The organism is Amycolatopsis bullii (assembly GCF_014654205.1).
GTDB lineage: Bacteria > Actinomycetota > Actinomycetes > Mycobacteriales > Pseudonocardiaceae > Amycolatopsis > Amycolatopsis plumensis.
On record NZ_BNAW01000044.1, the window covers coordinates 1 to 81,903 of the forward strand.

80 protein-coding genes, 3 tRNA genes, 1 pseudogene and 1 riboswitch are annotated in these 81,903 nt (G+C 71.2%); of the genes and pseudogenes, 36 read left to right on the forward strand and 48 right to left on the reverse strand.

All coding sequences use genetic code 11. The features are described 5' to 3' along the window. From IE317_RS34000 to folK, 8 genes and pseudogenes are all read left to right on the forward strand, one after another. Positions 1-408 (forward strand): annotated as a pseudogene (locus IE317_RS34000) (hypothetical protein); the annotation flags it as partial. 59 nt (positions 409-467) lie between these two features. Beyond that, on the forward strand, positions 468-1,241 hold the full coding sequence (locus IE317_RS34005; protein ID WP_191315475.1) for an ESX secretion-associated protein EspG: 774 nt from the start codon (positions 468-470) through the stop codon (positions 1,239-1,241). 98 nt (positions 1,242-1,339) lie between these two features. Next, positions 1,340-2,164, forward strand: a complete 825-nt coding sequence (locus IE317_RS34010; protein ID WP_191315476.1) for an ESX secretion-associated protein EspG — start codon at positions 1,340-1,342, stop codon at positions 2,162-2,164. A gap of 200 nt (positions 2,165-2,364) precedes the next feature. Continuing rightward, positions 2,365-4,770, forward strand: a complete 2,406-nt coding sequence (ftsH, locus tag IE317_RS34015; RefSeq protein WP_191315477.1) for an ATP-dependent zinc metalloprotease FtsH — start codon at positions 2,365-2,367, stop codon at positions 4,768-4,770. Next, positions 4,748-5,353, forward strand: a complete 606-nt coding sequence (gene folE / locus IE317_RS34020; protein ID WP_191315478.1) for a GTP cyclohydrolase I FolE — start codon at positions 4,748-4,750, stop codon at positions 5,351-5,353. Before ftsH ends, folE begins: the two co-directional genes overlap by 23 nt. 35 nt (positions 5,354-5,388) lie before the next feature. Then, positions 5,389-6,186 (forward strand): dihydropteroate synthase, encoded by a 798-nt coding sequence (folP, locus tag IE317_RS34025; RefSeq protein ID WP_191315479.1) that lies wholly within the window; start codon positions 5,389-5,391, stop codon positions 6,184-6,186. Next, complete coding sequence (gene folB / locus IE317_RS34030) at positions 6,179-6,538, forward strand: dihydroneopterin aldolase (RefSeq protein WP_191315480.1); 360 nt, start codon at positions 6,179-6,181, stop codon at positions 6,536-6,538. Before folP ends, folB begins: the two co-directional genes overlap by 8 nt. Then, positions 6,535-7,026: a 2-amino-4-hydroxy-6-hydroxymethyldihydropteridine diphosphokinase gene (folK, locus tag IE317_RS34035; protein ID WP_191315481.1), complete on the forward strand. Its 492-nt coding sequence runs from the start codon at positions 6,535-6,537 to the stop codon at positions 7,024-7,026. The genes folB and folK overlap by 4 nt, the downstream gene beginning before the upstream one ends. A 218-nt stretch (positions 7,027-7,244) precedes the next feature. On the opposite strand, the gene IE317_RS34040 is transcribed toward folK, so the two are convergent. After that, positions 7,245-8,180: a helix-turn-helix domain-containing protein gene (locus IE317_RS34040; protein WP_191315549.1), complete on the reverse strand. Its 936-nt coding sequence runs from the start codon at positions 8,178-8,180 to the stop codon at positions 7,245-7,247. A 61-nt stretch (positions 8,181-8,241) separates the two neighbouring features. Between IE317_RS34040 and IE317_RS34045 the strand changes: the two genes are divergently transcribed. The 7 genes from IE317_RS34045 to IE317_RS34075 all read left to right on the forward strand — a co-directional run bounded on the left by IE317_RS34045 (position 8,242) and on the right by IE317_RS34075 (position 16,107). Next, positions 8,242-8,703 carry a DUF3180 domain-containing protein gene (locus tag IE317_RS34045; protein WP_191315482.1) on the forward strand — a complete coding sequence of 154 codons (462 nt, stop codon included), beginning with the start codon at positions 8,242-8,244 and terminating at the stop codon, positions 8,701-8,703. Positions 8,704-8,772: 69 nt separating this feature from the next. After that, positions 8,773-11,256 carry a DUF6779 domain-containing protein gene (locus IE317_RS34050; protein ID WP_191315483.1) on the forward strand — a complete coding sequence of 828 codons (2,484 nt, stop codon included), beginning with the start codon at positions 8,773-8,775 and terminating at the stop codon, positions 11,254-11,256. A 506-nt stretch (positions 11,257-11,762) separates the two neighbouring features. Then, positions 11,763-12,866, forward strand: coding sequence for a PrsW family intramembrane metalloprotease (locus IE317_RS34055; protein ID WP_191315550.1), 1,104 nt, complete (start codon positions 11,763-11,765; stop codon positions 12,864-12,866). 89 nt (positions 12,867-12,955) lie between these two features. Further along, entirely contained in the window at positions 12,956-13,915 is a 960-nt protein-coding gene (locus tag IE317_RS34060) for a Rossmann-like and DUF2520 domain-containing protein (protein ID WP_373309187.1), read from the forward strand. Continuing rightward, positions 13,912-14,817 carry a pantoate--beta-alanine ligase gene (gene panC, locus IE317_RS34065; RefSeq protein WP_191315485.1) on the forward strand — a complete coding sequence of 302 codons (906 nt, stop codon included), beginning with the start codon at positions 13,912-13,914 and terminating at the stop codon, positions 14,815-14,817. The genes IE317_RS34060 and panC overlap by 4 nt, the downstream gene beginning before the upstream one ends. A 10-nt stretch (positions 14,818-14,827) precedes the next feature. After that, positions 14,828-15,325: an aspartate 1-decarboxylase gene (panD, locus tag IE317_RS34070; protein WP_191315486.1), complete on the forward strand. Its 498-nt coding sequence runs from the start codon at positions 14,828-14,830 to the stop codon at positions 15,323-15,325. A gap of 5 nt (positions 15,326-15,330) precedes the next feature. Next, positions 15,331-16,107 (forward strand): type III pantothenate kinase, encoded by a 777-nt coding sequence (locus IE317_RS34075; RefSeq protein WP_191315487.1) that lies wholly within the window; start codon positions 15,331-15,333, stop codon positions 16,105-16,107. A 77-nt stretch (positions 16,108-16,184) separates the two neighbouring features. Here the strand turns inward: IE317_RS34075 and IE317_RS34080 are convergent, their stop codons facing one another. The 3 genes from IE317_RS34080 to IE317_RS34090 form a co-directional block, all read right to left on the reverse strand. After that, positions 16,185-16,586, reverse strand: a complete 402-nt coding sequence (locus tag IE317_RS34080) for a DUF6640 family protein (protein WP_191315488.1) — start codon at positions 16,584-16,586, stop codon at positions 16,185-16,187. A 33-nt stretch (positions 16,587-16,619) separates the two neighbouring features. Then, positions 16,620-16,934, reverse strand: coding sequence for a DMT family transporter (locus IE317_RS34085; protein ID WP_191315489.1), 315 nt, complete (start codon positions 16,932-16,934; stop codon positions 16,620-16,622). A gap of 28 nt (positions 16,935-16,962) precedes the next feature. After that, positions 16,963-17,025, reverse strand: a riboswitch (guanidine-III (ykkC-III) riboswitch). 27 nt (positions 17,026-17,052) lie between these two features. Continuing rightward, the gene (locus IE317_RS34090) at positions 17,053-17,805 is read right to left on the reverse strand and encodes a class I SAM-dependent methyltransferase (RefSeq protein WP_191315490.1); all 753 of its coding nucleotides are present in this window, start codon (positions 17,803-17,805) and stop codon (positions 17,053-17,055) included. Positions 17,806-17,882: 77 nt separating this feature from the next. Between IE317_RS34090 and lysS the strand changes: the two genes are divergently transcribed. Both lysS and IE317_RS34100 read left to right on the forward strand, forming a co-directional pair. Continuing rightward, positions 17,883-19,391: a lysine--tRNA ligase gene (gene lysS / locus IE317_RS34095; protein ID WP_191315491.1), complete on the forward strand. Its 1,509-nt coding sequence runs from the start codon at positions 17,883-17,885 to the stop codon at positions 19,389-19,391. 145 nt (positions 19,392-19,536) lie between these two features. Next, positions 19,537-19,887, forward strand: a complete 351-nt coding sequence (locus IE317_RS34100; RefSeq protein ID WP_020641935.1) for a histone-like nucleoid-structuring protein Lsr2 — start codon at positions 19,537-19,539, stop codon at positions 19,885-19,887. 141 nt (positions 19,888-20,028) lie between these two features. On the opposite strand, the gene IE317_RS34105 is transcribed toward IE317_RS34100, so the two are convergent. After that, positions 20,029-20,886 carry a helix-turn-helix domain-containing protein gene (locus IE317_RS34105; protein WP_191315551.1) on the reverse strand — a complete coding sequence of 286 codons (858 nt, stop codon included), beginning with the start codon at positions 20,884-20,886 and terminating at the stop codon, positions 20,029-20,031. Positions 20,887-20,920: 34 nt separating this feature from the next. On the opposite strand from IE317_RS34105, the gene IE317_RS34110 reads away from it, so the two are divergent. Next, positions 20,921-21,499: a TIGR03086 family metal-binding protein gene (locus tag IE317_RS34110; protein WP_191315492.1), complete on the forward strand. Its 579-nt coding sequence runs from the start codon at positions 20,921-20,923 to the stop codon at positions 21,497-21,499. Positions 21,500-21,854: 355 nt separating this feature from the next. Here IE317_RS34110 and IE317_RS34115 read toward each other — a convergent pair whose 3' ends face one another. Continuing rightward, complete coding sequence (locus tag IE317_RS34115; RefSeq protein WP_191315493.1) at positions 21,855-22,667, reverse strand: (2Fe-2S)-binding protein; 813 nt, start codon at positions 22,665-22,667, stop codon at positions 21,855-21,857. A gap of 373 nt (positions 22,668-23,040) precedes the next feature. On the opposite strand from IE317_RS34115, the gene IE317_RS34120 reads away from it, so the two are divergent. From IE317_RS34120 to IE317_RS34130, 3 genes are all read left to right on the forward strand, one after another. Further along, positions 23,041-25,599: an ATP-dependent Clp protease ATP-binding subunit gene (locus tag IE317_RS34120; protein ID WP_191315494.1), complete on the forward strand. Its 2,559-nt coding sequence runs from the start codon at positions 23,041-23,043 to the stop codon at positions 25,597-25,599. A gap of 152 nt (positions 25,600-25,751) precedes the next feature. After that, positions 25,752-26,114: a helix-turn-helix domain-containing protein gene (locus tag IE317_RS34125; RefSeq protein WP_191315495.1), complete on the forward strand. Its 363-nt coding sequence runs from the start codon at positions 25,752-25,754 to the stop codon at positions 26,112-26,114. A gap of 59 nt (positions 26,115-26,173) precedes the next feature. Next, entirely contained in the window at positions 26,174-27,865 is a 1,692-nt protein-coding gene (locus IE317_RS34130) for an Hsp70 family protein (protein ID WP_191315496.1), read from the forward strand. A 1-nt stretch (position 27,866) separates the two neighbouring features. Here the strand turns inward: IE317_RS34130 and IE317_RS34135 are convergent, their stop codons facing one another. The 6 genes from IE317_RS34135 to IE317_RS34160 all read right to left on the reverse strand — a co-directional run bounded on the left by IE317_RS34135 (position 27,867) and on the right by IE317_RS34160 (position 32,461). Next, a complete protein-coding gene (locus IE317_RS34135) occupies positions 27,867-28,331 on the reverse strand; it encodes a YbaB/EbfC family nucleoid-associated protein (protein WP_191315497.1) in 465 nt (154 codons plus the stop codon). Further along, complete coding sequence (locus IE317_RS34140; protein WP_191315498.1) at positions 28,324-29,382, reverse strand: hypothetical protein; 1,059 nt, start codon at positions 29,380-29,382, stop codon at positions 28,324-28,326. Before IE317_RS34140 ends, IE317_RS34135 begins: the two co-directional genes overlap by 8 nt. 1 nt (position 29,383) lies before the next feature. Next, a complete protein-coding gene (locus IE317_RS34145) occupies positions 29,384-29,764 on the reverse strand; it encodes a hypothetical protein (protein WP_191315499.1) in 381 nt (126 codons plus the stop codon). 125 nt (positions 29,765-29,889) lie between these two features. Beyond that, positions 29,890-30,324 (reverse strand): hypothetical protein, encoded by a 435-nt coding sequence (locus tag IE317_RS34150; protein WP_191315500.1) that lies wholly within the window; start codon positions 30,322-30,324, stop codon positions 29,890-29,892. Further along, a complete protein-coding gene (pcp, locus tag IE317_RS34155) occupies positions 30,321-30,962 on the reverse strand; it encodes a pyroglutamyl-peptidase I (protein ID WP_191315501.1) in 642 nt (213 codons plus the stop codon). Before pcp ends, IE317_RS34150 begins: the two co-directional genes overlap by 4 nt. Before the next feature lie 68 nt (positions 30,963-31,030). Continuing rightward, complete coding sequence (locus IE317_RS34160) at positions 31,031-32,461, reverse strand: M1 family metallopeptidase (RefSeq protein ID WP_191315502.1); 1,431 nt, start codon at positions 32,459-32,461, stop codon at positions 31,031-31,033. Positions 32,462-32,609: 148 nt separating this feature from the next. On the opposite strand from IE317_RS34160, the gene IE317_RS34165 reads away from it, so the two are divergent. After that, a complete protein-coding gene (locus tag IE317_RS34165; RefSeq protein WP_191315503.1) occupies positions 32,610-35,777 on the forward strand; it encodes a BTAD domain-containing putative transcriptional regulator in 3,168 nt (1,055 codons plus the stop codon). A 67-nt stretch (positions 35,778-35,844) separates the two neighbouring features. Here IE317_RS34165 and IE317_RS34170 read toward each other — a convergent pair whose 3' ends face one another. After that, complete coding sequence (locus IE317_RS34170) at positions 35,845-36,651, reverse strand: ABC transporter permease (RefSeq protein ID WP_191315504.1); 807 nt, start codon at positions 36,649-36,651, stop codon at positions 35,845-35,847. Continuing rightward, positions 36,648-37,625 (reverse strand): ATP-binding cassette domain-containing protein, encoded by a 978-nt coding sequence (locus IE317_RS34175; protein ID WP_191315505.1) that lies wholly within the window; start codon positions 37,623-37,625, stop codon positions 36,648-36,650. The genes IE317_RS34170 and IE317_RS34175 overlap by 4 nt, the downstream gene beginning before the upstream one ends. Positions 37,626-37,729: 104 nt before the next feature. On the opposite strand from IE317_RS34175, the gene IE317_RS34180 reads away from it, so the two are divergent. Beyond that, entirely contained in the window at positions 37,730-38,746 is a 1,017-nt protein-coding gene (locus IE317_RS34180; protein ID WP_191315506.1) for an endonuclease/exonuclease/phosphatase family protein, read from the forward strand. Between the two features lie 24 nt (positions 38,747-38,770). Next, entirely contained in the window at positions 38,771-39,913 is a 1,143-nt protein-coding gene (locus IE317_RS34185) for a hypothetical protein (protein WP_191315507.1), read from the forward strand. Here the strand turns inward: IE317_RS34185 and IE317_RS34190 are convergent. Then, entirely contained in the window at positions 39,870-40,685 is an 816-nt protein-coding gene (locus IE317_RS34190; RefSeq protein ID WP_191315508.1) for an SIR2 family NAD-dependent protein deacylase, read from the reverse strand. The two genes, IE317_RS34185 and IE317_RS34190, sit on opposite strands and share 44 nt — an antisense overlap. Next, positions 40,678-40,989 carry an antibiotic biosynthesis monooxygenase family protein gene (locus IE317_RS34195; protein WP_103351085.1) on the reverse strand — a complete coding sequence of 104 codons (312 nt, stop codon included), beginning with the start codon at positions 40,987-40,989 and terminating at the stop codon, positions 40,678-40,680. Before IE317_RS34195 ends, IE317_RS34190 begins: the two co-directional genes overlap by 8 nt. Positions 40,990-41,040: 51 nt before the next feature. Between IE317_RS34195 and IE317_RS34200 the strand changes: the two genes are divergently transcribed. Continuing rightward, positions 41,041-42,429: an AAA family ATPase gene (locus IE317_RS34200; RefSeq protein WP_191315509.1), complete on the forward strand. Its 1,389-nt coding sequence runs from the start codon at positions 41,041-41,043 to the stop codon at positions 42,427-42,429. Here IE317_RS34200 and IE317_RS34205 read toward each other — a convergent pair. Then, positions 42,415-43,821, reverse strand: a complete 1,407-nt coding sequence (locus tag IE317_RS34205) for a M1 family metallopeptidase (protein ID WP_191315510.1) — start codon at positions 43,819-43,821, stop codon at positions 42,415-42,417. The genes IE317_RS34200 and IE317_RS34205 overlap by 15 nt on opposite strands. 125 nt (positions 43,822-43,946) lie before the next feature. On the opposite strand from IE317_RS34205, the gene IE317_RS34210 reads away from it, so the two are divergent. Then, on the forward strand, positions 43,947-44,693 hold the full coding sequence (locus tag IE317_RS34210) for an alpha/beta fold hydrolase (protein WP_191315511.1): 747 nt from the start codon (positions 43,947-43,949) through the stop codon (positions 44,691-44,693). Between the two features lie 105 nt (positions 44,694-44,798). Here IE317_RS34210 and IE317_RS34215 read toward each other — a convergent pair whose 3' ends face one another. From IE317_RS34215 to IE317_RS34235, 5 genes are all read right to left on the reverse strand, one after another. After that, positions 44,799-45,755, reverse strand: coding sequence for a peptidoglycan recognition protein family protein (locus IE317_RS34215; protein WP_191315512.1), 957 nt, complete (start codon positions 45,753-45,755; stop codon positions 44,799-44,801). A 63-nt stretch (positions 45,756-45,818) separates the two neighbouring features. Further along, positions 45,819-46,694, reverse strand: a complete 876-nt coding sequence (locus IE317_RS34220; RefSeq protein WP_191315513.1) for an A/G-specific adenine glycosylase — start codon at positions 46,692-46,694, stop codon at positions 45,819-45,821. A 9-nt stretch (positions 46,695-46,703) separates the two neighbouring features. After that, on the reverse strand, positions 46,704-47,636 hold the full coding sequence (locus tag IE317_RS34225) for a glycosyltransferase (RefSeq protein WP_191315514.1): 933 nt from the start codon (positions 47,634-47,636) through the stop codon (positions 46,704-46,706). Between the two features lie 45 nt (positions 47,637-47,681). Further along, the gene (locus IE317_RS34230) at positions 47,682-48,173 is read right to left on the reverse strand and encodes a beta-class carbonic anhydrase (RefSeq protein WP_191315515.1); all 492 of its coding nucleotides are present in this window, start codon (positions 48,171-48,173) and stop codon (positions 47,682-47,684) included. A 100-nt stretch (positions 48,174-48,273) separates the two neighbouring features. Then, complete coding sequence (locus IE317_RS34235; protein WP_191315516.1) at positions 48,274-49,374, reverse strand: LacI family DNA-binding transcriptional regulator; 1,101 nt, start codon at positions 49,372-49,374, stop codon at positions 48,274-48,276. Positions 49,375-49,554: 180 nt separating this feature from the next. Between IE317_RS34235 and IE317_RS34240 the strand changes: the two genes are divergently transcribed. The 3 genes from IE317_RS34240 to IE317_RS34250 are packed head-to-tail and all read left to right on the forward strand — an operon-like array spanning position 49,555 to position 52,196. Next, positions 49,555-50,463, forward strand: coding sequence for a metal ABC transporter solute-binding protein, Zn/Mn family (locus tag IE317_RS34240; RefSeq protein WP_191315517.1), 909 nt, complete (start codon positions 49,555-49,557; stop codon positions 50,461-50,463). A 2-nt stretch (positions 50,464-50,465) separates the two neighbouring features. Further along, positions 50,466-51,311: a metal ABC transporter ATP-binding protein gene (locus tag IE317_RS34245; RefSeq protein WP_191315518.1), complete on the forward strand. Its 846-nt coding sequence runs from the start codon at positions 50,466-50,468 to the stop codon at positions 51,309-51,311. A 3-nt stretch (positions 51,312-51,314) separates the two neighbouring features. Next, entirely contained in the window at positions 51,315-52,196 is an 882-nt protein-coding gene (locus IE317_RS34250) for a metal ABC transporter permease (RefSeq protein ID WP_191315519.1), read from the forward strand. 28 nt (positions 52,197-52,224) lie between these two features. Here IE317_RS34250 and IE317_RS34255 read toward each other — a convergent pair whose 3' ends face one another. Further along, entirely contained in the window at positions 52,225-53,433 is a 1,209-nt protein-coding gene (locus tag IE317_RS34255) for a DUF445 domain-containing protein (RefSeq protein ID WP_191315520.1), read from the reverse strand. A 315-nt stretch (positions 53,434-53,748) separates the two neighbouring features. On the opposite strand from IE317_RS34255, the gene IE317_RS34260 reads away from it, so the two are divergent. Both IE317_RS34260 and IE317_RS34265 read left to right on the forward strand, forming a co-directional pair. Further along, complete coding sequence (locus IE317_RS34260) at positions 53,749-54,669, forward strand: hypothetical protein (protein ID WP_191315521.1); 921 nt, start codon at positions 53,749-53,751, stop codon at positions 54,667-54,669. A gap of 545 nt (positions 54,670-55,214) precedes the next feature. Then, positions 55,215-55,865, forward strand: a complete 651-nt coding sequence (locus IE317_RS34265) for a class II aldolase/adducin family protein (RefSeq protein WP_191315522.1) — start codon at positions 55,215-55,217, stop codon at positions 55,863-55,865. Here the strand turns inward: IE317_RS34265 and IE317_RS34270 are convergent. The 16 genes from IE317_RS34270 to IE317_RS34345 all read right to left on the reverse strand — a co-directional run bounded on the left by IE317_RS34270 (position 55,862) and on the right by IE317_RS34345 (position 67,646). Further along, positions 55,862-56,533 (reverse strand): HD family phosphohydrolase, encoded by a 672-nt coding sequence (locus IE317_RS34270; protein ID WP_191315523.1) that lies wholly within the window; start codon positions 56,531-56,533, stop codon positions 55,862-55,864. The genes IE317_RS34265 and IE317_RS34270 overlap by 4 nt on opposite strands. 73 nt (positions 56,534-56,606) lie before the next feature. Further along, entirely contained in the window at positions 56,607-57,245 is a 639-nt protein-coding gene (locus tag IE317_RS34275) for a hypothetical protein (protein WP_191315524.1), read from the reverse strand. Between the two features lie 2 nt (positions 57,246-57,247). Further along, complete coding sequence (locus IE317_RS34280; RefSeq protein WP_191315525.1) at positions 57,248-58,261, reverse strand: hypothetical protein; 1,014 nt, start codon at positions 58,259-58,261, stop codon at positions 57,248-57,250. 183 nt (positions 58,262-58,444) lie between these two features. Continuing rightward, complete coding sequence (locus IE317_RS34285; protein WP_191315526.1) at positions 58,445-59,026, reverse strand: transglutaminase-like domain-containing protein; 582 nt, start codon at positions 59,024-59,026, stop codon at positions 58,445-58,447. 72 nt (positions 59,027-59,098) lie between these two features. Beyond that, positions 59,099-59,704 carry a histidine phosphatase family protein gene (locus tag IE317_RS34290; protein ID WP_191315527.1) on the reverse strand — a complete coding sequence of 202 codons (606 nt, stop codon included), beginning with the start codon at positions 59,702-59,704 and terminating at the stop codon, positions 59,099-59,101. Positions 59,705-59,759: 55 nt separating this feature from the next. Continuing rightward, complete coding sequence (locus tag IE317_RS34295) at positions 59,760-60,113, reverse strand: hypothetical protein (protein WP_191315528.1); 354 nt, start codon at positions 60,111-60,113, stop codon at positions 59,760-59,762. Positions 60,114-60,135: 22 nt separating this feature from the next. Further along, a complete protein-coding gene (locus IE317_RS34300) occupies positions 60,136-60,513 on the reverse strand; it encodes a hypothetical protein (RefSeq protein WP_191315529.1) in 378 nt (125 codons plus the stop codon). 31 nt (positions 60,514-60,544) lie between these two features. After that, positions 60,545-61,978 carry an MBOAT family O-acyltransferase gene (locus IE317_RS34305; protein ID WP_191315530.1) on the reverse strand — a complete coding sequence of 478 codons (1,434 nt, stop codon included), beginning with the start codon at positions 61,976-61,978 and terminating at the stop codon, positions 60,545-60,547. A 51-nt stretch (positions 61,979-62,029) separates the two neighbouring features. Further along, positions 62,030-62,986, reverse strand: a complete 957-nt coding sequence (gene rlmB / locus IE317_RS34310; protein WP_191315531.1) for a 23S rRNA (guanosine(2251)-2'-O)-methyltransferase RlmB — start codon at positions 62,984-62,986, stop codon at positions 62,030-62,032. A gap of 28 nt (positions 62,987-63,014) precedes the next feature. After that, positions 63,015-64,403 (reverse strand): cysteine--tRNA ligase, encoded by a 1,389-nt coding sequence (gene cysS / locus IE317_RS34315; protein ID WP_191315532.1) that lies wholly within the window; start codon positions 64,401-64,403, stop codon positions 63,015-63,017. Positions 64,404-64,446: 43 nt separating this feature from the next. After that, positions 64,447-65,133, reverse strand: coding sequence for an HAD family hydrolase (locus tag IE317_RS34320; protein WP_191315533.1), 687 nt, complete (start codon positions 65,131-65,133; stop codon positions 64,447-64,449). A 57-nt stretch (positions 65,134-65,190) separates the two neighbouring features. Beyond that, a complete protein-coding gene (locus tag IE317_RS34325; protein ID WP_191315534.1) occupies positions 65,191-65,586 on the reverse strand; it encodes a PPOX class F420-dependent oxidoreductase in 396 nt (131 codons plus the stop codon). A gap of 11 nt (positions 65,587-65,597) precedes the next feature. Beyond that, entirely contained in the window at positions 65,598-65,993 is a 396-nt protein-coding gene (locus IE317_RS34330; protein WP_191315535.1) for a PPOX class F420-dependent oxidoreductase, read from the reverse strand. Positions 65,994-66,021: 28 nt separating this feature from the next. Next, the gene (gene ispF / locus IE317_RS34335) at positions 66,022-66,489 is read right to left on the reverse strand and encodes a 2-C-methyl-D-erythritol 2,4-cyclodiphosphate synthase (RefSeq protein ID WP_191315536.1); all 468 of its coding nucleotides are present in this window, start codon (positions 66,487-66,489) and stop codon (positions 66,022-66,024) included. Next, positions 66,486-67,100: an IspD/TarI family cytidylyltransferase gene (locus IE317_RS34340; protein WP_191315537.1), complete on the reverse strand. Its 615-nt coding sequence runs from the start codon at positions 67,098-67,100 to the stop codon at positions 66,486-66,488. Before IE317_RS34340 ends, ispF begins: the two co-directional genes overlap by 4 nt. A gap of 54 nt (positions 67,101-67,154) precedes the next feature. Beyond that, positions 67,155-67,646: a CarD family transcriptional regulator gene (locus IE317_RS34345; protein ID WP_004559016.1), complete on the reverse strand. Its 492-nt coding sequence runs from the start codon at positions 67,644-67,646 to the stop codon at positions 67,155-67,157. A 285-nt stretch (positions 67,647-67,931) separates the two neighbouring features. Here IE317_RS34345 and IE317_RS34350 point away from each other — a divergent pair, with 285 nt between their 5' ends. After that, positions 67,932-68,624 (forward strand): hypothetical protein, encoded by a 693-nt coding sequence (locus tag IE317_RS34350; RefSeq protein ID WP_191315538.1) that lies wholly within the window; start codon positions 67,932-67,934, stop codon positions 68,622-68,624. A gap of 39 nt (positions 68,625-68,663) precedes the next feature. Further along, positions 68,664-70,022 (forward strand): DNA repair protein RadA, encoded by a 1,359-nt coding sequence (radA, locus tag IE317_RS34355; RefSeq protein WP_191315539.1) that lies wholly within the window; start codon positions 68,664-68,666, stop codon positions 70,020-70,022. Here the strand turns inward: radA and IE317_RS34360 are convergent, their stop codons facing one another. The 9 genes from IE317_RS34360 to IE317_RS34400 all read right to left on the reverse strand — a co-directional run bounded on the left by IE317_RS34360 (position 70,023) and on the right by IE317_RS34400 (position 81,015). Beyond that, positions 70,023-71,129, reverse strand: coding sequence for a CU044_5270 family protein (locus IE317_RS34360; protein ID WP_191315540.1), 1,107 nt, complete (start codon positions 71,127-71,129; stop codon positions 70,023-70,025). Then, on the reverse strand, positions 71,122-71,715 hold the full coding sequence (locus IE317_RS34365; RefSeq protein ID WP_191315541.1) for an RNA polymerase sigma factor: 594 nt from the start codon (positions 71,713-71,715) through the stop codon (positions 71,122-71,124). Before IE317_RS34365 ends, IE317_RS34360 begins: the two co-directional genes overlap by 8 nt. Positions 71,716-71,774: 59 nt before the next feature. Next, positions 71,775-72,761: an oxidoreductase gene (locus IE317_RS34370; protein ID WP_191315542.1), complete on the reverse strand. Its 987-nt coding sequence runs from the start codon at positions 72,759-72,761 to the stop codon at positions 71,775-71,777. Positions 72,762-72,820: 59 nt separating this feature from the next. Next, a complete protein-coding gene (locus IE317_RS34375; RefSeq protein WP_191315543.1) occupies positions 72,821-74,122 on the reverse strand; it encodes an alpha/beta hydrolase family protein in 1,302 nt (433 codons plus the stop codon). A 21-nt stretch (positions 74,123-74,143) separates the two neighbouring features. Further along, positions 74,144-74,710: an ArsR/SmtB family transcription factor gene (locus IE317_RS34380; RefSeq protein ID WP_191315544.1), complete on the reverse strand. Its 567-nt coding sequence runs from the start codon at positions 74,708-74,710 to the stop codon at positions 74,144-74,146. 94 nt (positions 74,711-74,804) lie between these two features. After that, positions 74,805-75,332 (reverse strand): hypothetical protein, encoded by a 528-nt coding sequence (locus IE317_RS34385; RefSeq protein ID WP_191315545.1) that lies wholly within the window; start codon positions 75,330-75,332, stop codon positions 74,805-74,807. A gap of 87 nt (positions 75,333-75,419) precedes the next feature. Continuing rightward, positions 75,420-77,951, reverse strand: a complete 2,532-nt coding sequence (gene otsB, locus IE317_RS34390; RefSeq protein ID WP_444859550.1) for a trehalose-phosphatase — start codon at positions 77,949-77,951, stop codon at positions 75,420-75,422. Between the two features lie 39 nt (positions 77,952-77,990). Beyond that, entirely contained in the window at positions 77,991-79,433 is a 1,443-nt protein-coding gene (locus IE317_RS34395; protein WP_191315547.1) for an alpha,alpha-trehalose-phosphate synthase (UDP-forming), read from the reverse strand. Between the two features lie 82 nt (positions 79,434-79,515). Beyond that, positions 79,516-81,015 carry a threonine/serine ThrE exporter family protein gene (locus tag IE317_RS34400; RefSeq protein ID WP_191315548.1) on the reverse strand — a complete coding sequence of 500 codons (1,500 nt, stop codon included), beginning with the start codon at positions 81,013-81,015 and terminating at the stop codon, positions 79,516-79,518. A 180-nt stretch (positions 81,016-81,195) separates the two neighbouring features. Between IE317_RS34400 and IE317_RS34405 the strand changes: the two genes are divergently transcribed. The 3 genes from IE317_RS34405 to IE317_RS34415 all read left to right on the forward strand — a co-directional run bounded on the left by IE317_RS34405 (position 81,196) and on the right by IE317_RS34415 (position 81,760). Continuing rightward, positions 81,196-81,268: transfer RNA gene (locus IE317_RS34405), tRNA-Thr, on the forward strand. A gap of 298 nt (positions 81,269-81,566) precedes the next feature. Next, a tRNA-Trp gene (locus tag IE317_RS34410) sits at positions 81,567-81,635 on the forward strand. 52 nt (positions 81,636-81,687) lie between these two features. Continuing rightward, positions 81,688-81,760, forward strand: a tRNA-Arg gene (locus IE317_RS34415). Positions 81,761-81,903 lie beyond the last annotated feature (143 nt).

Below are 81,903 nucleotides of genomic sequence, written 5' to 3' on the forward strand. Positions count from 1 at the left end.
GGCGGCAACCCGCTCGGCAAGATCGGCATGGGCCTCGGCCTCGGCGGCGTGGCCGGCGGCCTCGGCGCGCTGGCGTCGCGGGCGCTGGGCGCGGGCAGCAAGTCCGGCGCGAAGTCCGAGAACGAAACGTCCCTCGCGTCGGCCGAGGGCCAGGGCCAGAGCGCGGCGTCGGCCCAGGCACCGCAGCAGGGCGTCGTCTCGTCCGCGGGCACCATCGGCGGGCAGACGCCGCCGCCGATGAACCCGGGCATGGGCGGCATGGCCCCGCAGGGCGCCCAGGGGCAGCAGGACGAGGAGCACACGCACGCGTCCTTCCTCATCGAGGCGGACCCGGACGAGGCCTTCGGCGCGAACCAGGCGACCCCGCCGCCGGTCATCGGCGCGTGGTCCGACGACGAAGACCGCTGATCCTTTCGGGCCGGGCGCACCGACGTGTGCCCGGCCCGGTTTCTCCTGGGGGTGGCTCGATGCCGAACGCTGAGCTGCTCACCCCGGTCGAGGTGGACTTCCTGTGGGAGTCGGCCGGGCTGGGCGAGCTGCCGTACCCGCTGCGCATCCGTTCGCACGGCGCGACCGTCGACGAGCGGGCGATGCTGCGCCGCCGCACCCTCGAAGGACTCACCGCGCGTGGCCTCGCCGACGGGCGCGGCCGGCCCGAGCCGCACGTCGAGGACTACTTCGGCGTGCTGGCGGCCCCCGAACTGAGCCTGGACGCCGTCCAGCTGATCGCCCCGGACGCCCAGCCGCTGCTCGCGGTCGCCGGCGTGCTGGGCGGCCAGGGCCTGCTGGCCGTGCAGGACACTCGCGGCCTGCACCTGCAGCCGTGCCCGCCCGACGGGCTCCCCAGTGCGATCGTCTCGCTGCTGCCGGGTGCCCCGCGCGGCAGCGAGAAGTCGATCACCGTGCCGCGGGACGAGCTGACCGGAGACTTCCGGCAGCGCGCCGGCAACGGCGACGAGCGCGCGTCGGCCGACGAGGACCGCAAGGCGCTGGCCCGGCTGACCGCCCAGCCGCGGCTGCGCGGCGGCCAGATCGGCGCCAACTCCCGCAGCCGGCTCGGCGCCCGCACGCGCACGCCGGTGCTGGCCTGGTTCGACACCGCGACCGGCCGCTACTTCACCCAGGCCACCCGCGGCCGCGACGGCCGGGACTGGATCACCATCGCTCCCGCCGACGCGGCCACGCTGCGCCACCGCCTCGGTGAGATGCTCGCCGGAGCGGCGACGACCAGCTCGGTCTGAACCCCGGGTTCTCCGGGCGTGCCCGGCCCGGCACCGGAACGATCCGGTTTTGTCGGGGGTGCGGGCTACGCTGAGCAAGAGTCCGATCCGGGAGAGTGATGATGCAAGAGTTCTTCTCGCCACTGGCGTTCGACTTCCTGTGGGAGTCGGCGCGGGTCGGGGAGCTGCCGTACCCGTTGCGCGTCCGGTCGCACGGCGCGACCGAGGACGAGCGCGTGTCGCTGCGTCACCGCGTCGACGTCGAGCTGAAGGCGCGCGGCATCCGCGAGCCGCGCGGCAGGCTCGCGCCGCCGATCGAGGACGCCCTGCACCTGCTGGCCTTTGCCCCGCTGACCATCGACGCCCTGCACATCCCGCAGTTCCAGGCCCCGACGGTCGGCGTCCTCGCGGCGGCCGACGAGACCAAGGGCGTCCTCGCGGTCCAGGACGCCGACGGGATCTGGCTGCGGGACGTCCCGCCGGACGGCCTGGTCTCCGCCGTCGTCGGAATGCTGCCCGCCGGGCCGCGCGGCAGCGAGGCGTCGGTCACACTCCCGCTGGACGAGGCCCTGCACACCGCGCCGATCCGGGTGCCGGTGTCGCTGCCGTCGGCGGGTGAGGAAGAAGACAGCCGCCGGGGCCGGGGCCGCCGGACCCCGCTGAGCGAACGCGTGACGGTCGACCCCCGCGAGGCCTACGGCCGCATCTCCGGGCAGCCCCGGCAGCGCGGTGGCCAGCTCGCCGCGAACAGCCGTTCGCAGGTCGGAGCCAAGCAACGGTCCCGCGTGCTGGCCTGGTTCGACACCGCGACCGGCCGCTACCTGAGCCTCTCCCGGGCCGGTACGGACGGGCGCGAGTGGGTCACCGTGGCCCCCGCGGACCCGGCGACACTGCGCACCCGGCTGGGCGAGATGGTGAGCAGTGTGTCCGACGGCACGCGCTAGCGTTGACGAGTGGACACCGGCCGGGAACCCCAGCGCGGTATCGCCCGTTGACCTGCGAGAGGCTCACAGGGGATGAACGCGGCAGCGGACGGTACCCTGATGGGCAGGTGTCCAGGCACCACGGGTTGTCAAGATCGTGATGGCGGGTATCACAGGAGCCGCCCAACCAGGGAGGGTCGAGGCCACCAGGGCCGAGTCGTATGAACCGGAAGAGCGTGCTCAGGAACCCACTGCTGTGGATCGTCGCGGGGTTGCTGGCGTTGTTCGCGTACAACACGATCTTCGACAGTGATCGTGGGTACACCCAGGCACCCATCTCGGTGGCGAACTCCCAGATCACCTCGAACAACGTCAAGGAAGCCAGCCTCGAGGACAAGGAGCAGCAGCTCAAGCTGCTGCTGGCCAAGCCCGTCGACGTCGACGGCCAGCAGGTCACCCAGATCATCTCGCAGTACCCGGCGGACGCCACCCGCCCGATCTACGACTCGTTGATCGCGGCGAAGGCGGGCGGCCAGCCGATCAAGTTCACCACCAAGGTGACCCAGCAGGGCGTGCTGACGCAGATCCTCATCTTCGCCATCCCGCTCGCCCTCGTGCTGGGCCTGCTGATGTGGATGATGAACAACGCCCAGGGCGGCGGCAACCGCGTCCTCAACTTCGGCAAGTCCAAGGCCAAGCAGCTGAACAAGGACATGCCCAAGACGACCTTCGGGGACGTCGCGGGTGCCGACGAGGCCGTCGAAGAGCTGTACGAGATCAAGGACTTCCTGCAGAACCCGGCGCGCTACCAGGCGCTCGGCGCGAAGATCCCGAAGGGCGTGCTGCTCTACGGGCCGCCGGGTACCGGCAAGACGCTGCTCGCGCGGGCCGTCGCCGGCGAGGCGGGCGTGCCGTTCTACACGATCTCCGGTTCGGACTTCGTCGAGATGTTCGTCGGTGTCGGTGCCTCGCGTGTCCGTGACCTGTTCGAACAGGCCAAGCAGAACGCGCCGTGCATCATCTTCGTCGACGAAATCGACGCGGTCGGCCGCCAGCGCGGCGCCGGCCTCGGCGGCGGGCACGACGAGCGCGAGCAGACCCTGAACCAGCTGCTCGTCGAGATGGACGGCTTCGACGCCCGCGGCGGCATCATCCTGATCGCGGCCACCAACCGGCCCGACATCCTGGACCCGGCGCTGCTGCGCCCCGGCCGGTTCGACCGGCAGATCCCGGTGTCCGCGCCGGACCTGCGCGGCCGCAAGGCGATCCTCGAGGTGCACGCCAAGGGCAAGCCGATCGCCCAGGGCACCGACCTGACCAGCCTGGCCAAGCGGACCGTCGGCATGTCCGGCGCCGACCTGGCGAACGTGCTCAACGAGGCCGCGCTGCTCACCGCCCGCCAGAACGGGCACGTGATCACCGACGCGGCGCTGGAGGAGTCGGTCGACCGCGTCGTCGGCGGCCCGGCCCGCAAGAGCCGGATCATCTCCGAGAAGGAGAAGAAGATCACCGCCTACCACGAGGGCGGGCACGCGCTCGCCGCGTGGGCGATGCCGGACATCGAACCGGTCTACAAGCTGACCATCCTGCCGCGCGGCCGCACGGGCGGGCACGCATTGCTCGTCCCCGAGGACGACAAGGACCTGATGACCCGCTCCGAGATGATCGGGCGGCTGGTCTTCGCGATGGGTGGCCGCACAGCGGAGGAGCTCGTCTTCCACGAGCCCACCACCGGCGCGTCCTCGGACATCGAGCAGGCGACGAAGATCGCCCGCGCGATGGTCACCGAGTACGGCATGAGCGCCCGGCTCGGCGCGGTCAAGTACGGCCAGGAGCAGGGCGACCCGTTCCTCGGCCGGTCGGCGGGCCGTCAGGCGGACTACTCGCTCGAGGTGGCGCACGAGATCGACGAGGAGGTGCGCAAGCTCATCGAGACGGCGCACACCGAGGCGTGGCACGTGCTCAACACCTACCGAGACGTGCTCGACGAGCTGGTCATCGAGCTCCTGGAGAAGGAGACGCTGACCCGCAAGGACCTGGAGCGGATCTTCGCGACGGTCGAGAAGCGCCCGCACATCACCGTGTTCAACGAGTTCGGTGAGCGGACGCCGTCGGACAAGCCGCCGATCAAGACCCCGGGCGAGCTGGCGATGGAGCGCGGCGAGCCGTGGCCGCCGCCGGAGAAGGAGAAGCCGGTCCTGAAGCCGGAGCCGACCCCGGTCGGCACCGCCCCGGGCGCGGGCGACCTGCCGGGCGGTCCGCCGTACCCGTCGCCGTCGCCGGTCGACCCGAACGCCAACCCGTACGCCCCGCCGCAGCCGGGCGCCTACCCGAACGGTGGCCGTCCTTACGGCGGCCCGAACGGTGGCCCGAACGGCACGGCGCACTGGCCGCAGGCCTACGGCGGCCAGCAGCCGGGCGGTCCGGCCGGCCAGAGTGGCCCGCCGAACTACGGTGCCCCTCCGGGCTGGACGCCCGCGACCTCGCCGGGCGGTCAGCCGGGCCAGTCGTGGCGGCCCGGCGGTGAAGAACGCCCTCGTGAGCACGGCTGGTTCGCCGACCAAGCCGGCAACCAGCAGAGCGAGGGGGAGCGTCGTGACGTGGATGGACCAGAAAAGCCCCAGTGACGCCGACCGCCCGGTCTTCGACCAGGACCGGGCGGAGAAGGCGATCCGGGAGCTCTTGCTGGCCTGCGGTGAAGACCCGGAGCGGGATGGCCTGAAGGACACCCCCGCCCGGGTCGCCCGCGCGTACCGCGAGATGTTCGCGGGCCTGTACACGGAACCGGACGCGGTGCTGGACCGGACGTTCGACGAGGCGCACGAAGAGCTGGTGCTGGTCACGGACATCCCGATGTACAGCAGCTGCGAGCACCACCTGGTCCCGTTCCACGGCGTCGCGCACGTCGGGTACATCCCGAACGCCGCGGGGAAGGTCACCGGGCTGTCGAAGCTCGCCCGCGTCGTCGACCTCTACGCCAAGCGCCCGCAGGTCCAGGAACGCCTGACGTCGCAGGTGGCCGACGCGATCGTGCGGAAGCTCGAGCCGCGCGGCGTGATCGTGGTGATCGAGGCCGAGCACCTCTGCATGGCCATGCGCGGCATCCGCAAGCCGGGTGCGCGCACCACCACGTCGGCCGTGCGGGGGCAGTTCAAGAATTCCGCCACTTCGCGGGCGGAGGCGCTCGATCTCATCAGGGCCCGCCGGTGAGTGCAGGGCTTCCCGCGCCCGGCCGGTGCGTGGTCATGGGCGTGCTGAACGTGACGCCCGATTCCTTTTCGGACGGTGGCCGCTACCTCGGGCTCGACCAGGCGCTGGAGCACGCGCGTGAGATGTGGGCGCGCGGGGCCGACCTGATCGACGTCGGCGGCGAGTCGACGCGGCCGGGGGCGTCCCGGGTGGACGCCGAGACGGAACTGCAGCGCGTCCTGCCGGTGATCAAGACACTGGCCGCCGAAGGAGTGGCGTTGTCGGTCGACACCACGCGTGCCGCCGTCGCCGTCGCCGCGCTCGAGGCCGGCGCGAAGGTGATCAACGACGTTTCCGGCGGCCTGGCCGATCCGGACATGGCGCGCGTCGCCGCCGAGGCCGGGGTGCCGTGGGTGCTGATGCACTGGCGCGGGCACAGCAAGGACATGCAGGCGCTGGCGTCCTACCAGGACGTCGTCGCCGATGTGCGGGCCGAGCTGCTGTCCCGGGTGGACGAAGCGCTCGCCGCGGGGGTCGCCGAAAGCGCGATCGTGCTGGATCCCGGCCTGGGTTTCGCCAAGAACGCCGAGCACGACTGGGCGTTGCTGCGCAGGCTGGACTCGTTGCTCTCGCTGGGTTTCCCGGTGCTCGTCGGCGCTTCCCGCAAGCGGTTCCTCGGCCGGCTGCTGTCCGAAAAGGACGGGACACCGCGCCCGCCGGACGGCCGGGAGGACGCCACCGCCGCCGTCTCCGCGCTCGCCGCGGCGGCCGGAGCGTGGGGCGTGCGCGTGCACGAGGTCGGAGCTTCGCTGGACGCGGTCGCGGTGGCCGCTGCTTGGAGGACGGATGGCTGACCGGATCACGCTGACCGGCTTGCGCGTGTTCGGGCGCCACGGCGTGTTCGAGCACGAAAAGCGCGACGGCCAGGAGTTCGTCGTCGACATCACGGTGTGGCTGGACCTCGGGCCGGCCGCCGCGTCGGACGACCTGACGAAGACCCTGCACTACGGCGAGCTGGCCGAGCTGGCGGCGGGGATCGTCGCGGGCGAGCCGTACGACCTCATCGAGAGCGTCGCGGGCAAGATCGCCGACGAAGTCATGTGCGACGAGCGGCTGAGCGCGGTCGAGGTGACGGTGCACAAGCCGTCGGCCCCGATCCCGCTGACGTTCGACGACGTGGCGGTCACGGTCCGGCGCGACCGGTGAGCCGTGCGGTGCTTTCGCTCGGGTCCAACCTGGGCGACCGGCTGGGCTTCCTCCAGCTGGCGCTCGACGCCGTCCGGCCCGCGCTGGTCGTGGTGTCGAGCGTGTACGAGACGAAGGCCTGGGGCGTCGAGGACCAGCCGGACTTCCTCAACGCGGTCTGCGTGGTCGACGACCCGGCGCGCGACCACTGGGCGTGGCTGCGCACGGGCCAGGCGGCCGAGCAGGCGGCGGGCCGGGTGCGCGAGCTGCGCTGGGGCCCGCGAACCTTGGACGTCGACGTGGTCACGGTCGACGGCGTGACGTCGGCGGACCCCGAGCTGCTGCTACCGCACCCGGGAACGCCGGACCGCGCGAGCGTGCTGGTGCCGTGGGTGGAGATCGAGCCGGCCGCGGTCCTGCCGGGCCACGGCCCGATCGCGGACCTGCTCGCCGCCCGCCCGGCGGACGAGGTGGCCACGGTCCGCCGCACGGACCTCGCGCTGCGCTGAAGCCGAGCCGGCGTGGGGAGTTGTGGACAACCCCTGGCCGTTGTGGATAACCAGGTGGACAACCGGGCCGCGCGGCCCGGGATTGTCGGTGCTCGCGAGTAACGTTGAAACCGGGGGTCCCCCAGCGGGGAGGGGTCGGAAAGGGTGCTCATCGGTGAACCGGTGGTGACCGTTACCGATCACCACCGGCCCGTCGCCGAGCTGTCGATCCCGTGCGCTCAGCCGCGCAGGGCGTCGATCATGAACCGCACCGCCGGCTGGGTCGTCGGCACCGGGGGCCAGCCGTTGATCGTCGCCAGCAGCTGCCAGTAGCGCTCGGCCCGCGGGTCGCCGCTCATCGCGAAGCGGTCGGCCAGCTCCGCCCGGAACTCCGGCGATGCCGGGTCCTGGTCTTCGCGGGCGCAGGCGGCCGCCAGGTCCGCCGCAAGCGTTTGCCCCGTCTGCGACGTGGGTGATTCGCCCGCCGCCACGGCCGCTTCCGCGCGAGCCGACCAACCCTGCCAGTACTGCTGCCAGCCTTCCGACGGCTGCTCGAACTCGCCGTCCTCGATCTGCTTCGCCTGGATTTCGCTCATGCGGCGGATCAAGGCGCGGAAGTCCGGGTCCTGGACCAGCTCGGCGAACTCGATCCAGGCCTCCAGCTGCTCTGGGGTCGGGTCGTCGGGCAGCTCCGGCTTCCCGGCGCGCATCCGGCGGTAGAACTCCTGGTCGATGTCGAGCCCGGCGACCATTTCGTCCCAGAACTCGTCGACCAGCCGCTTGCGCTCCTCGTCGGACATCGACGCGAGACGGTTCATCAGGTTCACTTCCTCCAGTTCGGAATTGCGCTTGGCCACCGCGCGCAGCACCGCCCGGCGCAGCCGCAGCCGCCGGATCTGCTCGTCGAGCGCCTCGACGTGCCGGATCGCCAGCTCGCCGACGGTCGTCGACTGGCTCAGCGCGGCCGAGACGTCGGCGAGGCCGAGACCCAGCTCCCGCAGCGTGCGGACCAGTTCCAGGCGGGCCATCGCCGCCGCGTCGTAGAGCCGGTAGCCGGCGTCCGTCCGCTCGGTCGGCGGCAGGAGGCCTTCGTCCGAGTAGAAGCGGATGGTCTTGACCGGCAGGCCGGTCCGCCGGGACAGCTCGCCGATGGTGAATGTCGCGGTGTTGCCCACAAAACGCATGATGAACTCTCCAGTCGGTGGAGAGTCAACTCTTCCACGGTACGGTTGGGGCATGCACTTCACCCGGCCCCGTGACCTGGTGGTCGCCGGGCTGCTCGGCCTGGGCCTCGGCTACCTGCTCTTCCAGACGGCCTACGCCTCGCTGCCGCAGCTGCCCCTGCTCGCCGGAGTCACCTTCGCCGTGCTGGCCGTGATCGAGGTCGTGCTGGCCTTCTCGATCCGCTCGCGGATCAAGAACGGTCGGGTCGTCGGCACGATCGGGGTAGCCCGATCGGTGGCCCTCGCGAAAGCTTCGTCACTCGCCGGAGCGTTCATGGCGGGCGCCTGGCTCGCGGCGCTCGCCTATCTTTTTCCCCGACGTGACGAACTCGTCGCCGCGGTGCTCGACACGCGCGCGGCGGCGGTCGGCGTCGTGTCCGCCGCGGCCCTGGTAGCTGCGGCTTTGTGGCTCGAACACTGCTGCCGGACCCCGCGCGACCACGATCGGGAGCGCACCCGCGGGACGACCGGTTAGCGCTGGAATCGCACCGCTCGCTGGACCGAGTAGGTCTCGTTCGGATTACGAGCAGGTACGGTGTCAGTCATGACCGGCGTGGGTGACGACTCGCGCGGCCGCCTCTTGGGCAGGCCGTGGCTCGTTGTCGGCTTTGTCCTCGCCATCGGAGCCACCCTCGCACTGGTGCTCAGCGACGATCTCCGCTACCTCCGGCTCGGGATCGTCGCGGCCCTCTGGGCCGCCCTGATCGGCGCATTCCTCGCCGTGAAGTACCGCAAGAGCGCGGCACAGAGCGAGGAAGCGGTCGCCGAGGCGCAGGCTGTGTACGAACTGGAGCTGGAACGCGAGATCGCGGCCCGGCGCGAATACGAGCTGGAGATGGAGGCGGAGAACCGCAGCGCAGCCGACTCCAAGGGCCGCGAGGAGCTGGAGGCGCTGCGCGCCGAGGTGTCCGCGCTGCGCGACAGCCTCCAGTCGCTGTTCGGCGGCGAGGTGCTGCTCGAGCGCGTCGCGCTGACCGCGCAGGCGACCCGGATGCGCAAGCTGTCCGACGAGAACCGGATGATCCCCGACGCCGCCCCGAAGAAGAAGCCCGCCCAGCTGATGGCCGGGAAGAAGCCGGTGGTGGAAGGCGGCGAGCGGCCGACCGAGCTGATCGACCGCGTCCTCGACGAGCGCCGCCGCAAGGCGTCGAACGGCAAGCCCGCGAACGGCAAGGGCCTCGGCGGCAAGGGCAAGGGCTTCGGCGGCAAGCCGGTCCCGAAGACGCCGGCGAACGTCTCCGTGCAGAGCACCCAGCAGATGGCCCGGCCGAAGCCGCTGAGCGAGCGCCGTCCGCCGGTGCCGCCGGTCGACCCGGCGCTGAACGCCGCGCAGCGCGAGCTGAAGGCCGCCGAGCTGCGGGCCGAGGCCGCGCGCCGCCAGGCCGAGTCCCAGCCGATGCGGCTGCCGAAGCCGGACGAAGTCGCGAAGCAGCCCGAGCGCCGTCCGGAGGCCGCGGCCGAGCCGACGCGCCGGGACGTGCCGCGGCCCGACCCCAAGACCGAGATCCGGCGTCCGCAGGCGCCGGAGCCGAAGACCGAGATCCGCCGCCCCCAGCCGCCGGAGCCGAAGACGGAGATCCGCCGCCCCGAGCCGCCGCCCGCCCGCCGGGCCGAGATGTCGAAGTCGGACATCCGGCCCGTGGAGGCGCCGCGGCCGGAGATCCCGCGGGTGGAGATGTCCCGCCCCGATATCCCCCGGGTGGAGATGTCGCGTCCGGACATTCCGCGGGTCGAGATGTCGCGGCCCGATATTCCGCGGGTGGAGATGTCGCGTCCGGACATTCCGCGGGTGGAGGCGCCGCGGCCGAACGTGCCGCGGGCCGACGCACCGCGCCCGGAGATGCCGCGCGTCGAGGCGCCGCGGCCGAACGTTCCTCGTGGCGAGGCGTCGCGTGCGGACATTCCTCGGGTGGAGATGTCGCGGCCGGACATTCCCCGGGCGGAGATGTCGCGGCCCGATATTCCCCGGGTGGAGATGTCGCGTTCGGATATCCCGCGGGTCGAGATGTCGCGGCCCGATATTCCCCGGGTCGAGATGTCGCGGCCGGATATTCCGCGGGTGGAGATGTCGCGGCCGGATATTCCGCGGGTGGAGATGTCGCGGCCGGACATTCCGCGCGTCGGCGGTCAGCCGAACGGCGCGCGTCCCGAGCCGCCCCGCAAGGCGCCCGAGCCGCCGCGGCCGCCGGGCCGTCCGGCGGCGAGCGTGCCGCCGCCGAAGCCGTCCGAGATGTCGCGCTCGGACATCCGGCCGGTCAAGGACCTCAGCGCGGCCTTCCAGAACCGCGACGACTTCGCCGAGCGCCAGCGGCCCCACCGGCCGAAGCCGCCCGAGGCGAAGCCGCCGTTGCCGCGGGACGCCGCGGCCTCCCGCACGGACCTCCCGCCGGTCGTCCCGCCGACGACGCCGGTGCCGAGCAACAGCCCGTCGCCGCGGCAGCCGTCGCGCACGGACCTGCCCCCGGTGGTGCCGCCGACCACGCCGGTCCCGGCCGCCGACAGCCGCCGCCCGTCGCGGCTGGAGCAGTTCTCGCGGGCCGACATGTCGCCGATCCTGGAGGAGCCGCCGTCGCGCCACGGTGGGTCGCACCGCGCGCCGGCGGAGGCGGCCAAGGCCGAGACGCCGATGGCGAACCCGACGCTGCCGGAATCGGTCCGTAACTTCCAAGGCCGCTCGGGCGGCCGCCGCCGCAAGCCGGAGGACTCGCAGCAGCTGCCGGCGGTGCCCGCGGCGCCGGAACCCCCGGGCGGAGGCCGCCGCCGCCGTCCGGACGGCGAGCCCCCGGCCTGGGAGGGCATGGTGGCGGAGCGGGCCTCGATGTCCCGCCGCGGCATGGCCCCGGTGGACCCGGCGGAGGTCGAGCAGCAGCAGAACGGCCACAACGGTTCCCGCAACGGCCGCCGAGCAGCACCCGAGCCCGCCCCGGGCAGCGGATCGCACGCGGCGGGCCGTTCGGTGAGCGAGCTCCTGGCGGCGAACGGCGGCACGGGTTCGACGCCTCGCCGCCGCCGCCGCGCGGAGGACTGAGCCCCGCTCGCCCGAGCCAAGCGCCCCAAAGCGGCCTTGGTTGCGCTGAATCGGCACTGCGGCGCGAGCGCCTCCCGGTGAGGGCGGTGGCAGGGGCATGGGCGGACGCACCGAAGGCCACATTGGGTGCGTGTCACGCACCGAAGGCCACCTTGGGGCGGATCCGGCCACCCAACTTAGGGCGCACCGAAGGCCGCCTTGGGTGCGTGTGACGCACCGAAGGCCGCCTTGGGTGCGTGTGACGCACCGAAGGCCGCCTTGGGTGCGTCTGACGCACCGAAGGCCACATTGGGCGCTTGAGCGCGTGCGCGAGGCTGGCCGGCCCGCGTGCGCCGAAGGGGCGCCTTGGGACGCAACCCGGTGGCGACCGGCGCCCCGCATCCGCCGCCCAGTGGCCCAGGTGGCGTTCCTCCTCCGGACCGGCCTGCGTAGGGTGACCCGCTGTGAGCGGAACCCTCTCGCCCGCGACGGGACTTGATCGCGGACGGCGGCCTCGCCGGGTCACCGTGCTGCTGCCGGTGCTCGGGCTGATCGTGGTGGCCCTGTGCGGCCTGTTCCTCTTCGGCCTGGCCACCGCGCGGGTCGGCCCCCTCGCCGTCACCATCGGCGTGCTCGCCGCGCTCGTGCCCGTGGCCGGCGTCGTCGCCGGGTTCCTCTGGGTCGACCGGTGGGAACCCGAGCCCGCCAAGTTCCTCCTGCTCGCCTTCGCCTGGGGCGCCTGCATCGCGACCATCACCGCGCTGCTCATCAACACCACCGCCGAGGCCGTCGGGGACGAGCTGCTCGGCCAGGGCAGCGGCAACACCGTCGCCGCGCTCATCTCGGCCCCCGTGGTCGAGGAGGCCGCCAAGGCCCTCTTCGTCGTGCTCATCCTGTGGCGGCGGTCAAGCGAGTTCGACGGCGTCGTGGACGGGGTCGTCTACGCCGGGTTCAGCGCCGCCGGGTTCGCCTTCACCGAGAACATCTACTACTTCGGGCGCGCGTTCGCCGACTACGGCTTCGGGGACGGGCACAGCCAGGGTGTCATCACCGCGTTCTTCCTCCGCGGTGTGCTCGCTCCCTTCACGCACCCGCTGTTCGCCGTGCTCACCGGCATCGGGATCGGCATCGCCGCGCGGACGACCACCAAGGCGCTCAAGATCGTCGCGCCGATCGCCGGGTATCTCGCCGCCGTCTGCCTGCACGCCCTGTGGAACAGCGCCGCGCTGCTCGGCGGGTCGAAGTTCCTCACCGTCTACTTCCTGATCATGCTTCCGCTCTTCGTCGGCGTGGTCTATCTGGTCGTCCTGCAGCGGAAACGGGAGCAGCGGATCATCGCCGCCGCGTTGCCGCACATGGCCGCCGCGCGGTGGATCGCGCCGTCGGAGGTCGAGCTGCTGGCCAGCCTGCCCGGCCGCCGCGCCTGGCGCCGCCAGGCGAAACGGCAGTCCGGAAAACGCGCTGCCCGCGCCGTCGCCGTCTACCAGGCGAGCGTGACGGAGCTCGCCTTCCTGGACCGGCACCAGCTCACCAGCGACGCCGACCGGCAGCGCCAGCAGGAGCTGCTGCGCACCCTGAAGGCCGCCCGCGCGGAGGCGACGCGCCTCGCCGACGAGGCCGCCCGCGGGTGAACCGTTCCGGGTGAAGCTGGTCACCCGGGCGCAACCCCGGCTGCTCGCCCGAGTTAGTCTCGCGCCGTCGTCCGGTACCCGGAGCGGGACTGGAACGAGAGCAGAGGGAGTCTGCCAACCATGAGCGTCCACAGGCGCACGCCATGATGAGGCCCGCCCGCCTCGCGGTCGGCGTCGTTTCCGCCGGCCGGGTGGGCAGCGTGCTCGGCGCCGCGCTGGCCCGGGCAGGGCACACCGTGGTCGCCGCCTCGGGCCTGTCCGCTTCGTCGCTGGCCCGTGCCGAACGCCTCCTCCCCGACGTGCCCCTCCTGCCGCCCGACGAGACCGTCCGCCGGGCGGACCTCGTGCTGCTCGCCCTGCCCGACGACGCGCTCGCCGGGATGGTCCGCGGGCTCGTCGCCACCGAGTCGCTGCGGGCCGGCCAGATCGTCGTGCACACCTCCGGCGCCCACGGCATCGACGTCCTGGCCCCCGCGGCCGAAGCCGGGGCCCTGCCGCTCGCCCTGCACCCGGTGATGACGTTCACCGGCCGCGCGGAGGACCTCGAACGGCTGGCGGCGTGCAGCATCGGCGTCACGGCGGCCGAGGGCGACGAAGCGGCGTGGAACGTCGGCGAAGCGCTGACCGTCGAGATGGGCGCCGAGCCGGTGCGGATCCCCGACTCCGCGCGAGCGCTCTACCACGCTGCGTTGGCACACGGGGCAAACCACCTGATGGCGCTGGTCGCCGACTGCGCGGACCTGTTGCGCCAGGCGGGAATCGAGCAGTCCGAACGCCTGGTGGCGCCGCTGCTTTCGGCGGCATTGGATAATGTGCTGCGACACGGCGACCGCGCCCTCACCGGCCCGGTCGCGCGTGGCGACGCCGGCACCGTCCGCAAGCACCTCGAAGTGCTGGCGGACCGGGCGCCGGAGGTGGCGCCGGCCTACCGCGCGCTGGCCAGGCGCACGGTGGCGCGTTCGACGGCTGCCGGGCTGCTGGACACCGCGGCCGCCAAAGACCTCACCGAACTCCTCGACGATCCCGCCGAAGGGCACCAAGACCAGTGACCACACCGAAATTCAGCCGCGGCACCCTGAACGCGTTCGCGTCGCCCGAGCAGGTGAGCCAGGTCAGCCGGGCGCTGCACGGCGTCGGCCGCAAGCTGGCGCTCGTGCCGACCATGGGCGCGCTGCACGCCGGGCACCGCGAGCTGATCCGCCGCGCGAAGCGGCTGCCGAACACCGTCGTGGCCACCTCGATCTTCGTCAACCCGCTGCAGTTCGGCGCGGGCGAGGACTTCGAGGCGTACCCGCGGCCGCTGGAGGCCGACCTCGACATCCTGCGCGAGGACGGCATCGAAATCGCGTTCACGCCCAGCGCGGACGCCCTCTACGCCGAGGGCGCCGTGGTGACCGTGCACCCGGGCCCGCTCGGCGACGAGCTCGAAGGCGCCGCCCGGCCCGGCCACTTCGCCGGCGTGCTCACCGTCGTGGCGAAGCTGTTCAACCTGCTCCGTCCGGACTACGCCTTCTTCGGCGAAAAGGACTACCAGCAGCTGGTGCTGATCAAGCGGATGGTGCGCGACCTGAACATCGACACGCGCGTCATCGGCGTGCCGACCGTGCGGGAGCGCGACGGGCTCGCGTTGTCGTCGCGCAACGTGTACCTGACGCCTGAACAGCGCGAAGACGCCATCGTCCTGTCGGCCGCCCTCACCGCGGGGGCGTTCGTCGGCCGGGACGGTGCGGAGGCGGTCCTCGAGACCGCGTGGAAGACCCTCGCCGCGCGGCCCGCGGTCGAGGTGGATTACCTGGAGTTGCGGGGAACCGATCTCGGGCCCGCGCCCGTCGATGGTGAAGCACGCTTGTTGATCGCGGCCCGGGTGGGGAGTACCCGGCTGATCGACAACGTTCCGGTGCTGCTCGGCCAGGCCGTCGAGCACCCGGAGCGGCTGGACGCAGGGGAATAAGGAGTCCACGATGTACCGCACGATGCTCAAGTCGAAGATCCACCGCGTCACCGTGACCCAGGCCGACCTGCACTACGTCGGTTCGGTGACGGTGGACGAGGACCTGATGGAGGCCGCGGACCTGCTGCCGGGGGAACAGGTGTCCATTGTGGACGTCACCAACGGGGCGCGGCTGGAGACCTACGTCATCAAGGGGGAACGCGGCAGCGGGGTGCTCGGCATCAACGGCGCCGCGGCGCACCTGGTGCACCCGGGTGACCTGGTCATCCTCATCTCGTACGGCCAGATGGACGACGCCGAGGCGGCGACGTACCAGCCGCGCGTGGTGTTCGTCGACGCGGACAACCGGATCGTCCACCGGCACACCGACCCCGGCCACGCGCCGGAGGGCTCCGGGCTGCTGTCCGGCACGGTGACGCTGCCGCCGGAGGAGGAGACGGCGGTCTTCCCGGTCGCCGAGACGGCGGACGCCCGCCGGCTCGACGCGTTGCTGCACGCGGAAAGCTGACCCGCTTGCTGCTCACCGTCGACGTCGGCAACACGAACATCGTGCTGGGCCTGTGGTCCGGTGACGAACTCGTGGGCGACTGGCGCATGCGCACGGACGCACGCATGACGGCCGACGAGCTGGCGTTGACGGTCCGCGGGCTGCTCGGCCCGCACGCGGACGCGGTGACCGGGATCAGCGCGTTGTCGACGGTGCCGGCCGTGCTGCGCGAGCTGCGCGTGATGCTCGGCCGGTACTACGCCCGGATCCCGAAGATCGTGGTCGAGCCGGGCGTGCGCACCGGCGTGGCGCTGCTGGTGGACAACCCGAAGGAGGTGGGCGCGGACCGGCTGGTGAACACGCTGGCCGCGCACCACCTCCACAGCACGGCGTGCGTGGTGGTCGACTTCGGCACGTCGACCAACGTGGACGCGATCTCCGCCCGCGGCGAGTTCCTGGGCGGGGCGTTCGCGCCGGGGATCGAGATTTCGGTGGACGCGCTGGCGTTGCGCGCGGCGGCGCTGCGGAAGGTCGAACTGGTCCCGCCGCGGTCGGTGATCGGCAAGAACACGGTGGAGTGCCTGCAGTCCGGCATCCTGTACGGCTTCGCGGGCCAGGTCGACGGGCTGGTGCGCCGGATCGTCCGCGAGCTTTCCCCGGGCGGGAAGGAGCCGGTGGCGGTGCTGGCCACCGGCGGCCTGGCCCCGCTGGTGCTGGACGAGTCGGAGACGATCACCGACCATGTCCCGGAGCTGACGCTGCTCGGCCTGCGGCTGGCCTACGAGCGCAACATCCGGCCCTGACCCGCGTCCGGCGTGCAGTGAATGACTCATTCCTGGCGTCCGACGCAAGGAATGAGTCATTCACTGCATCCGGCGCGTCAGCCGCGGGCCAGCCGGCGGCGCTCCAGCACGTACCCCACCGCCGTCACCGCCAGCGCCGGGAAGGCGATCTTCGCCTGCGGGAACCGCTCGGTCCCCGGCGGATCCACCGCGCGCGAGCCCGGGTAGGCCAGCGCCGAGATCTGCGTCACCCAGTACAGCGACGCCAGCACGGCCCCCGCGTCGAGGCCGGCCCGGGTCGGCCGGCGCCAGAGCTGCCACAGGCTCGTCGCCCCCAGCGCGAGGCCCAGGCTCATCGTCTGGCCGTTGTGGAACTTCGCGTGCGGTGGCCAAGCCGGGTTGTGCACGTGCGTTTCGTTCCAGTCGGCCTTGTACGGGCCCACCGCGGTCACCAGCGAGGTCAGCGAGATCAAGGCCCGCCCCAGTGATTTGCTGCGCATCCCCGCAGTATCGAACCTCGACCTCGATCGAGGTCAAGGCAGCAGTTTCAGCCCGATGACGCCCGCGGCGATCAGGGCCAGGCAGGTGATCCGGGTCGCCGTCACCGCGTCGCCGAGGGCGAAGATCCCGTACGCCGCCGTGCCGAGCGTGCCGATGCCGACCCACACCGCGTAACCCGTGCCGAGCGGGATGCTGCGCAGTGCGTACGCCAGCCCGCTCATGCTCAGCACCAGCGCGACCACGAACGTCACGATCGGGATCGGCCGGGAGAAGCCCTTCGACGCGCCGAGGGCGGCCGCCCAGACGGTTTCCAGCACTCCGGACAGGACGAGGACGAACCAGGACATGATCGGACCCTTCGCAGTGTTTTCAGGCACTGCGCCGTCTTGTCCTGACCGGGTACGACGCGCTCGTCCGGGACCTCCGGGCGAGGTCGCTTCCGACGCTAGCACGCCGGAAACCGGCTCACCGCCGCCGCGTGCGGAGGGCCGTGGTGATCAGCGGCAGGTCGAATTCGCCGGTCGCGGTGGCCGGGTTCTCCGCGAGGAACTGCCGGAGCCGGCCCAGCAGGGCCGCCGACTCCTCCGGGGCCGCCACGATGACCTTCGAATACGTCGCCATCGTTTCCAGCAGGCTGTCCGCCGTGCGCCGTTGCCCGTGGCGAAACCGGGCGATTTCGAACGGCTCGAACTCCGGGTGGGTCACTTCGCGCAGGTCTTCGACGCTCGCCGGGCGGCGGGCGCCGTCGCGGGCCAGCGCGGTGAACTCGGCGACCCACGGCACCGATTCGTCTTCGTAGTTCCACATCGGCACGCACACGCCGCCCGGGCGCAGCACGCGGCCGATCTCCGTCAGCGCGACGGGTGCGTCGAACCAATGGAACGCCTGTCCGACGAAAACCGCGTCGACACTGTCGCCGGGCAGCGGGATCCGTTCCGCCTGGCCCGCCAGTGCCGGCACCGACGGCACCACCCGCTCCAGTTCCGCGCGCATTTCCGGATCGGGTTCGACCGCGGTGACGTCGAGTCCGAGCGCGGCCAGGCCGAGGGTGAGTTTGCCGGTTCCGGCGCCGAGGTCGAGGACCCGGTGCGGGGTTCCGCTCGCCCCGGAAAGTCCCCACTCGATCGCTTCCCGCGGGTAATCGGGCCGGTGCTGGGCGTACTCCGCGGCGCGGCGGCCGAAGGAAGAGGCACGCTGACCTCGTGTGGGATCACTCACGCGGTCCAGGTTAATGGCGGAAAGGTAAAGGTAATCCGGTTGGCGTAGCGGTCAGCCGGGTTCGTACCCTATGGGCCATGACCGAAAACCCCGCTTCCACCAGCGAGCCCGCCGAAGACGAACTGCCCGAGCAGATGCGGGTGCGCCGGGAGAAGCGCGACCGGATCCTCGCGGAGGGTATCGATCCTTACCCGGTCGAGGTACCTCGGACCCACTCGCTCGCCGAAGTGCGGGCCGCGCATTCCGGGCTGCCCGCCGACACCGCCACGGGTGAGCAGGTCGGCATCACCGGCCGGGTGATGTTCCTGCGCAATACGGGCAAATTGTGCTTTGCCAGCCTGCGTGAGGGCGACTCCGAACTGCAGGCGATGATCAGCCTGGCGAAGGTCGGCGAGGACGCGCTGGCGGCGTGGAAGTCCGACGTCGACCTCGGTGACCACGTGTTCGTGCAGGGTGAGGTCATCACGTCCAAGCGCGGCGAGCTTTCGGTGATGGCCGACGCCTGGCGCATCACGTCGAAGGCGCTGCGCCCGCTGCCGACCGCGCACAAGGAGCTGGCGGAGGAAACCCGGATCCGCCAGCGCTACGTCGATCTCATCATGCGCCCGCGCGCGCGGGACGTCGTGCGCACGCGCGCCGGCGTGGTCCGGTCGCTGCGGGAGTCGTTCCACCGCCGCGGGTTCACCGAAGTCGAGACGCCGATGCTGCAGACGCTGCACGGTGGCGCCGCGGCCCGCCCGTTCGTCACGCACTCCAACGCGTTCGACATGGAGCTGTTCCTGCGGATCGCGCCGGAGCTCTACCTCAAGCGCTGCGTCGTCGGCGGCATCGAGAAGGTCTTCGAGATCAACCGCAACTTCCGCAACGAGGGCAGCGACTCCTCGCACTCACCGGAGTTCGCGATGCTCGAGTACTACGAGGCGTACGCCACGTACGACACGAACGCCGTGATGACCCGGGAGCTGATCCAGGAGGCCGCGCAGACGGTCCTGGACACCCAGGTCGTCACCCTGCCCGACGGTTCGGAGTACGACCTGTCCGGCGAATGGACCACGCTCGGAATGTACGAGTCGCTGTCCGATTCCCTCGGCGAAGAGGTGACGCCGGAGACGCCCGCCGCCAAACTGCTCGGATTCGCGCAGGCCAGGGGCCTGGAAGTGGATCCGAAGCTTGGGCACGGCAAGCTCGTCGAGGAACTGTGGGAACACCTCGTCGGAGATCACCTGCACGCACCGACGTTTGTCCGTGATTTTCCGCTGGAGACGTCGCCATTGACGCGGCAGCACCGCTCCAGGCCCGGGGTGGCCGAGAAGTGGGACCTCTACGTGCGCGGATTCGAACTCGCCACCGGATACTCCGAGCTGGTCGATCCGGTCGTCGAACGGGAACGCCTCACCGAACAGTCGCTGCTGGCCGCGCAGGGCGATAGCGAAGCCATGCGGCTCGACGAGGATTTCCTGCGGGCCCTGGAGTACGGAATGCCGCCGAGCGGTGGTGTCGGAATGGGGATCGACCGGCTCCTGATGGCGCTGACCGGTCTCGGTATCCGGGAGACGATCCTCTTCCCGCTGGTGCGACCCGAATAACCCGGCCGTGTGAGGATAGCGACTGGTTATGGCAAAGAGATTTGCGTTGCTGTGCAGAAGCGGGTACTAATGTTCTGGACAAAGTCTTCTGTCTCGGGGCTTGCCCCGTACCAGATCATTGAGTAAGCCCCGCAGGAGGAATCGGATGGCACAGAAGGTGCTCGTCTCGCTGGTCGACGACCTCGACGGCAGTGAGGCGGAAGAGACCGTCGAGTTCGGTTTGGACGGCGTCAGCTACCAGATCGATCTCTCCTCGGAAAACGCCGAGGAGCTGCGGGATGCGCTCGCTCAGTATGTCGAGCACGCGCGTCGGGCCGGCGGCCGCAAGCGCGCTTCGGTTCGCCCCGTCGCCGGTAAGGGTTCGGCTCGTCCGGCCGCCGTCGACCGCGAGCAGAACCAGGCCATCCGGTCGTGGGCGCGCAAGAACGGTTACGCGGTTTCCGACCGCGGACGCATCCCCTCCGAGGTCGTCGAGGCCTACCACAAGAAGAACTGAAGATTGTTCACGCCATCGCTGTCCGGGCCGAACTCGGGTCGCTGACCAGCAGTTTTCCTTCGGGCCGGTGGTGGCGTGGCAAATCTCGTGGACGCGGGGTTTCGAGAGGCCGCCGGGCGAATATTCGCCCGGCGGCTTTCTTCATGTCCGATCGCTGTCCGGTTCCCGTTCGGCGGCGCGGGCGGTTCGGGCGTACTCGGCAGGCGACTGGCCGGTCACCCTCCGGAAATCGCGGATGAAGTGCGACTGGTCACTATAGCCCAGTCGAACCGCCAGACCGGCGTAATCCGGTTGTCCTTCTGTGACGAGCCGCTGCGCTGCGTCATTGAGACGGTATATCCGGATCGCCCACTTGGGCGGGCATCCGACGTGTTCGGCGAACACGCGCTGGATGGACCGGGTGGTTAGTCCAGTATCCGCGCAGAGTTGCGCCACCCGGGTAATTCCCGGATCCCGCGCGATTGATTCCACGGCCATCGCCGCCTCACGGGCGGCGGGCGACAGCCGTACCGGATTTGCGATCAGCAAGTTGTCGACCGCACGGACCATTTGCGCGTCACCCTCGGCGGTTCGCACCGATTCGGCGGCCGCCGCCGCGGCCGGGCCGAAAACGTCGGTGAGTGGGACGGCCCGGTCGGCGATGTCACGCACGGGGCCGCCGAGGAACGCGCGGAAGGTGCCCGGCCGGAATCGCACGCCCAAGCCCTGGACGCGGCCGGTCAGGCGGTGCGAAAAGACGTCGCGGGCCGGGCCGTGGACTCCCGAGGCGCCGGGGAAGAACGTCACGTGGACCGAGAGGTTCGGCAGCACCCGCTGCTCGTGCGGCGGTTTGCCGCGCAGGTCCCACCGCAGGATCCAGTGGTATTCGACGAATTCGGCGAGCTCCGGGGCCGGCGGGTGCCTGGTCAGCGTGAACATCGTGCGCGCGGTGGCCTCGGCAACGATGCCGCGCGGAATCCGGTGCGTCACGGGTTCACGGTAGCTGTCGCGTTCGTTCAAGACGCCCCGGTCGCCGGCGGGTTCGATCACCGGCATGACTGCTTCGCTGTTGCGCCCGGCCGCGGCCGAATTCCTCCGGATCGCGGCCGCGGTCCCCGACCTGAGCGCGCCGACGCCGTGCGCGGGCTACGACGTCCGCGGCCTGCTCAACCACCTGCTGTACTGGGGTCCGTGGCTGATCGCCGCGGGACGGCGTGCGGCGCCCCCCGCGCCGGGCGGCGGCGAGACGGAGGCGGCGCTGGTGACGGACGACTGGCTCGCGGACCTGTCGAAGCAGACGGAGACGCTGGTTTCGGTGTTCGAGCCGCCTGCCGCGTGGACGGGGACGACGTCCCTGGGCTCGGCTTCGATGCCGTCGGCGGTGGTGGGCGCGATGGTGCTGGGCGAGTTCGTGCTGCACGGGTGGGACCTGGCCCGGGCGAGCGGCCAGTCGTGCGTGTTCGCCCCGGAAGCGGCGACGGCGGTGTACGAGTCCGCGGTGGCGATGGGCGACCAGGCGCGGTCGATGGGGGTTTATGGGCCGGAGGTGGCGGTTTCCGGGGATGCGTCGGCGTTGGAGCGGGCGCTGGGGGCGGCTGGGCGGGATCCGGGGTGGAGCCCTTCGGCGGGTTGAGGTTTTGGGCGGGTCGGGTGTCGTGGTGCCTTCGATGACTCATTCCTGGCATCTGTCTGGTTACGAGGGGGCCTTCAGAAGTGCCTCACCGACGTGGACGGGGACGTTGACGCCCAACCCGCACCCCACCCAGGCCTCTCCCTGCACCCCGATACGAAGCCAGAACACGGCCGGTGGCGCCGGGTCAAGGCACGCTTTCCCGCCTTGACGCGGTGCTGCCGGCCGTCGTCACAATTGCGGCTTCGGGGTGGTGGGCACCCGAGCTACCAGGGCGCACGTCAGCCAGGACCGAGGCCCGACCGGCGGGAACACCGCGACCGACTCTGCCGCCAGGGAGCAGCTGTACCCCCGCTGTCTACCGCGCACAGGTCCGCGGGCACCCATCGCACTCCGCCGACGACGGCAGCAAGTACGAAAAACAGCAGCTCTCGCGCCGCCGGGTCCACTCGCGGCTCTCGGTCAACCGCAGCGTCGATGCCGACGTCAGCGGGGGATACCGCTCGTCGAGCACCAAGGCCGCGTCCGCGACCCCCGCCCCCTCGGCCTCCGGTGTGCCGCCTTGGCGGCCCGCCCACCACAGCGAGTTCTCCAGCGCGTCCGTCGCCGCCGCCCAGAGGGTTCGGCGGCCCAGTCTGCTGATCGGTGCGTACGCCCGGACGAACTGGGCCGCGTGGGCCAGGTAGCGGGCCCGCAGGACCGCCGCCAGTGCTCGCTCGTCGCGGACCACCGTGGCCTCCGGGCGGGCCGAGCCCGGGTCGGTCGGGAGGCAGTGGAACGCGTCACCCAGCACCGCCATGCCGTCCGGGTGGGGACGGTCGTCCGACAACCGGAACGCCAGCTCCGCCGGCTTGAGCGACGGCACGCGGCGCTCGTGGTGCCACAACAGCGCGCCGACGTACGCCGGGACGTGCAGGTACCACGTCAGGACCCAGCTCGCCGTCGTCGGGGCCGGTGCCGATGAATGCTCGCGCAGCAGCCAGTCGCCCAGGAGGCCGCGCCACTCGCCGAAGTGCGAGGGCGTCTCCAGCAGCTCCGAACAGCGGATCCAGCCCGCCGGGACGTCACTGCGCAGCTCGCTGCGTTCCTGCAGGCCGGAGACCCGCCGCAACGACGACGCGAGGCCGTCGCCGACCTCGCGTGCGTCACGGAAGGACCGCTGCTGGTTCAACCGCGGCCCTCCTCGAAGCGCCGTAGTGGATTAGGCGTGCCTAACCTTACAGGTCCGCAGTGGCTGCGCCAATCGGGTGGCGACGTGATCCGGCACTCCCAGCTTGCGGACTGTTCGCGGTGAGCGGACACCGCGCGGATGGCGGAATCCCCGTGGCCGCTCGCACGTTGGGCTTGACGTAAAGGTGCAGGGCAACCTGATGATGGGAGCACCCGGGAGATGCCACGTCCGGGTGCGGAAACGACCGCGAGAAGCCGTAGTGGTAAGCCAGCGCGACCGCTTGGCTACTAGAGTGGTCTCACGGTGCTGAATCCATCGCGGTGAAAGCACGCGATGGAAACGGGCCGCCGGCGCAGCAGTCGAGGGAGTGCACATGTTTGAGAGGTTCACCGACCGCGCGAGGCGGGTGGTCGTCCTGGCTCAAGAAGAGGCCAGGATGCTCAACCACAACTACATCGGCACCGAGCACATCCTCCTGGGTCTGATCCACGAGGGTGAGGGTGTCGCCGCCAAGGCGCTGGAGTCGCTGGGCATCGCCCTGGAGGGCGTGCGCCAGCAGGTCGAGGAGATCATCGGCCAGGGCCAGCAGGCGCCGAGCGGGCACATCCCGTTCACGCCGCGGGCGAAGAAGGTGCTGGAGCTGTCGCTGCGCGAAGCGCTGCAGCTCGGCCACAACTACATCGGTACCGAGCACATCCTGCTGGGCCTGATCCGCGAGGGCGAGGGCGTCGCCGCGCAGGTGCTGGTCAAGCTGGGTGCGGACCTGAACCGCGTCCGCCAGCAGGTGCTCCAGCTGCTCTCGGGCTACCAGGGCAAGGAGTCCACCGAAACCGGTTCCGGCGGCCGCGGTGAGGGCACCCCGTCGTCGTCGCTGGTCCTCGACCAGTTCGGCCGCAACATGACCGTGCTCGCCCGCGAGGGCAAGCTCGACCCGGTCATCGGGCGCGGCAAGGAGATCGAGCGGGTCATGCAGGTGCTGTCCCGCCGGACCAAGAACAACCCGGTGCTCATCGGCGAGCCGGGCGTCGGCAAGACCGCCGTCGTCGAGGGCCTCGCGCAGAGCATCGTCAAGGGCGAGGTGCCCGAGACGCTCAAGGACAAGCAGCTCTACACGCTGGACCTGGGCTCCCTGGTCGCCGGCTCCCGCTACCGCGGCGACTTCGAAGAGCGCCTGAAGAAGGTGCTCAAGGAGATCAAGACCCGCGGCGACATCATCCTGTTCATCGACGAGCTGCACACGCTGGTCGGGGCGGGTGCCGCCGAGGGCGCGATCGACGCGGCTTCGATCCTGAAGCCGATGCTCGCCCGCGGTGAGCTGCAGACGATCGGCGCGACCACGCTCGAGGAGTACCGCAAGTACATCGAGAAGGACGCCGCCCTCGAGCGCCGGTTCCAGCCGATCCAGGTCGGCGAGCCGTCGCTGGAGCACACGATCGAGATCCTCAAGGGCCTGCGCGACCGGTACGAGGCGCACCACCGCGTCTCGATCACCGACTCGGCGCTGGTCGCCGCCGCGACCCTGGCGGACCGGTACATCAACGACCGGTTCCTCCCGGACAAGGCGATCGACCTGATCGACGAGGCCGGCGCCCGGATGCGCATCCGCCGGATGACCGCGCCGCCGGACCTGCGCGAGTTCGACGAGAAGATCGCGAACGTCCGCCGCGACAAGGAGTCCGCGATCGACGCGCAGGACTTCGAGCGGGCCGCCCGCCTGCGTGACGAGGAGAAGACCCTCCTCGGCCAGAAGGGCGAGCGGGAGAAGCAGTGGAAGGACGGCGACCTCGACGTCGTCGCCGAGGTCGACGACGAGCAGATCGCGGAGGTGCTGGCCAACTGGACCGGCATCCCGGTGTTCAAGCTGACCGAGGAGGAGACCACCCGGCTGCTGCGCATGGAGGAGGAGCTCCACAAGCGCATCATCGGCCAGGAGGACGCGGTCAAGGCCGTCTCGCAGGCGATCCGCCGTACGCGTGCCGGTCTGAAGGACCCGAAGCGCCCGTCGGGCTCGTTCATCTTCGCCGGCCCGTCCGGTGTCGGTAAGACCGAGCTGTCGAAGGCGCTGGCCTCGTTCCTGTTCGGCGAGGACGACGCGCTCATCCAGATCGACATGGGTGAGTTCCACGACCGCTACACCGCTTCGCGGCTCTTCGGTGCCCCTCCGGGCTACGTGGGCTACGAAGAGGGTGGCCAGCTGACGGAGAAGGTGCGTCGCAAGCCGTTCTCGGTGGTCCTGTTCGACGAGATCGAGAAGGCGCACCAGGAGATCTACAACACGCTCCTGCAGGTGCTGGAAGACGGCCGCCTGACCGACGGTCAGGGCCGCACGGTCGACTTCAAGAACACGGTCCTCATCTTCACGTCCAACCTGGGCACGTCGGACATCTCGAAGTCCGTCTCGCTCGGGTTCGCCGGGTCCAACGACACCGGCACCCGGTACGAGAAGATGAAGCAGAAGGTCAACGAGGAAATGAAGAAGCATTTCCGCCCGGAGTTCCTGAACCGGATCGATGACATCATCGTGTTCCACCAGCTGACGCAGGAACAGATCATCATGATGGTCGACCTGATGATCGGTCGCGTGGAGACGCAGCTCAAGGCCAAGGACATGGAGCTGGAGCTCACGGCCAAGGCCAAGTCCCTGCTGGCCAAGCGCGGCTTCGACCCGGTGCTGGGCGCGCGGCCGCTGCGCCGCACGATCCAGCGCGAGATCGAGGACCAGCTGTCGGAGAAGATCCTGTTCGGCGAGGTCGAGCCGGGTCAGATCATCCTGGTCGACGTCGAGGGCTGGAGCGGCAACCCGGAGGACAAGGACGACCAGGCGCGGTTCACCTTCCGCGGCGAGCGTCGCCCGTCGTCCATCCCGGACGCCCCGCCGGTCAGCATCGGCGCGGGCCACGAGGAGCAGGGCGGCGAAGCCGAAGGCGAGTGATCGGCTGAAGTAGTACGCCGGAAGGGCGGTTCCCCGAAGTGGGGAGCCGCCCTTCCGGCTGTCCGGTGTGCTCCACCCACCGGAGCAGCGAGGATCCCGTCGCGGAGCAGCGGTTCCGCGACCACCTGCGAGCCGGAGAGGAGGGCTGAGTGATGAGCCGGTCTTGGAAGGAAGTCAAAGCCGAGAAGCTCGCCATCGACCGTGCGGCCGGTCGCGACGTCGATGCCGCGCGCGTCGCTGCGCGGGAGGCGACCGAGGCTTATGTGCTCGGTTTCCGCCTTGCTCAGCTCCGGGAGGACGCCGGTGTCAGCCAGACCGAGCTCGCGCGGCGCATGGGGGTCAGCCAGCCGCGGATCAGCCAGCTCGAACAGGGTGACCCGGGACAGATGGCGCTGGACACCCTTCGCCGCTACATCACGGCCCTCGGCGGCCGGATGCGGGTGGTCGCCGACTTCGAGGGCCACGACGTCACCGTTTCGGCCGTTCAGGGGGATCACACCGACGCCCGCGCCTGAGCGGAGCGGTGCCTCCGGCCCGTGAGACGATGCCCGCGGACCTTGGGAGGGGAATCCGCGTGGACGTGCTCTCGATCGACTTCGGGACTTCCAGCACCGTCGGTGTCCTCTCCGCCTTCGAGCGGGGACCCCGGGCGATCGAGGTCGACGGGTCGGTCACCATGTCCTCCGCCGTCTACGTCAACGATGACGGCCTGCTCGTCGTCGGGCAGGATGCCGAACGGCGGGCGCGGCTCGATCCCAGCCGGTTCGAACCGAACCCGAAACGGCGGATCGACGAAGGCGCGATCAGGCTCGGCGGCGCCGACGTCCCGATCGCCGACGCCTTCGCCGCCGTCCTGCGCAGGATGGGTGAGGAGGCCGAACGGCAGCTCGGGCACCCGCCCGCGCAGACGCGGATCTCGCACCCCGCCGGCTGGGGCGCCGACCGGCAGGACGTCCTGCGGGACGCCGCCGCGAAGGCGCGGCTCGCCGATGTCCGGCTGATCCCCGAACCGGTCGCCGCCGCGGCGCACTACGCCAGTCTCGGGCGGCGGGCCGGTGGGCCCATCGGGGTCTACGACCTCGGGGCCGGCACCTTCGACTGCGCCGTCGTCGGGGTCACCCGGCAGGGCTTCGCCGTGCTCGCCGAGGACGGCCTGCCCGATCTCGGCAGCCTCGACATCGACCAGGCCTTGCTCGTCCACATCGGACGGTCCGTCTCGCACGCGGATCCCGCGCAGTGGCAACGCCTCCTGCGGCCGCAGACCACCGCCGACCGGCGGGCGCGGCGGGCGCTGCTGCAGGACGTCCGCGACGCCAAGGAAAGCCTCTCGCGGCACGCGCAGACCCACGTGCCGATGCCCGAGCCCTTCGGCGACGTCCTGGTCAGCCGGGACGAACTCGAGGCGCTCGTGCGGCCCAGCCTGCTGCGCAGCGCCGAACTGCTCGCCGCCACCATCCGCCGCGCCGGCCTCACCCCGGCGCAGCTCGGCGGGGTGTACCTCGTCGGCGGGCCGAGCCGGATGCCGCTGCTGGCCGGCCTGCTCGAACGGCAGCTCGGCGTCGCCCCGACCACTCAGGACCAGCCCGAGACGGCCGTCGCGTTCGGGCTCCACCACGTTCCGCTCGGCACCACCAGCGACCTCACCGTGCCCGCGTTTGCGCCCGTCCGCCCGCCGGTGACGCCGCCGCGGCCGCAACCGTGGCAGCAAGCCCGGCCGCCGCAGTCCGCACCGCCCCCGCCGGAACCGCGCCCGAAGCGCAAGCCCTGGTTCCTCGCGCTCGCCGTGCTCCTGGTCGCCGCGGTCGTCGCCACCGTCGTCGTGTTCGTCATCCGCGACCAGGCCGCGCGGGCCGCGGCGGACTGCACGCAGACGACCGAGCGCGACCGGGCCGGGTTCACCCCGTGCCTGCGCTTGCTCGCCGGAGCAGTCCCGGACCGGGGCACTTGCAAGGAAAGCGACCACGTCGCCCAGTTACTGGGCGCCCAGCTCTCGGTCATCTGCAACTTCACGGGCGGCAGTGTCCAGTACTTCCAGGGCATGACCACCGAATACATCGAGGTGAACACGAAGCTGACGCCCGCCGGCCGCGGCACCTGGGACGGCGGCGCGCTGCACGGCGAGTACGTCGCCAGCGTCGACAAGAAGTCGTCGATCGTGGTCTTCGGCGTGGCCGAGCGCCGGGTGGCCGCGATCTACCTCACGGAAGAACCCCGCCGCCTCGAGGACCTGATCGCGGGGTTCACCCGCGAGGTCAAGCCGGCCTGACTCACCAGGCTCGGTCGAGCCGCATGCCGCGGCCGTACCAGTCGTCGTCCGCGACCGGCCCGGGCGGCGGCGCCTCGGCCGGGGTGTCCGCCGACCGGTCCTTGAGCACTTTCCCGTCCGGCTCGGCGGGCGGAGCTGCGGGCTCCGGAGCGGCCAAAGGCACCGGTTCCGGCTCGAACTGCACCCGCCAGCGCAGCCGGTCCATCAGGTAGCCGCCGCTGCCCAGCGGCGCCAGCAGCTGCCCCGTCCGCTTCGCCGACTCGCGCTGCGCTTCGACGTACGTGCGCAGGACCGCATCCGCGATTTCGGACGGCGACATCCCCGAGACGGCGTCGGTGAGCCGCAGCCGGGTCAGCACGCCGTCGGTGTTGACCGACAGCGAAACCGCGCCGTCGGCGGACGTCGCCGTCGCCGACAGCGCGGACAGTTCGGCCAGGAGGGCGTCGCGGTCCGGCCCGTCAGCCATCCAGCCTCCCGGCGTGGGTGGCGCCGCTGGACACCTGGCCGTCGGAGGCGATGTCGACGTTCGCGTCGCGGACGTTCTTCTCGGTCTGCCGCGACGTGCGGTCGGTCTCGAAGCTGTCCGGGTCGAAGCTCGAGCCCGGGCTGACGTCCGGCGCGTCCGGGATCTTCGGCAGGTCGACGGCTTCGTCGCCGATGCGGTCCGCCAGCGTCTGCGCCGCGTCGACGGCGCCGTCGCGGATCTTGCCCGCGCTGTCCATGAAGCTCTGGTACAGGTCGAACCCGTTGTCGCCGGTGATCTCCGCCTGGTTGGCCACCACCGCGGTGATTGCGCCGCCGGCGGCGTTGCCGGCGATGATCGCGCCGTTGGCCATGGTGAAGATCGTCGCGCCCGCCGCGGCGCCCGCACCGGCGGTGGCCACGGTGAGCAGCCCGGTGACCGCGCCCGCGAACGTCGCCGCCAGCACCTTCGACGCGGCCGCTTCGCGCTTGCGCTCCTGCGACTTCTGGTAGTCCTCCGCGGTCTTCTTGAACGTGGAGCCGAGGTTGTTGAGGTCCTGGCGGGCCGACGCGATGGCTTCGCGCGCGGCGACGATGTCGCTCTCCAGGATGGTGATCTTGGTTTCCACCTCGGTGAAGGCGTCCGCGAGCTCGTTGAGGTAGGCCTTGACGGCGTTGGCCGCGGAGCCGCGCCAGACGTCGAGGAACTGCCGGGCGTCGTCGAGCTTCGGGCCCGAGTCGCGCTGCAGCGCCTTCCAGACGGCGTCGTGCCGCATGATCAGGCTCTGCAGGCCCTCGGCCGAGTCGTGGTCGATGTCGGCGTCGGAGAACTCGCGGTAGAAGGCGGCGACGTCGTCCTGCATCTTCTCGAAGCCGTCGTCGCCGGGGCCCATGCCGAAGATCCAGTCGGTCATCCGCAGGATTTCCAGCGCGTCCAGGGCGTCGTTGGCGCCGTCCTTCAGGTCCGCGGAGACGCCGTCCAGCAGCTCGGCGCGGCGGTCGTCGCCACTGGACATCGGCTGGGCGTCGAGCCCGGTGTCGAAGTAGCCGTCCACGTCAGTTCCCCTCCAGGCCCGCGGCCGCGCGGTTGACGTGCTGCTTCGAGTCGGCGTCGGCCTTTTCGTACAGCTCCGCGACCCGCATCAGCGCGTGGCTGGTGTCCGCGGTGGTCTGGTGCAGCTGCGCGACCAGCCTCTGGATCTTCGCCAGGTGGTCGTTGTAGGCCGCGGCGACGGCCGGCATGCCGAGCGTGCGCCCGAAGGCGTTGTCGGCCGGGAACATCGCGCCGAGGCCGCCGAAGAGCCCGCCGCCGGCCGCCTTGACGGGAACGTCGGTGCCGCGCAGGCCGTTCGACGCGGCTTCCGCGGCATCGGCCGCTCCTTGGAGGGCTCGGGCCGAGTCCCGCAGGTCCTGCAGGTCGGTCTCGAATCCGATCATCACTCACCTCTTGGTCGGGCTGCGCGTTCCGGACATGTAAACACCGTTCGATCATGGGACAGGCTGGTTTGCCGACGGTGTGCCTCAGATCACGAGGGCCTTGCCGGACCGGGGAGCCGCGGCCGTCAGCGGTGGGTCAGCCGCGCCCCGCCGGCGAACGCGATCCACGCCTGGACGACCCCGAACGCGAGCGCGGTGACCAGCACCGGCGGCGCGTGGGCCGACGCGGCGGCGCCGAACGGCTCGACGAGGACGACCGGCACCAGGAACGCGCCGACAAGCACCCGGCGTCGCGGCTCGATGCCGGCGATCGCCAGCACCGGCCACATCACGAAACCGGCGAACAGCGCCGTGACGACGACGACCGCCGGGCCCCAGAAGATGACACCCAGCCCGCACATGCTTTCGGGGTACTTCGCGGTCTCGGCCGCGCAGGATTGCTTCAGGTAGGTCGTGACCGTGTGCGCGAACAAGCCGATCCCCGCGCCGGTCAGCAGGGCGGTCACGCCGACGGTCAGCACCGCCCCGGGCCTCGCCCGGCGGTCCCGGTCGCGGGTCAATGCTCCGCGCCCGCGCTGACCCGCAGGTCCTCCGTCACCCGCAAGGCCGTGTCCGCCAACGCTTCCAGCGCGTCGGCGATCCGGTCCACGCCCAGTGACGCGTCGGCCTTCCCCGCCGCCGCGACCTGCTCCGGGCTGAACGGGACGTGCACGAACCCGCCGCGCACGTCCGGGAAGTCCGTCGCCAGCAGGTGCATCAGCCCGTAGAACACCTGGTTGCAGACGTACGTCCCGGCGGTGTGGGACACCGACGCCGGGACACCCGCCGCGCGGATCGCGGCCACGCAGGCCTTCACCGGCAACGTCGTGAAGTAGGCGGCCGGGCCGTCCGGGACCACCGGGGTGTCGACCGGCTGGGCGCCCGCATTGTCCGGGATGCGGGCGTCGATCAGGTTGATCGCCACCCGCTCCGGGGTCACCTCGGCGCGGCCGCCCGCCTGGCCGGTGCACACCACGAGCGACGGCCGGTGCGCTTCCAGGGCCCGCCGCAGCGCGGGGAGCGACGCCGCGAACTCGCAGGGCAGCTCGACCGCCGCGACGTCGTCCCGGCGCGCGGCCACCAGCGAAACCGCCTGCCACGACGGGTTGACCGGCTCGCCGCCGAACGGCGCGAACCCCGTCATCAGCACCCTGGCCATGTCCCCTCCCGAAGCGAAAGCGTCGAGGCCACCCTACGTCCGCAGGGTGGCCTCGACGACGAGCGCGATCAGGCGGCGGGCTTGAGCCCACCCGGGTAGAGGTACTGGTCGGCGGGCTTGCCGGTGCCGTACACCCACGCGTCGAAGAAGCCCTGGAGGCTCCGGTGCGCGGCGAACTCGGTGAACCGCTGGAACTCCTGCATGCTCGCGTTCCCGTCGCGGTGCAGCGACGGCCAGGTCTTCAGGACCCAGGAGAACGCCTGCTCGCCGATGTAGTTGCGCAGCGCGTGCAGCATCATCGGGCCCTTCGAGTACACGTACGTGAACTCGTTGCCCTGGCCCATGTCGTAGAGCTTGCCGTTCCAGAGCCGCGCCGGCGCCTTCTTGACGTCGTCGGCGTACTGCTTGTTCAGGTCGACGCCCTCCTTCGCCTCGTCCCACAGCCAGGTGGCGTAGGAGGCGAAGCACTCGTTGAGGCAGACGTCGCGCCAGTGGGCGACCGCCACCGAGTCGCCGTACCACTGGTGGGCGTTCTCGTGGACGATCGTCGGCACCGTGCCCGCCCAGCCCGCGGAGTAGATCGGACGGCTCATCGTCTCGAGCGAGAAGCCGATCTCCTCGTTGAGGAAGATGCCGCCCGCCGCGTCGATCGGGTACTTGCCGAACTTCGACTCGAGGAAGTCGAGGATCTCCGGCAGCCGCGCCTCGGCCTGCTTGGTCGAGTCCGGGGTGCCCGGGGCGAACGCGCTGACGATCGGGGTGCCGTCCTTGCGCTTCTGGCGGTCGAAGGTCCACTTGTCGATCGCGACCGTCGTCATGTACGGCACGATCGGCGTCTCTTCGGCCCAGACGTGCGTGGTGCCGCGGGGCGCCTTGTGCGTGCCGCGCTCGCGGCCGTTGGCGATCACGCCCCACTCGTCGGGCACGGTGATCGCCAGGTGGAAGGTGGCCTTGTCGAGCGGGGTGTCGTTGACCGGGTACCAGGTCGTGGCCGACCTCGGCTCACCGGCGACGAACGCGCCGCCCGCGCGGGCGAACTGCCAGCCGTTGTTGCCGAGCGCCGGGTCGCTGATCGGGGCGGGCACGCCGTGGTAGGCGATCTTGACGTGGAAGCGCTGGCCGCGCCACAGCGCCCGCGACGGCGTGATGACGAGCTCGTGGTCCCCGGTCCGGGTGAACGCCGCGTCGCGGCCGTCGACCTTCACCGAGTCGACGGTCAGGCCCTTGAAGTCCAGGTCGAACGAGCTGAGCGACTGCGTCGCCCGCGCGGCGATGTCCTGGTCGCCGGTGAGCTGGCGGGTCGCCGGGTCGTAGCCGACCTTGAGGTTGTAGTCGGCGACGTCGTAGCCGCCGTTGCCGTCCTGCGGGTAGTAGCTGTCGCCGGCGCCGTCGCTGCCCGGCTTCGCACCCCAGCCGTCGCCCGCCGCGGCGACCCCGGTGCCGAGGCAGAGACTGGCGACCACGGCGGCCGCCACCACAGCCGGTTTTTGTCCCCTCATGAACGCTCCTGTCCGTGTGCGGATGGGCATCGCCCGCAACGTATCGCCACGAACGGGTGAACCGGGGGAGTGCGTCGTATTTGTCCGGATAATCAGCACTTCCGTCGGCCCGCCTCGGCACCGGCCCGGCGTCTGGAAAGCTGGACGCATGCGCGTTGCGCTGCTGGGCCCGCTGCGGGCAGTGGAAGACGACGGCACGCCGATCGACATCGGCGGGGCCCGCCTTCGCACGCTCCTGGCCCGGCTCGCGCTGGACGCCGGGCGCGCGGTCCCGGCCGACGCGCTCGTCGACGGGCTTTGGGGCGGCGAACCGCCGGCCGACGCGGCCAATGCCCTGCAGTCGCTGGTCTCGCGGCTGCGGAAAGCCCTGCCGGTGCCCGTGGAGTCCGGGCCGGGTGGCTACCGGCTCGCCGTCGACCCCGGCGACGTCGACGCCGAGCGGTTCGAACGGCTCGCTGCCGAGGGGCGCCGTGAGCTGGCCGCCGGTCGTGACGCCCGCGCCGCCGACCTGCTCACCGAGGCCCTCGCGCTGTGGCAGGGCGCTGCCCTCGCCGACGTCCTCGACGCGCCCTTCGCGCTCGGGCCCGCGCGGCGGCTCACCGAGCTGCGCACCGAGGCGGCCGAGGATCGCTTCGAAGCCCTGATCCGGCTGGGTGAACACGCCGGCGTGCTGGCCGACCTGGCCGCGGCGGCCGATGCCGACCCGCTGCGCGAACGGCTCGCCGGGCTGCGGATCCGCGCGCTGTGCGCGGCCGGGCGGCAGCCGGAAGCCCTGGCCGTCTACGCCGGGATCCGCCGTACCCTGGCCGACCAGCTCGGCGTCGACCCCTCCGCCGAGCTGCAGGAGATCCACGTCGCCGCGCTGCGGGGCGAGTTCGCGCCGCCGTCGCCGGTGGCCGACCGGCTGCCGACCCGGCTGACCACCTTCGTCGGCCGCGACGACGAGCTCAAGCTGCTGGCCGAACTCCTCGGCGGCGCCCGGCTGGTCACTCTGACCGGGCCGGGCGGCGCGGGCAAAACCCGGCTGGCCACCGAGGCGGCGTCGCGGCACCCCGCGCACCAGCGGGGCCGGGTCTGGTTCGCCGCGCTGGCCGGCGTCCGCGACCCCGACGACGTCGCCGGTGCGCTGCTGGGCGCGCTCGAGGTCCGCGAGATCCGCACCGAGACCGAGGTCCACCGGCGGCCACCGGATCCGGTCGCGCAGGCCGTCGAGGTGCTCGGCGGCGAGGAAGCCCTGCTGGTGCTGGACAACTGCGAGCACGTCGTCGACGCGGCCGCGGGGCTGGCCGACGAACTGCTGCACCGGGCGCCGCGGCTGCGGATCCTGGCCACCAGCCGCGAGCCGCTGGCCATCACCGGGGAGGCGCTCTGCCCGCTCGGCCCGCTGCCGGTGCCCGCGGAACGCGCCGCGCCCGAGGAGGCCGCCGAGCTCGACTCGACGCGGCTGTTCCTCGACCGGGCCGCGGCGGTCCGTCCCGACTTCGTGCTCGACGAGTCCACTGTGGACCAGGTCGGCGAGATCTGCCGACGGCTCGACGGGATGCCCCTCGCCCTGGAGCTGGCCGCGGCGCGGCTGCGGTCGATGACCGTGGCCCAGATCGCCGGCCGCCTCGGCGACCGGTTCCGGCTGCTCACCTCGGGCAGCCGGACGGCGCTGCCGAGGCAGCGGACGCTGCGCGCGGTGGTCGAGTGGAGCTGGGAGCTGCTCGCCGAACCCGAGCTGGTGCTGGCCCGGCGGCTCGCGGTGTTCGCAGGCGGGGCGGAACTGGCGCCGATCGAAGCCGTGTGCGCCGACGGGCTGCTGCCCGCCGCCGACGTGCCGTACGTGCTCGGCAGCCTGGTCGAGAAGTCCATAGTGGACACGGTCGACGCCGGGAACGGCGAGCCGCGCTACCGGATGCTCGAGACACTGCGCGCGTACGCCACCGAGCGGCTGGTGGAGTCGGGCGAGCACGACCGGACGCGCCGGGCGATGGCATCCTACTACGCCGAATTCGCCCAGCGGCTGGAGCCGACGCTGCGCACCGGCGCGCAGCTGGAGGCGATCGACGCGTTCGAGGTCGAGAGCGCGAACCTCATCGCGGCCCTGCGCGGCTCGATCGAGATGTCCGATGTGGACAACGCGGTCGCCCTGCTGGACGGGATGATCTGGTACTTCACCATTCTCGGCCAGGGCGGCCGGGCGGGCAGCCTGATCCACGACACGCTCGAGTTCGGCGACCGGCTTCCCCCCGAGGTCAGGGCCTCCTACCGGGTGCTCGTGCACCTCATGGACGAGGTCCCGGTGCGCTCGGACCGCGCCGGGATCCTGCGGCTGGTCGACGACTGCGTGCGCACCGGTGCCGTCGACCGCTACCCCGGGCTCGCGGTGGCCCTGCCGATGCTGGCCTTCCTCGGCGGCGATCGCGAGGTCGCCGTGCGCGAGGTGCGCCGGGCCGAACAGCACCCCGACCCGTGGACCCGCGCCGGCGGGTACTGGGTGGAGAGCTTCCTGCTCGACGACGACGGCGACATCGAGGGCGCGGACCGGGCGCGCGACCTGGCCCACGCCGGGTTCGCGGAGGTCGGCGACCGCTGGGGCATCGCCATGACGCTCAGCTTCAAGGCCTACGCGCTCTCCCAGAGCGGCGAAAGCGCCAAGGCCATCGAGATCTACCAGGAGGGCCTCGCGCTCTCGATGGAGCTGCGGTCGCACGAGGACGCCGTGCAGCACTGGTGGCGGCTGGCCGTCGAGCGGGCGCGCACCGGGGACTTCGAAGGGGCCTGGCGCGACCAGGAAGCCGCGGAACGGTACGGCGAGGGCATCACGAACCTGCAGCACCGGGCCATCCTGATGTTCGGCAGGCTCGAACTGCTGCTGCGCACGGGTCGGCTGGCCGAAGCGCGGGCGCTGCTCGACCGTGTCGCCGCGATGGGCGGCGACGACTGGTTCCCCGGCGGCATCGGCGACGAGTTCATCCACGCGTTCGAAGCGCGGATCCTGCTGGCGCAGGGCCGCGCGGACGAGGCCGAGCCGCACGCGGCGATCGCGATCCGGGCGACGAGCCGGCGCGGCGACATGCCGGACATGGCCGGGGCGGTGGAGCTGCTGGCGATGATCCGCGAGCGGCAGGGCCGTCCCGAGACCGCAGCTCGGGCGCTCGCCGCGTCCGCCGTCGTCCGCGGGCGGCTGGACCTCGGCAGCCCCGAGGTCCGGGCGCTCATCGCCGACCTCCGCGCGGCGCTCCCCGACTACGACACCCGCTACGAGCAGGGCCGGACGATGTCCAAAAAGGACGCCATCGCCTGGCTCCTCGACGAAATCGGTCGTGAGTGAGAAACAGTGTCAGAACACTGTTTCTCACTCACGACCCTGGCGCGACTCACCCCCGTGTGTGCGCCTTTCAGACCCGCCGGCGGTAGGCCCAGGTGGCCAGCGGGAAGAACACGACCACGGCACCGGCCATCCAGGCCAGCGCCCCGGCCAGCGGACCGGCGACCGGCCCGCCGTTCATCAGGCCGCGCAACGCGTTCGCCATCAGGCTGACCGGGCTGATGTCCGCCCACGCCCGCAGCCAGCCCGGCATGGTGTTCGTCTGCACGAACACGTTGCTGCCGAAGGTCAGCGGCATGATGAAGACGAACATCAGCGCCTGCGCCGAGCCCGGCGTCTTCATCAGCATGCCGACGAACACCGAACCCCAGCAGAAGCTCAGCCCGAACGCCAGCGCGAGCAGGATCGCCACGGCGAACTCGCCGGGGCTGGTCGCGATCCGGTAGCCCATGATCGTCGCCACGACCATCAGCACGGTGAGGCAGACGACGTACCGCACGACGTCGGCGAGCACCGCGCCGATCAGCGGCGCCGAGCGGGCGATCGGCATGCTGCGGAACCGGTCGAACACGCCCTTGGTGACGTCGGTGTTGAGCTGCACGCCGACCGTCAGGCACGCCTGCAGGATGTTCATCACGATGATGCCCGGCACGACCATCTGCAGGTAGGCGTCGGTCGAGCCGGACAGCGCGCCGCCGAACAGGTAGACGAAGATCACCAGGAAGACGATCGGCATCAGGGTGACGTCGGCGAGCTGCTCGGGGTTCTTGCGGATCTTCAGGATGCCGCGCCAGGCCAGCGAAAGCGCGTGCTGGACACCCTTGCCGGGGCTGATGTGCCGCGGCGGGGCCGGGCGGTCGAGGGCCAGCGTCGTCATGCCAGGCTCCCTTCGAGGGTCTTGTCGTCGGCGGGCTGTTCGGCGGTGTGCCCGGTCAGGGCGAGGAACACCTCGTCGAGGCTGGGCAGCCGCAGCGCCAGCTCGTCGGCGGTGATCCCGGCCTCGTCCAGCTTGCGGACCAGGGTGGACAGCAGCACCGGGTCGTTGACCGGCGCGGTGAGCAGGCCGCTCGCGTCGTCGCGGGTCGGCCGGGCGCCGGTGAGGTCGCCGAGGATCCGGTTGACGGCGTCCATGTCGGCGAGCTGCGTGGGCCGGACCTGCAGCGTCTGCCCGCCGACGCGGCGCTTCAGCTCGTCGGCGCGGCCGTCGGCGACGACCCGGCCGTGGTCGAACACGGTGATCTTGTCGGCCAGCTGGTCGGCCTCCTCCAGGTACTGCGTGGTCAGCAGCACCGTCGCGCCCTCGGCGACGAGGCCGCGGACGACGTCCCAGACCTCGTTGCGGGCGTGCGGGTCGAGCCCGGTGGTCGGCTCGTCGAGGTAGAGCACCTCGGGCCGGCCGACCAGGCTGGCGGCCAGGTCGAGCCGCCGCCGCATGCCGCCGGAGTAGGTCCGGATCGGCCGCTTGGCCGCCTTGGTCAGCTCGAACCGCTCGATCAGCTCGGCCGCGCGGGTCTTGGCGTGGGCCCGGGAGTAGCCGTACAACCGGCCGATCAGGACGAGGTTCTCGATGCCGTTGAGGTCCTCGTCGACCGAGGCGTACTGCCCGGTCAGCCCGATCAGGCTGCGGACCCGGACCGGGTCGTCGACCACGTCGTAGCCGCCGACCGTGGCCCGGCCGGCGTCCGGTCTGATCAGCGTCGCCAGGATCCGGACGGCGGTCGTCTTGCCCGCCCCGTTCGGGCCGAGCACGCCGACGACCTGGCCGAACGGGACCTCGAGGTCGACCCCGTCCAGCGCCTTCGTGTCCCCGTAGTGTTTGACCAGGCCCTCGGCCTGGATCGCGTGCGACATGGGCGTCCTCCTTCGCTGTCGCGTTGGTACTGACTGTGGACGGTCGCGCTGGTAACCCGCGCACAGCGCGCTGTCAGCGGCTGGCAGCCGCTGGTGGAGATCTTGTGGAGGAGTTGTCGCAGCCCGGGCCGTCCGGTGCCGGCCTGGGCATACTCGGCAGCATGGTGGTTGCGGAACGGACGCGGTCGCGGCGGAAGAACCGGCTGGTCACCGGCCTGCTGGTGGGGCCGGTGGTGCCGTTGGCGATGCTGGCGGCCCTGCGGCTGGTCGGCTACGACGGCGGCTGGTACACGCTGGTGGCACTCTCTTTGACGCCGTACGCGGCGGCTGCCGGCGTGCTCGTGGGCGTCGCCGCGCTGGTGTTGCGGCGGTGGTGGACCGGCGGGGTCGCGCTGGTGCTGGCCCTCGCGCTGGCCGTCCTCGTCCTCCCGCGGACGTCGGCGAGCGATCAGCGCGAGGTGCACGGCAAGACCCTGCGCGTCCTCTCCTCGAACCTGCTCTACGGCCGGGCGGACGCGCAGGCCGTCGTCGACCTGGTGCGCGAGCAGCGGATCGACGTGCTGAACCTGGTCGAGATGACGCCGTCCGCGGTCGACCGGCTGACCGCGGCCGGGCTGTTCGAGACGCTGCCGCACCGGGTGCTGCACCCGGCGCCCGGCGCGTTCGGCTCGGGGATCGCGTCGCGCTTCCCGCTGAAGGAGGTCAACCTGACCGGTGACTCGGCGGCCAAGCAGCCGGGCGCGGAGGCCGACCTCGGCGACGGCGTGGTGGCCGAGATCGTCGCCGTCCACCCGATCTCCCCGGACGTCGACACGCCGCAGTGGGAACGCGAGATCAAGGACCTTTCCCAGCCGGCGGGCGAGCACGGCCTGCGCATCCTGGCCGGCGACTTCAACGCGACGCTCGACCACGCGGCCTACCGCACGGTGCTGGCCCGGGGCTACCGCGACGCGGCGGAGGAACGCGGCGACGGCCTGGCCCCGACTTGGCCGTCTTCGCTGCCGGTGGTGACGATCGACCACGTGGCGGTGGACAACCGCGCGGCGGTGCTGGACTACCGCGTGTTCGACGTCCCGGGCAGTGATCACCGGGCGGTGTTCGCCGAAGTCCGCCTGCCGTGACCGGATTGCTGGCAGGCTGACCGCATGCGAAGACTCGTGCCGCTGAGCCTGGTCCTGCTCGTCGCTGCCTGTGGGCAGCCCGCCGCCTCCGCGGCGGACGGTCCGAAGAGCGCCCTCGGCTTCGAGGTGCACGCGGGTGCGGTGCAGTTCCCGTCCGACAGCGACTGGGTCCCGTCGAACGTCGGGCTGAAGGCGCTGGTCCCGGTGAACGGCTGCGTGCTCGGCCTCGGCGACTTCGCGAACGGGTACCGCGATGTCAACGCGAACTGGACCGGCGACGCGGGCTGCACGGAGCTGAAGCTCAGCCCGTCGCCGGGCAGCGGCGGTCCCGGTCCGGAAGCCGCGGGCAACGGCTGGCGCGGCGGCGGGCTCCCGGCCGTGGCCGCCGTGCCCGGACCGGACGGCTCGGTGATCGGCGCCCACGCGAAGTTCGCCCGCCGGGACGCCGACGGCACGATCACCGAGCTCGGCGAGCTGCGCGGGCAGCGTGACCCGCGGGCGCTGGCCCGGTCGGGCGGCACCCTCGTCGCCGTCGGCTCGGCATTCCTCGACGGGCAGACGACCCGGCCGGTGGCGTGGGTGTCGGACGACGACGGCAAGACGGAACGCACGGTGGTCATGCCGGTCGTCGAGGGCGGCGACGGGGCCGACGCGCCCTGGTCGGTCGCGGCGGCCGGGCCGGAGCTGCTCGCGGCCGGCTTTTCGAACCCGCAGCTGCAGCTGTGGGCGTCCCACGACGGCGGCGGCAGCTGGACGGTGTCGCAGCTCGCGACGCCGTCGGACCAGACGCTGGTGTACGGGATCCTGCCCGCCGGCGGGCGATGGCTGCTGTACGGGGAGGTTTCGGACGGCCACTCGCGCAAGCCGTTCGTGCGCACCGGCAAACCGGGCGCATGGTCCACCGTGGACGTTCCCGGCCCCGGCGCGGTCGTGGCGGCCACGCTGGACGCGCGGGGCGACCCGGTGCTGGCCGAGCAGACCACCGAGCCGCTGCAGGATGGGCGGAACTGGCGTTACTGTTCGGCCGTGGTGGTGCGCGAGGGCCAGGGCTGGCAACGTGGCGAGCTGGGCTGCGGGGAGTCCCCGGTGCGGGTGGCCACGACCCTGGCCGACGGCCGGGTGCTCATCGCCGGGAACCGCGATCTCTGGCTGCGGCCAGCGCGGTGAGCGTCTCCAGCGCGCCGCCCGCGATCGACACCCCGCGGCCGTGGCGGATCTCGGGTTCCCGCGGGTTGATGCGGATCAACGCGCCGGTCGCCGCGCTGGCCAGTTCGGCGTAGCGGCGGACCGTCGGGACCGCTTGGCCCGCGCCCAGTTCCACCACCACCAGGTCCCGGGCGGTCCGGCGCCACGCCGTCAGCTCGTCGAGCTGGGCCCGGCTGCGGTCCGGAACCCAGGAGTGGTCGCCGAACATCAGGATGTTGGGGCGGGCCAGCCCGCCGCAGCGGGGACACGAGGGCAGCGGGGGCACCGCCCGCATGGTCTCCTCGTCGACCAGGACGTCCATGTCGGCGGGCCAGATCTCGGCCGTGCACCCGGCCAGGCACTGCAGGTGGTGGATCGAGCCGTGCGCCTCGGCCACGAACTCGAAGCCCGCCTTCTGGAACTGGCCGTCCACATTGGACGTGAACACGCGCACGCCGCCGGGCAGGCGTGCGCCCAGCGAGAGCAGCAGCCGGAAGCCGTCGTGTGGCACGGTCCGGCGGTACAGCGAAAGCCGGTGCCCGTAGAAGCCCCAGGCCAGCTCGGGGTCTTCGGCGAAGTGCCGCGGGTCGGCGAGCTCCTCGAACCGCAGCCCGAGCCGGGCGTACGGCGGGTACGCGCGCCAGAACCCTTCGCCGCCGCGGAAGTCCGGCAGCCCGGAGTCGACGCCCATGCCGGCGCCGGCGCAGATCAGCAGCGCGCCGGCGCCGTCCAGGAGCTTCGCGGCTTCATGCACCTGGCTGCGAACCGAGGACGACCTCGAACTCCAGCAGGTTCGCGCCGGTGGACACCGGCTTGGCCCGCTCGCCCGAGTGCGCTGCCGCGGCGGGGCCGCCCTTCGCCCACGCCTGGTAGTGCTCCTCGGTCTCCCACTTCGTGTACACGAAGTAGCGCGTCTCGCCGGAAACCGGCCGCAGCAGCTCGAAGCCGAGGAAGCCGGGCTGCTCGTCGACCGAGTGCATGCGCGCGGCGAACCGCTTCTCCAGCTCGGGGCCGGCGCCCTCGGGGACCTCGATCGCGTTGATCTTCACGACACTCATGGCTTCCACCCTAGTTGTCGGCGGGGTGTGACCCGTGCCACTGTTGAGGGCATGGGGAGTACCGAGCGCGCTCTCGCCGCCGACCTCGCCCGGATCATCCGCGCCACCGCGGACGAGGTCGCGAGCGGCGAGGGCAGCGAACTGATCGGGCGGGTGACCGGCCACCTGGGGGCGTCGCTGCCGGAAGTGGTGGTGGTGACCCGCAACTGGCCGATGTGGGAGCACGCCAACCTCCAGCGCGGGGTCGACGCCTACCTCGCCGAGCACGGCACGGCCGTCGACTGGTTCGGCGTCGCGGGCGGCCAGCGCACGCACGAAGACCTGATCGGGATGCTCGCGGTCGCGCGCAGGCAGGGCATGTACGAGCTCGGTTCGGTGGACTACACGACCACGGCGACCGGGCCGGAAGACGCCACCGAAGCCGTCCAGCTGGGGCTGGTGGGCACGCACGGCCCCCGCGGGGAACCGGTGCTGCTGGCCATCCGCGGGCCGAACCCGCAGTGGGGGATGGAGCAGTGCCGGCTGGAGGTCCTCGCGACCTCGCGGGCGACGGCCACGGAAGTGCGCAACCGCGTCGAGCGGCTGATGGCCGAGCACGACGTCCTGCGGGGGCAGGTGCTGGCCTTCGGCACCAGTGAGCACCGCGGCAACGAGCTGCTCACGTTCCTCCCGCGGCCCACGCTGACCGGCGACGAGGTGGTGCTGCCGGAGGGCGTGCTCGAGGCGATCGAGCGGCACGCGGTGGGCATCGCCGAACACGGCGAGCGGCTGCTGGCCGCGGGCCAGCACCTCAAGCGCGGGCTGCTGCTGCACGGCGCGCCCGGCACCGGCAAGACGCACACGGTCCGCTACCTGATGGGCCGCCTGCCGGGGACCACGGTGCTCATCCTGACCGGCGCGGCGATGAAGTTCGTGGGCAAGGCGGCCGAGCTGGCGCGGCGCCTGCAGCCGAGCGTGGTCGTGCTCGAGGACGTCGACCTGATCGCGCAGGACCGCAGTTACGGGCCGATGGTCCAGCCGCTGCTGTTCACCCTGCTCGACGCGATGGACGGCGTGGGCGGCGACGCCGACGTGACGTTCCTGCTCACCACCAATCGGGCGAGCGAGCTGGAGAAGGCCCTCGCCGACCGGCCGGGCCGCGTCGACCTCGCCGTCGAGATCCCGCTCCCGGACGCGGCCGGCCGCGAAGCGCTGCTGCGGCTGTACGCGCGCGGCCTGACGCTGACGGCGGATCTCGGCCCGGTGGTCGAGGCGACGGCGGGGATGACGGCGTCGTTCGCGAAGGAGCTGCTGCGGCGAGCGTCGCTGCTGGCGCTGGCCGCGCGCCCGGACGAGGACGTCGTCGTCGGCGACGAGGAGTTGACGACGGCGCTGCGGGACATGCAGGACGCCCGCAACGCGCTGACGCGGTCGTTGCTGGGCAGTTCAGCTGCGCAGTGAGCCGGGGAAGAGGTCGGCGTCCGCGGGGAGCTTCGTGCCGCGGAACCAGGTGTCGAAGAACGCCCGCAGGTCCTTGCCGCTGATCCGCGTCGCCATCGCCTCGAAGTCCGGCCAGGTCGCGTTGCCGTGGCGGTAGCGGGACGGCCACTCGCGCAGCAGCTTGCCGAACGCCGGGTCGCCGATTTCGCGGCGGAGAGCGTGCAGCGCCAGGATGCCCTTGTTGTAGACACCTTCGAACTCGTGGCCCTGGCCCATGCCGACCAGCTTCTGCGCCCAGAAGTCCGTGCTGCCGCGGGTGATCTCGATGGCCGCGCGGTAGCGGTCGTCCAGGTTCTGGCCCTCGCGCTCGGCCCACAGCCACTGCGAGTAGGACGCGAAGCACTCGTTCAGGCAGATGTCGGACCAGCTCTTGACCGAGACCGAGTCGCCGAACCACTGGTGGGCGTTCTCGTGCACCAGCGTCGGCAGGTCGGCCCACTTCGCGTACGTCGGCCGGGTCTGCGTCTCGAGCGAGAACGGTACTTCCTCGTTCAGGAAGATCCCGCCCGCCGCCGACTGCGGGTACGGGCCGAACTTGCTGCTCAGGAAGCCGAGCACCTCCGGCAGGCGGTCGCCGATCGCCCGGCGGGCTTCGGCGCCCGGCGCGTACGCCGAGACCACCGGGGTCCCGTCCTTCAGTGTCGACCTGTCGACATCGAACTTGCCGATCGCGATCGTCGTCAGGTAGGTCGCCACCGGGTTGGGCTCGGTCCAGGTGCCCGGCGGTCCCTCGCGGCCGTTCGAGAGCACCGTCCAGCCGGCCGGGACGTGCGCGGTGAGCGTGAAGGTCGCCTTGTCGCGCGGGGTCTCGTTCGCCGGGTACCAGAACGCCGCCGAGTGCGGCTCGCCGACCATGTACGCGCCGCCGTCGGCCGAGTGCTTCCAGCCGTTCTCGCTGCCACCGTCGCGCGGGGTCTTGGCCGGGTCGCCGCCGTAGCGGACCCGCGTGCGGAACGTCGTCCCGGCCCGGATCGGCGCGGGCGGGGTGATGACCAGCTCGAAGGCCTTCTCACGGCTGAACTTCGCCGGCTTGCCGTCGACCTCGACGCCGTGCACGTCCAGCCCGCGCAGGTCGAGGTCGAAGCGGCTCAGGTCTTGGGTGGCCTTCGCGGTCACCGTCGTGTCGCCGTCGAGGTGCCCGCTCGGCGGGTCGTACTTGACGTCGACCTGGTAGCCGAGCGTGTCGTACCCGCCGTTGCCGTCGTCGGGGTAGTAGGGATCGCCGGCGCCGGACGCCCCCGGTACGGGGTGCATGGGCGGCGGCGGAGGTGCCGCCGTGACGGCGTCGCCGCCGCACGCCACGGCGAGGACCGCCGCGGCGCAGACAGCCAGGGCGGTGAGTCGGCGGCGCATGTCCACCACCATAGGAGACACAGCGAAGCGCAGCTTCTCGGTTGAGGTGGTGGTGGGGCGGGGTGGGATGCTTTGCGAGCGGTTGGTCACGTTCTGCACCAGGGGTTTTGTGGTTAGGTGGCCGCGTGCTCTGTTTCGGCGGCAGCGGTGTGCCGATCGTTCTGCTCCACGGTCTGATGGGCCGGGCGCGGACGTGGTGGCGGGTCGCGGAGTGGCTCCGGCCCTACGGCGCGGTGTACGGCTTCGACGCGCGCGGCCACGGCAATGCCCCGCGCGTCGGCCCGTGGACGACCGAGCGCTTCGCCGACGACATCGCCGAAGCGCTGCGGACGCTCGACGCGGGTCCGGCGGTGCTGATCGGGCACTCGATGGGTGGCCTGCACGCCTGGGCGACGGCCGCGCGGCACCCGGAGCTGGTGCGCGCGGTCGTGTCGGAGGACTTCGCGCCGGACCAGCGCGGCCGGACCGTCGAGACCTGGCGCGGGTACTTCGAGAGCTGGCCGGTGCCGTTCTCCTCGCTCGACCACGTCCGCGAGTTCTTCGGCGACGCGGGCAGCTACTTCGCGGACTGCGTCGAGGAGCGTTCCGACGGGTTCCACCTGGTCGCCGACCTGGAGGACCTGTACGTCATCGCCGCGGAGTGGGGGCGCCGGGACTACTGGGACGTCGTCGAGGCGATCCGCTGCCCGCTGCTGCTGGTCGAGGGCGAGCACACCGCGATGCCACCCGGCCAGCAGGCGGAAGTCGCTTCGCGGGTGCCCGGCGCCCGCCACCTGGTGGTCCCGGGCTCGGCCCACCTGCCCCACGACGAGGCCCCGGAGATCTACCGGGGTGCCGTCGAGGCCTTCCTCAGCCAGGTCCTGAACCGGTGACGGCGAGAAGGACGGTGCACCGCGCGCGCCGTTGAGCTCGGCGCACCGACCACCTCGCCGCCACTTCCCCGTGAAAGGGGCACTTTCACGGGAAAGTGCCCCGGCTCAGGTTCGGGTGAGGTCCGCTCGCCAGGCCGCCGCCGAGCGGTCCGCGGGAACGATCAGCGGCCAGACGTCCGCACCGAGGAAGCCCGTCTCGTCGGTCACCTTGGTGGCGGTGCACGTGTGGCGCGGCAAACCGGCCTGATCGGACAAAGCGGCCACGGCGTCCTTTGTGGACTGCCCGAAGACGCCGTCCGTGGGGACGCCGAAGCCGGACGCGCGCAGGAACTGCTGCGCAAGCTGCACCGTCCGGCCCGTGTCGCCCGGCTTGAGCAGCGGCCACTCGGCCTCGGCCCGCGCCACCGGGACGCCGAGGACGCGGCCGACGGCCGTCCGCAGTTCCGGCAGCCGGTTGTAGAGCACCTGGCCGGGGCACTCGGTCGAGTTGAAGTCGCGGTGGCCCTTGATGAATTCCGGCGCGATGCCGTACTGGCTCGCGATGTAGGCGACCAGCGAGACCAGCGAGTTCCACAGCGCCGGCGGCACGTCCACCGTGCTGTAGAGGCCCTCGTTCTCGATGCCGATGACCTCGCTGTTGTGGTTGCCGACGTTCGCGCCCTGCACGTGCCGCGTGCCGCCGCGCAGGATTTCCAGGCTGCGGTGCCGTCCTTCGGTGATGAACCCGCCGCGGCTGTTCGTGAACTGCTGGCCGCTGTCGATCCAGCCGTTCTTGTCCATGTGCAGGTTCTGGATGAACCGCGAGACGTAGTAGGCGCGCGCCAGCGAGAAGTCGTCGTTCATCGGCGGGTCGACCGCGTGGTGCACGACGATGTAGGTCGGCTTGTGGTTCTCCACCACGATGGTGCCGGTGGCGGGCCGGGCGCCCCAGTCGGACGTCGGGTGGATCGCCGGTTCCGGAACGGCCGCGCCGGCCGTTCCCGTGGTCGTCATCCCCAGTGCGCCGGCCGCGGTGGCGGTCACCCCCGCCTTCAGCAGGGTCCGGCGGTCAACAGTGACCATGCGGAAAACGGTAACTCCGCAGCGCGCCATTGACAACTATTGACCAACTTTGGTTGTAGCGCGTCAGTGTTCACCCGGCAGGGCGAAGTGGCCGTCGCGGGTCTGCTCCAGCAGCCCGTCGACGAGCAGGGAGTCCAGGCAGCGGTCGCGCTGGCCGCCGTCGTGCCACACGAGGTCCAGGCGCGCCTTCTCGACCGGGCCTTCGCTGCCGCGCAGCACGTCGAGCAGCCGCCCGCGGACGTACCGGTCGGTGCCCGCGTACCGCTGCACCGGCTTGGCCGGCCCGGTGTACTCCGGCCGTCCGGCGTGCTGCCACGCGCAGGCGTCGTAGATCGGGCAGTCCGCGCACTTGGGGGCCCGCGCGGTGCAGATCAGCGCGCCGAGCTCCATGATCGCCGCGGAAAACTTCGCCGCGGGCGCGTCTTCGGCCGGCAGCAGGGCCTCGACGTCGGCCATGTCCCGGGTGGTGGACGCGGGCCCGGCGTCCCCGGCCCCGTGCACCGCCCGCGCGACGACCCGCCGCACGTTCGTGTCGACGACCGGCGCCCGCCGCCCGTAGGCGAACGCGGCGACGGCCCGCGCGGTGTAGGCGCCGATCCCCGGCAGCGCGAGCAGAGTGTCCACATCGGACGGAACGACGTCGCCGTGCTCGCGGGCGATGACGGCCGCTGTGTCGTGGAGCCGCAGCGCCCGGCGCGGGTAGCCGAGCTTGCCCCAGGCCCGCACGACCTCGCCCTGCGAAGACGCGGCCAGCGCCGAAGGGACCGGCCAGCGCGCCATCCACTCGTGCCAGATCGGCTGCACCCGGACCACGGGGGTCTGCTGGAGCATGATTTCGCTGACCAGGACACCCCAGGCCGAGCAGGTGGGCTCGCGCCACGGGAGATCCCGGCCGTGCGCGGAGAACCAGTCGAGCAGTACGTCAGCGTCCACAGCCACGCCGGGAGGCTACTTCGCGTACTTCGGCAGCTCGCGGGCGACCTCGTCCGGCGACGGCATGGCGGCGATCTCCGCGGCGATCGCGCGAGCCGCGTCGCGGCAGGAGGACGCCTTCCGCGCCTGTTCGGCGACGGCGTCGGCGGTCAGCTCACCGGGCAGGAGGCGCCGGGCGGCGCCGGCGGCGACGAGCGCGTCGGCGTTGGCGAACTGGTCGGCGCCCTGGGGCAGGACGAGCTGCGGGACGCCGGCGGCAAGCGCGCCGAGGGTGGTGCCGCTCCCGCCGTGGTGCACGACCAGCTCCGCCCGCGAGATCGCCGCGGCCTGCGGTACCCAGGCCCGGGTCGTCACGTGGGCCGGCTGCGGCCCGAGGGGCACCCCGCCGGTGGCCACCACGACGTGCGTGCCGAGCGTGGCCAGGCCTTCGATCGCCGTCTCGAGCACCTCCGGGGTGCCGAACGCCGTGCCGAGGGTCAGGTAGACCAGCGGGCCCCGGAAGTCGCCCGGCTCGGCGAACGGCACGGGCCGCACCGGGATGCGCTCGCCGGCGAGGAAGTCCGCGTCCTGCAGCGACGGCGGGCAGATGTCGAGGTGCACGCCGCCGGAGGGGCGCTCGAACCCGATGTCGCGCGGGAACATCCGGCCGAACCCGTGCCAGAGCGCCGGGATCCCGGCGCGCCGGGCGGCCACGGCCACCTCGGGAACGCCCCACCCGTGCACGACCAGGTCCGGGCGCAGCCGCTTCAGGTCCGGCTCGAGGTCTTCGGCGTAGATCTCGTAGAACGAATCCGCGGGCCGGAACGGGTTCAGCCCTCGCAGCGCCTCGTGGACGTGCTCACCGGCGGCGAAGTGCACCTCGTGCCCGATGTCCCGCGCCGCGGCCGCGAGCGGGACCATCGGGAACGTGTGGCCGGCCGACGCCAGCCCGGCGAAGAGAATGCGCATGCCGCCCCCATCCGGATGATTGCAACATCCGAATGCTAGCGGCCGCTACTCGACCTCGGTGAGCTTCCCGGTCTTCACGTCGTAGACGAACCCGCGGACGTTGTCCGTGTGCGGCAGGTATGCGCTCCGCCGGACGCGCTCCACCGACGTCCGGACGCTGTTTTCGACGTTGCGGAACGCTTCGACCGCCCAGGTGGGACGCAGGCCGGTGGCTTCCTCGAGCTCGTCCTTGAAGTCGTCTTCGGTGACCATCGAAAGGCCGCACTCGGTGTGCTGCACGATCAGCACCTCGCGGGTGCCGAGCTTGCGCTGCGAAAGGGCCAGCGAGCGGATCATGTCGTCGGTCACCACGCCGCCCGCGTTGCGGAGGACGTGCGACTCGCCTTGCAGCAGACCGAACAGCTCGAACACGCGGATCCGGGCGTCCATGCAGGTCAGGACGGCTACCTGCAGCGAGGGCTTCGGGGACGACCGGTCACCCGGCGTCACCTCGCCGAGTTCCTGGTTGCGCTTGAGCAATACGTCGATCGAGGTCATCGGTCACCTTCCGGCCAGTGGCCCCGCGGCGCGGGCGTACCACTCCATTTGACCGGGTGACTACCCAGCTGAGCAATGCGTTAAGAGCAATGTCACCAGCTCAGCCGCCGAACCACGGCTCGTCGACGGTCCTCGGCGGGCCCGACGTCCGCCCGACCCGCAGCTCGGTCGGCAGGGTGATCGTCTTGGGCGCGCTCCGCTCGCCCGAACTGAGCAGCAGCCGTCCGGCCGTCTTGCCCTTCTCCAGGACCGGCTGGTGGACCGTGGTGAGCCCGATCCGCTCGGCTTCGGCGATGCCGTCGAAGCCGGTCACGGTCAGGTCCTGCGGCACCCGCAGCCCGCGGCGCTCGGCCTCGGCCATGGCGCCGAGCGCGAGGATGTCCGAGGTGCAGATGACCGCCGTGATCTGCGGGTACGCGTCCAGCAGCTGGCGGGCCGCGGACGCGCCGTCGTCCACCGTGTGGTCGAAGCGCTCGACCACCGGGACGCCCGCCCAGTCGACGCCCGCCGCCGAGAACGCGACGGCCAGCGCCTCCAGCCGGGTGCGCTGGACGTGGAAGTGCGCACCGCTCTGCCGCGTCGCGGAGACGAAGTCGTCGTTGCGCTCGCGGGCCAGGCGCATGCAGATCACGCCGACCTGCCGGTGTCCCAGCGTCACCAGGTGCTCGGCGATCTTGCCGACGGCGGCGGCGTCGTCCGGGCCGACGCGGTCGATGCCTTCGAGGCTCGGCTGGTCGATGATCACCGTCGGCACCGGGCGTTCCAGCACGGCGGCCAGGTGCGGGTCGTCGTCCGGGACGGAGTAGACGACGAACCCGTCTACGCCCGCGCGGTGCACCGCGGCGACGTCCTCGCGGCCGGGGCTGGCGGGCACCAGGTGCAGGCCGACGCCGGCGTCTTCGCAGGCCAGCGCCAGTCCTTCGAGCACGCCGACGGCGGCGGGGTCGCGGAAGGCGTAGGAGAGGTTCTCGGTGAGCAGCAGCCCGACCGCGCCCGCCTTGCGCGTGCGCAGGGAGCGGGCGACCGGGTCGGGGCCGGGGTAGCCGAGGCGTCGCGCGGTCTCGAGGACGCGGCGGCGCAGTTCCGGGGACAGCTGGTCCGGCCGGTTGTAGGCGTTGGACACCGTGGTCCTGGACACACCGAGCTCCGCCGCGAGCGACGCCAGCGTCGCCTGCCTCCGGGTGCGAATAGGACGTCCCATCAGCAAACCGTAACGGTTCAGATCGAATTCATGAAGAGACACCCCGCGTGGTCGATGTCTCGATCCGCATGCACGAAGACGCATACACCAAACCGAGAGCGGATGGCCAGGAAGTCATCCGGATGGGGTAAGGTGAATCTGACAACGGTTTCCATTAGCGTCTGTGTCAGGAGTCTTCCGATGAGTTCCCGCACCAGGAGCGTCCTCGCGGCCGCTTCGGCCCTGTCCGTGTTCGCCTTGGCCGCGTGCTCCGGTGGGACGTCCTCCGACGGCGGCGGCGCGCAGGCGGGCAGTGACGGCAAGGTGAAGGTCGTCGCCTCGACCGACGTCTGGGGCAGCGTCGCCAGTGCCGTCGGCGGCGAGAACGTCGAGGTCAAGGCCATCATCCACGACCCGTCGGCCGACCCGCACTCGTACGAGACGACGGCGGACGACGCCCTCGCGGCGAAGGGCGCGCAGCTGCTGCTCTCCAACGGCGGCGGGTACGACGAGTTCTTCGGCAAGCTCACCGAGCAGGCGGGGAACGCGAAGAAGCTGGTCGCCTACGACATCGCCGCGACCGGCGACGAGAACGAGCACGTCTGGTACGACCTGCCGGGCGTCGACAAGGTCGCCGACCAGCTCGCCGCGCAGCTGGGCGAGCTCAAGCCGGCGGCCAAGCAGCAGTTCGCCGACAACGCGACCGCGTTCAAGGCGAAGGTCGACGCGCTCGAGAAGCGGCTCGAAGAGCTGGGGACCACCCACCCGGGCACGAAGGTCGTCGTCACCGAGCCGGTCGCGCACTACCTGCTCGCGAGCGCGAAGATCGCCGACGCGACGCCCAAGGCGTTCTCGGACGCGGTGGAGAACGACACCGACGTCCCGGCCGACGCCGTCAGCGCCTACAAGCAGCTCATCGCCACCAAGCAGGTCAAGGCGCTGGTGAACAACGAGCAGACGGTGACGCCGCTGACCCAGGACGTCGTCAAGCAGGCGAAGGACGCCGGGATCGGCGTGGTCGGCGTGACCGAAACGCTCCCCGCGGGTGTGACGGACTACATTGGCTGGATGACCGGGGAAGTCGACGAGCTGGCTGGGGCGTTGAAGTAGCCATGCCACCCATCTCCGACGACGTGCGCCCCGCGGTCCGGGTCCGTGGGGCGGGCCTCGCGTTCGGCCCGCGCACCCTCTGGTCCGGGCTGGACCTCGTCGTCGAGCCGGGCGAGTTCGTCGCCGTGCTCGGCCCGAACGGTTCCGGCAAGAGCAGCTTCCTCAAGGCGCTGCTGGGCATGCAGGACCTCTCGGCGGGCACGGTCGAGATCGCGGGTGGCCGCCCGGGCGGCGCGAACCGCAAGATCGGGTACATCCCGCAGCAGCGCGCGATCGACGAGTCGCTGACGCTGCGCGGCGTCGACCTGGTCGGGCTGGGCCTCGACGGGCACCGCTGGGGTTTCGGGTTCCCGGGCATCGCGGCACGACGTCGTCTCGTCGCGTCGGCGATTGCCCACGTGGGAGCGACGCGGTACGCGAAACAGCCGGTCGGCCGGCTGTCCGGCGGCGAGCAGCAGCGGCTGCGGGTGGCGCAGGCCCTGGTCGGCGACCCCGAGGTGCTGCTCTGCGACGAGCCGCTGCTCTCGCTCGACCTCGCGCACCAGCGCGCGATCAGCGAGCTGATCGACTTCCGGCGGCGCGCGGCGGGCACGGCGGTGCTGTTCGTGACCCACGAGATCAACCCGGTGCTGCCGTTCGTCGACCGCGTGCTCTACCTGGTCAACGGCCAGTTCCGGATCGGCAAGCCGGACGAGGTCATGACCACGGCCACGCTGTCGGAGCTGTACGGCACCCGCGTCGAGGTGCTCAAGGTCGGCGGCCAGATCCACATCGCGGGCGCGCAGAGCGCGTTGTGCGAGGCCGAGCCGCACCACCACGAACACGACGTCGAAGAGCAAGTGGGCTGAGTCTTGGATCTGTTCGACTTCGGCAAGACCTGGGAACTGATCACCGAGCTCGACGGCGTGCGGACGGCACTGCTGGCGGCGGCGATCCTCGGCCTGGTGGCGGGGGTGCTGGGCCCCCTGATCGTGATGCGGCGGATGTCGTTCGCGGTGCACGGCACGTCCGAGCTGGCCTTCACCGGCGGCGCGGCGGCCCTGCTCCTCGGCATCGGCGTCGAGTACGGCGCCCTGATCGGCGCGGTGGTGGCGGCGCTGCTGCTGGGCATCCTCGGCGCGCGCGACGCCGACCGCGACTCGGTGATCGGCGTGATCCTGTCGTTCGGGCTCGGCATGGGCGTGCTGTTCCTGTCGTTCTACAAAGGACGGTCCGGGAACAAGTTCGGCATCCTGACCGGCCAGATCATCACGATCGACTCGACGAACCTGACGTTGTTCGTGGTGTCGTCGGTGGTGGTGCTGGCGGTGCTGGCGCTGGTCTACCGGCCGCTGCTGTTCGCTTCGGTGGACCGGAACGTGGCCGTGGCCCGCGGCGTCCCGGTGAAGACGCTGACGGTGGTGTTCGCGCTGCTGGTGGGCGTCTCGACGGCGCTGAGCGTGAAGGTGGTCGGGTCGCTCCTGGTGGTGGCGCTGATGGTGACGCCCGCCGCGGCGGCGGCTCGCGTGACGGCGTCACCCTGGAAGGCGACGGTGCTGTCGGTGGTCTTCGCCGAGGTGTCGGCGATCGGCGGGATCGTCCTGTCCCTGGCGCCGGGGTTGCCGGTGAGCGCGTTCGTGACCGCGATTTCGTTCCTGATCTACGTGGCCTGCCGGGTGCTCGCCTGGCAGCGCGACCGCCGGACCCGGGTCCGCTCGGTGGACCCCGCCCCGGACCTGGTCGCCGCGGCCTGAGGCGGCACTTTCACGTGAAAGTGCCCCTTTAGCCGAGCATCAGCAGGACCTGCAGCTCGCCCACCACGAACCCGATCACCCCGCCGACGGCGATCAGCTTCCACTCGTCCTGCCGGAACGCCGGCCGCAGCAGGCCCTCGAACTCCAGCGGGGTCAGCGCCAGCATCCGCTGCTCGATCACCTTCGCCACGTCCATCGCCTCGGTGAGGTACCCCTCGGCGTACCGGGCCGTGTCCGGCAGCTGCTCCAGCGCCTTCCGGGCGGCCGCGTGCTTCATCTCGCGCAGGCGCGTGCCGCCCACCGTCCAGGCCAGGGGCATCTGCGCGTCGACCGTTTCCGACACCAGGTGCTCCACCCGCGCCGCCAGCCGGTCGGCGCGGGGGCCGCGCAGGATCGCGTCCAGCAGGTTCCGGACGGTCAGGACCTCGGTCGCGATCAGCTCGCCGTACTGCCGCGCCACCTCGGCCCGGCGGCGCTGGAACTTGCCCTGGAAGATCACCCGGCCCATGCGCACCGGCTCGCGCGGGACGAAGATCAGCTTGATGGCCAGCCAGTCCGTGCACAGCCCGATGACCCCGCCGAAGATCGGCAGCACCCACGGTTCGCGCGTGAGCGCCCACACGATCGTCTGCACGAGCCCCAGCCCGAACCCGAAGTAGACGCCCATCCGCGCGATGAACGCCATCTCCGGGCGGGACGTTTCGCGGATCAGCCGGACCAGCAGCTTCTTGTCGCGGGTCAGCTGCTGGACCGTCATGTGCTGGACGTCGAGCACTTCGTCGAGGTGCTCGCGGACGTCGTCGAGGAAGTCCCGCACCAGCCGCGGCGCCGACGCCTGGACCTGCTTGACCAGCATTTCCTGGGCCAGCGTCGGCATGACCTCCCACAGCCGCGGGTGGTGCTCGGCCAGCACCTCGCGCGCGATGTGGCCGACCGCGCGCAGCAGCGGCTGTTCCAGCTCGCTGGTGATGATCACCGGGTCGATCCGCTCGAGGACTTCGCGCAGGTCGAGCAGGTTCGCCGTGAGCAGTTCGGTGGCGACCGCGGCCATCCGGCCGCCGTGCTTCGGGACGACGCCCTGCCAGCCGAGCAGCGGCGGGATCCCGACGAACTCGAGCGGCCGGAACATCATCTCGATGGCGACGCGCTTGGTGACGTACCCGATCAGCGCGGCGACGAACGGCATCGCCGCGTACAGCGGCCAGTGCAGGGCGAGGTCGTGCAGGACAGCGTCCATTCCGGCCTCCCTCCCGGTCCCGAGAGCGAAACCGTACCGGCTACCCGAGCAGGGCGAGCACCTGCAGTTCACCCACCAGCCCACCGATGCGCGGGTAGAAGATCATCTCGAGGGCGAGCCAGTCCGTGACGAAGCCCGTGACGAAACCGAAGACCGGGATCCGACGTGCCAGCGCGCGCCGAGGTCGGCGAGTATGTCCACAATGGCCTCCGCGGTCGGGCCCCGGAACGCCATGCGTCACCGGGGGTTCCCATATCCGTGATGCATCCGTTTGGCGGTACGCATCGAAGGACCCTTGCTCATTAAGGTGGCCCGATGGTCGCGCCTGAGAAGCCCCAGTCCGCCCCGAAGACCGCCCAGTTCGCCGTGGGTGTCCGCGGCTACAACCAGCGCCAGGTCGACGAGCGTCTCGCCGAGCTGACCAAGGAGCTTCGCGAGACGTCCCGCAACCGCGACGACGCCGTCGCGACGTCCGCTGATCTGACGAAGGCGCTCGCCTACGCGCAGAAGGAGCTGGCCGAGACGAAGGCCGCCCTGGCCAGGATGAGTTCGAGCCCGTCCGGCGCGGGCGCGATGGCCGAGCGCGTCCGGATGATGATGCAGCTCGCCGAAGAGGAGATCGCGGACCTCCGCGCGGCGGCCGAGGCGGATGCGGCCTCCACCCGCGACCAGGCGGACAAGTACGCGCACGAGACCCGCCGCACGGCCGACAAGCTGGCGAAGGACGCGGAGGAGGAGCGCGCCCGCCTGCTGTCGGAGGCGAAAGCCGAGATCGAGAAGCTGAACGCGGCGGCCGGGGCGAAGAGGGTCGAGCAGGCCGCGGCGGCCGAGCGAGCCCGCAAGGAAGCGGACGCGGCCGCCGAGGCGGCGGCGGCTTCGCTGCGCGAGGAGGCGGACCGCGTCGCGGCGGAGGAGCTGGCGGCGCGGAAGAAGGCCTTCGAGGAGGAGTTCGCGCGGAAGAAGCAGGAGACGGAGGCGGCGCTGGCTTCGGCGCAGAAGTCGCAGGCCGCGGCGGACGAGAACCGGAAGCTGGCACTGGACCTGCGCGCGAAGATCGCGGAGCGGATCGCGGCGACGGATGTGGCGGTGAAGGAAGCCATGAGGTTGCTGGCGCCTTCGGAGGACGCGCCTGGTGGGGGTGCCCCGGCGAAGGGGGATCGGAAGCCGACTCCGGCTCCGGCTTCTGCTCCTGCGGCGAAGGCCTCGGCTCCGTCCGCTGCTTCGGCGAAGGCTTAGTTATCCACATCGGGTTGGGTTGTCCACAGATTTGCTGGGGACCCGTTTCTGCAGGCCAGGGGCGGTAGACTGGACTTGGGACGCCCCCCGGGGAGGGTGGGGGCCGTCTGGTTAGGGCCGGGGCCCGGCAAAGCCGGGGCGCTCTGGCTGACTGGCAGATCGCGTGCCCACCACCCCGAAGCCGGAATTGTGACTACGGCCGGCAGTACCGCGTCAAGGCGGGAAAGCGTGCCTTGACCCGGCACTGCCGGCCGTGTTGTGGCTTCGGATCGGGGCGGTGGGGAGGTCTGGGTGGGGTGCAGGTCCGGTCGGCAGGGTGCCGGTAATGTCGTGAATGACTCATTCATTGCGTCTGATGTCAGGAATGAGTCATTCACGACGTTCCAACCCGCTGCCGCACCCCCAGACACCGGCAGCCCGGTTCACAGCGCCCCGGGCTCCTGCTCCAAAGCGCATAAATCCCCCGTCCGGGGAGGTGGCCGACACTCGGCGCCGACTGGCAATCTGCAGTTGCCGATCAGCCACGAGACAGGACGGGCCTGCGCATGATCCTCGAGACCGAGCGGGCCGCCGTGTGCGCCTATGCGCGCCGGATGGTCGGTGACGGCCTGGTCGTCGGCACCTCCGGGAACGTCTCGCTGCGGGCCGCGGACCTCGTCGCCGTCACGCCCACCGGGGTGGCCTACTCGAGCCTCACCCCCGGTGACATCGCCGTCGTCGATCTCGGTGGGCAGGTTGTCGATGGTTCGCTCAAGCCGACGAGTGAACTTCCGATGCACCTGTCCGTGTACTGGGACGTTCGTGACCCGGACGGGGAGCCCGTGACCGCCGTCGTGCACACGCACTCGCCGCACGCCACCGCCGTCTCCACGCTCGTTCGCGAAGTTCCTCCCATCCACTACATCATCGCCACCGTCGGTCCCTCGGTGCGCGTCGCCCGCTACGCCACCTATGGCACGCCCGAGCTCGCTGCCGCCGTGCTGGAGGCGCTCGAAGGCCGCCGTGGCTGCCTGATGGCCAACCACGGCACGCTCACCTACGGAGACGGCCTCGAGGCCGCCTACCACCGCGCCCAGCAACTGGAATGGGCCTGCCGCGTGTGGCTGCTCGCCCAGAGCGCCGGCCGGCCCAGCCTGCTGCCGCCGCCCGAAGTCGCCAACGTCGTCGAGCGGCTGCGGGGCTACGGGCAGGGTTAGGACGCCAGCGCGTCGACCGCGTGCACCGCGTCCAGCAGCTCGGCCACCGTCGGGTCGTCGACCGCCTCCTTGATGCACTGCCACAGCTGCAGGTTCGCCGTCGCCCAGCGCGAATATGTGGCCGCCGCCTCCGGGTTGTAGAAGTAGTACCCCTCGTCGTGGACGTCGCACTGCTCGCCGACGATCTTGTGCGCCAGCTCGCGCAGGCTCAGCCCGTTCTCGCGCAGGTACCGGTGCGCCAGCACCACCGGCGTCACCGGCAGCGCCTTGAACAACGTGTCCGCGTCGCTCAGCGCCTGCGCTTCCAGGGAAATGTCGCGGCCGCGGGTGGCCATTTCCGCTTCGTCGACGATCTCGTCGATCCACCCCGCGATCCGCGCGGGGACGCCGCATTCGGCGAGGATTTCCCGCCGCAGGCTCCGGCCCGCCGCGGCCGGCGAGTTCCGGAGCACCAGGTAGTTGACGTCGTGCACCAGCGCGGCCACTTCCACCACCGCGACGTCGGCGCCGTTGTGCCGGGCGAACCCGGCCGCCTTCGCGCGGACGAAGTTCACGTGGTGCCAGCCGTGGAACGGCAGGCGGTCCGCGTACTGGCGGCAGAGCCGGTGAACCCGTTTTTCGACGGCACCGACGATCATGTGGTCGATCGTGCTTTCCTGCGTGCGCATACACCTCTCCCATCCCGGCCGTGGTGTTCAGACGGGTGGAGTAATGGTAAGCGCCGCTGACGCCGGTGTGTAGCTAGATGCGGTCGGCCAATTCCCCCAATCGGACCTCTACCGGAACGTGACGATGACCGATTCCGCTGCTCGGGTCGAAAGACAAGCTGAAACTGCTCACCGGCCGTGATTTCACGAGGAAAGTCATCGTTCCGGCAGCCGCTTCGGGGATCCGGTGGAATTCGTCGGCCAGCATGGTGGCGCACGCGCCGGCCGCGCACCGCGTCCGGCGGCGCAACCGCGCGGACGCGATCAGCCCGGTGCCGGCGTCGATCGTCGTCTCGTACCTTTCGTGCAGGTAGTCACCACGGAGGAGCGTGGTGCAGAAGTGGTACCGGTGGTTGTGCACGGAATCCGCGTACCCCTCCCGCCAGTCCTCCTGCGCCTTGTATTCGTGCAGCCAGAAGGAAAACGGGTCGGACGGCGAATCGAGCAGGCACCAGGCGAAGTGGGTGGTCGTTTCCCGCGACGAGCGCAGGATCTTCGTGGCCTGCGGGGCGGACAGCGCGCGCAGCTGCGTGCGCAGCTCGTCCCGCAGCCCGGGCTGGGCGGCCCACGGCCGGAACCAGCCGTCGACCACGCGCCACTCCGAGGCGAGCGGGAACCTGGCCGTGCGCAGGCGGGTGGCCAGTTCGGAAAGGGGGGACAGGCGGGTGAGCAAGGTCAGCTCCCTAGCTCGGCGACTGCGGAGAACTCCGCGCGGAAGGCGTGGAACTTGCCCTCCAGCTCGCGGAACTGCTCCTCGGACAACGGGGATCCGGTGATCTTCTCGAACAGCGCCAGGAAATCCGTCCGCGTCGTCGCGGACGTGATGCGGAAGTGGCGGCCGGTCCGGGACTGCGAGACGCGCACGAATTCGGCGCGTTCCATGTTGTAGAGGAAGGAACCTTCGGTGAATCGCAGGGACCGCGGGTACAGCTTCGTGGCGCCGCGGACGTCGCTGTAGAGCGACACCCACACGCTGTCGTCGAACATTTCCAGCCGGTCCAGCGGCGGGTCGGCGACCACGGTGATGTCGACCGACGCGCACCGGCTGCGCGCCAGGAAGAGGCCGACGAGCCCTATCTTGATTTCTTCGTCGAGCCGGGTCTGGATCCGTTCGTAGTCGACGTCGGCCGCCTCACGGCGCAGCAGGTACCGGGCGCGCCCGCTGATCGAGTTCGCGTCGCGCGGATCGGCGATGACGGCCCGCAGTTCCCGTTCGGTGCGGGAAAGCAGCAGGCGCGCGGCCGCGTGCCGACCGGAGAACCCGCGGAAGAAGTACTGCCGGGTCGCGTCGAGGTCGGCCATCAGCGCGCGGTTGAACGCGGGGTCGGGATCGGTCGTCGCCTCGAACACGTCGGTGGGGAAGAACTCCTTGTTCAGCGCGCGGTATTCGGCGCTCAGGTCCTCCAGCGCGCGCCGGCTTTCCTCGATCACCGGCGTCACGAGCGCCTTCTGCGAGGCGCTGGCGGTGATCAGGGTCTGGCCGAACCCGACGATCGCGGAGATCAGGGTGCCGGTGCCCAGCGACGTCACCAGGTTCTTCCCGGTGCCGGGGTCCATCAGGCCGGCGATCCACAGGCTCAGGCCGGCGACCACGACGAGCACCGTGAGGAGCAGGCTCGTCCTGGTCCAGAAGATCTCTTGCAGTGGGGTACGGCGGAGGCGTCCGCCAGCCGCGGCCACGTGCTTCACCTCCCTCGAGCCACCCGAACGGACGTATGCGTAAAGTGTCTGTTCGAGCGCGGGGAGTCACTTTACGCGCCTCGGAGGGTGTGCGAAATAAGAAGTTCGGGGGACAGGGCTGACGGACAGACGTCACTCTCGGCAATAATTTACCAGGTCGGCCGGTTTTCCGAAAATGCCGGAAAACCATGATCAAAGCGTGCGCGGCAGGCCCTTTTCGTACCAGCCGGGGCCCGGTTCGGCCGTCATCAGGAAATCCACCACGACCGGCGCGGGCGCCGGGTGGATCTCCGGGTGGTCGCGCTCGCCGCGCTCGGGCTCGACCGGCCAGGCCAGTTTTTCCACGTCGAGCGAAAACTCGCCGCCGGCACCCGTGCGGTTGCCGCGGGCGTCGAGTCTCGACCACCGGCCGTGCAGGTACACGGCATTCAGCCCGTGCAGCGCGGAGAGTTCCTGGTAGCAGAACCCGGCCGGAATCCCTTGTGCCCGCAGCAAAGCAGCGAGCAGGTGGGCTTTGGCGTGGCAGATCCCGACGCGTTCGCGCAGCACGTCCGACGCCCGCCAGGTGACGCGCGGGTCGGCGGCGTCGATGACGTGTTCGACCTCGTCCCGCACGAACAGGAAGGCGGTTTTCGCGGCTTCGACGGGATCGTCGCCGACGGGGCGCAGCGCGTCGGCCAGCGCGCGGATCGACCGGTGCCCGTGATCGATGACGGCGTCGGCGGCGAGGTAGTCGCTCAGCCGATCGGACGTGGGCGTCGGCGCGGGATTCATCCACGCATCCTGACAGGTGCGGCCATTCGGGCGAGGGCGGTTTCCGGGGCGGTCACTTCTTGTGTTGGGCGATTACGGAACGTAGAAATCGGGTGGGAAGCCGGTCCAGCGCAGTTCGGCGGGGAGGTGACTGAGGTCGTTGTAGGTCAGGAGAGCCGCGGGGCGGCCCGGGGAGTACTGGATCACCGTCAGGCCGGCGTTGGCGTGGGTGAAGGTGAGCCACCGCCACGGCGGGGCGTCCTGGGAGGCGCGGACGAGCCAGCCAACGAGGAAGTTGTGCGTGACGAGGACTTCGTACCGCGGCTCGTGACCCGGAACCGGCCCGCTGAACCGCCGTTCGGCTTCGGCGGCGAGTTCTTCGTCGGCGGGTGGGAACTGGCGGGCGAAGGCCAGGAGGAGGTCGCCGGAGGTTTCCGGGAGTTCTTCGCGCTTCGGTGTGTAGGGGACGAAGTCGCCGGCCGCTTCGTCGACGTGGACGGGGACGCCCGGGAGCTGGTCGGCGATGAGGTGCGCGGTCTGGGTGGCCCGGGGAAGGGGACCGTGGTGGATGACCGTCACGGGGACGTCCCGGAGGCGTCTTCCGAGGAGAACGGCTTGGCGCCGGCCGGCTTCGGTGAGTCTTCCGCTCCGGTCCGCCTCCGCGTGGCGGGTGAGGAAGAGGTACCGCGTGGTCAGCACCGGGTCAGGGTGTCATGGTTGGGCCGTTCGGGTGAGCTGGTTGGGCACACTGACGTCAGCCGACGGGGATGAGCGCCCCTTGGGGGCCGTGGCTCGGCACGAACTGGGCGACCAGCCGCAACGGCGCGGGATGCGGCGACAGTACGGCCGAGGCGAACGGCGTGATCGTGTGGTCGTGCCCGCTGTTGGTGTGCAGGTGGACGCTGACGTGCACGTTCCGGTCGGCGGGGATTTCGAAGGAGACGGCCCCCCACGAGACGACGTACCGGCGGCCATCGATGCCGGCGATCGGGGCGTAGGCGCGGACGGTGTGGCCGAGGTGGGGGATTTCGATGGTCAGGAGACGGCGGGGGCCTTCGTGGTGGTCCACGTACGGGATCACGCCCGGGGCGGTGGAGAGGTCGGTCATCGGGCGCTCCTCGTTGTGCTGGTCATGGTTCGAGGCCGAAGACCTCGTCGCGGACGAGCTTCGACTCCTCGTCGCCGAGCCATTCGACCCGGTATTCCTCGTCGCCGACGCCCAGCCGGCCTGCGCTCCAGTCGAGCAGTTCGTCCGCGAGGTCGTCGGCGTTGGTCACCGTGTCCGTGAACCGGCCGTCGGTCAGTGAGTAGTACTCCTGGACCATCTCGAACGGGACCGACCACCGGCGCCACCACAGGGCACCGCCGAGCTGGGCGGCCGCTGAGGTCAGGCGTACGAACACGAAACCGGCTTCGCCGCCGTCGGTGAAGAGGCGGCCCGCCCGTTCGCGGTAGGGGTCGAAACGGTGGTCCGGGTCCGCGTCTCCCGGCGGCGGATGCCATGGCACAACGTCCTCCGAGCGTCGGGCGGCTTGCGTCTCAGAACTGGTAGTACAGGAATGGGCTGAATGTTCCCGTGGCGATCAGGATGGCCGCGTACAGCAGGCCCACCGTCATCACTCCGATGCGCAAGGCCGTCGCCGGACGGCTCCTGGACGACTCCACCAGCGGGCCCGTCACCGGGTGGGCCGGCAACGCGAACACCGCCAGGGCCGCCAGCAGCAGAACCAGGCGCTGGTTCGTGAACGCCTGCTCCACGCCCGCTCCCAAGCCGTCGAAGTCGGGGAGCAGCATGTGGCCGATCATCGAGAGCGCGTGGCCCAGGTCCGACGACCTGAAGAACACCCAGCCGATCACCACCAGGAGCATGGTCAGCGCCCTGCGCAGGTACCGCTTCCACGGGGTCGACGGGTCCAGGTCCAGGCCGAAGCGGCGCTCGATCACCAGGAGCGCCCCGTGGTAGCAGCCCCACACCAGGAACGTCCACTGGGCTCCGTGCCAGAAGCCGGTCAACACGAACACGATGCACAAGTTGCGGTACGTCTTGGCCGCGCCTTGGCGGTTGCCGCCGAGGGGGATGTAGACGTAGTCGCGGAACCAGCGGCTCAAGCTCATGTGCCAGCGGCGCCAGAACTCCGTGATCGTCACCGAGGAATACGGTCTGGCGAAGTTCTCCGGCAGCCGGAAGCCCAGCATGCGGCCCAGGCCGATGGCCATGTCGGAATAACCCGAGAAGTCGAAGAACAGCTGGAGGGTGTAGCCAATCGCGCCCAGCCAGGCCGTCGAGAACGTCATCTGGTCCGGCGGGACCTTGAAACACGCGTCGACCAGGGGGCCCAGCGAATCCGCGATGATCGTCTTCTTGCACAGGCCGAGCGCGAACCGGGGAAAGCCCGCCGCGATGTCGTCCAGGCGGTGGGACCGGAGCTGGGGGAGCTGGTCGGCGATCTCGCGGTACCGCACGATCGGGCCCGCCACCAGCTGCGGGAACATCGCGATGTACGCCGCGAACGACACCGGGTTGCGCAGGGCCTGGCGCTCTCCGCGGTAGATGTCCACCACGTACGAGATGTGGTGGAAGGTGTAGAACGAGATGCCGATCGGCACCACCAGGCTCGCCACCGGCACGCTGCCGCCGAACCAGTGCGCCACCGCCGCGATCTGCTGCGTCGCGAAACCCGCGTACTTCCAGATCAGCAGCACCGCGACGTCGAGCGACACCACCGCGATGAGGATCCTGCGCCGGCGGAGGCCGTGGACGTCCCAGGGGCTCGGGGCCAGCAGCGGGCCGGCCAGGAAGTTGACGACCATGCAGCCGAGCAGCAGGAACACGAACGCGCCGGCGCCGATCGTGTAGAACAGCAGGCTCGCCACCGCGATGATGCCGTTTCGCCAGCTCCGCGGGCACACCAGCACGGCGACGAGCACCGCCGGCATGAAGTACCACAGGAAGAGCGGCGAAACGAACGACATCGGGTCCCCTCGGTTTATCCGCGGCGACTCTAACCCGAATGGGTGGCGGTGTCAGACCCGCCCGGCGGCACGGCGGCGCCGCGCCACCTCCGCGAGCAGCACCCCCGCCGCCACCGAGGCGTTCAACGACTCGACGCCCGCCGCCATCGGGATGGACACCGTGGCGTCACACGTTTCGCGCACCAGGCGGGACAGGCCGCGGCCCTCCGAGCCCAGCACGATGACCAGCGGGTCGGCCGCCAGCTCGAGCTCGTCGATGTCCACCGAACCGTCGGCGTCCAGGCCGACCAGCATCAGGCCGTCGTTCGCCCACGCCTTGAGCTGACGCGTCAGGTTCGTCGCCACCGCGATCGGCAGCTTCGCGGCCGTGCCCGCGCTCGTGCGCCACGCCACCGCCGTCATGCCCGCGCTCCGCCGTTCGGGCAGCAGCACGCCGTGCGCGCCGAACGCGGCCGCCGACCGGATCACCGCGCCCAGGTTGCGGGGGTCGGTGACGCCGTCGAGCGCGACGAACAGCGGGACCTCGCCCGAGTTGCGCGCCACCGCCATCAGGTCGTCCGGGTGGGCGTACTCGAACGGCGGGACCTGCAGGCCGAGGCCCTGGTGCACGGCCCGGTTGGTCTTGCGGTCCAGCTCTTCGCGCGGGATCTCCAGGATCGAGATGCCCTTGTCGCCGGCCAGCCGGACGGCGTCGTTGACGCGGTCGTCGATCTCGATGTTCAGCGCGACGTACAGCGCCGTCGCCGGGACGCCGGCGCGCAGCGCCTCGACCACCGGGTTGCGCCCGGCGATCAGCTCCGGCTTGTCGGCCTTCTTCTGCCGGGCCTGGTCGCGCTTGGTCTGGGCGTTCGCCTGGCGGTAGGCCTTGTGCCCGGGGCGGTCCTCCGCCTTCGGGGTCGGGCCCTTGCCTTCGAGGGCCTTGCGGCGCTGACCGCCCGAGCCGACGACGGCACCCTTCTTGGTGCCCGCCTTGCGGATCGCGCCCTGGCGCCGCGAATTGCCTGCCATGGTGAAAGTTCCTTGCTTGGTAACGAGATCAGTCGGACTTCACAGTCCACTGAGGACCGTTAGGGGTGTCCTCCACCACGATGCCCGCCTGCTGGAGGCGGTCACGGGCGGCGTCCGCGCGGGCGAAGTCCTTCTCGGCCCGGGCCTGCTGGCGCTCGGCCAGCAGCCCCTCGACGATCCGGGACAGCGCTTCTTTGGTGGGCGTTTCGGAACCGCCCGCCTCGGACCAGCGCGCGGACAGCGGGTCGAGGCCGAGCACGTCGGTCATCGCGCGGACGGCCGCGGCGAATTCGAGTGCCTTGGTGGTGTCGCCCGCGTCGAGGGCGGCGTTACCGTCCCGCACCGTGGTGTGGACCACGGCGAACGCCTGCGGGGTGGCGAGGTCGTCGTCGAGCGCGTTCGCGAACGCCTCGGGGATCGTGCCGATCGTCACCTCGCCCGACTGGGCGGCGCGGCGCAGGAACGTCTCGATCCGCCGGTAGCCCTGCGCGGCCTCGGAGACCGCGGCGTCGGAGTACTCGACGGTCGACCGGTAGTGCGGCTGGACGAGGTAGTACCGCAGCTCGGGGGCCCGGTAGCGCTCCAGCATCGCGGGGATCGACACGGTGTTGCCGAGCGACTTCGACATCTTCTCGCCCGACATGGTCACCCACGCGTTGTGCAGCCAGAACCGCGCGAACGGGTCGCCCGCCGCGTTGGACTGGGCGCGCTCGTTCTCGTGGTGCGGGAAGACCAGGTCGATGCCGCCGCCGTGGATGTCGAACTCCGCGCCGAGGTACGCCGTCGCCATCGCCGAGCACTCCAGGTGCCAGCCCGGCCGGCCCTGGCCCCAGGGCGTCGGCCACGACGGCTCGCCCGGCTTGGCGCTCTTCCACATGGTGAAGTCGCGCGGGTCGCGCTTGCCGCGGGTCGGCGTCTCGCCCTGCTGGACGTCCTCCAGCACCTGGCCGGAGAGCTTGCCGTAGTCGTCGAACGACTTCACCGAGAAGTAGACGTCGCCGTCCGCGACGTAGCCGTGGCCGCTTTCGATGAGGCGTTCCATCAGCTCGACCATCTGGGTGACGTGCCCGGTCGCGCGCGGGTTGATCGACGGCGGCAGGCAGCCCAGCTGGTCGTACGCGGTTTCGAAGGCGCGCTCGTGCGTCGCGCCCCACTCCCACCACGGCCGCTCGTTCTCGGCGGCCTTGGTCAGGATCTTGTCGTCGATGTCCGTGACGTTGCGGACCAGCAGCACGTCCAGTCCACTGTGGACGAGCCAGCGGCGCAGGACGTCGTAGTTCAGGACGCCGCGGACGTGCCCGATGTGCGGAACGCCCTGCACGGTGGCCCCACACACGTAGATCGACGCCGTTCCGCTACGGACGGGGTGGAACTCCCGCACGCTCCGGGTCGCCGTGTCGAAAAGGTGAAGGGTCACCCTCGAAGGGTACGGGGTCGGGCGTGAGCGATGTCTCTGGCCCTCAAGCCACGCCGAAGCCGCGCAACGCCGTGAGCAGGGCATCCGGCCGTTCGGCCGTCGGCAGCGGGTCGACCAGCGCGAACTCGCAGCCCAGGGCGCGGGCGCCGCCGTCGGCCTCCTCGCTGTCGCCGACCATCAGCGTCTCAGTGGCCGGGACGCCGAGGGCCTCGACGGCCTTGCGGAAGATCTCCAGCTCCGGCTTGACCGCGCCGACCTCGAAGGACAGCACGAACTCGGTGACGTAGGCGTCCCACCCGCGGGCGGCGAAGGCGGGCCGGATGTCGAAGGCGATGTTGCTCAGCACGCCGACCTTCAGCCCGCGTTCGGCGGCGGCCTTCAGCGCGGCTTCGGTGTCCGGGTACGGCGTCCACTGGCTGGGGTCGATGAGCCGGTCGTACAGCGCCTTCGCCTGGTCGGCGTGCGGAACGCCGGACTTCTTGAGCACCTCGAGGTACACCTTCCGGTGCAGCTGCGGGTCGCGGTCGCGGTGGTGCCAGGCGTGCAGGTGCTCGGCGTCCAGGTCGACGACCTGCCCGACCGGTGCGGTCATCCGGCGCATCAGCTCGGCTTGGGCCTCGACGTCGAGCGGATCGCCGTCGTGGCCGGTCAGTTCGCTGAGCCAGGACTCGTCCTGCTCGAGGCGGAACAGCGTGCCGGAGAAGTCGAACAACACCGCCCTGATCGTCATGAATCCCAGCCTAGCGAGGTCGCGGGCGCTCTCGTGGCGCCCGCGACCGGCGTCACGTCACGCGGCGTAGCCGGTGACCTTGTCCGGGACGACCCGCACGACCACGCGGACGACCTCCGGCGGCTCGGTGCGGAAGTCCTTGCCGTCGTACTTGTGCGAGAGCTCGTTGATCAGCTCCCGGCCGCCTTCCTCGGTGATCTCGGCGCGGCCGCGGACCTCGACGTACTTGAGCGGGTCCTCGAGGTCGAAGACGGACAGCGAGACCCGCGGGTCGCGCCGCAGGTTCCGCTCCTTGAGCCGCCCGCGGACGGTGGCGAAGAGGACGTCGTCGCCGTCCCGCTTGGCCCAGACGACGGAGGTCTGCACCGAGCCGTCGGCGTTGATGGTGGCGACCACCGGGAAGTTCTTGCCGTCGAAGAGGGCCTTCGTGGCCTCGTTGAAAGTCACACCCATGGTCGCAGACCCTATTTCACGTTGCCGGCGATCTTGTCGATTTTCAGGCGCACGACCACCCGCTGGACGTCCGCGCCCTCGGGCGGCGGGTCCTGGGCGAGGTATTTGTGGCTGAGCGTCTTGGGGAGCTCCCTGCCCGGATCCGGGGTGATCGTCACCGTGCCGCGCAGCTGCGTGTGCCGGTAGGGGTTCTCCGCGTCGGTGATCGAGACGCTGATGCGGGGGTCGCGCCGCAGGTTGCGGACCTTCCGGCGGTCCTCGGTCGCGCTGAAGACGAGATCGCCGTCGTCGAGGCCGACCCAGACGACGGAGGTCTGCGGGCCGCCGTCGGGGTCGAGGGTGGCGACCGTGGCGAAGTTCTTCCCGTCGATCAGCGCGCGGACGTCGTCCGAGAGAGTGAGGGACATATCACGCCGAACCGGCGTGGGCGGGGGCCTATTCCGCCGCGAGCAGCAGCGCCGTCGCGAAGGCCGCGATGCCCTCGCCGCGCCCGGTCAGCCCGAGGCCGTCCGACGTCGTCCCGGAGACGCTCACCGGGCCGCCCACCGCCTCCGAAAGCACCTTCTGGGCCTCTTCGCGCCGCTTCCCGATGCGCGGTGAGTTGCCCACGACCTGGACCGTGGCGTTCCCCACCCGCCAGCCCGCCGCCTCGAGCAGGCCGCGGACCTCCACCAGCATGTCCGTGCCGTGCGCGCCGTCCATCCGGGGGTCGCCGGTGCCGAACACCGCGCCCAGGTCGCCGAGGCCCGCGGCCGAGAGCAGGGCGTCGCACAGGGCGTGGGCGGCGACGTCGCCGTCCGAGTGGCCCGCGCAGCCGTCCGCGTCCGGCCAGAGGAGGCCCGCCATCCAGCACTCGCGGCCCGGTTCGATCGGGTGGACGTCCACCCCGTTGCCGACCCTCACAGCGTCTCCTCGTTCTTCGGTGCCGCCGCGATCGCCTCGGCCAGGGACAGTTCGAACTCGCTGGTGACGCGCATCGCGTCCGGGTGGCCGTCGACCGTGGCCGCGCCGGCGGGGGCGAGGTCCGGCCGGAAGGCCTCGATCGCGTAGCCCACGGGCGTCTGGAGGGTACGCAGCCGCGTCCGGTCCTCCGTGCCGACGATGAGCGACGCCGCGTCGGTCACCTTGACCGTGTCGGCCATCGGCAGCACCGGGACCACCACCGGAGCGCCGTCACGGACGGCGTTGATGACGTCACGCACTGTTTGCGCAGGAATGAAAGCCCGCAGCGCGTCGTGGAGGAGTACAACTGAGTCGCGGGGAAGTTCGGGCTCGACGACGGCGAAGGCCTGCCGGAGCGAGCCGGGGACGACCCGGCACCCGAGGCCACCGACCGCCTCGGAAAACAACGACGCACACCGCTGGGGGGCCGCCACGAGCACCAGATCGATCTCCGGTACGCCGAGCAGCCCCCGCACGGTGTGCGTGAGTAGCGCCTCACCATGGACCGGCGTGAGAGCGGACTCTCCGTCGGAGGCATGATGTGCGACGGTCACGATCGCGACGACGTTCATCGGTACGCGATCGTAGAGGCACCCACCCGCCCGTCGAGTGGGAAGGCCCCGGGCTCAGACCGTCGCGGTTTCCAGAACTTCGTCGAGGAGGACCTCAGCCTTGTCCTCGTCGGTGCCCTCCGCGAGCGCGAGCTCGCTGACCAGAATTTGCCGCGCCTTCGCCAGCATGCGCTTCTCGCCGGCTGAAAGTCCGCGGTCCTTCTCTCGCCGCCAGAGGTCGCGCACCACTTCGGCCACCTTGTTCACATCGCCGGAGGCGAGCTTCTCGAGGTTGGCCTTGTACCGACGAGACCAGTTCGTGGGCTCTTCGGTGTGCGGAGCACGCAGAACGTCGAAGACCTTGTCCAGTCCTTCTTGCCCGACGACATCGCGGACGCCGACGATTTCGGCGTTGTCTGCGGGCACGCGAACCGTGAGATCCCCTTGCGCGACCTTGAGGACGAGGTACTTCTTTTCCTCGCCCTTGATCACGCGGGTCTCGATGGCTTCGATGAGTGCGGCACCGTGGTGCGGGTAGACGACGGTCTCTCCGACCTTGAAAACCATGTGTCCTCTGCCCCTTTCGCTGACTCCATCCTAGCACGGGCCGCCAGTGCCCACCTAGCGGGCGGACTCGTCCTCGCAGGTCAGCGGCTTGGGCGGGGGTTGACAAACGTCGGACCCCCGTGCTCACGCAGGTAGCGGGGAAGCGTTTCGTCACGGGCCGGGAATTCCTTTGTGGACGGTTGATCTTGGTCGCCGCTCGCCGGCAACGCACACCCGTTCCGCGGCGGAGATCGACCCCGGCTAGTCTTCGGGGCGACGAGGCCGTGAAAAGGGAAGGACTGCGACGTGAGGCTGCAGAATCGTCGCGTGCTCGGCGCGGGCGTGCTGGCGCTCGGTGCCGCGCTCGTGCTCGCCGGGTGCGGGGCCGGCCAGATCACCCAGACCTCGACGCAGCAGGCCGCGGTCAACGGGACGCACGCCCAGGTCAAGAACATCGACCTGCGCAACGCCGCGGTCCAGTACCCGACGTCGGGCCCGGGCTACGCGGCCGGCGCGACCCCGGCGCTGACCCTGACGATCGTGAACCGCGACGCCCAGGACGACTCCCTCGTTTCGGTGACCGTCGAAGGCGGCGGCCAGGCGACCATCGCCGGCTCGAAGACCATCGTCGCCGGGCACTCCCTGGTGATCGGCCCGGACGACGCCGTCGAGTCCACGAACGAGGTGCAGTCCACGACCTCGGGCGCGCCGTCGTCGTCGAGCGCTCCGACGTCCAGCGCCACCCCGCCCGGCAGCAGCTCGGCCACCAACAGCCCGGGCAACAACCTCACCGCCACGGCCACCTCCGAGGTCCCGTCGTCCGGCCCGGCCGCGACGCCGACCGCGCCGGAGAAGGTCGGCCAGGCCACCGTGACGCTGCCCGCGCTGAAGCAGCCGCTGTGGCCGGGTCAGGTCATCAAGGTCACCTTCGTCTTCCAGAACGCCGGACCGGTCACGGTCGACCTGCCGGTCGCGGCGCCGGCGCACGCCAAGGAGTAGGTCCCCGGTTTTGTCGGTGGTCGCCGATAGCCTCGCGGGGTGAAGAAGGGGACCACCTACCGCTGCGGGAGCTGCGGGTACGAAGCGGCCAAGTGGCTGGGCCGGTGTCCGGAGTGCCAGGAATGGGGCTCGTTCGAGGAGCGCGGGGCGCCGGTCAAGCCGGCCATCCAGCGCGTCGCGGCCGGGGCGCCGAGCGCGCCCGCGCGGCCGATCGGCGAGGTCGACGTCGAAGCGGCGCGCGCCCGCCGCACCGGGGTCCCGGAGCTCGACCGGGTGCTCGGCGGGGGCCTGGTGCCGGGCGCGGTGGTGCTGCTCGCGGGTGAACCGGGTGTCGGCAAGTCGACCCTGCTGCTCGAGGTCGCCTACCAGTGGGCGAAGACGGTCGACCGGTCCCTGTACGTCACGGGCGAGGAGTCCGCGGGCCAGGTCCGGTTGCGCGCCGAGCGAACGGGCAACGTCCACGACCGGATGTTCCTGGCCGCCGAAAGCGACCTTTCGGCCATCCTGGGGCACGTCGACGACGTCAAGCCCGGCGTGCTGATCGTCGACTCGGTGCAGACCATGGCGTCGCCGCAGGTCGACGGCTCGCCCGGCGGCGTGACGCAGGTCCGCGCGGTGACGTCCGGGCTGGTCGCGCTGGCCAAGGAACGCGGGCTGCCGGTGGTGCTGGTGGGGCACGTCACGAAGGACGGCTCCGTGGCCGGCCCGCGCGTGCTGGAGCACCTGGTGGACGTGGTGCTGCAGTTCGAGGGCGACAAGCACTCGACGTTGCGCATGGTCCGCGGCATCAAGAACCGGTTCGGCGCAGCCGACGAGATCGGCTGCTTCGAGCTGCAGGAAGAAGGCATCGTCGGGGTGCCGGACCCGTCGGGGCTGTTCATGAGCCGCACGGCCGAGCCGGTGTCCGGCACGGCGATCACGGTCTCGCTGGAGGGCAAGCGGCCGCTGCTGGGCGAGGTGCAGGCCCTGGTATCGGCGACGGCGGCCCCGCAGCCGCGGCGCGCGGTCAGCGGCCTCGACTCCGCGCGGGTGGCGATGGTCCTGGCCGTGCTGGAGAAGCGCGGCGGGCTGAAGCTCGGCGACAAGGACGTCTACGCGGCCACCGTCGGCGGCATGAAGATCACCGAGCCGGGCATCGACCTGGCGCTGGTGCTGGCGCTGACGTCGAGCTTCGAAGACGTCGCCCTGTCGCCCCGGCTCGTGTCGGTCGGCGAGGTCGGGCTGGCCGGGGAGATCCGGCGGGTGCCGAGCGTGGGCCGCCGCCTGGCGGAGGCGGCCCGGCTCGGGTTCACGCACGCGCTGGTCCCGCCGGACTCGGGCAAGCCACCCGCCGGGATCCGGGTCCTCGAGGTGGCGAACGTCGCGGACGCGCTGAACGCCGCCGGGCACGCGCGCTGATCACCCCGAGGTCTGCGTGATGGCGTAGGAGTACTGCACGTCCGGAACGTCGCGGCGGTCCGGGGTGGGGCGGAGCTGGGTCGTCGTGGTGTTCGGCACGGAGCTCGGCGTGACCGGAGTCGTGCTCTTCGGCAGCTCGATCCGGCTGGTGGTGATCGCGGTCGGCGAACTGTCCACGGCCAGCAGCCGCGCGGTCGCCGGGTCGACGTACAGCCGCTGTCCGATGTCCCGGGCGAAGTAGACGGTGGCCGGCCGTCCGTCCGGGGTCGCCGAGTGCGGGGCGACGACGATGTCCGGAACGGCGGCGAGCGCGTCGAGCAGCGCGAACCGGACGTCCGGCCGGAGCAGGCCGGTTCCCAGCGCGCTCCGGGCCATCGCGAGCGACTGGCCGGGCTGGTGGGCGCGGCCTCCGCCGGGATCAGTGGTCTCGACCGTGTCGTACCGCAACCGTTGGCGCAGCTTCTCCCGGTCGGGCACGAGCGAGGCGACGAACGCCGCGTCCGGGCTCAGCCAGTTCACCAGCGGCGTGACCCAGCCCTGCCTGGTCATCCCGGCGAAGTTCGGGTGGCCGGGGAACACGCCGCCCGGGCCGTACTCGTCGACGGGGCCGGGGAGTGGTTCGCCGGTCCGGCCGTCCGCCCAGTGCCCGGCGGCCGTCAACGTCGTGCGCCGGTGCCACACGCCCGTGGGATCGGCCGGGATCCAGAGCTCGATCCGCCGCTGGACCTTGTCCGCGAACCCGGGGCCGGCCTGCGTCGTCCAGTCGCGCATTTCGGTGTAGCGGAACTCACCCGGCGCGAGCGGGCGGTCGAGATCGGTGGACGCGGCGGGCCGGGACAGCTCCGGTTCCGGGTCCGGCGTCCACACCGCGGTGGCGACGCCGAGCCCGCCGACCAGGGTGACGACGGCCGCGGCCACGGCCAGCCACCGCCACGCCCCGGCCCGGCGCGGCTCGGCGGGCGGAGCCTCTTCGACACCGGCCGCGGCGAGCAGGGACGTGCGGGCGAAGGCGAGCCCGTCGTCCTCCTCGACGTCGCTGTTCAGGTCCGCGAGCGCCGCGTCGAGTTCGGCTTCGGACCAGATCTTCCGGACGTTGTCTTCACGCAAGGTCCTGCACCTCCTCTTGGGCCGGGGCGTTCGTCCTGAGCCAGCGTCTGATCCGGTGCAACCGGGACCGGACGGTACCCGGCGGGACACCGAGGGCCTCGGCGACCTCGGCCGGCTCGAGCCCGGCCCAGGACACGAGCAGCAGCGTGTCGCGGTCGGCCGGGCTGAGCCGGGCCAGCGCACCGGCCAGCTGTGCGGCCCGCACCTGGGCGTCGACCTGCTCGGCGACCCGGCCGTCGTGGCCGGCGTGGCTGCCTTCGCCGGTCCGGGCGAGCCGCGCGGTGGCCTGCAGCCCGCGCAGTTCGGACCGCACGTGGTGGCGCAGCAGGTTGGTGGCGATGCCGTAGAGCCACGACCGGGCGGTGCCCAGCTCGGGCCGGTAGGTCTCCCGCCGCCGCAACGCGACGAGGAAGGTCTCGGCGACGAGGTCGTTCGCCGGTTCGGCCCCGACCCGGCGGGCCAGGTACCGCCGCAACTGCGCGGCGTGGGCGTCGAAGAGCCGCCCGAACGCCGGCCCGGGTTCGGGTCCGCTCAAGTCGGGGCGGTCGTGCCCCCAGAGCTCCGAACCCTCGTGGATCACCTGCATGCCCCCAGTTGCCCGCAGGCGTCGTCTGCGTTCACGGGCGAACCTACCTGCCGGTGCCGTCAGGCCAGGGCGTCGAGCAGCTCGCGCTCGCGTCGCGCGCTCAGTCCCGCCCGTCGTTCCCGGTCCAGCCCCTGCTCGCGTTCCCAGCGCAGCGTGTCGGCCAGCAGCTCGGTCCGGGGCCGGTGGCGCAGCCCCGCGGCGCGGGCCGCGGAGCCGTCGCGGGCCGACCAGCCCTCCCAGCCCGGCTCGACCAGCCACATCGCCAGCGATTCGGGTCCCATGTACTCCTTCACCCCGTTCGCCAGCAGCCACGCCGGTTCGGCGGTGACCACCGGGCCGGTGTGCCCGCCGGCGGCGCGGGACAGCTCGATCCACTCCCCGAACGGAACGACCGGGCCGACCGCGTTGTACGTGCCGGTGGTCCCCGCCTCCGCGCAGTCGAGCAGCCAGGACGTCAGGTCCCGGACGTCGACCACCTGGGTGGGCACGGCAGGCGTGCCGGGGACCAGCATCGGCCCCCGCGGATCGCGGGCGGCGCGGGCGACCCAGTAGCCGGAGCGCCCGGTGTGGTCGCCCGGACCGCCGATGAGGCCGGCCCGGGCGACGAGGAGGCGGTCGCCCACCACGGCCGCCGACGCCTGCTCGCAGGCGACCTTCGCCTCGCCGTACAGCTCGCGGCCGACCTCGCTCCGGTCGGTCGGGGCGAGCAGGGGCGCGGACTCGTCCGCCCCGGGCGTGGCGTGGGAGGCGTAGGCGTTGCCGGACGAGACGTACACCCAGTGCCCGGCCTTGCCGCCCAGCGCGTCGAGCGCGCCACGGACGAACCCCGGCTGCCACGACACCTCGACGACCGCGTCCCACACCCGGTCCAGCAGGGGATCGTAGGCCGCGGGATCGCTCCGGTCGGCGGCGACCAGGGTCGCTCCGGCGGCGACTTCCCCGCTCTCGCCCCGCGCGAGGCAGGTCACCCGGTGGCCGCGTCCGAGCGCCTGCCTCGACAACTCACGAGCCACCCACGCCGTTCCGCCCAGCACCAGGATCTCCATCCCGACACCCAAGCACGGGAGCTCCGCCCGGCCCGGCGGATTCGCTGAGAGCAGACGGCTCAGACGCCCAGCAACCCCCAGTAGACCGCCCACGGCACGAACACCACGCCGCCGGCGAGCAGGACGCCGAGCCGGAGACCGCGGTGGCGCCACCACGCCACCGCCGTGCCGATGGTGGCGGCCACCGTGCCCAGCGCGAGCAGCTGCAGCGCCAGCCACGGCAGCGGACGGCCGGCGACGACCGGGCCCAGCCCCTTGCCCATGGACAGCTGGAGCAGGACGTCGACGACCAGGAAACCGAGCACGGTGAGCAGCCCGGTCGCGGTCAGCCAGCGGGCCGGCCGCGCCCCGGCACCGCGCCGGAACAGCGGGTACCAGGCGAACGCCACCAGCAGGAACACCAGCACGGCGAGCTGCAGCCACGTCGGCTCGTACCAGGCGAGCGGCGTGACGGCGGTGCTCGGCCGGTCCTGCGCCGGCGGGGCATCGGCGGTCGACGTGCCGGGCGGGTTGTTCACCCAGCTGCCCACCAGTTCGAGGTAGCCGGGCGCGTACCCGGGCAGCTTGTCGAAGCCGTCCGTCGTCCGGCGCAGCTGGTGCTGCGCGTCCGGGAAGACCCGCAAAGTGTGGTGGGCCACCGAATCCCGGAAGATCCGGACCGCTTCGCCCGGCGGCGTAAGGATGTCTTTCGCGCCCCACAATCCGAGTACCGGCTGCCGCAGGCTCTTCAGCACGGGCACCGGGTCGTAGTGCGCCTCTGGGAAGATCCCGCCGCCGACGAGCTGGCGCATCATCGTCGAGGACGCCATCCGTACCATCGAGCCGGTCATTCCCAGCTGCCGCAGCTGGTTCTCGACCGCCCACGCCTGCTGCCGCGACGGCTCGACGCCGTTCGCGCCCAGCGTCACGACGAAAGCGACGTCCGACGAACGCGAAGCCGCCAGCGGCGCCACCCAGCCGCCCTCGCTCAGCCCCCAGACACCGACCCGGGCCGGATCGACGTCGGACCGCTTGCGCAGCACGGAAACTGCGGCCAGCGCGTCGTCCGCGAGGGTCGAGTACGACCGTTCGAGCTGCGAATAGCCGTCCGTGCGCTTGTCGTAGATGAGTGTGGCAATGCCTTGCCGCGCAAAGGCTTCCGCCTGCTCGCGGTAGTCGTCCCGGCTGTGCGCCCCCGAGCCGTGGACCATCACCAGGCCCGGCAGTTTCGCGCCGCCGGGCGGGGCGACGACGGTGCCGTGCAAGGTCACTCCGCCGTTGGTGAACGTCACCTCGTCGTTGGTCACCTGCGCGGCCGACGCCGGTGGCGCCAGCGCCGTGACCGCCAGGATCGCCCCGGCCAGCAGAACCCCTCTTCGCATGGAAATCCCCTTGGTGTCATGTCATTCCCCTGGATCCGGGAACGCGAGCCAGCGCACGAGCACGCGCCGCGCTTCCGGTGACCGGTCGTCCTCGCTTCGCCAGTACCGGCGGAACAGCTCCATGTAGTCGTCCCAAAACTGCTTGAGCTCCTCCGTGGTGAGCCACGTGCCGCCGCGGGCGTAGAGCAGCGCGTCCGGCCAATCGCCGGGCAGCTCTTCGCGCTTTTCCGCGAACCGGTTGAGCTTTTCGAGGTCGTCCTCGAACCCCTGCCGCTGCATGTCGTCGAACAGCACCTGGGATTCGGCGCTCTGCTCGCTGCGGCGCGGCCAGCGGATGTCCCGCGGCCGCGTCCGCCACCACCGTTCCTTGCCCCGCGCGAGCTCCGGGACGTCCTCGACGAACCCGAAGCGGGCCAGCTCACGCAGGTGGTAGCTGGTCGCGCCGGTGTTCTCGCCCAGGGCCTGGGCGAGCTTCGTGGCCGTCGCCGGACCCGCGGAGAGCACGCCGAGGATCCGGCGGCGCAGGGGGTGCGTGACGGCTTTGAGGGCGTCCGGGTCGAGCTCTTCCGGTGGTGGAGCGCTGGTCATGGCTCCACTGTAGCCGTGCAGAGAAAACTATGCAAAGAAAATTCTGCAACTTGACGCAGACCGGTGCCAAGGTGACGTACTGTCTAAAGAGGACCTACCAGATCGGGTGGTCGCTGTACTTCCTGAGCGTCTCCACCGACGGCCGCACGTAGAAGATCCCCGCCAGGAAACCCATGGTGGCGAAGGCGAGCGTCGAGAACGTCGTCAGCAGGTCGGGCGCCTGCAGCTCCGGGGTGTCACGCCACACCCGGAACACGATCGGCACCGCGAACGACCCGAGGATCAGCGCCAGCGTCAACAGGTACGTGAACAGCAGCGCGCTCCGGGTCGCCTGGGCGCTCGCCACCACCAGGTAGTCGCCGCGGAGGCAGCGGCGGCAGGTCAGCACCAGCACCGCGATCGCCAGCACGCCCAGCGGCGGCAGCACCGCGGCGGCCTTGCCGGGCAGCGTGTCCGGGAAGGCGTGCCCGTGCACGATGCCCTGCAGGTACGTCGTCAGCCCGAACAGCAGCACCATCCCGGCGATCATCGAGCAGCCGACGACCACCGAGCCCCAGCGCACCCGGTCGGCGAACCGCGGGGGCAACGGCACGAACTCGACCTGGCCGAAGGTCCCCTGCACCCGTCTCACCTCCGAAAGCCGTGAAGGCCACAGTAAGGGACTAACCGTCCCTCAACGTGGCCTTCACGGACTTTCGGACCGAAAGGGCTAACTGGCCGCCAGCAAGTTGGCGCACCGGATGAGCCCGATGTGCGAATAGGCCTGCGGGTGGTTGCCGAGCGAGCGTTCCGCGATCGGGTCGTACTGCTCCGGCAGCAGGCCGGTCGGGCCGGCCGCCGCGACGATCTGGTCGAACAGCTCCTGCGCTTCGGTGCGCCGCCCGGTGAGCAGGTACGCCTCGATCAGCCACGCCGCGCAGATGTGGAAGCCACCCTCGCCGCCGGGGAGGCCGTCGTCGCGGCGGTAACGGTACACAGTGGACCCACTGCGCAGCTCCGCCTCGATCGCGGTCACCGTCTGCTGGAAGCGGTCGTCGGCCGGGTCGATCAGCCCGGTGAGCCCGACGAACAGCGAGGCCGCGTCGAGGTCCGTGCCGTCGTAGGCCGTGGTGAAGGCCTGGACCTCGTCGTTCCAGCCGTGCGTGAGGACGTCGTCCTTGATCTCCTCGCGCAGGCCGTGCCAGTTGCCCGGGATCTCGCGGCCGTACTGCTCGCCCAGCTTGATCGCGCGGTCGATGGTCACCCAGCACATGACCCGCGAGTAGACCCGGTGACGCGGCACGTGCCGCTCCTCCCAGATCCCGTGGTCCGGCTCGTTCCAGCGCCGCGTCACGGCTTCCGCCATCGCGCGGACCATCTGCCAGTCCTCGTCGCGCAGCTCGTGGCGCGCCGCGGCCAGGGTCTGCACGAGCTCGACGACCGGGCCGAAGACGTCCAGCTGGACCTGGTGGTTCGCCAGGTTGCCGACGCGGACCGGGCGCGAACCGGCGTAACCGGGCAGCGACTCGATGACCGCTTCGGCGCCGATGACGCTGCCGGCGAGGGTGTACAGCGGGTGCAGCCGCTCCGGGCCGGCCAGCGTGGCGAGCACGCCGTGCAGCCAGCGCAGGTAGCCCTCGGCCTCCTCGATCGAGCCCAGGTGCACCAGCTCCCGCACGGTCATCGCGGCGTCGCGGATCCAGCAGTAGCGGTAGTCCCAGTTGCGGACGCCGCCGATCTCCTCCGGCAGCGACGACGTCGCCGCCGCCAGCACCCCGCCGGTGTCGGTGTTGACCAGGCCGCGCAGCGTCAGCGCCGAGCGCAGCACCAGGTCGGTCTGCACCTTGGGCAGCTGCAGCTTCGACGTCCACTCGCTCCAGTAGCGGCCCGCGCGGTCGCGGCGCTCCACTTCGGACAGTTCGTGCGGGCCGAGGTCGGTGGTGCCGCAGCGCAGCTCCAGCACGACCGGCTGGGTCGGCGTCGGCTGCACCAGCGCGGACGCCGTGTCGTGCAGGCCGTCGGAGGTGATGGTCCACTCGACGCCCGGCGAGTACAGCACGAACGGCTCCGACGTGCCGAGCACCCGCACGCCGCCCTCGGTGACCTCCAGCTTCACCGGCACGCCGCCGAACTCGGGCCGCGGCGCGAACGTGACGCTCGCGGCCGCCTCGCCCGAGATGACGCGGACGAGGTCCGTCCGGTGCGGCGCGCTCTCCGGCTCGAGGTAGTCGGTGACGAGCAGGCGCGACCAGCGCGTCTCGACCGTCATCGTGTTCGGCAGGTAGCGCTGGCCGAGCGGGAGGCCGTTGCGGTGCGGCTTGATCGAGAAGTGGCCGGCGCCTTCGCCGCCGAGCAGGTCGGCGAACACCGCGGGCGCGTCCGGCCCGGGGTGGCACAGCCAGGTCAGCTTCGCGTCCGGCGTCAGCAGCGCGACCGAGCGCTCGTTGGCCAGCATCGACAGCCGCTCGATCGGCGGGGCCGACTCGCCGTACAGCCAGTTCCGGCGTTCCTCGAGGAGGAAGCCGAGCACCAGGGCGACGTCGACGGTGTCGGGCACGCGGAACCCGGCGAGCGTCTCGCCGTCGCCGACCTTGATGCCCAGGTCCGGGCCGGACAGCCGGGCGAAGGCCTTCTCGTCGGTGACGTCGTCGCCGAGGAAGATCGCCGCCGTGGCGCTCACCTGGTGGCGCAGGATGTCCAGTGCGCGGCCTTTGTCCGTTTGGACGACCGCCAGCTCGACCACCTCCTTGCCGTCGGTGGTCGAGACGCCCTCCCACGTCGACGGTCCGGAGTGGACGGCCGCGAGCACGCGGCGCCCGGCCTCGTGCTCGGCGCGGCGGACGTGCACCGCGATGCTCGCCGGCTTGACCTCCAGCGACACGCCCGGGACGTCCAGCACGAGTTGTTCGAGCTCGGACTCCAGCCGCCGGTGCAGCTCCCGCGCCTTCTCGTCGAGGGCGTGGATGAAGCCGATGTCGAACTCCGAGCCGTGGCTGCCGACGAGGTTCACCTCGGCCGGCAGCCGCGAGAGCGTGGCCAGGTCGCGCAGCGCACGGCCGGAGATGACCGCCGTGGTGGTCTCGTGCAGACCGGCGAGCGATCTGAGGGCCCCGACGGACTCGGGCAGCGGGCGTGCCTCGTCGGGATTGAGGGTGATGGGTGCCAGCGTGCCGTCGTAGTCGCAAGCGACCAGCAGGCGCGGCGTGCGGGCGATCTGGACGATCGCACGCCGCAGCTCGGCGGGCAGGGCCTCGGCAGTCAACACTCCTCCTCAGGAGCTCGTGCATGGGTCAGGACTGTGTCAGTCGACCCCTTCGGCACCCAACGCTTGCAGGAACGAGCGCGCCCAACGGTCGACGTCATGGGTGAGGACCTGGCGACGCATGGCGCGCATCCGGCGACGGCCCTCGGCCGGGTCGAGCGTAATGGCAGCCACTAGTGCGTCCTTCACCCCGTCCAGGTCGTGCGGGTTGACGAGGAATGCGCTAGAGAGCTCCGCGGCGGCACCCGCGAACTCGGAAAGCACCAGCGCACCGCCCAGATCGTGCCGCGCGGCGACGTACTCCTTGCACACCAGGTTCATGCCGTCGCGCAGCGGCGTCACCACCATGACATCGGCAGCGGAGAAGAAACCGGCCAGCTCGGTGCGGTCCACGGACTGGTGCAAGTAGTGCACGACCGGGTGGCCGACGCGGGAGAACTCGCCGTTGATCCGGCCGACCATCTGCTCGATCTCGCCGCGCATCCGCTGGTAGTGCTCGACGCGCTCGCGGCTCGGGGTGGCGAGCTGGACGAACGTGACGTCGTCCGGCTGCAGCCTGCCCTCGTGCAGCAGCTCGTGCAGCGCCTGCAGCCGCAGGTCGATGCCCTTGGTGTAGTCGAGCCGGTCGACGCCGAGCAGCACTGTCTTGGGGTTGCCGAGGTCGCGCCGCAGCTGGGCGGCCCGCTCCTGGACGCCCTTGGTGCGGGCGAGGCTGTCGAGCCCCGCGGCGTCGATGGAGATGGGGAAGGCGCCGACCCGCACGGTCCGGTCGCCGACCTGCATGGTGCCCGGTCGCGACCGGACGCCGACCGCGCCGCGCGTCGACTCGAGGCCGATCAGCTGGCGGCACAGCCAGAGGAAGTTCTGCGCGCCGCCGGGGCGGTGGAAGCCGACCAGGTCGGCGCCGGTGAGGCCGCGGATGATCGCCGCGCGCCACGGCATCTGCATGAACAGCTCGACCGGCGGGAACGGGATGTGCAGGAAGAAGCCGATGCGCAGGTCTGGTCTCAGCTCACGCAGCATCGCCGGCACCAGCTGGAGCTGGTAGTCCTGGATCCACACGGTCGCGCCCTTGGCGGCGACCTCGGCGCTGGCCTGCGCGAACCGGCGGTTCACCTTGACGTAGCTGTTCCACCACGCGCGGTCGAACACCGGGCGCTCGACGACGTCGTGGTAGAGCGGCCAGAGCGTCGCGTTGGAGAAACCTTCGTAGTAGTCGCGGACTTCGTCGGCGCTCAACGAAACGGGGTGCAGCACGAGGCCGTCGTCGTCGAATTCATCGACGTCGACGTCGGGCACCCCCGGCCAGCCCACCCAGGCGCCCTTGCGCGACCGCAGGAACGGCTCCAGCGCCGACACCAGCCCGCCCGGGCTGGCTGTCCAGCGGCGTTCGCCCTCGGCGGTGCGTTCCAGGTCCACCGGTAGCCGGTTCGCCACCACGACGAAATCGGCCTGGTTCGAGTTCTCCTTCTGGTCACTCACGTCGCCTGCTCCTCGCGTTCTGGGTCGCGGCCCCAGAGTGAAACCCTATCGCGTGAGCGATGAACATTCGGTGACCGCGGTATTACTCCAAGCTCCGTTCCGTCGGTTCGAGCGGACCGGCCATGCGTGGTCCGGCGAACCGGCGCTCCAGCCTGCCCAGGCCGGTCCGGACCGGCTGGGCGAGCCATTCCCCGAGTACCACGCCCGCTGCCAGCGCAAGCCCGATTGCGACGGCCGTCATGAGCGTCGAGATGTTGCCGCTCGGCTCGACCCCGATTTGGTACAGACCACGGTAGGTCGACAGGCCGGGAAGCAGCGGAGTGATCCCGGACACGGCGACCACCAGTGGAGTAACGCCGAGCCGCCGCGCGAGCACGCCACCGCAGAACCCGACCAGCGTCGCGGCCACCGCGGACGAGCTGACGCCGTCCAGCCTGGCCAGCATCAGCGAGCCGTAGACGGCGGCGCCGATGCCGCCCGCGGCCGCCGCGACCAGCATCGCGCGCATCTTCGAGTAGCTCGCGAGCGCGAAGCAGGCGGCGGCGCCGGCCCCGCCGAGCACGACGAGCGGCAGCTGCTGCGGCGTCGACCCGGTCACCTCGGGCAGCGGGGTGCGCGGCAGCCCGAGCATGACGGCGATCCGCAGGGCGAGCACCACCCCGGCGATGAGGCCCGCCGACATCAGCGCGGTCTCCATGGTGCGCCCGGCGGCGGTGACGTTGTAGCCGGTGATGGCGTCCTGCACGGCCGAGACGGTGGACAGCCCGGACAGCAGCACGGTGACCGCGGCCGCCACGACCAGCGTCGGCTTGTCGGTGGTCAGCACGTTGCTGCTGACGATGACCATGGCCGAGAGCGTCGCGACCAGGCCGCCGACCACCTGCTGGAAGAAGAACGGCAGCCCGTAGCGGTTCACCACCCGGCCGACCCGGTCGATGACACCGCTGATGACGAACGCGACGAGCGCGATGTCGAACCCGCCGCCGAGCAGGATGGTGACGAACGCGGCGACACCGCCCCAGGACAGCGTCGCGACCCACCGCGGGTACGGGTGCGGCGCGGAGGTGATCCGCTCCAGCTCGGTCTGCGCCTGCTCGGCGCCCATGTGCCCGCGGACGATCTTGCGGACGAGCTTTTCGGTCTCGGTCAGCCGCGTGTAGTCGAGGCTCCGGCTCCGGACGACGCGCAGCGCGGTGATCGGCGTCAGGTCGGTGCCGCGGTGGCAGGTCACGGTGATCGACGTGAAGATGACGTCGACCTCGCAGTGCGGCAGCCCGAGCGCCCCGGCGATGGCGATGATCGTCGCGGTGACGTCCGACGCGCCGGCGCCGCTGGCCATCTGGACCTCGCCGATGCGCAGGCTCAGGTCGAGGACGAAGTTGACGGTGGCTTCGTCGGGCAGCTGCGGCCCCATGGCCTCCTCGGCGTCGACGGCGGGAAACTCGCCGGTCGGCGCTTCGAGGACGTGCCACGGCCGCCGCTTGAGCAGGTTGGGGCGGTGGACCAGGGGGCGTTGCGCGGGGGGTTCGAGCAGCGGCCATCTGGTCGCCCGGCCCCCGTTGGTGCGCTCGTTGATCTTCATGATCCATCCACCTCCTCGCTCGTTCCCCGATGACCATCGACGGCCACCCGCCGACCGTTGCACGGATCATGGAGTGGCGTCCACCACGTCGCTCCATAGTGGCCTGGACCTGCTGATCTTGCCTCCCGAACGGATCATGGGAGGCGGCTCGCTACACTGTGTCCGGCGTCCTGGCGCCAGGCCGGTATAGCTCAGCTGGTAGAGCATCTGTCTTGTAAACAGAAGGTCAGGGGTTCGAGCCCCCTTGCCGGCTCTCTTCGCCCGCGGATGCGCGGCGGGAATCCATTCCCGTAAACGCGTTGACCTGCCGCGGGTCTGTGCGTGATAGTGGGGGCACACGAAACAAAACCACGGGATGGGTCATGGCGCACATGGTGACGCGAGAGGGACGGCACGCCGCCGTAGCCGTGCGTGCGTCGGAGGCCGCTCACCTGCGGAGGCGGCGCCTTCGGGGCTCCCGAACCTGACGTAGTCCTCGTCATGGCCACGGGAGCCGCCCCTCGGGAAACCGATTCGGGCGGCTTTCTTTTTTCTGTGTTCGCATTTCCCTTATCGGCGTGCTTCGGAAGCGGCGCGGTCTCCAAAACCGTGACCCGAGGGTTCGACTCCTTCCGCCGGTGCCGTTTTTCCCGGCGCTCGTCTCGGCCGCAACAGTGCGGGCGACGCGGGTGCGCCCCCGTAGCTCAGTGGACGGAGCAGCGGCTTCCGGAGCCGCAGGTCGCAGGTTCGACTCCTGCCGGGGGCTCTTCCGCCGTGGTCGAAGCCGCGGAAACTGTCGGTGCCCCGGTCTACCCTCCGCTGGAGACCTGACGGGGAGTTTCAATGATCGTGTCAAGCACCAGCTGCGGTCGTGGTCGGTGGTGAGTGATGGAATTCGCGGCCGTCGCG

Coding starts and splice junctions, on each gene's coding strand:
- IE317_RS34005 (WP_191315475.1), top strand. CDS start 468: ATGCCGAACGCTGAGCTGCTCACCCCGGTCGAGGTGGACTTCCTGTGG.
- IE317_RS34010 (WP_191315476.1), top strand. CDS start 1,340: ATGATGCAAGAGTTCTTCTCGCCACTGGCGTTCGACTTCCTGTGGGAG.
- ftsH (WP_191315477.1), top strand. CDS start 2,365: ATGAACCGGAAGAGCGTGCTCAGGAACCCACTGCTGTGGATCGTCGCG.
- folE (WP_191315478.1), top strand. CDS start 4,748: ATGGACCAGAAAAGCCCCAGTGACGCCGACCGCCCGGTCTTCGACCAG.
- folP (WP_191315479.1), top strand. CDS start 5,389: ATGGGCGTGCTGAACGTGACGCCCGATTCCTTTTCGGACGGTGGCCGC.
- folB (WP_191315480.1), top strand. CDS start 6,179: ATGGCTGACCGGATCACGCTGACCGGCTTGCGCGTGTTCGGGCGCCAC.
- IE317_RS34045 (WP_191315482.1), top strand. CDS start 8,242: ATGCACTTCACCCGGCCCCGTGACCTGGTGGTCGCCGGGCTGCTCGGC.
- IE317_RS34050 (WP_191315483.1), top strand. CDS start 8,773: ATGACCGGCGTGGGTGACGACTCGCGCGGCCGCCTCTTGGGCAGGCCG.
- panD (WP_191315486.1), top strand. CDS start 14,828: ATGTACCGCACGATGCTCAAGTCGAAGATCCACCGCGTCACCGTGACC.
- IE317_RS34080 (WP_191315488.1), bottom strand. CDS start 16,586: ATGCGCAGCAAATCACTGGGGCGGGCCTTGATCTCGCTGACCTCGCTG.
- IE317_RS34085 (WP_191315489.1), bottom strand. CDS start 16,934: ATGTCCTGGTTCGTCCTCGTCCTGTCCGGAGTGCTGGAAACCGTCTGG.
- lysS (WP_191315491.1), top strand. CDS start 17,883: ATGACCGAAAACCCCGCTTCCACCAGCGAGCCCGCCGAAGACGAACTG.
- IE317_RS34100 (WP_020641935.1), top strand. CDS start 19,537: ATGGCACAGAAGGTGCTCGTCTCGCTGGTCGACGACCTCGACGGCAGT.
- IE317_RS34110 (WP_191315492.1), top strand. CDS start 20,921: ATGACTGCTTCGCTGTTGCGCCCGGCCGCGGCCGAATTCCTCCGGATC.
- IE317_RS34120 (WP_191315494.1), top strand. CDS start 23,041: ATGTTTGAGAGGTTCACCGACCGCGCGAGGCGGGTGGTCGTCCTGGCT.
- IE317_RS34125 (WP_191315495.1), top strand. CDS start 25,752: ATGAGCCGGTCTTGGAAGGAAGTCAAAGCCGAGAAGCTCGCCATCGAC.
- IE317_RS34135 (WP_191315497.1), bottom strand. CDS start 28,331: ATGGCTGACGGGCCGGACCGCGACGCCCTCCTGGCCGAACTGTCCGCG.
- IE317_RS34145 (WP_191315499.1), bottom strand. CDS start 29,764: ATGATCGGATTCGAGACCGACCTGCAGGACCTGCGGGACTCGGCCCGA.
- pcp (WP_191315501.1), bottom strand. CDS start 30,962: ATGGCCAGGGTGCTGATGACGGGGTTCGCGCCGTTCGGCGGCGAGCCG.
- IE317_RS34160 (WP_191315502.1), bottom strand. CDS start 32,461: ATGAGGGGACAAAAACCGGCTGTGGTGGCGGCCGCCGTGGTCGCCAGT.
- IE317_RS34165 (WP_191315503.1), top strand. CDS start 32,610: ATGCGCGTTGCGCTGCTGGGCCCGCTGCGGGCAGTGGAAGACGACGGC.
- IE317_RS34170 (WP_191315504.1), bottom strand. CDS start 36,651: ATGACGACGCTGGCCCTCGACCGCCCGGCCCCGCCGCGGCACATCAGC.
- IE317_RS34175 (WP_191315505.1), bottom strand. CDS start 37,625: ATGTCGCACGCGATCCAGGCCGAGGGCCTGGTCAAACACTACGGGGAC.
- IE317_RS34185 (WP_191315507.1), top strand. CDS start 38,771: ATGCGAAGACTCGTGCCGCTGAGCCTGGTCCTGCTCGTCGCTGCCTGT.
- IE317_RS34195 (WP_103351085.1), bottom strand. CDS start 40,989: ATGAGTGTCGTGAAGATCAACGCGATCGAGGTCCCCGAGGGCGCCGGC.
- IE317_RS34200 (WP_191315509.1), top strand. CDS start 41,041: ATGGGGAGTACCGAGCGCGCTCTCGCCGCCGACCTCGCCCGGATCATC.
- IE317_RS34205 (WP_191315510.1), bottom strand. CDS start 43,821: ATGCGCCGCCGACTCACCGCCCTGGCTGTCTGCGCCGCGGCGGTCCTC.
- IE317_RS34215 (WP_191315512.1), bottom strand. CDS start 45,755: ATGGTCACTGTTGACCGCCGGACCCTGCTGAAGGCGGGGGTGACCGCC.
- IE317_RS34225 (WP_191315514.1), bottom strand. CDS start 47,636: ATGCGCATTCTCTTCGCCGGGCTGGCGTCGGCCGGCCACACGTTCCCG.
- IE317_RS34230 (WP_191315515.1), bottom strand. CDS start 48,173: ATGACCTCGATCGACGTATTGCTCAAGCGCAACCAGGAACTCGGCGAG.
- IE317_RS34235 (WP_191315516.1), bottom strand. CDS start 49,374: ATGGGACGTCCTATTCGCACCCGGAGGCAGGCGACGCTGGCGTCGCTC.
- IE317_RS34240 (WP_191315517.1), top strand. CDS start 49,555: ATGAGTTCCCGCACCAGGAGCGTCCTCGCGGCCGCTTCGGCCCTGTCC.
- IE317_RS34245 (WP_191315518.1), top strand. CDS start 50,466: ATGCCACCCATCTCCGACGACGTGCGCCCCGCGGTCCGGGTCCGTGGG.
- IE317_RS34255 (WP_191315520.1), bottom strand. CDS start 53,433: ATGGACGCTGTCCTGCACGACCTCGCCCTGCACTGGCCGCTGTACGCG.
- IE317_RS34260 (WP_191315521.1), top strand. CDS start 53,749: ATGGTCGCGCCTGAGAAGCCCCAGTCCGCCCCGAAGACCGCCCAGTTC.
- IE317_RS34265 (WP_191315522.1), top strand. CDS start 55,215: ATGATCCTCGAGACCGAGCGGGCCGCCGTGTGCGCCTATGCGCGCCGG.
- IE317_RS34270 (WP_191315523.1), bottom strand. CDS start 56,533: ATGCGCACGCAGGAAAGCACGATCGACCACATGATCGTCGGTGCCGTC.
- IE317_RS34285 (WP_191315526.1), bottom strand. CDS start 59,026: ATGAATCCCGCGCCGACGCCCACGTCCGATCGGCTGAGCGACTACCTC.
- IE317_RS34295 (WP_191315528.1), bottom strand. CDS start 60,113: ATGACCGACCTCTCCACCGCCCCGGGCGTGATCCCGTACGTGGACCAC.
- IE317_RS34305 (WP_191315530.1), bottom strand. CDS start 61,978: ATGTCGTTCGTTTCGCCGCTCTTCCTGTGGTACTTCATGCCGGCGGTG.
- rlmB (WP_191315531.1), bottom strand. CDS start 62,986: ATGGCAGGCAATTCGCGGCGCCAGGGCGCGATCCGCAAGGCGGGCACC.
- IE317_RS34320 (WP_191315533.1), bottom strand. CDS start 65,133: ATGACGATCAGGGCGGTGTTGTTCGACTTCTCCGGCACGCTGTTCCGC.
- IE317_RS34325 (WP_191315534.1), bottom strand. CDS start 65,586: ATGGGTGTGACTTTCAACGAGGCCACGAAGGCCCTCTTCGACGGCAAG.
- IE317_RS34330 (WP_191315535.1), bottom strand. CDS start 65,993: ATGTCCCTCACTCTCTCGGACGACGTCCGCGCGCTGATCGACGGGAAG.
- IE317_RS34340 (WP_191315537.1), bottom strand. CDS start 67,100: ATGAACGTCGTCGCGATCGTGACCGTCGCACATCATGCCTCCGACGGA.
- IE317_RS34345 (WP_004559016.1), bottom strand. CDS start 67,646: ATGGTTTTCAAGGTCGGAGAGACCGTCGTCTACCCGCACCACGGTGCC.
- IE317_RS34365 (WP_191315541.1), bottom strand. CDS start 71,715: ATGCAGGTGATCCACGAGGGTTCGGAGCTCTGGGGGCACGACCGCCCC.
- IE317_RS34370 (WP_191315542.1), bottom strand. CDS start 72,761: ATGGAGATCCTGGTGCTGGGCGGAACGGCGTGGGTGGCTCGTGAGTTG.
- IE317_RS34375 (WP_191315543.1), bottom strand. CDS start 74,122: ATGCGAAGAGGGGTTCTGCTGGCCGGGGCGATCCTGGCGGTCACGGCG.
- IE317_RS34380 (WP_191315544.1), bottom strand. CDS start 74,710: ATGACCAGCGCTCCACCACCGGAAGAGCTCGACCCGGACGCCCTCAAA.
- IE317_RS34400 (WP_191315548.1), bottom strand. CDS start 81,015: ATGAAGATCAACGAGCGCACCAACGGGGGCCGGGCGACCAGATGGCCG.